Annotated in this window: 106 protein-coding genes, 3 tRNA genes, 3 rRNA genes, 3 pseudogenes and 1 riboswitch (2 of these 116 only partly in view); of the genes and pseudogenes, 66 read left to right on the top strand and 49 right to left on the bottom strand. The window is 39.6% G+C overall.

Going from position 1 to position 115343, the window contains the following annotated elements:
• Window positions 1–139, top strand: the end of a protein-coding gene (locus tag NE363_RS17470; protein WP_004705935.1) for a F0F1 ATP synthase subunit epsilon. The gene continues 281 nt to the left of window position 1, outside the view; the window shows 139 of its 420 coding nt (coding positions 282–420); its start codon lies off the left edge, out of view; it ends in the stop codon at window positions 137–139.
• Window positions 140–200: 61 nt separating this feature from the next.
• Here the strand turns inward: NE363_RS17470 and NE363_RS17465 are convergent, their stop codons facing one another.
• The 4 genes from NE363_RS17465 to NE363_RS17450 all read right to left on the bottom strand — a co-directional run bounded on the left by NE363_RS17465 (window position 201) and on the right by NE363_RS17450 (window position 3612).
• Window positions 201–800, bottom strand: coding sequence for a hypothetical protein (locus tag NE363_RS17465; RefSeq protein WP_004705934.1), 600 nt, complete (start codon window positions 798–800; stop codon window positions 201–203).
• Between the two features lie 145 nt (window positions 801–945).
• Complete coding sequence (locus NE363_RS17460; RefSeq protein ID WP_191103146.1) at window positions 946–1491, bottom strand: glutathione peroxidase; 546 nt, start codon at window positions 1489–1491, stop codon at window positions 946–948.
• 121 nt (window positions 1492–1612) lie between these two features.
• Window positions 1613–2377: an AraC family transcriptional regulator gene (locus tag NE363_RS17455; protein WP_288421645.1), complete on the bottom strand. Its 765-nt coding sequence runs from the start codon at window positions 2375–2377 to the stop codon at window positions 1613–1615.
• Between the two features lie 20 nt (window positions 2378–2397).
• Window positions 2398–3612 carry an MFS transporter gene (locus NE363_RS17450; RefSeq protein WP_039252932.1) on the bottom strand — a complete coding sequence of 405 codons (1215 nt, stop codon included), beginning with the start codon at window positions 3610–3612 and terminating at the stop codon, window positions 2398–2400.
• 135 nt (window positions 3613–3747) lie between these two features.
• Between NE363_RS17450 and NE363_RS17445 the strand changes: the two genes are divergently transcribed.
• Together NE363_RS17445 and NE363_RS17440 are read left to right on the top strand one after the other, a co-directional pair.
• Window positions 3748–4401, top strand: coding sequence for a TetR/AcrR family transcriptional regulator (locus NE363_RS17445; protein ID WP_077164355.1), 654 nt, complete (start codon window positions 3748–3750; stop codon window positions 4399–4401).
• A 106-nt stretch (window positions 4402–4507) separates the two neighbouring features.
• Entirely contained in the window at window positions 4508–5428 is a 921-nt protein-coding gene (locus NE363_RS17440; RefSeq protein WP_004705929.1) for a DMT family transporter, read from the top strand.
• 390 nt (window positions 5429–5818) lie between these two features.
• On the opposite strand, the gene NE363_RS17435 is transcribed toward NE363_RS17440, so the two are convergent.
• Genes NE363_RS17435 through NE363_RS17425 form a run of 3 tightly spaced genes read right to left on the bottom strand, consistent with a single transcriptional unit; the run spans window position 5819 to window position 8744 of the window.
• Window positions 5819–6388 (bottom strand): L-threonylcarbamoyladenylate synthase, encoded by a 570-nt coding sequence (locus NE363_RS17435; RefSeq protein ID WP_348884919.1) that lies wholly within the window; start codon window positions 6386–6388, stop codon window positions 5819–5821.
• A gap of 50 nt (window positions 6389–6438) precedes the next feature.
• A complete protein-coding gene (dprA, locus tag NE363_RS17430) occupies window positions 6439–7569 on the bottom strand; it encodes a DNA-processing protein DprA (protein WP_445535536.1) in 1131 nt (376 codons plus the stop codon).
• Window positions 7570–7589: 20 nt separating this feature from the next.
• Window positions 7590–8744 (bottom strand): LysM peptidoglycan-binding domain-containing protein, encoded by a 1155-nt coding sequence (locus tag NE363_RS17425; protein ID WP_019458005.1) that lies wholly within the window; start codon window positions 8742–8744, stop codon window positions 7590–7592.
• 122 nt (window positions 8745–8866) lie between these two features.
• Here NE363_RS17425 and def point away from each other — a divergent pair, with 122 nt between their 5' ends.
• The 4 genes from def (at window position 8867) to NE363_RS17405 (ending at window position 12306) form a co-directional block, all read left to right on the top strand.
• Window positions 8867–9397 carry a peptide deformylase gene (gene def, locus NE363_RS17420; RefSeq protein ID WP_004705924.1) on the top strand — a complete coding sequence of 177 codons (531 nt, stop codon included), beginning with the start codon at window positions 8867–8869 and terminating at the stop codon, window positions 9395–9397.
• A gap of 35 nt (window positions 9398–9432) precedes the next feature.
• Window positions 9433–9858 (top strand): DUF2946 family protein, encoded by a 426-nt coding sequence (locus NE363_RS17415; RefSeq protein ID WP_004705923.1) that lies wholly within the window; start codon window positions 9433–9435, stop codon window positions 9856–9858.
• 73 nt (window positions 9859–9931) lie between these two features.
• On the top strand, window positions 9932–12046 hold the full coding sequence (locus NE363_RS17410) for a TonB-dependent copper receptor (protein ID WP_445535535.1): 2115 nt from the start codon (window positions 9932–9934) through the stop codon (window positions 12044–12046).
• Window positions 12047–12099: 53 nt separating this feature from the next.
• Window positions 12100–12306, top strand: coding sequence for an NADH-quinone oxidoreductase subunit J (locus NE363_RS17405; RefSeq protein ID WP_019458007.1), 207 nt, complete (start codon window positions 12100–12102; stop codon window positions 12304–12306).
• A 67-nt stretch (window positions 12307–12373) separates the two neighbouring features.
• Here the strand turns inward: NE363_RS17405 and NE363_RS17400 are convergent, their stop codons facing one another.
• Entirely contained in the window at window positions 12374–13588 is a 1215-nt protein-coding gene (locus tag NE363_RS17400; RefSeq protein WP_019458008.1) for an oxygenase MpaB family protein, read from the bottom strand.
• 87 nt (window positions 13589–13675) lie between these two features.
• Here NE363_RS17400 and NE363_RS17395 point away from each other — a divergent pair.
• From NE363_RS17395 to cysK, 8 genes and pseudogenes are all read left to right on the top strand, one after another.
• A pseudogene (locus NE363_RS17395) lies at window positions 13676–14243 on the top strand (TetR/AcrR family transcriptional regulator).
• Between the two features lie 523 nt (window positions 14244–14766).
• Window positions 14767–16304: ribosomal RNA gene (locus NE363_RS17390) — 16S ribosomal RNA — on the top strand.
• A gap of 59 nt (window positions 16305–16363) precedes the next feature.
• A tRNA-Ile gene (locus tag NE363_RS17385) sits at window positions 16364–16440 on the top strand.
• A 55-nt stretch (window positions 16441–16495) separates the two neighbouring features.
• A tRNA-Ala gene (locus NE363_RS17380) sits at window positions 16496–16571 on the top strand.
• Between the two features lie 352 nt (window positions 16572–16923).
• Window positions 16924–19813: ribosomal RNA gene (locus NE363_RS17375) — 23S ribosomal RNA — on the top strand.
• A 178-nt stretch (window positions 19814–19991) separates the two neighbouring features.
• Window positions 19992–20106: ribosomal RNA gene (gene rrf, locus NE363_RS17370) — 5S ribosomal RNA — on the top strand.
• The 16S, 23S and 5S rRNA genes sit together here with 2 tRNA genes alongside, the layout of an rRNA operon.
• Before the next feature lie 189 nt (window positions 20107–20295).
• Entirely contained in the window at window positions 20296–20838 is a 543-nt protein-coding gene (locus NE363_RS17365) for a GNAT family N-acetyltransferase (RefSeq protein ID WP_077169939.1), read from the top strand.
• Between the two features lie 148 nt (window positions 20839–20986).
• Window positions 20987–21985, top strand: a complete 999-nt coding sequence (gene cysK / locus NE363_RS17360; protein WP_068932725.1) for a cysteine synthase A — start codon at window positions 20987–20989, stop codon at window positions 21983–21985.
• A gap of 52 nt (window positions 21986–22037) precedes the next feature.
• Here the strand turns inward: cysK and NE363_RS17355 are convergent, their stop codons facing one another.
• From NE363_RS17355 to NE363_RS17340, 4 genes and pseudogenes are all read right to left on the bottom strand, one after another.
• Window positions 22038–22646 carry a lytic transglycosylase domain-containing protein gene (locus NE363_RS17355; RefSeq protein WP_081400286.1) on the bottom strand — a complete coding sequence of 203 codons (609 nt, stop codon included), beginning with the start codon at window positions 22644–22646 and terminating at the stop codon, window positions 22038–22040.
• Window positions 22647–22938: 292 nt separating this feature from the next.
• Window positions 22939–23174, bottom strand: a pseudogene (locus NE363_RS17350) (DUF2798 domain-containing protein).
• Window positions 23155–23721: a flavodoxin family protein gene (locus NE363_RS17345; RefSeq protein ID WP_304591899.1), complete on the bottom strand. Its 567-nt coding sequence runs from the start codon at window positions 23719–23721 to the stop codon at window positions 23155–23157. Before NE363_RS17345 ends, NE363_RS17350 begins: the two are co-directional and overlap by 20 nt.
• Before the next feature lie 18 nt (window positions 23722–23739).
• Window positions 23740–24225 carry a DUF2938 domain-containing protein gene (locus NE363_RS17340; protein WP_445535534.1) on the bottom strand — a complete coding sequence of 162 codons (486 nt, stop codon included), beginning with the start codon at window positions 24223–24225 and terminating at the stop codon, window positions 23740–23742.
• A gap of 81 nt (window positions 24226–24306) precedes the next feature.
• On the opposite strand from NE363_RS17340, the gene NE363_RS17335 reads away from it, so the two are divergent.
• The 4 genes from NE363_RS17335 (at window position 24307) to NE363_RS17320 (ending at window position 29528) form a co-directional block, all read left to right on the top strand.
• Window positions 24307–24711, top strand: a complete 405-nt coding sequence (locus NE363_RS17335) for a helix-turn-helix domain-containing protein (RefSeq protein WP_022575122.1) — start codon at window positions 24307–24309, stop codon at window positions 24709–24711.
• Between the two features lie 146 nt (window positions 24712–24857).
• Complete coding sequence (locus NE363_RS17330; RefSeq protein ID WP_445535533.1) at window positions 24858–26117, top strand: esterase-like activity of phytase family protein; 1260 nt, start codon at window positions 24858–24860, stop codon at window positions 26115–26117.
• A 215-nt stretch (window positions 26118–26332) separates the two neighbouring features.
• Window positions 26333–28711, top strand: coding sequence for a YgiQ family radical SAM protein (locus NE363_RS17325; RefSeq protein WP_004699317.1), 2379 nt, complete (start codon window positions 26333–26335; stop codon window positions 28709–28711).
• A gap of 316 nt (window positions 28712–29027) precedes the next feature.
• Entirely contained in the window at window positions 29028–29528 is a 501-nt protein-coding gene (locus tag NE363_RS17320; RefSeq protein WP_445535532.1) for a DUF2726 domain-containing protein, read from the top strand.
• A 146-nt stretch (window positions 29529–29674) separates the two neighbouring features.
• On the opposite strand, the gene NE363_RS17315 is transcribed toward NE363_RS17320, so the two are convergent.
• From NE363_RS17315 to creB, 6 genes are all read right to left on the bottom strand, one after another.
• On the bottom strand, window positions 29675–30028 hold the full coding sequence (locus tag NE363_RS17315) for a RidA family protein (RefSeq protein WP_077165266.1): 354 nt from the start codon (window positions 30026–30028) through the stop codon (window positions 29675–29677).
• A 75-nt stretch (window positions 30029–30103) separates the two neighbouring features.
• Window positions 30104–30307, bottom strand: a complete 204-nt coding sequence (locus tag NE363_RS17310) for a hypothetical protein (RefSeq protein WP_077165265.1) — start codon at window positions 30305–30307, stop codon at window positions 30104–30106.
• A gap of 58 nt (window positions 30308–30365) precedes the next feature.
• Window positions 30366–31766 carry a cell envelope integrity protein CreD gene (gene creD / locus NE363_RS17305; protein ID WP_445535531.1) on the bottom strand — a complete coding sequence of 467 codons (1401 nt, stop codon included), beginning with the start codon at window positions 31764–31766 and terminating at the stop codon, window positions 30366–30368.
• Between the two features lie 75 nt (window positions 31767–31841).
• Entirely contained in the window at window positions 31842–33269 is a 1428-nt protein-coding gene (creC, locus tag NE363_RS17300) for a two-component system sensor histidine kinase CreC (protein ID WP_445536396.1), read from the bottom strand.
• Between the two features lie 48 nt (window positions 33270–33317).
• Complete coding sequence (locus NE363_RS17295; RefSeq protein WP_445535530.1) at window positions 33318–33716, bottom strand: hypothetical protein; 399 nt, start codon at window positions 33714–33716, stop codon at window positions 33318–33320.
• Window positions 33709–34446, bottom strand: a complete 738-nt coding sequence (gene creB / locus NE363_RS17290) for a two-component system response regulator CreB (RefSeq protein WP_445535529.1) — start codon at window positions 34444–34446, stop codon at window positions 33709–33711. The genes NE363_RS17295 and creB overlap by 8 nt, the downstream gene beginning before the upstream one ends.
• Before the next feature lie 176 nt (window positions 34447–34622).
• On the opposite strand from creB, the pseudogene NE363_RS17285 reads away from it, so the two are divergent.
• Window positions 34623–34685 (top strand): annotated as a pseudogene (locus NE363_RS17285) (hypothetical protein); the annotation flags it as partial.
• Window positions 34686–34743: 58 nt separating this feature from the next.
• Here NE363_RS17285 and dinB read toward each other — a convergent pair.
• From dinB to NE363_RS17265, 4 genes are all read right to left on the bottom strand, one after another.
• Window positions 34744–35799: a DNA polymerase IV gene (gene dinB, locus NE363_RS17280; RefSeq protein WP_445535528.1), complete on the bottom strand. Its 1056-nt coding sequence runs from the start codon at window positions 35797–35799 to the stop codon at window positions 34744–34746.
• Between the two features lies 1 nt (window position 35800).
• Window positions 35801–36559: a glycoside hydrolase family 25 protein gene (locus tag NE363_RS17275; RefSeq protein WP_077164295.1), complete on the bottom strand. Its 759-nt coding sequence runs from the start codon at window positions 36557–36559 to the stop codon at window positions 35801–35803.
• Between the two features lie 77 nt (window positions 36560–36636).
• Window positions 36637–38028: a multidrug transporter subunit MdtD gene (gene mdtD, locus NE363_RS17270; protein WP_445535527.1), complete on the bottom strand. Its 1392-nt coding sequence runs from the start codon at window positions 38026–38028 to the stop codon at window positions 36637–36639.
• Between the two features lie 168 nt (window positions 38029–38196).
• On the bottom strand, window positions 38197–38820 hold the full coding sequence (locus NE363_RS17265; protein ID WP_004699303.1) for an LOG family protein: 624 nt from the start codon (window positions 38818–38820) through the stop codon (window positions 38197–38199).
• A gap of 326 nt (window positions 38821–39146) precedes the next feature.
• Between NE363_RS17265 and NE363_RS17260 the strand changes: the two genes are divergently transcribed.
• From NE363_RS17260 to NE363_RS17235, 6 genes are all read left to right on the top strand, one after another.
• On the top strand, window positions 39147–40739 hold the full coding sequence (locus NE363_RS17260) for a TerC family protein (protein ID WP_019456986.1): 1593 nt from the start codon (window positions 39147–39149) through the stop codon (window positions 40737–40739).
• Window positions 40740–40960: 221 nt separating this feature from the next.
• Window positions 40961–41428, top strand: a complete 468-nt coding sequence (locus NE363_RS17255) for a YchJ family protein (RefSeq protein WP_348888558.1) — start codon at window positions 40961–40963, stop codon at window positions 41426–41428.
• 45 nt (window positions 41429–41473) lie between these two features.
• Window positions 41474–42118 carry a trimeric intracellular cation channel family protein gene (locus NE363_RS17250; RefSeq protein ID WP_004699296.1) on the top strand — a complete coding sequence of 215 codons (645 nt, stop codon included), beginning with the start codon at window positions 41474–41476 and terminating at the stop codon, window positions 42116–42118.
• Between the two features lie 82 nt (window positions 42119–42200).
• Window positions 42201–43520 carry a niacin transporter NiaP gene (niaP, locus tag NE363_RS17245; RefSeq protein WP_049066817.1) on the top strand — a complete coding sequence of 440 codons (1320 nt, stop codon included), beginning with the start codon at window positions 42201–42203 and terminating at the stop codon, window positions 43518–43520.
• A gap of 152 nt (window positions 43521–43672) precedes the next feature.
• Window positions 43673–45892: a DNA topoisomerase IV subunit A gene (gene parC / locus NE363_RS17240; protein ID WP_445535526.1), complete on the top strand. Its 2220-nt coding sequence runs from the start codon at window positions 43673–43675 to the stop codon at window positions 45890–45892.
• A gap of 297 nt (window positions 45893–46189) precedes the next feature.
• The gene (locus NE363_RS17235; protein ID WP_004699291.1) at window positions 46190–47869 is read left to right on the top strand and encodes a long-chain-fatty-acid--CoA ligase; all 1680 of its coding nucleotides are present in this window, start codon (window positions 46190–46192) and stop codon (window positions 47867–47869) included.
• A 42-nt stretch (window positions 47870–47911) separates the two neighbouring features.
• On the opposite strand, the gene NE363_RS17230 is transcribed toward NE363_RS17235, so the two are convergent.
• Entirely contained in the window at window positions 47912–48295 is a 384-nt protein-coding gene (locus NE363_RS17230) for a hypothetical protein (RefSeq protein WP_004699289.1), read from the bottom strand.
• Window positions 48296–48401: 106 nt separating this feature from the next.
• On the opposite strand from NE363_RS17230, the gene NE363_RS17225 reads away from it, so the two are divergent.
• Both NE363_RS17225 and ppa read left to right on the top strand, forming a co-directional pair.
• Window positions 48402–48800, top strand: a complete 399-nt coding sequence (locus NE363_RS17225) for an MAPEG family protein (protein ID WP_004699287.1) — start codon at window positions 48402–48404, stop codon at window positions 48798–48800.
• Between the two features lie 127 nt (window positions 48801–48927).
• The gene (gene ppa / locus NE363_RS17220; RefSeq protein WP_002121243.1) at window positions 48928–49452 is read left to right on the top strand and encodes an inorganic diphosphatase; all 525 of its coding nucleotides are present in this window, start codon (window positions 48928–48930) and stop codon (window positions 49450–49452) included.
• A 107-nt stretch (window positions 49453–49559) separates the two neighbouring features.
• Here the strand turns inward: ppa and NE363_RS17215 are convergent, their stop codons facing one another.
• The gene (locus NE363_RS17215; protein ID WP_348909912.1) at window positions 49560–50912 is read right to left on the bottom strand and encodes an OprD family outer membrane porin; all 1353 of its coding nucleotides are present in this window, start codon (window positions 50910–50912) and stop codon (window positions 49560–49562) included.
• Between the two features lie 734 nt (window positions 50913–51646).
• Here NE363_RS17215 and NE363_RS17210 point away from each other — a divergent pair.
• On the top strand, window positions 51647–51817 hold the full coding sequence (locus tag NE363_RS17210; protein ID WP_445535525.1) for a hypothetical protein: 171 nt from the start codon (window positions 51647–51649) through the stop codon (window positions 51815–51817).
• A gap of 56 nt (window positions 51818–51873) precedes the next feature.
• Window positions 51874–52698 (top strand): TorF family putative porin, encoded by an 825-nt coding sequence (locus NE363_RS17205; protein ID WP_004699283.1) that lies wholly within the window; start codon window positions 51874–51876, stop codon window positions 52696–52698.
• A 42-nt stretch (window positions 52699–52740) separates the two neighbouring features.
• On the opposite strand, the gene NE363_RS17200 is transcribed toward NE363_RS17205, so the two are convergent.
• Together NE363_RS17200 and NE363_RS17195 are read right to left on the bottom strand one after the other, a co-directional pair.
• The gene (locus NE363_RS17200; RefSeq protein WP_445535524.1) at window positions 52741–53619 is read right to left on the bottom strand and encodes a dihydrodipicolinate synthase family protein; all 879 of its coding nucleotides are present in this window, start codon (window positions 53617–53619) and stop codon (window positions 52741–52743) included.
• A gap of 15 nt (window positions 53620–53634) precedes the next feature.
• Window positions 53635–54411 carry an aldolase gene (locus NE363_RS17195; protein ID WP_348888554.1) on the bottom strand — a complete coding sequence of 259 codons (777 nt, stop codon included), beginning with the start codon at window positions 54409–54411 and terminating at the stop codon, window positions 53635–53637.
• A 111-nt stretch (window positions 54412–54522) separates the two neighbouring features.
• Between NE363_RS17195 and pdxR the strand changes: the two genes are divergently transcribed.
• Window positions 54523–55953: a MocR-like pyridoxine biosynthesis transcription factor PdxR gene (pdxR, locus tag NE363_RS17190; protein WP_445535523.1), complete on the top strand. Its 1431-nt coding sequence runs from the start codon at window positions 54523–54525 to the stop codon at window positions 55951–55953.
• A 307-nt stretch (window positions 55954–56260) separates the two neighbouring features.
• Here the strand turns inward: pdxR and NE363_RS17185 are convergent, their stop codons facing one another.
• The 4 genes from NE363_RS17185 to NE363_RS17170 all read right to left on the bottom strand — a co-directional run bounded on the left by NE363_RS17185 (window position 56261) and on the right by NE363_RS17170 (window position 60155).
• The gene (locus tag NE363_RS17185) at window positions 56261–57616 is read right to left on the bottom strand and encodes an ankyrin repeat domain-containing protein (protein ID WP_437256192.1); all 1356 of its coding nucleotides are present in this window, start codon (window positions 57614–57616) and stop codon (window positions 56261–56263) included.
• Between the two features lie 110 nt (window positions 57617–57726).
• Window positions 57727–58272, bottom strand: coding sequence for an NADPH-dependent FMN reductase (locus tag NE363_RS17180; protein WP_174739983.1), 546 nt, complete (start codon window positions 58270–58272; stop codon window positions 57727–57729).
• 102 nt (window positions 58273–58374) lie between these two features.
• Window positions 58375–59862: a YifB family Mg chelatase-like AAA ATPase gene (locus NE363_RS17175; RefSeq protein WP_445535522.1), complete on the bottom strand. Its 1488-nt coding sequence runs from the start codon at window positions 59860–59862 to the stop codon at window positions 58375–58377.
• Window positions 59863–59927: 65 nt separating this feature from the next.
• Window positions 59928–60155: an accessory factor UbiK family protein gene (locus NE363_RS17170; protein ID WP_002048939.1), complete on the bottom strand. Its 228-nt coding sequence runs from the start codon at window positions 60153–60155 to the stop codon at window positions 59928–59930.
• A 278-nt stretch (window positions 60156–60433) separates the two neighbouring features.
• On the opposite strand from NE363_RS17170, the gene glnK reads away from it, so the two are divergent.
• The 6 genes from glnK (at window position 60434) to NE363_RS17140 (ending at window position 65938) form a co-directional block, all read left to right on the top strand.
• Window positions 60434–60772, top strand: coding sequence for a P-II family nitrogen regulator (glnK, locus tag NE363_RS17165; RefSeq protein ID WP_000780326.1), 339 nt, complete (start codon window positions 60434–60436; stop codon window positions 60770–60772).
• 57 nt (window positions 60773–60829) lie between these two features.
• Window positions 60830–62227: an ammonium transporter gene (locus NE363_RS17160; protein ID WP_445535521.1), complete on the top strand. Its 1398-nt coding sequence runs from the start codon at window positions 60830–60832 to the stop codon at window positions 62225–62227.
• Window positions 62228–62387: 160 nt separating this feature from the next.
• Window positions 62388–62846: a transcriptional regulator NrdR gene (gene nrdR, locus NE363_RS17155; RefSeq protein ID WP_004699275.1), complete on the top strand. Its 459-nt coding sequence runs from the start codon at window positions 62388–62390 to the stop codon at window positions 62844–62846.
• Window positions 62847–62861: 15 nt separating this feature from the next.
• Window positions 62862–63947 (top strand): bifunctional diaminohydroxyphosphoribosylaminopyrimidine deaminase/5-amino-6-(5-phosphoribosylamino)uracil reductase RibD, encoded by a 1086-nt coding sequence (gene ribD / locus NE363_RS17150; RefSeq protein WP_437256189.1) that lies wholly within the window; start codon window positions 62862–62864, stop codon window positions 63945–63947.
• Window positions 63944–65236, top strand: a complete 1293-nt coding sequence (locus tag NE363_RS17145) for a DNA adenine methylase (protein WP_004699273.1) — start codon at window positions 63944–63946, stop codon at window positions 65234–65236. Before ribD ends, NE363_RS17145 begins: the two co-directional genes overlap by 4 nt.
• A gap of 42 nt (window positions 65237–65278) precedes the next feature.
• Entirely contained in the window at window positions 65279–65938 is a 660-nt protein-coding gene (locus tag NE363_RS17140) for a riboflavin synthase (RefSeq protein ID WP_004699272.1), read from the top strand.
• A 60-nt stretch (window positions 65939–65998) separates the two neighbouring features.
• On the opposite strand, the gene NE363_RS17135 is transcribed toward NE363_RS17140, so the two are convergent.
• From NE363_RS17135 to NE363_RS17120, 4 genes are all read right to left on the bottom strand, one after another.
• The gene (locus NE363_RS17135) at window positions 65999–66217 is read right to left on the bottom strand and encodes a hypothetical protein (protein ID WP_004883640.1); all 219 of its coding nucleotides are present in this window, start codon (window positions 66215–66217) and stop codon (window positions 65999–66001) included.
• Window positions 66218–66347: 130 nt separating this feature from the next.
• The gene (gene blhA, locus NE363_RS17130; protein ID WP_445535520.1) at window positions 66348–66986 is read right to left on the bottom strand and encodes a cell division protein BlhA; all 639 of its coding nucleotides are present in this window, start codon (window positions 66984–66986) and stop codon (window positions 66348–66350) included.
• Window positions 66987–67024: 38 nt separating this feature from the next.
• Window positions 67025–67432 (bottom strand): DNA polymerase III subunit chi, encoded by a 408-nt coding sequence (locus NE363_RS17125; protein ID WP_004699269.1) that lies wholly within the window; start codon window positions 67430–67432, stop codon window positions 67025–67027.
• A complete protein-coding gene (locus tag NE363_RS17120) occupies window positions 67425–68873 on the bottom strand; it encodes a leucyl aminopeptidase (protein ID WP_445535519.1) in 1449 nt (482 codons plus the stop codon). Before NE363_RS17120 ends, NE363_RS17125 begins: the two co-directional genes overlap by 8 nt.
• A gap of 143 nt (window positions 68874–69016) precedes the next feature.
• Between NE363_RS17120 and lptF the strand changes: the two genes are divergently transcribed.
• The 4 genes from lptF to NE363_RS17100 all read left to right on the top strand — a co-directional run bounded on the left by lptF (window position 69017) and on the right by NE363_RS17100 (window position 74060).
• Window positions 69017–70117, top strand: coding sequence for an LPS export ABC transporter permease LptF (lptF, locus tag NE363_RS17115; protein ID WP_004699267.1), 1101 nt, complete (start codon window positions 69017–69019; stop codon window positions 70115–70117).
• Window positions 70117–71187 (top strand): LPS export ABC transporter permease LptG, encoded by a 1071-nt coding sequence (gene lptG, locus NE363_RS17110; protein ID WP_004699266.1) that lies wholly within the window; start codon window positions 70117–70119, stop codon window positions 71185–71187. The genes lptF and lptG overlap by 1 nt, the downstream gene beginning before the upstream one ends.
• A 125-nt stretch (window positions 71188–71312) precedes the next feature.
• Window positions 71313–72860: a 2,3-bisphosphoglycerate-independent phosphoglycerate mutase gene (gene gpmI, locus NE363_RS17105; RefSeq protein WP_004699264.1), complete on the top strand. Its 1548-nt coding sequence runs from the start codon at window positions 71313–71315 to the stop codon at window positions 72858–72860.
• Between the two features lie 15 nt (window positions 72861–72875).
• Window positions 72876–74060, top strand: a complete 1185-nt coding sequence (locus NE363_RS17100; RefSeq protein ID WP_068932669.1) for a S41 family peptidase — start codon at window positions 72876–72878, stop codon at window positions 74058–74060.
• A 3-nt stretch (window positions 74061–74063) separates the two neighbouring features.
• Here NE363_RS17100 and NE363_RS17095 read toward each other — a convergent pair whose 3' ends face one another.
• From NE363_RS17095 to gacA, 3 genes are read right to left on the bottom strand one after another with little or no spacing between them, the layout of a single operon-like run.
• Entirely contained in the window at window positions 74064–75485 is a 1422-nt protein-coding gene (locus NE363_RS17095) for a sigma-54-dependent transcriptional regulator (RefSeq protein WP_445535518.1), read from the bottom strand.
• Window positions 75486–75509: 24 nt separating this feature from the next.
• Window positions 75510–77078, bottom strand: a complete 1569-nt coding sequence (locus NE363_RS17090; protein ID WP_445535517.1) for a sensor histidine kinase — start codon at window positions 77076–77078, stop codon at window positions 75510–75512.
• 10 nt (window positions 77079–77088) lie between these two features.
• The gene (gene gacA / locus NE363_RS17085; RefSeq protein ID WP_019457005.1) at window positions 77089–77724 is read right to left on the bottom strand and encodes a response regulator transcription factor GacA; all 636 of its coding nucleotides are present in this window, start codon (window positions 77722–77724) and stop codon (window positions 77089–77091) included.
• Window positions 77725–77935: 211 nt separating this feature from the next.
• On the opposite strand from gacA, the gene pbpG reads away from it, so the two are divergent.
• The gene (gene pbpG / locus NE363_RS17080; RefSeq protein ID WP_134263468.1) at window positions 77936–78982 is read left to right on the top strand and encodes a D-alanyl-D-alanine endopeptidase PBP7/8; all 1047 of its coding nucleotides are present in this window, start codon (window positions 77936–77938) and stop codon (window positions 78980–78982) included.
• 107 nt (window positions 78983–79089) lie between these two features.
• On the opposite strand, the gene thrC is transcribed toward pbpG, so the two are convergent.
• From thrC to xerD, 4 genes are all read right to left on the bottom strand, one after another.
• The gene (gene thrC / locus NE363_RS17075) at window positions 79090–80229 is read right to left on the bottom strand and encodes a threonine synthase (RefSeq protein WP_019457006.1); all 1140 of its coding nucleotides are present in this window, start codon (window positions 80227–80229) and stop codon (window positions 79090–79092) included.
• Window positions 80230–80283: 54 nt separating this feature from the next.
• Entirely contained in the window at window positions 80284–81585 is a 1302-nt protein-coding gene (locus NE363_RS17070) for a homoserine dehydrogenase (protein ID WP_025465069.1), read from the bottom strand.
• 244 nt (window positions 81586–81829) lie between these two features.
• Window positions 81830–82645, bottom strand: coding sequence for a DsbC family protein (locus NE363_RS17065; RefSeq protein ID WP_086497165.1), 816 nt, complete (start codon window positions 82643–82645; stop codon window positions 81830–81832).
• 146 nt (window positions 82646–82791) lie between these two features.
• Window positions 82792–83712 carry a site-specific tyrosine recombinase XerD gene (xerD, locus tag NE363_RS17060; RefSeq protein WP_039254226.1) on the bottom strand — a complete coding sequence of 307 codons (921 nt, stop codon included), beginning with the start codon at window positions 83710–83712 and terminating at the stop codon, window positions 82792–82794.
• A gap of 144 nt (window positions 83713–83856) precedes the next feature.
• Here xerD and NE363_RS17055 point away from each other — a divergent pair, with 144 nt between their 5' ends.
• From NE363_RS17055 to ftsW, 5 genes are all read left to right on the top strand, one after another.
• Window positions 83857–84117 carry a FeoA family protein gene (locus NE363_RS17055; protein WP_039254224.1) on the top strand — a complete coding sequence of 87 codons (261 nt, stop codon included), beginning with the start codon at window positions 83857–83859 and terminating at the stop codon, window positions 84115–84117.
• Entirely contained in the window at window positions 84114–85970 is a 1857-nt protein-coding gene (gene feoB / locus NE363_RS17050) for a ferrous iron transporter B (RefSeq protein WP_445535516.1), read from the top strand. The genes NE363_RS17055 and feoB overlap by 4 nt, the downstream gene beginning before the upstream one ends.
• 12 nt (window positions 85971–85982) lie before the next feature.
• Window positions 85983–86234, top strand: a complete 252-nt coding sequence (locus NE363_RS17045) for a DUF6587 family protein (protein WP_279986218.1) — start codon at window positions 85983–85985, stop codon at window positions 86232–86234.
• A gap of 147 nt (window positions 86235–86381) precedes the next feature.
• Entirely contained in the window at window positions 86382–87728 is a 1347-nt protein-coding gene (murD, locus tag NE363_RS17040; RefSeq protein WP_445535515.1) for a UDP-N-acetylmuramoyl-L-alanine--D-glutamate ligase, read from the top strand.
• Between the two features lie 26 nt (window positions 87729–87754).
• Window positions 87755–88951 carry a putative lipid II flippase FtsW gene (ftsW, locus tag NE363_RS17035; RefSeq protein ID WP_004699234.1) on the top strand — a complete coding sequence of 399 codons (1197 nt, stop codon included), beginning with the start codon at window positions 87755–87757 and terminating at the stop codon, window positions 88949–88951.
• A 49-nt stretch (window positions 88952–89000) separates the two neighbouring features.
• On the opposite strand, the gene gluQRS is transcribed toward ftsW, so the two are convergent.
• The 6 genes from gluQRS to NE363_RS17005 form a co-directional block, all read right to left on the bottom strand.
• A complete protein-coding gene (gluQRS, locus tag NE363_RS17030) occupies window positions 89001–89897 on the bottom strand; it encodes a tRNA glutamyl-Q(34) synthetase GluQRS (RefSeq protein WP_445535514.1) in 897 nt (298 codons plus the stop codon).
• Between the two features lies 1 nt (window position 89898).
• Window positions 89899–90435 carry an RNA polymerase-binding protein DksA gene (gene dksA / locus NE363_RS17025; RefSeq protein WP_002121205.1) on the bottom strand — a complete coding sequence of 179 codons (537 nt, stop codon included), beginning with the start codon at window positions 90433–90435 and terminating at the stop codon, window positions 89899–89901.
• Window positions 90436–90646: 211 nt separating this feature from the next.
• Window positions 90647–91459, bottom strand: coding sequence for a 3',5'-cyclic-AMP phosphodiesterase (gene cpdA / locus NE363_RS17020; protein WP_019457015.1), 813 nt, complete (start codon window positions 91457–91459; stop codon window positions 90647–90649).
• A gap of 4 nt (window positions 91460–91463) precedes the next feature.
• Window positions 91464–92090, bottom strand: coding sequence for an NUDIX domain-containing protein (locus NE363_RS17015; RefSeq protein ID WP_025465070.1), 627 nt, complete (start codon window positions 92088–92090; stop codon window positions 91464–91466).
• Window positions 92091–92165: 75 nt separating this feature from the next.
• Window positions 92166–94043 (bottom strand): phosphomethylpyrimidine synthase ThiC, encoded by a 1878-nt coding sequence (gene thiC, locus NE363_RS17010; RefSeq protein WP_004699222.1) that lies wholly within the window; start codon window positions 94041–94043, stop codon window positions 92166–92168.
• Between the two features lie 89 nt (window positions 94044–94132).
• Window positions 94133–94267, bottom strand: a riboswitch (TPP riboswitch).
• A gap of 34 nt (window positions 94268–94301) precedes the next feature.
• Window positions 94302–95384, bottom strand: coding sequence for a hypothetical protein (locus NE363_RS17005; RefSeq protein WP_445535513.1), 1083 nt, complete (start codon window positions 95382–95384; stop codon window positions 94302–94304).
• A 110-nt stretch (window positions 95385–95494) separates the two neighbouring features.
• Here NE363_RS17005 and NE363_RS17000 point away from each other — a divergent pair, with 110 nt between their 5' ends.
• From NE363_RS17000 to phoU, 4 genes are all read left to right on the top strand, one after another.
• Window positions 95495–96076: a TetR/AcrR family transcriptional regulator gene (locus NE363_RS17000; RefSeq protein WP_191105743.1), complete on the top strand. Its 582-nt coding sequence runs from the start codon at window positions 95495–95497 to the stop codon at window positions 96074–96076.
• Window positions 96069–96974, top strand: a complete 906-nt coding sequence (locus NE363_RS16995) for a DMT family transporter (RefSeq protein WP_445535512.1) — start codon at window positions 96069–96071, stop codon at window positions 96972–96974. The genes NE363_RS17000 and NE363_RS16995 overlap by 8 nt, the downstream gene beginning before the upstream one ends.
• 96 nt (window positions 96975–97070) lie before the next feature.
• A complete protein-coding gene (locus NE363_RS16990; RefSeq protein ID WP_348888568.1) occupies window positions 97071–98402 on the top strand; it encodes a TolC family outer membrane protein in 1332 nt (443 codons plus the stop codon).
• A 106-nt stretch (window positions 98403–98508) separates the two neighbouring features.
• The gene (phoU, locus tag NE363_RS16985; RefSeq protein ID WP_000075183.1) at window positions 98509–99231 is read left to right on the top strand and encodes a phosphate signaling complex protein PhoU; all 723 of its coding nucleotides are present in this window, start codon (window positions 98509–98511) and stop codon (window positions 99229–99231) included.
• A 314-nt stretch (window positions 99232–99545) separates the two neighbouring features.
• Here phoU and NE363_RS16980 read toward each other — a convergent pair whose 3' ends face one another.
• Window positions 99546–99815: an oxidative damage protection protein gene (locus NE363_RS16980; RefSeq protein ID WP_004699209.1), complete on the bottom strand. Its 270-nt coding sequence runs from the start codon at window positions 99813–99815 to the stop codon at window positions 99546–99548.
• A 9-nt stretch (window positions 99816–99824) separates the two neighbouring features.
• Window positions 99825–101258: an argininosuccinate lyase gene (argH, locus tag NE363_RS16975; protein ID WP_445535511.1), complete on the bottom strand. Its 1434-nt coding sequence runs from the start codon at window positions 101256–101258 to the stop codon at window positions 99825–99827.
• Between argH and NE363_RS16970 the strand changes: the two genes are divergently transcribed.
• From NE363_RS16970 to NE363_RS16900, 15 genes are all read left to right on the top strand, one after another.
• Complete coding sequence (locus NE363_RS16970; RefSeq protein ID WP_445535510.1) at window positions 101249–102388, top strand: sensor histidine kinase; 1140 nt, start codon at window positions 101249–101251, stop codon at window positions 102386–102388. The genes argH and NE363_RS16970 overlap by 10 nt on opposite strands.
• A 60-nt stretch (window positions 102389–102448) precedes the next feature.
• The gene (locus NE363_RS16965) at window positions 102449–103189 is read left to right on the top strand and encodes a LytR/AlgR family response regulator transcription factor (RefSeq protein ID WP_019457021.1); all 741 of its coding nucleotides are present in this window, start codon (window positions 102449–102451) and stop codon (window positions 103187–103189) included.
• Between the two features lie 100 nt (window positions 103190–103289).
• A complete protein-coding gene (gene hemC / locus NE363_RS16960) occupies window positions 103290–104207 on the top strand; it encodes a hydroxymethylbilane synthase (protein WP_445535509.1) in 918 nt (305 codons plus the stop codon).
• Between the two features lie 4 nt (window positions 104208–104211).
• Entirely contained in the window at window positions 104212–104979 is a 768-nt protein-coding gene (locus tag NE363_RS16955; RefSeq protein ID WP_445535508.1) for a uroporphyrinogen-III synthase, read from the top strand.
• An 8-nt stretch (window positions 104980–104987) separates the two neighbouring features.
• Window positions 104988–105827, top strand: coding sequence for a hypothetical protein (locus NE363_RS16950; protein WP_004699197.1), 840 nt, complete (start codon window positions 104988–104990; stop codon window positions 105825–105827).
• 9 nt (window positions 105828–105836) lie between these two features.
• Complete coding sequence (locus NE363_RS16945; protein WP_445535507.1) at window positions 105837–107030, top strand: heme biosynthesis protein HemY; 1194 nt, start codon at window positions 105837–105839, stop codon at window positions 107028–107030.
• Window positions 107031–107037: 7 nt separating this feature from the next.
• The gene (locus tag NE363_RS16940) at window positions 107038–107478 is read left to right on the top strand and encodes an acyl-CoA thioesterase (RefSeq protein WP_263612760.1); all 441 of its coding nucleotides are present in this window, start codon (window positions 107038–107040) and stop codon (window positions 107476–107478) included.
• Window positions 107479–107672: 194 nt separating this feature from the next.
• Window positions 107673–107999, top strand: a complete 327-nt coding sequence (locus NE363_RS16935) for an H-NS histone family protein (protein ID WP_002053185.1) — start codon at window positions 107673–107675, stop codon at window positions 107997–107999.
• A gap of 331 nt (window positions 108000–108330) precedes the next feature.
• Window positions 108331–109074, top strand: coding sequence for a type II secretion system protein N (gspN, locus tag NE363_RS16930; protein WP_445535506.1), 744 nt, complete (start codon window positions 108331–108333; stop codon window positions 109072–109074).
• A complete protein-coding gene (locus tag NE363_RS16925; protein ID WP_445535505.1) occupies window positions 109074–109910 on the top strand; it encodes a type II secretion system protein N in 837 nt (278 codons plus the stop codon). The genes gspN and NE363_RS16925 overlap by 1 nt, the downstream gene beginning before the upstream one ends.
• Window positions 109911–109951: 41 nt before the next feature.
• Complete coding sequence (gspD, locus tag NE363_RS16920; RefSeq protein WP_019457027.1) at window positions 109952–112228, top strand: type II secretion system secretin GspD; 2277 nt, start codon at window positions 109952–109954, stop codon at window positions 112226–112228.
• 40 nt (window positions 112229–112268) lie between these two features.
• On the top strand, window positions 112269–112895 hold the full coding sequence (locus NE363_RS16915; protein WP_049065291.1) for an FHA domain-containing protein: 627 nt from the start codon (window positions 112269–112271) through the stop codon (window positions 112893–112895).
• A 65-nt stretch (window positions 112896–112960) separates the two neighbouring features.
• The gene (locus NE363_RS16910) at window positions 112961–113629 is read left to right on the top strand and encodes a phosphoglycolate phosphatase (RefSeq protein WP_445535504.1); all 669 of its coding nucleotides are present in this window, start codon (window positions 112961–112963) and stop codon (window positions 113627–113629) included.
• Window positions 113630–113737: 108 nt separating this feature from the next.
• Window positions 113738–115231, top strand: a complete 1494-nt coding sequence (trpE, locus tag NE363_RS16905; RefSeq protein ID WP_019457030.1) for an anthranilate synthase component I — start codon at window positions 113738–113740, stop codon at window positions 115229–115231.
• 98 nt (window positions 115232–115329) lie between these two features.
• Window positions 115330–115343: transfer RNA gene (locus NE363_RS16900), tRNA-Thr, on the top strand; it runs 62 nt beyond the window's last position.

Here is a 115343-nt window from a genome sequence, read left to right as displayed (position 1 = left end):
TTTAGAAGCACGTAAAAATGCTGAACAATTGCTTGCAAACCAAAAGAGTGATTTGGACTCAGCTGCTGCTTTAGCATCTCTTTCAGAGATTGCAGGTCAGCTTGAAACAATCCGTAAAATCAAAAACCGCGCTCAATAAGACGCGGTTTGAGATTGAAAAAGCCACCTTACGGTGGCTTTTTTTATTGCTAAAAAGAAAATTAAGAATCAGTTTTTGAATCTGATTTGTCATCTCCTGCCACAATTAGTGCAGCAAGTTTGACCATATCCATTTGGATTGTATTGAGCTGTTTCTCAATTTGGTCGAAATCGATTTGTTCTAATTTTCCATTTAATAAAGGCATGCTTAAAACTTGTTGATTTGCTTGTAATAAGTTTTGACGAATATTTTCAACTTCCTGACTTTTAATATCTAAACTAAGTAGTGCTTGATTTAAGCCTTTTAACTGCTGTTTTAGTGTCGTTACAGTTGTTTTTAGCTCTTGCTGATCTTTATCTTGAATGGCTTGCTCAACATCAAGTTGAGTGTCCTTAAGCTTTTCAATATAGTCACCGGCTTTGAGCTGTAAGTTAGCAGCATCTCGAACAATATAAAAAACATTCCCATTTTTTAATTCATTTTTATTATTTTTAGGCAGAGTTTCTTCTTGAGAATTATCAGTTTGATCTAGTGTTTGTTCAGTAGCTTGAGCAGAGTCTTGATCTTTTGCACGATCTTGTGCCTGATCACATCCAAGTAATAGCATACCTGAAGCAAAAATCACAAAAGGAAGAAATGCACCTTGTAAAACTTTTTTCATAACTACAAACAATACCAACTAAAGCAAGTGCGTACTATATGCATAAAATATGTAGAAATAAGGTATTGTTGCAAATGAACAACATTCTGACCAGACAATAAAAAAGAGTGCTACAGCACTCTTTTTTATTAAATCGCTATAAAAATTATTTAGCGAGTTCTGCTTCAACTGCTTTTACAATTTGTTCGTCGTCTGCTGTTAAGTTCGGTGCAAAACGAGCAACAACTTCACCATTTTTATTCACTAAGAATTTTTCAAAGTTCCATAAAACTTCTGGTGCTGGGTTAGTTGGAATACCTAGGCCTTCTAAACGCTCGCGGAAAGGACCTTCACCAACGCGTTCTGGTTGAGCTGTTGTGAGTGCTTGATAAAGCGGGTGTTTATCTTCACCTGCTACAGAAATTTTAGAGAAAAGTGGGAAATGAACATCGTAGTTTAATGAACAGAATTGTTGAATTTCTTCATCTGAACCAGGTTCTTGTTCTTTAAAGTTGTTTGCAGGAAAACCTAAGATTTCAAGACCTTGATCTTTCTTTGCTTGATAAAGCTTTTCTAAGCCTTCGTATTGTGGAGTTAAACCACATTTAGATGCTGTGTTTACGATTAATAAAACCTTACCTTTATATTGGTCAAGGTCAACCGCTTCGCCTGAAATGGATTTTACTGGAATGTGATATACAGATTGAGTCATGAGTCTTTCCTAAAGATTGTAATTGATATTAAGTAACGCATTTGTTTTAACTGCTATTCTTGAGGAGTGCAATAATATTCGTGTTCAAAAAATAAAAAGAGAAGAAAAAACTGTCTGCGATCTAATTGTTTCTGATTTGAACAGGTGTTTGGCCTGTATACCTTTTAAAAAATTCAATAAAACTAGAACTATGCTGATAACCTAAATCGTATGCTAAACGTTTAATCGACATGCCTTGTCGAATTTGATGAATGGCGTAAACAATTTTGGCCCGATTACGCCATTCTGATAGTGAAAGTTGTAACTCTTGTTGGCTTAGACGCAATAAATGACGATCACTGACTGAAAAATTCTGAAGTAACTGCTGTAAAGATTGATTGAAAAATAATGGGTCTGAAAGTTTTTCCAAAATTGGTAGTAAAACTGGATGACGTGTTTGGGGTAAGTAATGAGAATATGCTGTGGCTTGTTGTAACTGATCAAATAGAACTTGCAAAAGATGTTCTAAATATTCAGGTTTTCCATTTTGTTTTTGCTGTTCCACAATTTGTAAAACGAGGATTCGAAAGAAAGGCTGAATACTAAAGCATTTACAGACATTACCTAAAATAGAACAGAGGCTAGGGTGTAGTCGAATACAGATATAGTGAATTTCATGATCGATATGAGTAGATTGATGGACCGTTTGAGGTGGAATCCAAAGTCCATAGCTTGGAGGAGATAAGTAGATTTGTTCTTCTACCTGTATTTCCAAAATACCATTCAAACTGAAATTAAAATCTCCCCAAAGTGAAGCATGAGGACGAACAATATCTTCTTTTTCATATAGAAACTCATGAACTTCTATATGGTTCAATAAGGAAAATTGTTGGCCCTCATTTTTCATCTATTTACTCTAAGTAATATTTAATTTTCACAAGTTACTTTAGGATTATTTAAGCCTTTGGCAAAGGTAAATGTACTAATTAATGCTAAAGCAACGAAGCTTAATACACCATAAATTAAAGTATTTTCATTGAAATGATCAACTACATAACCACCTAATAATGAACCTGTAGCAATCATGACTTGGAACATGCCAACAAAAAGCGGCATACCTTTTTCTACGGCATGAGGTGCATGTACAAACATCCAAATATTGGCAGAGGTAGGGAAAGCACCAAATGCGAAGCCCCATAATGCAGTAAGGACGATTGCACCAAATTCATGAATAGCAAAGATAGGGAAGCCGAAAAACACGATTGCAAAACATGTTCCAACGAAGGCTAGAGTGTAACGGACATTTAAGTTGCCGCTATATCCTGCAAACGCGTTTCCAAAGATACCAGCAATTCCGTAAAGCAATAATAATGAACTAATAGTTGTACCGTTGAATCCTGCAATATTCTTAAAGAAAGGTGCTAAATAGCTATAAGCACAGAAGTGAGCAAGACCAATTAATAAAACAATCAACATGCCACTGCGTGCTTTAGGTGTGCGCAATAACGCAGGTAAATCACGAATATGAATTGCTGAGTCTGGTATAAGTTTAGGTAGGAAAATCAGTTGAAGTACGAGTACAACAAGACCGATCGCAGCGGTAATACCAAATGCACTACGCCAGCCATAAAACTCACTTAACCAAGTTCCAATTGGTACCCCTAATACAGTCGCAAAGGTTACACCAGCCATAACTACGGCAGTGGCTTTAGCAATAGGCAAATGTGCAGGTGCGAGCTTACCGCTTAATGCAATAGCTGTGGCCCAAAAGCCACCGATTGAGATACCTAAAATTAAGCGGCTCAGTAATAAAACATGGAAGTTTTCTGCAAAAGCAGTAATGGTATTGGCAATGACCATAATTGCAGTGAGTAAAATAAGCACATAACGACGGTCAAGTTGTTTGACTGAAACAGGTAATAGCGGAGCTGCAATCGCTGCCATAATGCCAGGGACAGTAATAATAAGACCAGCTGTACCTACAGAAATATGCAAATCAGCCGCAACGCTATTTAAAACACCGACTGGTAAAAATTCACTTGTTACTAATGCAAATGCTGCAATGGCAACGGCCAGAATGGCAAACCAGCTCCCTTGAGTGGAGGTCGTGGGTCGCGCTTTAGAAGTAGTAGATTGTTCCATAAGAAATCCTGACTTGGCTAAATTCAAAGTGAAGAAAGACAAATTTTTAATTAACTAACGATCATTATGAAAATAAAATAGTTGATAAAAAATCGAACGTCAATTAATTTAATAACGATTGTTATAAAAATAGATGTGATCTTTATGACAAATAGGCATGAAACAGATCTTGTTGTTAATGAAGAAACGCTGAAAAAGAAGCGTGGACGCCCTAAATGCTTTGATGAGCAGCAAGTGTTAGAGAAGTCAATGTTACTTTTTTGGGAACATGGCTATGAAGCAACGTCGATTAGTGACTTAACGCAGGCTTTAGAAATTACAGCACCAAGCTTATACAGTACTTTTGGTGATAAGGCAGGCCTGTTTTATAAGAGTATTGATTACTACTTAGCTCATGAAGCATGTCCTATAGAAACAATTTTTTTAGAAGCCAAAACAGCAAAAATTGCTTTTGAATTATATCTTTATGACAATGTAAAAAGATTGGTTCAACCTAATAAGCCAGCTGGTTGTATGTTGGTAGTGGCAGCTATGAATTGTTCTGATGCAACGCAAGACGTACAGCAAAATTTATTAGATAAGAGAATAAAGACCAAAGAAAAGTTATTAAAACGTCTAGAACAGGGTGTAGAACAGGGTGACTTAGCTGCCGATGCACCTCTTCAAGAAATGACAGATTTCTATGCCACAGTTATTCAAGGGCTGACGATTCAAGCGAGAGATGGCGCGAGTACCGAGCAACTACACAAAGTGGTAGAGCATGCTATGAAAGCTTGGGCATTATTTTAAAAAAATTAGTAATGTCCTAAGTTCAATATCAATGTCGGAAATGCGATATTTCAATTTATTAAGACATTCTCCAAAATAAAATCTCTTTTGTAGAGGGTGTATTACTATGAGTCAGGTCATGAAATATCACAAATGGGCATTTATTTTCCCCATTTTGGCAGTATTGATTTGGTCTTTAAATATTGTAGTCACTCGATACGTCTCGGATTATATCTCTCCGGTGAGCATTAGTTTTTATCGATGGCTAATTGCTTTTATCATTTTGACTCCATTTATGATTGTGTCAGTTTGGAGACAGAGACAGTTAGTAAAACCATATTTGCCTAAGCTTGCTGTGCTAAGTGCATTTGGAATGGTGCTCTATCAAGGTCTTGCTTACACAGCAGCTCACTATACCACTGCAACTAATATGGGGATTGTGAACGCATTCATTCCAATCTTTACTATTTTTGTTTCTCTTGCGATTTTAAAAGATGTGCCTAATCGATTTGCAGTTTTTGGCAGTATTTTATCTTTCGCAGGTTTGCTATATGTCATGTCCCAAGGAGATATTCATAAGCTGTTAAGTGGTGGTGGACATCTTGGTGATGCATTAATGATTATTGCCGTGTTCTTCTACGCATTTTATGGAGTCTTCCTTAAAAAATGGCAGCTTCCGCTTCCAATCATGACAAGCTTATATGTGCAGATTGGGTTTTCTGTGATATTTCATCTGCCTTTAATTTTCTGGTTTGGTCTTGATGGCTTGAATGCAGCAAATGCGCCAAGTGCAATTTATGCTGGAGTATTTGCCTCTTTAATTGCGCCATTAGTTTGGATGCTGGCCGTACAACAACTTGGCCCAAATAGAACCAGCATCTTCATGAACTTGGTTCCTGTCTTTACGGCAGTCATTGCAAGCGTTTGGTTATCTGAACAGTGGACCATTTACCATACCTTAGGTGGCATCGTGATCTTAATTGGTATCATTATGGCTCAAAAAAAGGTCAGTGTTAAAAAACCAGACTTAATCCAAGAGCAAAACTAAAGTCATTAAAAAAACTATGGCGTATTTTAGAAAAAACTGATGAAAATATGCCATTTTTTTCTTAGTTAAAGTTTTTCTATATGATTTATAAATAGATTATAAAAACAAGTTGAAATATAAATATTAAAAAAGACGAGTAAAAATATTAATATAATTTTAACTTATAAGCGAAAAAATCTAAATTCCCTACACTTTTCATGCTTTTTTTAGAGAAATTATATATTTCTCTACTATAGTCTCTTACCACATAATAGCGTCCACTACGAAAGACGCTATTTTAAGCAATTTTTCTTTCGTTCCAGAGATATCCAAACCCTCTGGATGCGGTATATACCCATCCTTTTTTATGCTCAGTTATCCCTATATAACTGAGCTTTTTTTTGTCTACAATTAAGGACGAATGACTTCACCAGTTAAGGCATTAATGATTCGGCTTGGTTGCTGACTTTGCCCTAAGTCACCATTGAGATAGTTTAATTGTGAACCAAAGTATTGGCAGGCATCTTGTAGTGAATGAGCAGGTTCTTGTCCACTAGGATTGGCACTCGTCGACACAATAAAACCATGAAAAGCGTTGCACAATGCCACACATAAAGGATGTGTTGTTACTCGTACAGCTACAAGGGGATGTTCGCCCTTAATCCATGAAGGTATATGTTGATCAGCTGGCAATAACCAAGTCGTAGCTCTTTCTGATGGTTGATGATTAGACCAGCAGTCAATAATCTCTTGTTGAGTCGTTTGCGGTAAAGAAGTCAGCAAATGCTCGACTTGATTAATGTGGCCAGCTAATAAAATGACGCCTTTTTCGATAGGACGCTGCTTCAATTCAAGAATTTTTTGAAAAGCTTGCTCATTAAACGGGTCACAGCCTAGTCCCCAGACTGCCTCAGTTGGATATGCCAAAACTTGACCTTGTTGTAAACATTCGGCTGCTTCGGTCACTGAGGTCGTAATCATGGTAACACTTTCCTTTCAATCAAACAGAGTCGTTATTGTGCGCTCTAATATTAAGAACGACAACGTAAATACAATCCTGATTGTTGCATACATAAACCGATTAGTTCTAGTTCCATCAGTGATGAGGTGAGTTCAGAAACAGGTTGTGAATGATGCAAAACAAGCTGGTCAATATTTTGGCCTACCCAGTCTAAAGACTGATAAAGATTAATCAAATGCTCTGGAATTTCTGGGGTGCAAGAAACGATTGCCTCCTCTGTTGAGTTTTGTTGGCTCTGCCATTGGGTGGGTAGGGCGAGGTCTTCAATAATTTGTTCAGGGTGATCGACTAAAATTGCACCTTCACGAATAAGTTGATGGCAACCTTGATGAAATTCACTGTAAATATGACCGGGAATGGCAAATACGATTTTGCCTTGCTCAGCTGCTTTATTGGCAGTAATGAGGGAGCCACTTTTTAAAGTCGCTTCTACAACTAATACGCCTAAACTCAGACCGCTAACAATTCGGTTTCTACGTGGAAAATGCTGCTGTAGTGGTGGTGTTCCCGGTAAAAACTCACTAATGATGGCGCCGTTCTGAGCCAGAATATGTTCTGCCAATTTTTTATTTTGAGCTGGATAGGTACTGTCTAAACCTGTACCTGTCACTGCTATCGTACGTTGATGAACAGATGCACCTTGATGAGCTGCTTCATCAATGCCGTATGCCAAGCCGCTACTTACATAAAAACCCTTTTCACTTAAATAATAGGCAAAATCATAAGCCACCTGACGACCATGTGGGCTAGGTTTTCGGCTACCGACAATCGCAATTTGCGGTTGTAATAATGCTTGTGCCTGACCTTTTCCAAAAATAACAGGTGGATGATCTGTATAAGGGAGTAATTGAGTTGGATAGCCAGCATCATCTGGTGTCAAAATAAAATCAGTATGCTGCTGAACTTGTTGTATAAGTCGTTCAAACTCGGTTTGACCTTGCGCCGTTTGAAACTCATTTAGACGCTTTAAGTGATTGGCATGTAAGCCAAGAGATTGCCACTTTGCTAAACCATCAGGTTGAGTGGCTTTTTCACAGTCTCCAAAATAATCAATAATTTTTTTAAAGCTAACTAACGAGTGTTGCACCAAATACCACACTTTAAGTGTGTGGTAATGGTGTGAAGAAAGTTGGGTAAGCATTGTAAATGGTACATCCAGCACTAATCAGTAAAACGAGGTGGCTGAATGCTTGAACCGACTTTAATTGGTAAGCTGCTTTCAAGAACATAAGCATAGCTCAGCTGATCAAAAGTTCTAAAGACCATTAAACTACCAATTTGTTGACCAGGTAGCTGAATTGGTTCTTTTGTTTTTGGATCGCGAATGGTCTCGCCTTGTTGATCAATATCAAAAACTTGACCAACCTGAACACCTTGTGCTGTACCGCGGTCTAAAGTCACGACACTATTTTTTGCAGCTCTACCAATTGATCCCATGACGCGAATAATTTTGCCGCCATCAGTCACTTGCTTAGCATCTACGGGGTAAAATAATGTTGGTAAATTAGCTTGTTCTTCAGGCATAACACGATCGCCACGACGGACTTCACCATCATAGCTATCGGTAAGTTCCAATGTGGTAATGTCTTTTTCAGTAGACATCGCAACACCAGAAGCAACCTGTGACAGCTCTATGCCTAAGCTATGCTTTTTACCTTTACTGTCTGTGAAATAGTAAGGTTCGCCTTCGCGATAAACAGCATAGCGCTGACCTTCAACTAGACCTTTTCCTCTTGCATAAATAGTTTGGCCTTTTCCTGCAAGTACACGTTGATCTGCTGTCCCAACAATGTAAGGTGTGTTGGCAATTGAATCGGCTGGTAAAATAGTACTGTGCTCTAACCACTGTTTAATATGTTCAAGTGGAATAACCGGTACACTGTTATTTAATGCTTCGACACGAACTTGTGGTTGCAAGTTTGTGGTTTGGCCTGTGTAACGACGAATAATACCTACACAGCCATCTCCTTCATCTTTACCTACCAATGGTCGTCCATCTAAGCTACACAGTAGTAATCTGTCACCTGGATAAATCCAGTGCGGATTTTTCACATGTTGATTGCTTGCCCAGATTTCAGGCCAACGCCATGGTTTATTTAGAAAATGACCGGAAATATCCCATAAGGTATCTCCACGTTTTACAACATACACATTGGGTGCATTGCTTTTAAGAGAAGGCGGATTATGATTCGGACTGGCAGCATGAACCTCTGCTACCGTACCAAATGCAACTCCTGTACAGAGTGCTAAAGCAAGTAAATGCTTTTTTATCCCCAAAGCATGAAATTGAACCATGCCGTCAAAAACCTTTTTCATTATGATAATTCCTAAAAATTATGCGTGCAGATGCGTTATAATAGGCGGCTAACACACAATTTTTCGATGAAGTATTTCCTTCATTTGGTTTTTTAATCAATGGCATAAGTGAGGACGTCAGTATGGCCTTATTACCTATTTTAAGTTTTCCTGATCCCCGTCTTCGTACCATTGCTAAGCCTGTTGAAGAAGTTACTGATGAAATTCGTCAACTTGCAGCAGATATGCTTGAAACCATGTATGCGGCACCAGGTATTGGTTTAGCAGCTTCTCAGGTCGATCGTCATATTCAGCTTATCGTCATAGATTTGTCTGAATCTAAAGATGAACCTTTGGTTTTCATTAACCCCAAAATAACTCCACTGACTGAAGAGACGCAGCCGTACGAAGAAGGCTGTCTATCAGTGCCACAAATATACGACAAAGTTGATCGCCCGTCACGTGTGAAAATCGAGGCAATTAACCTTGAAGGTCAAGCATTTGAGATAGAAGCTGACGGACTTCTCGCTGTTTGTATCCAACATGAAATGGATCACTTAAAAGGCAAATTGTTTGTGGACTATTTGTCGCCACTTAAACGTCAGCGCGCACGCGAAAAAGTCGAAAAGATTGTTCGTCAACGCGAGCGTGAAAAAGTTGCGGTGAAACGTTAAAAGTTTTTTCAAACATTATAGTGTGGATGTGATTTTTGGTTTTTCGTAGTGGTCTGTTGCTCGCATGTGCAGCAGTGTTTTTACAGATTGCGGTATTTCTACAGCCGCTATTACCGAAGCAATATCAAATTGCTCCGGTCTGTGAAACTATTACCCGCGCTTTGCTTAAACCCAAGGCACAGATGGAAACCATGTCACATACCATGCATATGCATCATGAGCGTCATATCGAGCAGGCACAATTACCTGAACATCATGACCACCATGATGCAAATCACCAGTGTCAATATTGTACCGTCTACGCCAATCTGGTTTTACCTCCCGAATTTGGCGTAAAAGAGGTACTCGTTCGTATACAAGTTCGCTTAGTCGCCTATCAACAAGCATTTCGACATGTTTATTTTGCACTACAGCGACTCTTCTTACTCCCGCAAGGGCGTGCACCGCCTCTATTTGCATAAATAAAAGCAGTTTTTTGTTGGGGTCTTTATTGACTTCGATATCACTTTATTTATGTTTTAGAGCGTATAAAAAATGCCACATTCTAAATTCTTATTACAGCCTTTATGGGTTGCGATGCTTGCTGTCTCTCATTCGGGTTTCGCTTTTGCCGATTCAGAAAAAAATGATGCCGATTCAAAATCGCTTCATTCATTGGCACCTATTGTTGTTACAGCACAGCAAGGAAACGATGCAAATGGTCTGATTGTACATGCAGACCCGAAACAGCCAATTCAGCCAGTACCTGCCACAGATGGGGCAGACTATCTACAAAGTATTATGGGTTTTAACTCAATACAAAGTGGTGGAACAAATGGTGATGTGACATTCCGAGGCATGTTTGGTTCACGCATCAAAATTTTGACAGATGGAACGGAAAATCTGGGTGCATGTCCAAACCGTATGGATGCTCCAACTTCTTATATCTCTCCAGAAAGTTATGACCGTATTTCTGTCATTAAAGGTCCGCAAACTGTTCAATATGCCAATACAGGTTCGGCAGCTACTGTGCTTTTTGAACGTCAGCCTGAAAAGCTCACCTCTGAAAAACCTTATCGTGGACAAGTGAGTGTCCTGCTAGGTTCATATGGACGTATTGACCATAATGTTGAAGCGGCAATTGGCGATGAAAAAAAATATATTCGTTTAAATGCCAACCGTTCAGAGTCTAATAGTTATCAAGACGGTGATGGAAATACCGTACCTTCAGCATGGAAAAAGTGGAATGCTGATGTAGCACTTGGCTTTACTCCAGATGAAAACACGTGGATTGAACTCACAGGTGGGAAATCGGATGGTGAATCGCTTTATGCTGGACGTTCAATGGACGGATCTCAATTTGCTCGAGAAAGCTTAGGTCTGCGGTTCGAAAAGAAAAATATCACTGATGTCATTAAGAAAATTGAAGGGCAGGTGAACTACAGCTATAACGACCATATTATGGATAACTTTAGCTTACGTACTCCGCCATTAGTTGAAATGAATCATGGTGGTATGACCATGCTTATGCCAAACGCGATGGCAATGGAAGTGACACGCCGTACACTAAACTCACGCTTAGCCATGACCTCTGAATGGAATAAGTGGAGCCTGATTACAGGTGTCGATTCTCAGTTTAATAAGCATGGCGGTAGCATGTCATCGCCGAATATGCCTTCTATGAATGTTCCATATCGTCAAGATATGCGTTTTCAATCATACGGTGCTTTTGGTGAACTTGGCTATCAATGGAACGATCTCAATAAACTAGTTACAGGTGTGCGTTTAGATCGAGTCACAGTTGAAGATGAACGTGCCGACTCTAAAGCACAAGGCTTTAATACAAAGCTTGAAAAGACGTTACCGAGTGCATTCGTCCGTTGGGAAAATCAACATCCTGAGCATGACCTAAAAAGCTATATCGGTTTAGGTTATGTAGAGCGTATGCCTGATTATTGGGAGCTTTTCTCCCCTAAACATGGTAACGCTGGCTCAACCAATACCTTTAACGGTGTCAACCCTGAGAAAACATTGCAGTTGGATCTAGGCTTCCAGCAACAACATGGAGCTTTAAATACATGGGCTTCAGCTTATGCAGGTTTAGTAGATGACTACATCTTAATGAGTTACCACCATCACCCAAGTATGGGAATGGGTGGGCATGATATGAGCAATGATATTACTGCGGGTGCCAAAAATGTTGACGCGACTATTGCTGGTGCAGAGGCGGGTATTGGATACCAATTTACTGACCATATTCAAGCAGATTTGAGTGCGATGTATGCATGGGGTAAAAACACTACAGATGACAAGCCGCTACCTCAAATTTCACCTTTAGAAGGTCGCCTAAATATTCGCTATGTAGCTGACAAGTATAACTTGGGTCTGTTGTGGCGAGCGGTTGCTGAGCAAAACCGTGTGAGTCTACATCAAGGTAATATCGTGGGATATGATCTAAAACCAAGTAAAGGTTTCTCAACACTTTCTTTGAACGGAAGTTATAACCTTCGTAAAGATATTGATGTCTCTGTCGGCATCGATAACGTATTAGATAAGACCTACACAGAACACTTAAATAAAGCGGGTAGTGCAGGCTTTGGATTTGCGAGCGAAGAGCAGTTCAATAATATCGGAAGAAATTATTGGGTTCGTATGAGCATGAAGTTTTAATCAGCTTAATGAATTAAATAAACTGAAAGAATTAATTTAAAGAGAGAAATGAAATGACAAATAAACTATCGCCAGAACAATCTTGGTGGGGATGGAAGTTACTTATTGTAGCCTCTATCTTAGCCTTACTATTTATGCTTATTTTTTATTGGGCAATTAACAATGAACCAGACTATATGCCAAGTCAAAATAACAAGCAGATGATGGAGTCACATGAGCAAATGAATCACGCTGAAATGCACAGTTCATCAGCTCAATAGACTCCTTAATATTTAAAAATGGAAGTCCGGATAACGGGCTTCCATTTTTTATTTTTAGGTTTTAAAACTATTGATGCATACTCGCTAAGGTTTTTACCTTACCTTGATTTTCATAAAGACGTAGGCCAAGTTTTTGTAAATTACGACCTGATTGAGTTAAAAAAATTTCAACTTTGGGTGAAATTTTTGCGCCGTTAAAAAGTACTGAATTACGCAAAATCAGATAATAAGCAAACCATGGAGCAGACTGTTGAGGCAATCCAAGTAATTTCATCCGTTTCTTACCAATAAAAAATTGGGTAAGTTCTAAATGTTGTCGATAAGCAAGCTTCTGCTGCAAAGAGCGCAGATGCAGATATTTTCTCTCAAAAGGTTCTTTTGACAAGCTTGATCCTAACTCAACACTGCTGTGATCGGAGTGAGGATGAGCAAACTGCATCCAATAAAGTAATCGCCAGCCTTCAGTTTCAGATTGAATAAGCCATTTTTCATCAATACCCATTAACCATCCGACATAACGCCAAAAATGTAAAAAACTCTTGGCTTCTTGTTTGGTTGGCCAGATACCTAATGCTCTCATAGCAAGTAAAACTACACTGCTAAAAGCCAAATTAGTCATTGCTAAATCAAACTGATTAAGAGGAATTCCCCAAACGTCACTATTCCAACGATCAGACTTCTTTAATTGTCGGCGAACAAGAGCATGAATAAAACGAACATAAATCGTTGAAGTAAAACCTGAGCTTAAACGATCAAGTCCTTGAGGTTCAGTAATATCAACCCACCATTTTGTAGTTTCTGCTAAACGAGTACCTGCCTGTTTCTTTAGTGCGCCTGTTAAAATTAATGGTTGATTAAATCCAGGATATAAATATCCCGCCATTAATGATAAATCTCTAAGAATAAAACCATTATTTATTCCTAAACGATGAGTAAATTTAACAGCCGCATCAATTTGGCGCTGATCTAACCATTCAGGCTTTTGTTCAATGTAATTAAAGAAATTTTCTAACTCAGTAGGTATAGGCTCGAATAGGTCATTACGGCCTTGAAATAATATCTTTTCAAAAATCATGCGATGATCTTTGGGATTTTGCATAACCCAATCAATCACCTTATCCATTTCAACGTCCCCTTCACAAAGAGCACGTTGTAAAGATACATATTCTGTATAGTTCGGTTGTACAGGTTTTTCACAACAGATGTTTAAAAACTGAGTAAAGAAATTACTGTCTTGCATATCATTAAAAGAAGCAAGTCGAGTCGGGCTAATCATTTGCATATCATTACTTACTTATTGATCTGAATGATAAATAGGCTAATATGAATAATTATTCGCATTCAATTCGCATTTAACGAATAAAAAATGATGAGAAAAGTCCCACAGCAACAGCGTTCAAAAGTTATTGTTGACCATATCTTAGAGGCAACACAGCACTGTATTGCCCAATATGGATTGCTTCATACAACGACTCCTAAAATTGCAGAGAAATCTGGAGTGAGTGTAGGCTCGATTTACCAATACTTTGAGAATAAAGATCAAATCATAGAAGAACTATTACGCCGTAAAAGCGAACTATTAGGAGAACAACTCAAAGAATTAGTTATGCATCAAGGAAATATTCCTTTAGATCTGCTTATTCCCTTGGCGATAGAGCTAGGATTTAATGCATTAAAAGCCGATCACGGATTTTTTATAGAAGTACTGAAACATTGGCATGACTATAGTCATTCGCAAGCTGCTCAGATTTTAGAGAAGCATTTTTTTGAAGTGGGGCTATATACATTTAGTAGAAATCCTCATCAGTGGGACTTCGAACAAGTGAAACATAAATCCTTTGTAATTATTAATAGTACGCTTTTTACGATGATGCGTTACGTGAGTCAGAATAATTTTCTCATATCAGAACAACAACTTAAGCAAGAATTATCCATGATGATACTGGCTTATTTGGGTCAAAAATAAATATTTAAAATAATTATTAATATAAAACAATAACTTAACCAAATGCTTGATTTAAAAGTGAACGCTTAAGTCATAAGTTTTTAATTTTCGCTTGCAAAGGGATCTTAATGCTCTATAATGCACATCCATCGGCGGTGATGCAGATAGAAACTTGTTGAAAAACAGTTACTTGTGATTAAGTTGGTTGCTTTAAGTGATGAATTTGATGACAAGGTGGTTTAGAAAATAAGTTTTAAAAAATATCGAAATTACCTGTTGACTTTTAAGAGATTAAGAGTAATATAGCCGACCTAGCTTGCTGGTGACGAACCAGGAAGAAGATCATTAAGAGAATTGAAGAACAACTTGTGTGGATTTTTACTGATTGATTAATCGAAATAATTTTCATTGATTGATTGGTTTAAATTACTCGAAGTTTATTTGAGCGAAATTTAAGTCAGTAATTGATGAGCCAGAATTGGTACCTTGTCTTTAAATAAGGTACAAAATGATTTTAACTGAAGAGTTTGATCATGGCTCAGATTGAACGCTGGCGGCAGGCTTAACACATGCAAGTCGAGCGGAGAGAGGTAGCTTGCTACTGATCTTAGCGGCGGACGGGTGAGTAATGCTTAGGAATCTGCCTATTAGTGGGGGACAACATCTCGAAAGGGATGCTAATACCGCATACGTCCTACGGGAGAAAGCAGGGGATCTTCGGACCTTGCGCTAATAGATGAGCCTAAGTCGGATTAGCTAGTTGGTGGGGTAAAGGCCTACCAAGGCGACGATCTGTAGCGGGTCTGAGAGGATGATCCGCCACACTGGGACTGAGACACGGCCCAGACTCCTACGGGAGGCAGCAGTGGGGAATATTGGACAATGGGGGGAACCCTGATCCAGCCATGCCGCGTGTGTGAAGAAGGCCTTATGGTTGTAAAGCACTTTAAGCGAGGAGGAGGCTACTTTGGTTAATACCTAGAGATAGTGGACGTTACTCGCAGAATAAGCACCGGCTAACTCTGTGCCAGCAGCCGCGGTAATACAGAGGGTGCAAGCGTTAATCGGATTTACTGGGCGTAAAGCGCGCGTAGGCGGCTAATTAAGTCAAATGTGAAATCCCCGAGCTTAACTTGGGAATTGCATTCGATACTGGTTAGCTAGAGTGTGGGAGAGGATGGTAGAATTCCAGGTGTAGCGGTGAAATGCGTAGAGATCTGGAGGAATACCGATGGCGAAGGCAGCCATCTGGCCTAACACTGACGCTGAGGTGCGAAAGCATGGGGAGCAAACAGGATTAGATACCCTGGTAGTCCATGCCGTAAACGATGTCTACTAGCCGTTGGGGCCTTTGAGGCTTTAGTGGCGCAGCTAACGCGATAAGTAGACCGCCTGGGGAGTACGGTCGCAAGACTAAAACTCAAATGAATTGACGGGAGCCCGCACAAGCGGTGGAGCATGTGGTTTAATTCGATGCAACGCGAAGAACCTTACCTGGCCTTGACATAGTAAGAACTTTCCAGAGATGGATTGGTGCCTTCGGGAACTTACATACAGGTGCTGCATGGCTGTCGTCAGCTCGTGTCGTGAGATGTTGGGTTAAGTCCCGCAACGAGCGCAACCCTTTTCCTTATTTGCCAGCGAGTAATGTCGGGAACTTTAAGGATACTGCCAGTGACAAACTGGAGGAAGGCGGGGACGACGTCAAGTCATCATGGCCCTTACGGCCAGGGCTACACACGTGCTACAATGGTCGGTACAAAGGGTTGCTACACAGCGATGTGATGCTAATCTCAAAAAGCCGATCGTAGTCCGGATTGGAGTCTGCAACTCGACTCCATGAAGTCGGAATCGCTAGTAATCGCGGATCAGAATGCCGCGGTGAATACGTTCCCGGGCCTTGTACACACCGCCCGTCACACCATGGGAGTTTGTTGCACCAGAAGTAGCTAGCCTAACTGCAAAGAGGGCGGTTACCACGGTGTGGCCGATGACTGGGGTGAAGTCGTAACAAGGTAGCCGTAGGGGAACCTGCGGCTGGATCACCTCCTTAACGAAAGATTGACGATTGGTAAGAATCCACAACAAGTTGTTCTTCATAGATGTATCTGAGGGTCTGTAGCTCAGTTGGTTAGAGCACACGCTTGATAAGCGTGGGGTCACAAGTTCAAGTCTTGTCAGACCCACCATGACTTTGACTGGTTGAAGTTATAGATAAAAGATACATAACTGATGATGTAAGCTGGGGACTTAGCTTAGTTGGTAGAGCGCCTGCTTTGCACGCAGGAGGTCAGGAGTTCGACTCTCCTAGTCTCCACCAGAACTTAAGATAAGTTCGGATTACAGAAATTAGTAAATAGAGATTTCGGTCTTGGTTTATTAACTTCTGTGATTTAAGTATCACGGTATTAAGCATGACCTGACGAAGGCGTGTTTATTCATTAACAGATTGGCAAAATTGAGTCTGAAATAAATTGTTCACTCAAGAGTTTAGATTAAGCAATTAATCTGAATGAATTGAGAACTAGCAAATTAACTGAATCAAGCGTTTTGGTATATGAATTTAGATTGAAGCTGTACAGTGTTTAAGTACACAGACAACAGATAGTGGCGATGAAGAATCGCACGGACAACACTCACTTGTAGGTGTTGACGACTGTTTGGGGTTGTATAGTCAAGTAATTAAGTGCATGTGGTGGATGCCTTGGCAGTCAGAGGCGATGAAAGACGTGATAGCCTGCGAAAAGCTCCGGGGAGGCGGCAAATATCCTGTGATCCGGAGATTTCTGAATGGGGGAACCCACCTACTTTAAGGTAGGTATTGCAACATGAATACATAGTGTTGCAAGGCGAACGAGGGGAAGTGAAACATCTCAGTACCCTTAGGAAAAGAAATCAATTGAGATTCCCTCAGTAGCGGCGAGCGAACGGGGATCAGCCCATTAAGTTATGTGTGTTTTAGTGGAACGCTCTGGGAAGTGCGAACGTAGAGGGTGATATTCCCGTACACGAAAGGGCACACATAATGATGACGAGTAGGGCGAGGCACGTGAAACCTTGTCTGAATATGGGGGGACCATCCTCCAAGGCTAAATACTCCTGACTGACCGATAGTGAACCAGTACCGTGAGGGAAAGGCGAAAAGAACCCCTGTGAGGGGAGTGAAATAGATCCTGAAACCGCATGCATACAAGCAGTGGGAGCCGACTTGTTCGGTGACTGCGTACCTTTGTATAATGGGTCAGCGACTTATATTCAGTAGCGAGGTTAACCGTATAGGGGAGCCGTAGAGAAATCGAGTCTTAATAGGGCGTTTAGTTGCTGGGTATAGACCCGAAACCAGGCGATCTATCCATGAGCAGGTTGAAGGTTGGGTAACACTAACTGGAGGACCGAACCCACTGTCGTTGAAAAGCCAGGGGATGACTTGTGGATAGGGGTGAAAGGCTAATCAAGCCTGGTGATAGCTGGTTCTCCCCGAAAGCTATTTAGGTAGCGCCTCGGACGAATACCATAGGGGGTAGAGCACTGTTTCGGCTAGGGGGTCATCCCGACTTACCAAACCGATGCAAACTCCGAATACCTATGAGTACTATCCGGGAGACAGACTGCGGGTGCTAACGTCCGTAGTCAAGAGGAAAACAATCCAGACCGCCAGCTAAGGCCCCAAAATCATAGTTAAGTGGGAAACGATGTGGGAAGGCATAGACAGCTAGGAGGTTGGCTTAGAAGCAGCCACCCTTTAAAGAAAGCGTAATAGCTCACTAGTCGAGTCGGCCTGCGCGGAAGATGTAACGGGGCTAAAACTATGTGCCGAAGCTGCGGATTTGACATTAGTCAAGTGGTAGGGGAGCGTTCTGTAAGCCGATGAAGGTGTATTGAGAAGTATGCTGGAGGTATCAGAAGTGCGAATGCTGACGTGAGTAACGACAAAACGGGTGAAAAACCCGTTCGCCGAAAGACCAAGGGTTCCAGTCCAACGTTAATCGGGGCTGGGTGAGTCGACCCCTAAGGCGAGGCCGAAAGGCGTAGTCGATGGGAAATTGGTTAATATTCCAATACTTCTGTGTAATGCGATGAGAGGACGGAGAAGGTTAAGTCAGCCTGGCGTTGGTTGTCCAGGTGGAAGGATGTAGGTATGTATCTTAGGCAAATCCGGGGTACTCTATACTGAGATCCGATAGCAAGCTGTACTTGTACAGTAAAGTGGCTGATACCATGCTTCCAGGAAAAGTCTCTAAGCTTCAGTTACACAGGAATCGTACCCGAAACCGACACAGGTGGTCAGGTCGAGTAGACCAAGGCGCTTGAGAGAACTCTGCTGAAGGAACTAGGCAAAATGGTACCGTAACTTCGGGAGAAGGTACGCTGTTGTTGGTGATGGAACTTGCTTCCTGAGCTGATGACAGCCGCAGAAACCAGGCCGCTGCAACTGTTTATTAAAAACATAGCACTCTGCAAACACGAAAGTGGACGTATAGGGTGTGATGCCTGCCCGGTGCTGGAAGGTTAATTGATGGGGTTAGCGTAAGCGAAGCTCTTGATCGAAGCCCCAGTAAACGGCGGCCGTAACTATAACGGTCCTAAGGTAGCGAAATTCCTTGTCGGGTAAGTTCCGACCTGCACGAATGGCATAATGATGGCGGCGCTGTCTCCAGCAGAGGCTCAGTGAAATCGAAATCGCTGTGAAGATGCAGTGTACCCGCGGCTAGACGGAAAGACCCCGTGAACCTTTACTGCAGCTTGACACTGAACTTTGACCTTACTTGTGTAGGATAGGTGGGAGGCTTTGAAGTTGGAACGCTAGTTCCAATGGAGCCGTCCTTGAAATACCACCCTGGTAATGTTGAGGTTCTAACTCTGTCCCGTTATCCGGGACGAGGACCGTGTCTGGTGGGTAGTTTGACTGGGGCGGTCTCCTCCTAAAGAGTAACGGAGGAGTACGAAGGTGCGCTCAGCGTGGTCGGAAATCACGCGTAGAGTATAAAGGCAAAAGCGCGCTTAACTGCGAGACCCACAAGTCGAGCAGGTACGAAAGTAGGTCTTAGTGATCCGGTGGTTCTGTATGGAAGGGCCATCGCTCAACGGATAAAAGGTACTCTGGGGATAACAGGCTGATACCGCCCAAGAGTTCATATCGACGGCGGTGTTTGGCACCTCGATGTCGGCTCATCTCATCCTGGGGCTGAAGCAGGTCCCAAGGGTATGGCTGTTCGCCATTTAAAGAGGTACGCGAGCTGGGTTTAGAACGTCGTGAGACAGTTCGGTCCCTATCTACCGTGGGCGCTGGAAATTTGAGAGGATCTGCTCCTAGTACGAGAGGACCAGAGTGGACGAACCTCTGGTGTACCGGTTGTGACGCCAGTCGCATCGCCGGGTAGCTATGTTCGGAAGGGATAACCGCTGAAAGCATCTAAGCGGGAAGCCTACCTCAAGATAAGATTTCCCTAGGAATTTATTCCTCTAAAGAGCCGTTCGAGACTAGGACGTTGATAGGTTGGATGTGGAAGCATAGTGATATGTGAAGCTGACCAATACTAATTGCTCGTGAGGCTTGACTATACAACACCCAAGCAGTTGTATATAAAGCATCAATCGATTCATAAATCTACAAAGAAACTTGATTTAGTTATTCCACTAGATAAAATGAACAAGTCAGATTCAATCAGCCCAATCTGTAAAGATTTGGAAAACGCTTCGGCAAATAATAAGACCAAAGCAAGTATCCATAAACAGTTGTGCTGGCGACCATAGCAAGAGTGAACCACCTGATCCCTTCCCGAACTCAGAAGTGAAACCTCTTAGCGCTGATGGTAGTGTGGGGTTACCCATGTGAGAGTAAGTCATCGCCAGCTCATTATTCAAACACCCCGGTCTCGAAAGAAACCGGGGTGTTGCTTTATGCGCGGAAGAAATTTCTACGGTTGTCCTGTTTCAGAGATATAGTGTCGTAATTCAATTAAATTAGCTTTTAATAAAAAAAACATTTCAGAATATTCCAATATTTGCTTAATCTATAAATACTTAAACTTGAGTTTTCATCTATGCAGTTCAAAATTATCGCAGCCCAAGATCTAGATAAAAATCAACGTCATCAGATTGCTGAGTTATGTTTTTCTGCTTTTGATGAAGATCCATGGAGCCAATATGCTTTCATGCAAAAAGCGATTCATGTCGTTGGTATATTGGACAATCAAATTGTCTCACATGCCTTATGGACGGATAGAGCTTTTACCATAAATGGTAGTTCCGATGTAAAAACAGCTTATGTAGAGTATGTGACCACTGATTACACGATGAGAGGTAAGGGACTTGCATCACAATTACTAAAATATTTAGTTGAAGCATTAACTGATTTGGAATATGAACTTGCTGCATTACAACCAGAAGATGAAGCGTTTTATAAAAAATTAGGTTGGACTACTTGGTGGGGTGATTTGTACATCAAACAAGATACATCTACTTATCTAACCGATGACTATGAAATTATGCTATATCCTTTGAGTATCCATATGAAAGATCTACTCTCACACAGTTCAGAGGACGATAGTATTTGCGCAGAATGGCGAGAGGGTGAAGTTTGGTAGTTCTAATGATCTAATAAATTCATTTTTTATTCTGTCTAAAATAGATGTAGCTGTCATTTTTTCATATTACTTAACTTTTTCTACTTTCCTGTTTATTAGACAAGCCTATAATGATTCAGAATCATTCCAAATCTAATAAGGATATAACATGTCTACCGATCAGCAATTTCCAACTCCCAACAATTTAGGTATCGCGGTATATTCAAATAATGCCGAAGCCATTGGTAATACACCTTTAGTACGTATTAACCGATTGATTAAAACAGGTGCAACCGTATTAGCAAAAGTGGAAAGCCGTAACCCTGCATTTTCTGTGAAATGCCGCATCGGAGCGGCACTTATTGCAGATGCGGAAAAGCGTGGTGTATTAAAAGAAGGTATGCATATTGTTGAGCCAACTAGTGGTAATACTGGTATTGCATTGGCATTTGTAGCTGCGGCAAAAGGTTATCCAATTACTCTAACTATGCCTGCCAGTATGAGCCTTGAGCGTAGAAAAGTATTAAAAGCTTTAGGTGCTAATTTGGTATTAACTGAACCCGCAAAAGGAATGAAAGGTGCAGTTGATGAGGCTGTACGATTAGCAACTGAACAGCCAGATCTTTATTTCTTGCCACAACAATTTGAAAACCCAGCAAATCCACAAATTCATGTAGACACAACTGGTCCTGAAATTTGGCAAGCTACAGGTGGGCAAGTCGATATTTTAGTTGCGGGCGTCGGTACTGGCGGCACGATTACAGGTATTTCTCGTTATTTTGAACAGGTTCAAAATAAACCTTTGTATTCAGTAGCAGTTGAACCTGCTGAGTCTCCAATTATTACTCAAACCAAAAATGGTGAAAACATTACACCTGCACCGCATAAAATCCAGGGAATTGGTGCGAACTTTATTCCAAAGAATCTTGATTTGAACCTTGTAGATGAAGTCTTACCCGTGACTAGCGAAGAAGCAATTCAATGGGCGAGAAACTGTGCAACTCAAGAAGGTATTTTAGTGGGTATTTCAAGTGGAGCTGCATTAGCAGCCGCTGCAAAAATTGCAGAGCGTCCTGAAAATGCTGGTAAAACCATCGTTGTTATTCTGCCAGATAGTGGGGAACGTTATCTGTCTTCTGTGTTATTTGAAGGTTTATTTGACGAATAAAATTAACCGCATAAAAAAGCCCATCGATTGATGGGCTTTTGTTTAAGCTTATTTATAAAGCACTTTTTAAATTTTTTTGATGGTGCTTAATAGATCGAGCATATTTTTTCGCTTTGTGACGGGTCCAGAAGCTTCGCTCATATCCTGTAGGTCCAACATTATAATAGGCCGTGGCTTTAAACCAGCTATCTGCGGTTTGATAGTAATGATTTAAAATATAAGCACCACATTGGATATTTGTAGATTCATCATACAAATTACCAGCACAAGTTTGTTGCCAATAGCTTGGAATAATTTGAGTTAAACCAACAGCCCCAGTCGGAGAGCGGGCATTACTATTATAGTTCGACTCTTGTCTGATAACTGCCGCGAGTAAAAGGGGAGGAACATTATATTTGTCAGCACTTTGAATAATCAAAGGAGACAATCGATTCGCTGTACTCGGTGGAACGGAATAAGCTTTTTGTAAACCAGATGATAGCTTATTTGAACGCCAAGTAAATGAGCCACTATTAGGGCCTAAGCTTGTACATCCTGTCATTATGATCATCAAGAAAATTATGAAAAATTTGAGACTAAGGATGTGTAATTGTGATGGTTCAAAACGATTTTGGGTTAAAGATGAGGTAAGCAAAATACAAAACCAATAATGAAGTTTCAAATGAAATAATCGTATTTAGCCGTACTTATCGGATCAATGTTAGTTCTGTTGCTCAACACATCTAAAAAGTAAGAATTTTGTATAATTGAAATGAAAAAACCCCGACATCCTGTCGAGGCTCCTTCGTATTCAGCTTTATGTAGCTAACTCCTGTCAACTACCGCTTCCTGCGTTCTTATTCTTCTTCAATGAGACATCCTGTCTCTCTATGATTCATATATTATGAAATAATACTAAAGCTGAATATCCGCAAATCACCGCAATTTTTGTACGTTTTAACTTACAGATCAACTTACTTAAATACGATGTCTACTAGTTTCTGGGCGATAGGAGCACAAATCAATACACTTGGAAAAGCTAATATCCATGCAATAATCCAAGCCGATACCACAATGAAAGGAAATGATGATTTAGTCCCACTAATTTAAAAGTTGAAATACCTGAAACGATAAAAGACATCATTCCCGATAAAATTAAGAGGAATAAAAGTTTCTGTGCTTTCATGGGTTTATATTCCTTGATAAGCATTCAAGGTTAATGCAAAATTTTCTCCAAATTGTTGAGCAGTTTTAATATCTCCTTCATCAAACCTATCGGCATTACTGCCGTGTTCAGCCTGAGCCATTAGGCCTGACCATGAACCGAGACGGTTGGCTGCTTGAGCATAAGGAATACCTTGATGTTGTTCAGGCATAATCGGGTTGCCGACCCAGAGCATGCCGTGTTGCATACAAAAGGTAAAAAGTGAAATTAGTGTCGATTGTTTATCACCCGCGGGAAGAGAAGAAACGGTAAATCCAGCTGCTAATTTTCCTTTAAAATTCTGCTTTTTCCATAATGGCCCTGTTGCATCCATGAGTTGTTTTAATTTGGAAGATACGCCACCTAAATAAGTAGGAGATCCCCAAATTAAGCCATCATATTTGATAAGAGTCTCTGGGTTCTCGATAAGATCTTCGGCATTGAGTAAATCTACTTCAATATCTTGATGGCTTAAAATACCAGTTTGAATTTGCTGAGCGATAAATTGGGTATGTCCTTGGCGACTATAGTAAATAATGGCAACAGTTTTCATGGATAATTTCCTTTTTATTTAAATTTGAAATAGCTTTGCGGTGAGATATAAACCACAGCCAAAAAAGCTATGATTCAGTAAACTTTTTAGACAGTTCAGAAAAGGGTGCGGGGTTTTTGACGAAGCAAAACCACTACCCATGGCCGGTTGCATAATAAAAAAAGGAATAACAACGGTGACCACACCAAATATTAGTGCTGAGTAAAACTGAGGATGAATGAGCCAATCTGAGCCGACAATGACAAGAAAGCTCAATGCAAAGATAACCCCAACACTATAATGAGTAATCCAGCCCAATAAATATTCACCCTGAATTTGAGGGCTTTGAGCGATAGATTGATGGATGAGTTTTCCTTGAAATATCCAACCTACCCAGCGTCCGAGAAAGGAAAAATTTAAAGTCGGGATCTTAAATATTTTTAGTATTAACAGCCATATATCCATAATAACTGTTGCACCAACACCAAGACATAAAGCTTGAAAGAATAATGTGGAGGTATTCATTTTTACACCTTGCTTTTATACGTATGAAACGTGATAAATTTATTGTGCAAGTTCAAGTTCACTTGAAGTCAAGAGGGTGTTATGGATATTGGTGAAGTTTCTAAGAAGGCAAAAGTCACAACAGCTACGCTACGTTTTTATGAAGAGAAGGGGTTAATTAAGTCGATTGGGCGGCAAGGTTTACGTCGGCAGTATGGTAAGCAGGTACTTGATCAACTGGCACTTATTGCTTTAGGACGTGCTGCGGGATTTTCTTTAAATGAGATCGCTACTATGTTTGGACAAGATGGTCGGCCTGATCTTGACCGGCAAAAACTAAAAGATAAAGCTGAACAACTAGAGCAAATGGCAAAGCGATTACATTTTATTAGTCAAGGATTACAACATGCAGCTGTCTGTCCAGCCGAAAATCATATGGAATGCCCAACCTTTCAGAACTTTTTGAAAGCAGCAATTGCTGGAGAATATCAGCCAACAAAACTTTAATTCGTTATAGTGAAGACATTTAATTTATGTTTGTATTGAGCAGTGGGCTTGTCATATTTTCGCCATAAAGATTTCATCTTTTTGAAGCAAAAACTTCATATAAGCTTGATTAAATTTGCTTAATTTTTTACCAAATGTATAAAATCATGAGCAAAAAAACTTTAGTCGCATTATTATGCTGTGCCAGTTTAGGATTGACGGCATGTAATGATGATAACGATCAAGAACAAACTTCACCTGCAGAAAACGTTACCGAACCAACTTTAATTTCTTTTGCCAAATTGCCTGTAGAAACCTATGCTGCTGGCCCAGACTCTGGTGCATATGTAAAAGGTGCAAATGGAATTTATCCGCCATTTAAAGGCCAGCCTGTACAAGGTTTTTCGGCTGCATTAAAAAATGAAGATGGTAGCTATATGGCAATGGCCGATAATGGTTTTGGTACCCAAGATAATTCTTCTGACTTTTTGCTTCGTATTTATAAATTAAAACCTGATTTTAAAACTAAAGCCAAAGGTACAGGGCAAGTTACTGTACAAAGCTTTATTCAATTGCGTGATCCAAACAAGTTAATTCCTTTTAATATCGTGAATGGTAACACGCCTGAGCGTTTATTAACGGGTGCTGATTTTGACCCAGAGTCAATGCAACGGACTAGCGATGGTACTTACTGGATTGGGGATGAGTTTGGCCCTTATTTACTTCATTTTTCAGCGGATGGTGTGTTATTAGATGCCCCAATTCCTTTACCAAATCCGTTAAATCCGACTCAAGAATTACGTTCACCACAAAATCAGTTTAATAAAGTACAAATTAATTTTGTAGAGCCTTTGGTTCAGCAAAGTGGTGGTTTTGAAGGAATGGCAATTTCACCAGATGGACAGTATCTTTACCCGCTTATAGAAAAGCCAATTAAATCAATTCGGGAAACGGAAAGACAATTACTGATTTCTCAATTCGATATTAAGAAAAAAGCCTATACAGGAAAATATTATTGGTTCCAGCTAGATAGTAAGGCAACCAACATTGGAGATTTCCAACTCTTTAATGATAAAGAAGGCATTATTATTGAGCGTGATGCAACTCAGAATAATTTAGGCGGATATAAAAAATTAATCCGTATTAAATTGAATGAGTCAGGTCAGCTGGTAAGCCGTGAAGATTTAGTCGATTTAATTAAAATTGCTAACCCAAATATGTTGTATGGCACAGCTAGAGCAGGAGATATTGGGACGGGACAGGTTTTTGCTTTCCCGTTTGAAACTATTGAAGATGTGATTATTGAAAATGGCACAACGCTCACGGTACTAAATGACAATAATTTCCCTGGTTCGACAGGACGTAACGCAAAACTGGCTGACGATAACGAAATTATTCAGATCCGTTTGCCAAAAGCTTTGTTCTAATACCTATAAATAAATTGTGTTAAGACTACGGCGGATTTAATTCCGCCGTATTTATTCCGAGAATAAAATATTGGATAAACTTTAATCAAATTAATTTCTATATTATTGTTTTCGTATGTTTTATAAACAAGGAAAATGAATGGAATTCATGTTAAAATGATCGGCTTTCATCTTTAGATGTCTCTCCTTCATCTGCTAGCCGAGATTCGCAAGCCATGTCTACCGCTTATACCATGCAAACTGCGCCAAAAGCGCTGTTTGATTACGACAAATATTGGGCGTCGTGTTTTGAACCCGCACCTTTTTTGCCGATGTCACGAGAAGAAATGGACCAACTCGGCTGGGATGCGTGTGACTTTATTTTAGTCTGTGGTGATGCTTATATTGACCACCCATCATTTGTATCGGGTGTGATTGGGCGTGTACTTGAAGCACAAGGTTTCCGTGTCGGAATTATTGCGCAGCCAGACTGGACCAATGTTGAAAGCTTCCGAGTTTTAGGTAAGCCAACAATTGCTTGGGGTGTAACCGCAGGTAATATGGATTCGATGATTAACCGTTATACGGCAGATCGTAAAATCCGTTCGGATGATGCATATTCTCCAAACAATGAACCAAATAAACGTCCTGACCGCGCAGCAACAGTATATTGCCAACGTTGTCGTGAAGCATTCCCTGATGTACCAGTGTTATTAGGTGGTATTGAAGGTAGTTTACGCCGTATTGCACACTACGATTATTGGTCAGATAAAGTCCGTCGTTCGATTTTGATGGACTCAAAAGCTGATTTGCTCATGTATGGTAATGGTGAGCGTGCCATTATTGATGTGATGCATCGTTTGGCTAAAGGTGAAAAAATCCACGAGATTACAGATGTTCGTGGTACGGCATTTATTATTAATAAACATAACAAAGCATCAAAAGCAAAGTTTGTTGAAGTTGCGAGTAATGATGTAGATACGGTTGGGCGTGTTGACCCAATTATTAACCCATATGTCATGACAGAAGATATTGATGGCTGTGAGGTTGAAAAAGAAAAGGGTAACTCTTTAGCTCAGTATCAAAATTTCCAAAAAGAGATTGTTGCAAACCCGATTGTGCGTGAAGGTGACAAACTCGATGACGATACTCAAATCGTTCAATTAAAGCCAGCACCGTCAAAAGCAATTAAACACAAATTACCACCACGAGAGTTGGCAGTAATCCGTTTGCCTTCTTTTGAAGAAGTGGCAAATGATCAAGTGCTTTATGCACATGCAAACCGTATTTTGCACCTTGAAACTAATCCGGGTAATGCTCGTGCGTTGGTGCAACGCCATGGTGAGCGTGATGTGTGGATTAACCCACCTCCAATTCCTCTAACTACTGAGGAAATGGACTATGTATTTGATTTACCTTATGCACGTTTGCCGCATCCTACTTATGGTGATGCGCGTTTCCCTGCATTTGATATGATCAAATTCTCAGTCAACATTATGCGTGGCTGTTTTGGTGGTTGTACATTCTGTTCAATTACGGAACATGAAGGTCGTATTATTCAAAACCGTTCGGAAGATTCAATTTTACGTGAGATTGAAAAAATCCGTGATACCGCACCAAACTTCACAGGTATTATTTCTGACTTAGGTGGCCCAACGGCAAACATGTACCGTTTGCACTGTAAAGACCCAGAAATTGAGAAAAACTGTCGTAAACCTTCTTGTGTTTATCCGGGTGTTTGTCAAAACTTACATACCGATCATGCACCTTTAGTACAGCTTTATCGTAAAGCACGTGCGATTAAGGGCGTGAAGAAGATTCTGATTGGTTCAGGTTTACGTTATGACCTTGCTGTACTCAACCCTGAATATGTCAAAGAACTGGTACAACACCACGTTGGTGGTTATTTAAAAATTGCGCCTGAACATACTGAACAAGGCCCGTTATCTAAGATGATGAAACCGGGTATTGGTACGTATGATCGTTTCAAACAAATGTTTGATCGTTTCAGTAAAGAAGCAGGAAAAGAGCAATATCTAATTCCTTACTTTATTGCTGCGCATCCGGGTACTTCAGATTATGACATGATGCATCTTGCAATTTGGTTGAAAAAGAATGGTTTCCGTGCCGATCAGGTACAAACTTTCTATCCATCACCAATGGCAACTGCAACAACCATGTATTATTCGGGCAAAAACCCGCTTGCTAAAGTCGCTCGCTATACTGAAAAAGTTGATATTGTAAAAGGTGAAAAACGCCGTCGTTTGCATAAAGCATTCTTACGTTACCATGATCCAAATAACTGGCCATTACTTCGTGAAGCCTTAAAAGAAATGGGCCGTGCCGATTTAATTGGTAATTCGAAGCAGCATTTAATTCCGACTTATCAGCCAAAAGGGACTGAAGGGGAATATAAATCTGCCCGTAAGAAAAACTCGTCTACGGCAGGGGATTCGGTTAAACGAAATAACCAGCAAACAAGTAATCATTCAAATCAGAAGCGTCCACAAAAAGGTCAGGTACTAACGCAACATACGGGTTTGCCTCCTCGTGAAACAGGTGAGAAGAGACCATTTGGTGGGAAAAGTAAACCAAAGTCAAAAGCACGTGGATAATGATAAAAAAGGCTCTTAAATAGAGCCTTTTTTGTTTTTCATGAGGTTATTTAAATCGTATAGTGAGATTTTTTGCAGATTTAAAGTACAAAAAACGTAACGAATAATGATAAATATCCAAAATCTGACGAGCTGCACTTGATTGTTGTTGACTCTATGATTATAAATAATGTTGAGGGTGGCTAAATTTAAGCCAAGCTTGATAACTACAAGTGAAATTACTAAGTGAACCTTTTAAAAAACGGCTGTGTCGTTATCAATTAAAACAAAGCGTGATCTAGCAAAATCATTAAAAAAAACTTAAAGGATTAGACCCATGTACTATTTAATTACGATCTTACTACTCTTTTTGACTGTCATTATGGCGGCGAAAAGCCTCTCAAGAAAACACCAACAAGACAGTGCTTTAAAGCGCCGTGCTGTATTAAGTAGTCATGAGCAAATGACTCTTACTCGTTTACAAACAGTATTTCCTAAATTTACTGTATTAGCTCATGTCTCATTTGATGCATTATTAACAACTAAATATGCTCACACCCGTCGAAAATATCAAAATATGACGGCTGACTTTGTAGTACTTGATCAAAATTACCAAGTTTTTTTGGTGGTTATGCTTGAAGAAAATGGTTTACGTCGTGCACATCAGCAGTATGAACGCCGTTTATTACAACTTGCGGGTTACCGTGTACTGCGCTACAGCAGTGTGCCTGATTATAATGATTTAAGAAGAGATTTATTGACCCCTGAATCAGAGATGGCAACTTTACATGCCACACCGCAGTTAGAGCGAATCTCAAATGCTTTTGTGAAGTCTTAATAAGTAGACATTATAAAATTTTGATTTTAGGATTTATTAAAGACGATTTGAATAAAATACTTATATTAGAATTTTTTGAACTATAAAAAATGAGCAATATTACTGTAAATATTGCTCATTTTTTTATTGATTAAAACCAATAAGAACTATGGAAGTACCGCAACGACAGTCATTTCTACTAGTACGTCAGGTGCGTAAAGTTTAGACTCCACACAAGTACGAGCAGGTGGATTTTCTTTGCTAATCCATGCATCCCATACAGCATTCATGGCTGCATAGTCTGTTTCAATATCTTTTAGAAAAATCATGACTGAAAGAATATGACTTTTGTCTGTACCAGCTTCAGCGAGTAAGCGATCAATATTGTCTAAAGTTTGTTGAGTCTGTGCCGTAATGTCTACACTGGTGTCATCAGCGAGTTGGCCTGCTAAATGGACTAAATTACCTGAAATCGCAACTTCGCAGTAGCGTGAAGTCACGTGTAAACGTTTTACAGACATAACCTTTACCTTATTTAGAAACAATAGAAATGATTGTACTTGATACAATTCTAACGCAGTATAAATTTGGTTAAATTAGGCAGAAAAAGATTCTATTTCCATTAATTTACGCTGTTTAAAAATAAGAATAGAGTGATATTGTGGGCAAATAATAATATTACCTAGATTTAAAAATTGGATTTGGGTTTGTCGAAGCTGATTCAAGCAAGTTGCAATTGAACTTTGGTTTGGACACAATTTTTTGAGTTGGCTTAAAGCTGATTTGGTCTGTTGGTGCATAGTACAATCCTCATTTTACTATAAAAATTGAGCGAGGATTTGATCTCGCCCGATAGATTTAGATGCGCTGTTGTTCGGATTGATACCAATTAACATGGCGTGTGATGTACATGACACATGCAATTAGTATGAACGAAAGAATAGAGCCAAAAAGGAAGGTCTTGCCGCTGGATTGTAGTAGTAAATACATCATTCCATAAAGGATGCTTAGCAAAACACCAAATAGCAGAGCAGCTTTAAAACCCTGAACAACGAAGTATAAATACCAGGTAATCAAACCAATACAGGCAACTGCTGCAACGAGGTAGGCTAGGCCAAAAGCATAATATTCACTTATAGATAGAAGCAAAACAAAGAATACACCTTGTGCCATAGCTACCAGAGCGTACTGAACAGGATGAATTTTAAGATTTTTCAAAACCTCAAATAAGAAGAAGCAACCAAAGGTAATAATGATCACCATGATGCCATATTTGATAGCACGATCCGTTTGAGTATAAATATTTACAGGTTCTAAAAATTGCGTAGAAATACCTGAAATGTTGTTTGAAGTTGCATTTGAAACAGCATAAGCAGCTTCATCACTTATCGGATTGTTTTGAGTATTTAAAGCTTGATAAAAGCATTGACTGTTTTCACAAGTCGAAAGTCGATCTAGATTGCGTTTACCTAAAGCAATATTTTTCCAGTCAGCTTCAAAAAATTGTTTTTTATTCAGTTTCTTAAAAGGCAAACTTTGACCATCATATTTAACATCCCCCCAATTGCCTTTAGCTTGATAGGTCATCTCGTAACTGGTTGGAACAAAGGAAAATTCGCTTAAACCTTCTAAATCAAATTGCAGACTAAAACTAAAACCTTGTTGTAATTTGGGGATTAGTTCTGGATATTGCTTGCTTGTGATATGAAGAAGATCAAAGCCATGTTGACCTTGGCTTTGAGTAGAAAAGTCAAATTTATAATTGTTTCCATCAATATTAAATATTGGTTTAGCATTTAGACCGCGCGCATCTTGAATAGGAAAAATGATTTCAGCTTGATCCCAAAGATAGTTGCGTTGTGATTCAAGCATTGTGCCTTTAAATACACCTTTACCTAACATGTGATTTTGATAGCTAATTGCTTTATACATATTGCGTTTGTAGGTGCTATCAGAAACTTTAAATTGAGCTTTCCAGTCAGTGGTTTCCGCACCTATGGTGACAAATAATGTTTGTATACATGCGTAAGTTTTCTTTTGCTCATCGGTACATATGGTTTGAACTTGATAAGGTAGTTTTAAATATGGTGCGACCACTTGTTGTGGGCGAATTTGTTCTTTTGCAATGTCTTGAATTACTTGTTGTTGATAGCTTTGGCGTTCATCTACCAAATTTGAAATAAAAAAGAGGCCAATATAAAAAATTAAAATTAAGAATAAGATCGCTCCTATTTTAAGATTAATAGAGTTTCTACGCATGGTGGATTCCATTGTCATTCTGATATGACCATTATCTCGAATGGATATGCGTTCTAAATGAGTTATAGTTGAAGCTTATGTGAAGTTTTGATGAAGTAAAATTTTTACCAATACTCCTGATCTGTGCTGTTCTAAAAAATCCAGATAATTTTCAGGGATATTTTGAATCGTGATGTGACCTTGGTGCTGTTGAATAATTTGCTGCACAATACTTAGACCGATACCTGTACTTCGTTGCTGATTATGCGGGCGTGGCAATGAAAAATAGGTTTCGTAGATACGATTTAAAGCATATTCAGGAATGGCTTCACCTTCATTGAATAACAGAATTTCAAGACCATTCGTGATGCTATTTTTCCGAAGTTGGATGGCGATAAGGCCATACTCAGAACAAAAGTCTCTTGCATTATCTAAGAGATTATTGATGGCTTGTTTAAGCCAAAATGAATCAGCATAAATTGTGCAATCTTCAGGAAGATTCAGCTTTATTTGGATTTGTTTAATTTGAAAAGTACTGTGTTGTTGTATCAAACAATCTCGAATCAATTTTGATAAATCAATATTTTGAAACTCTAAAACATGCCGATTCTTCTCTAAACGTGTGAGCAGTAGCATACGTTCAATTAAAGATTGTAAGCGGTGACTTTGCTCAACAATATGTACAGCAAATTGTTGTTGATCTACTAAGGGCAGATCATCTTGTAATAGTTCTGCACTGGCTTGAATCGCCGTGAGTGGACTTTTCAACTCATGGGTTAAAGTGTTGACATAATTTTCGACATAAGCACGATCTTCAAGTTGCTCGCGCATTTCACTTAATGCCTGTGTTACTTGGTTGAGCTCTTTTGCAGAATAGAAAAAAGGAGCTTGATTGACAGGTGCTAGTGCTTGAGCATAACGACGCACTTTATCAATACTGTGTCTTAACCAATATGCCACAATGCTTGCGAGTAATAAACTCAGTGCAACGATCCATAATGCTTGATGAATCAGTTGACGTTCTGCACGTGCGATATACGGCTGCACAGATTGATTTGGTTTACCAATGCTGACTACACCTATTAATTGGTGTTTGTAGAGAATTGGCGCAGCAATATACATCACACTGCTGTTTCGGTCATAAGGAGTGGTTGAAGTAGAACGTGCACCGTACTTACCTTGTAGGGTTAAATAAACATCATTCCATTTTGAATAATCTTGCTCAACGGCTTGTCCTTCTGAGTCGTAGATTACTATGCCATGCTGATCTGTTATATAAAGCTGTTGATTAATTTCATCTTTTTTATGCTGCCAAATTGTGGCATTCAGTTGGCGAGATAATGCTGCTTGAATTTTTTGATCAAATTCGGGCGTACTAACTTGTTTTTGCGCTACATCTTCGGCAATCAGTTGGGCAATAATATTGGCATTTTCAGCAAGCGTATCTTCAACTACTTGACGGACATTTGGTTTGACCTGTTGATTCAACGTATAGGCAATAAAACTCAGACTCAGTACCACCACTAAGCTAAAGAAAAACCAAATACGGATGAAGATGGACATTAAGCTGTTCTACTTTTTCAAAGGAATAGACAGAGTGCTGAGTAATAAAAATATAGTCATCCCACAAATTGAACCAATAAAAAATGAAAAAAAGATGATGAAATAACTAAAAGCTATACCATAGAAATACGGATAGAACCTGCTAAAAATCCGTGCTGGGCAAAATAAAAAGATGACAGCAAAAGTTAAACTGATTGCCCAATGTAAATAAAAATTAGGATAATTGACAAAAGCACCTATATTGCTTGAAGCTAAAAAAAATCGATCAGCCTTAGGTGTTAAATATTCTTTAAGGCAAAAACTGAGGAAAATACTATAAAAGATTAAAAAGAAAATTAGAGTTTTCTTTTTGCCTTGTTGCCAAATAATCCATATATTTGCTGGATTTTGTATTATAGCTTTATCCATTGTTGACCCCAAATTCCTTTTTTAAACTATATCCAAATCCTCGATGAGTCCGAATGGGATCATCATTTTGGGTAATTTGTTTTAGTTTTTGCCTTAAACTTTTGATATGTGTATCGACTGTGCGTTCTAAGCTATGCTCAGGATGTTCCCAAATATGATCCATTAATTGTTGACGGCTAAAGACTTGTTCAGGATGCTGAATTAGTAAAAATAACAATCGATATTCATAACGTGTCAGTTGTAGTAATTTTCCATGGTATTGGATTTGCAGAGATTGTGGATTGCACGACCATATCGAGGAGGGAGTAATTATTTCCGCCTGAGAGACTGGATTTTGATTTGAATTACTTGCTATAGGCACTTCCATTCTACGCCAAATGGCTTTAATTCTAGCCACAATTTCCCGCGCACTAAAAGGTTTTGCACAATAATCATCTGCGCCAATTTCTAGACCGACAACCCGGTCAATTTCATCATCTCGTGCAGTAAGAAATAATAAAGGTGTTTGAGATTTTTGGCGTAGTTGTTTGCAGACTTCGAAACCATTGAGATCAGGTAAACCTACATCCAAAATAATAAAATCAAAAACTTGTTCTGAAAGATATTGTAATGCTTGAGTCCCCGTATTTGCCCAACTGACTCTCCAGCCTTCACGTTCAAGTGCATAACGTAGAGGAAGGACAATAGCCGCTTCATCTTCAATACATAGAATTTGTTTTGGACTCATCATGATTAACTAATTAATATATTCTAATTTTATTGAGTTAGTTTAACGGAAGATGCTGTAGAGAAAAGCCATTATATTAATTTTTATAATTTTTTATAAGACAGAGGGCACATTTGTGCCCTGTAATATTCGGATTTGGTCGTCACGCCAATCACAGGACGATATGCCTAAAGTAAAGGTTGCTTTGGCATGTTGCAAATACATGGGTAATGAATATGCGCTAATTAGATTACTGTAATTTTTGATCAAAAGGTAACTGTTTTTGTCTAAAACTTGTTCTTTTGAATAAAAAAACATCAATTATAATAATGAAAGTTGGAAGTCGTCAGCTTTGGTCTGTAACTGATAAACACCAATCCCAATAAGACGAAATTGAAAATTTTCGGGAATATGCATTTCATTTAAAAGTAAGAATAAAATTTGAATCAAATCTTGTTGAGAATGGATTGGAGTTTTAAAACTTTTACTGTGTTGTAAAGTCTGAAAATTTTTAAGTTTGAGTTTAATATTTACACCACGCGCATGGAGTTGTTTTTTCTCTAAACTTTGCCAGACTTTTTCGGCTAAGCCATGCCAATAAGGTTGGCACTGAGTTAGGGTTAAATCACTATCAAATGTAGTTTCTTTCGAAATTTGTTGGCGAGCACGTTCAGCTTGAACAGGGCGGTTATCAATACCTTGGGCGTATAAATAAAGCTGTTGCCCATATTTCCCAAAGTGATGAACTAAAACCGCTTCTTCAATTTTTTGCAAGTCGCCTAGTGTGTGCAATTCAAGCTGTTGGAGTTTTTCTTGGGTAACTTTGCCCACGCCAGGAATCTTTTTTAGCGGAAGGTCTTGAATAAAAGTAGCGACTTGAGATGGTTTGATTACACATAAACCATTCGGTTTATTCCAGTCAGAAGCGACTTTTGCCAAGAATTTATTGGGTGCTACACCAGCCGAGGCGGTCAGTCCTGTTAGTCTAAAAATATCTTCCCGAATATGCATAGCCACTTCGGTTGCACTCGCGATTTGCTTTAAATTCTCAGTGACATCTAAATATGCTTCATCAAGCGATAAAGGTTCAATGAGAAGAGTATATTGCTGAAAGATTGAATGGATTTGAGCCGAGACTGTACGATATTTTTCAAAATTAGGTTCGATAATAACAACTTGAGGGCATAGTTTTCTTGCTTGGCTCATAGACATGGCAGAGCGTAAACCGAACTCACGGGCAGGATAAGAAGCTGCCGCAATTACAGCGCGCGGATGATGAGAAGAGATAACGACAGGAAGATGCTTTAGATCAGGACGCTCTCGCAATTCGACCGATGCATAAAAGGCATCCATATCGATATGAATGATTTTGCGCATATTATTGTGCTTTCACGATGCCTTGTTGCTGTAAAAATTGATGCCACTCTTTGACTGAACCCTCATAAACATTTAAGTCTACTGGCTTTGTCATGCCTTCAATTTTACCTTGATTACTATGCTGCCAAAAGAGCCATTTTCTTTTGTCTTTCAGTTCAGGTTTTCCTTCATAATCTCTAACCCAAAGCGGGGTATTAGGGAAATTTCCTATTAACACAATATGATAAAAAGTTTTGGAGATATAAAAGATAGGTTGTTTGCCATAATGCTGTTTTAAGCGGTCATGCATAATGCCTATTTCTTTAAGTAATTGTTCTTTGGTGTGTGCATTAATACAGTTGCTGTCATATTCGAGATCGATAACAGGTGGAAGCGCATCGATTTTTTTTGGAACAGTTGCAATAAAATTTTCTGCCTGTGTTTTACCATCACGACATAGACGATAAAAATGATAAGCCCCAACATGAAATCCATGTTCGCGTGCTTTTAACCAGTTTTCTTGAAATTTTGGATCTTTATAATCACCGCCTTCAGTCGCTTTTAAATAGACGAACTGGAATTTTTGGGGTGATATTTTTTTCCAGTTAATCTCTTCTTGATGATGAGAAATATCAAAGCCTTGAACTGGATAATCTTGAGCAATTGCTTTTTGTTGATAGAACAGACCGAAGTAAGTGAGAACCCCCATGACACAAGCTAAAACAATACCGATTACGGTGTTGTAGCGTGGTGCAGAAAAGGTTTTTGCCAGCTTGGTCATGCAAAACTCAGTATCAAGATGAAGCTCACATGATAGCGTGATTTACGAGCGAGAAACCATGCTAAAAATGCAACTGCTTACACAGGTGTATTTTTTGGAATTTGCCAAAATATAAGCGCAGTAATGACGTTAATACAGCCTAAACAGACCAGAGTGACATGAAACGCTGTTGTCACATGGGCTGTACCATAGTAATTGGTAAATACATTAATGAGTGTACCTGCCAATGCAACACCGATACTCATAGAAAGCATCATAATCATTGATAGGAAACTATTTCCACTACTTGCATCTTGTTGAGGCAAGTCTTTTAAAGTCAGCGTATTCATTCCAACAAATTGTAATGAGTTTAATGTACCAAACAAGAAAAAGTGTAGGGTCCTAAACCAAGTAGGCGTGTCGACCGTCATAATCGCAAAAGACGCAATACATAGTCCCACTAAGGTTGTGTTAATTAATAGAAAGCGGCGATATCCCATTTTCTGAATAATAGGTCTAACAATTGGCTTAGAAAAAAGTGAACCTAGCACTAGTGGAATCATCATTAAACCCGCAATAAATGGTTCAAATCCAAAAGCCACTTGTAACATGAGTGGTATAACGAAAGGTAAAGCGTTACCACCAAAGCGAGCGAAGAAATTACCTAAAATCCCGATTGCGAAAATTTTATTTTTAAATAATCGGCTACGGAATAATGCATTTTGATGAGTATGGGAATGATAGGCATACCAAAGTGTTGCAATTACTCCGACTATTAATAGAGAAATACTGAACCATTTGGAATATTCAGGAGAGGCAAGATGTTCAATACCTAAAGACCAGCCAATCATTGCAATCACCAAGAGTACAAACCCCATAAGATCAAAGGTTTTAACTGTAGGTTCTTTTACATTTGGCATGACCTTTAATGTCATTAATATACCGAGTACACCCATAGGAATATTAATAAGAAAAATCCAGTGCCAAGTTGCCACTTCAACTAACCAGCCCCCTAATGTTGGACCTGCGAGAGGGCCAAGTAAACCTGCCAGACTCATGAGGCTCATAGCAGCTAGGAATTGAGTTCGGGGAATAATTTTTAAAAGTGATAAACGACCAACGGGGAGTAATAGTGCTCCTCCCACACCCTGAATGACACGGAAAAATACAAGTTCATTCAGATTTTGAGACAGCCCACACCCCAAAGACGCTAAAGTAAAAATAATAATTGCTGATAAAAATGTATTTCTGACGCCAAACCGATCGGCTAACCATCCACTTAAAGGAATGCAGGCAGCAACCGACAAAACATAAGCCACTACCACGCTATGCATATGTAATGGGTCTTCATTTAAATGGTGTGCCATTGCAGGAATAGCAGTATTTACAATTGTGGTATCTAATGCCTGCATAAAAAAGCCAATAGACACCAAAAGTACGAGTAAGCGATATTCGGGTTGCAAGGCTTGGTGAGTCGGCGTGGCATTCATAACATTTGAAAGTTAACGTTTTGGTCTAGTGTAAAACAAATTGAAAGTAAAAAAAGTAAGACAATGTTGAGTACCCCTTTACTAAATCTAATTGCTCTTGAAGGCAATGGTGAAAATAGTGAAAACAAAAAAAGCGGAAGAACCGCTTTTTTATTGAGAGAGGAGAGTTTACACAACAAATCTCTTTGGCATTTTTAAGTTTCGGATGACGTTGTAAATTTGATCGATTTCTTCACATACAATTAATTTTGCTCGGTGTTGAAGGGGCAGAAAACCTTCTTGAACCGCATGATCTAGCTGGGCAATTAATGGATTATAAAAACCATTTACGTTATATAAAATCATGGGTTTTTGGTGCTGATTGAGTTGGCCCCAAGTCGCAATTTCCAAAATTTCTTCGAATGTTCCTAAACCGCCAGGTAATGCAATGAATGCACTTGCACGCTCTGCCATCATGGCTTTACGCTCATGCATGGTTTCGACCACATGTAATTCAGTTAGTCCTGCATGTGCGACTTCATAATCAAGCATAAATTCAGGAATGACTCCTACAGCTTCTCCACCATGTGCAAGCACACTTTCTGCAACTTGGCCCATTAAACCAATGCTGGCACCGCCGTAGACTAAACCAAAACCTTGTTCAGCTATTCCGCTGGCTAATTCAATTGCCTTTTCTCGATAAATCGGCTTATTTCCTGCTCGTGAGCCACAATATAATGCAATAAGAGGTTGTGTTGTTTTTACAGATGTTATTGGTGAATCGTTTACTGCCATTGTTAATACGCTATTCATTGCTTTATTTTCACCTTATCACGTTCATATTTCTTGTCTACACTAAGCAAAAAATATGACAACTTTATAAGCAGTTTTATAGGAAAGACCCATGTTTTGTATGGGTTTGGTGAATACATATAATGATCAAATAAAAATGATGAATTTATGTTAAATCTTGCCTATACTGAAAATTCGTTTAACAACATATGAACAAATATGGGTAGTGGTTGTAGTCGCTCCGTTTTAATTTCTTGTCCTAAAAAAACTTTATTCCCCCTTTGTCTAGGCACGCCTGTTGCGTTGCCCAATAAAGATAAAATTCACCCAGCACAGGAGCAGGATCAATGATCTTTGAATGGATGTCTGATCCGTCTGCTTGGGTAGGCTTAGCTACATTAATTGTTCTTGAAATCGTACTAGGGATCGATAACCTCGTCTTTATTGCTATTTTGGCTGAAAAGTTACCGCCAGAACAACGTACTAAGGCACGTATAGTGGGTTTAATACTCGCTTTGGGAATGCGTCTTGTCCTCTTGGCTTCAATTGCTTGGGTTGTGACACTCACCCAACCGCTTTTCCATATTTTTGATCATCCATTCTCTGGTCGTGATTTGATTTTATTATTCGGTGGTGTGTTCTTGTTATTTAAAGGCACCATGGAATTGCATGAGCGAATGGAAGGTAAACAGCTTCATAAAGAAGATAATCCAGTCCATGCCGCGTTCTGGATGGTTATTGTCCAGATTGTTGTGCTTGATGCCGTATTCTCATTAGACAGCGTAATTACTGCGGTGGGTATGGTGAAAGAGCTGTCAATCATGATGGTTGCTGTTGTGATTGCTGTGGGTATCATGTTGTGGGCTTCGAGACCACTCATGGACTTTGTAAATAAGCACCCAACAGTCGTTATTCTGTGTCTTGGCTTCTTAATGATGATTGGTTTCTCTTTGGTGGTGGAAGGTTTTGGTTTCCATATTCCGAAGGGTTACTTATATGCTGCGATTGGTTTCTCGATTTTAGTCGAAATGATCAACCAAACCATGCGCCGCAATCAAGAAAAGCTAGTCACTACTACAGATTTACGTTATCGCACAGCATCTGCAGTTTTACGCATGTTAGGCAGTAAAAATAGCAGTTCTACTTCCGATGCCCAAACGGTTGATAACGAAGATGTATTGGCTACACAAGCTTTTGCCGATGAAGTTTTTGACGAAGAAAACGGTGTTTACCACAGTGTGCTTGTACAAGGTGTACTTGGGTTATCTGAACGTCCAGTAAAGTCGGTGATGACTCCACGACCTGAACTTGAATGGATTGATTTAGACGACGAACCAGAAGTTTTGAAAGAACGTTTAATGTCGATGACACATTCACGTTTAATTGTTGCTCGTGGTGAACTTGATAATATTGAAGGTATCGCGCTTACGCATAAAGTTTTAAATAACTTTATTGAAACGGGTGTTGTCGATTTCCAAAAGCATTTACGTGAACCAGTTATTGTGCATGAAAATGCTCAAGTGCTTATGGTGATGGAGCAATTACGTCAGGCTCCTTTGCAAATGGCCATTGTTCTAAATGAATATGGTTCAATTGAAGGTATTGCGACACCAATTGATATTTTAGAAGCTATTGCAGGTGAGTTCCCTGATGAAGACGAACTAGATGCGGCAGCTGAAAGCTTAGAAGATGGTTCTTTAATACTTGAAGGTTCAACCGACATTCGCCACGTATCTCTTTTACTTGGTCGTGACTTGGTAGATGAAAGTGAACAATATTCTACTTTATCGGGTTATTTGTTATTCCATTTAGGTCGTTTACCTGAAAATGGTGAAACTGTGGAAGCGGATGGTTATCGCTTTGAAGTTGTAACTATGGAAGGCCATAAAATCGAGAAAGTTCATATTGTTTCTATCGAACAAGATGAATCAAAAGATTAATTTTTAATACAATTAAAGAGTTATTTTGCCATACAGCCTTATAAGGTGATTTAGACTCGATTAAGTTTGATTAGGCAAACCTCCTTACTTTTCAAAGATGAAAAGTAACAAAAATCTTTGTTGGTCAGAGGGTACATCCCTGTAACCCCTGACCAACAGGCGACATCCATGTCGCCGTCCATCTAGCCAAAATTTGGTAAATCTTTTTTCTGAGAAACTTAATGACAGAACAAATTTGTCCATGTGGAAAGGGCAGTTATGCAGAATGTTGTGAGCCTTTACATTTAGGCACAGTAAAAGCCCTGACAGCGGAGCAACTTATGCGTTCCCGTTATAGTGCTTTTGCATTACAACAAATTGATTATATTGTTCAAACCACAGCATTAGGTCAACAATCTGCTCTTGATAAAGAGGCTATTGCAGATTGGAGTAAACAAAATCAATGGTTGGGTTTAGAAGTCATCCAAGCCAAAGAAAAGTTGGATAAGACTCATGCACAGGTGGAGTTCAAAGCCCATTATCATGATGGAAAAAGTGCTCAAATTCACCATGAAGTTTCACATTTTGTGTATCACCAGCAGCAATGGTTTTTCCTTGATCCAACGGTGGATATGCGAGTCACTATGAAACAGCCTTGTATCTGCGGTTCAGGAAAAAAATTTAAACAATGCTGTGCACAATTCCTATAAGTTTATCTTAAAATACGCCCACCGTTTGGCCTGAAGGAAAGGGCAATGTTACTCACCGTTATTTATATTATTGCGATTACTGCCGAAGCTATGACTGGAGCATTGTCTGCTGGGCGACGGAGTATGGACTGGTTCGGTGTTGTACTGATTGCCTGTGTAACAGCTTTGGGTGGTGGTTCTGTACGTGATGTACTACTTGGGCACTATCCTTTAACGTGGGTGAAGCATCCTGAATATTTAGTTTTAACGTGTTGCGCTGCCTTTGTTACCATCATTATTGCTAAATGGATGCGCCATTTACATAACATTTTCTTGGTACTTGATGCTTTAGGTTTGATTGGCTTTACCATTATTGGTTGTCAGATTGCCTTACAAATGGGGCATGGCTTTGTCGTTTCAGCCGTAGCAGGTGTTTTGACTGGGGTTTCGGGTGGTATTTTACGTGATATTTTATGTAACGATGTGCCATTTGTTTTCCGCCGTGAACTCTACGCGAGTATTTCTTTTGTGGCAGTGATCTGTTATTGGGTCTGTCAGGATATAGGATTAAGTCTAGAGTTAACTGTTATTTCGACCCTAATTTTCGGCTTTACCTTACGTTTGATTGCCATTTATTTTGGTTTGGAAATGCCTAAATTTATTTATAAAGATGATGATGCAGAGTCGGCTTCTTCTACCGACGAACATTAATCATTCAGAACTTGATGTGGGCATGATATAACAATTCTATATATGGTCTTGCTCACTTAATCTTTCCAGTAGAGTTAATCCTATGGATCTGGTTTCACGTATACAAAATCTCCCAATCGGCAAATTTCACTACACACTTTTATGGGTAGTAGGGCTGGGATGGATGTTTGATGCGATGGATACCGGCATTATTGCTTTTATTATGACAACCCTTGTTAAAGACTGGTCATTAACACCGGCTGAAAGCGGTTGGATTGTTAGTATCGGCTTTGTGGGCATGGCTATCGGAGCAGTTTGTTCTGGTGCCTTGGCAGATCGTTTTGGCCGTAAAACGGTATTTGCGATTACGATGGCGATCTATAGTATTGCTACAGCTTTATGTGCTTTTGCTCCTGATCTAAAGTGGCTATTAATTTTTCGGTTTATTGTTGGTCTTGGACTAGGTGGTCAGTTACCTGTAGCAGTCACACTGGTCAGTGAATATGTTCCTGCTCATGTTCGTGGCCGATTTATTGTTCTGCTTGAAAGTTTTTGGGGGCTAGGGTGGCTGGTTGCAGCGCTCATTTCTTATTTTATTATTCCTAAATTTGGCTGGCATATCGCCTTTCTTATGGGTGGCCTACCACTTCTTTATATTTTAGTGATTTGGAAAAAAGTCCCTGAGTCGATACCTTACCTGATTAACCGTGGTCGTATTGAGGAAGCACATGCACTGGTACAAAAACTAGAAGCCGAAGCATGTGTGCAAATTGTTCACCATATTGAAGTCGTGCCTGTGGCGATGCGACAAAAAGTTTCATTTAAACAGCTCTGGAGTGGTCAATTTGCTCGTAGAAGTTTAATGCTCTGGTTGATCTGGTTTGGAATTGTGTATTCCTATTATGGGATCTTTACTTGGTTACCAAGTTTATTGGTAAAACAAGGCTATGACGTTGTTAAGTCATTTGAATATGTATTGCTTATGATTTTGGCGCAACTACCTGGTTACTTAGCGGCTGCTTGGTTTGTTGAACGTTTAGGTCGAAAAATTACACTCGCGGCATTTATCGGTTTTTGTGCCTTATCTGCATATTTCTTTGGACAAGCCGACAGTGTAAATAGCATTATGTTTTGGGGTTGTCTCATGTCATTCTTTAATTTGGGTGCATGGGGAGTGTTATATACCTATACCCCAGAACAATATCCGGCCAATATTCGTGCCTTTGGTTCGGGTTGGGCATCGGCAATGGGGCGTATTGGTGGCATTGTCGCGCCAATCGTCGTGACTCATATGATGGTTGCTAAAAACGGGTTTAATCACGTTTTTATGATGTTTACTGTTGTTTTACTTGCTGTGGCATTGGTTATTTTGATATTAGGTGAAGAGACTCAAGGTAAAAGACTAGAGTCGATCGGGCTATAGTTTTGCCTAACTTTATAGCAAGTAACTAAAAATATAGAGAGATAAGACATAATTTGACGCTCAGGTGACAGAGTCCCTCTTGTGTCTGTAACATAGCCCACTTAGCATAATACACACTTAAAATAACGACTGATTTGGAAGATAAGCTGACTATGACCAGCCTTGCGCATCATGCGACAGAAAACCGCTCTGTAGCCGAATTTACTGAACAGGCTTACTTGAATTATGCCATGTACGTCATTATGGACCGTGCATTGCCGCATATCAGTGATGGCTTAAAGCCTGTACAGCGCCGTATTGTCTATGCCATGAGCGAACTAGGCTTAAAAAATAGTGGTAAGCCTAAAAAATCAGCGCGTACAGTGGGTGATGTACTTGGTAAATACCATCCACATGGTGACTCGGCTTGTTATGAAGCCATGGTATTAATGGCTCAGCCTTTTAGTTATCGTTATCCCTTAATCGAAGGTCAAGGTAACTGGGGAGCACCAGATGATCCTAAGTCATTTGCTGCAATGCGTTATACAGAAGCCAAACTTTCGGCTTACAGTGAGTTGTTATTAAATGAGTTAGGTCAGGGTACAACTGAATGGCAAGATAACTTTGATGGCTCATTAAAAGAACCCATTACGTTGCCAGCGCGTATTCCAAACATTCTACTCAATGGTACAACTGGTATTGCTGTTGGTATGGCAACCGATATTCCACCGCATAATTTACGTGAAGTGATTAAAGGAACGATTGCCTTAATTCGTAACCCACAAACTTCAGATGAGAAATTAGCTGAATATATTCCGGCTCCAGATTTACCAACCAAAGCTGAAATTATTACTCCGCCAGAAGAGTTGCTTAAAATCCAGACAACTGGTCGTGGTAGTTATCGCATGCGTGCGGTTTATACCGTTGAAAAGCATGAAATCGTGATTACTGAGTTACCGTATCAAGTATCTGGCTCTAAAGTGATTACTCAAATTGCCGATCAGATGCAGGCTAAAAAGCTACCATTGGTGGTGGACATACGTGATGAATCTGATCATGAAAACCCAACACGACTCGTGATTGTGCTGCGTTCTAACCGTATTGATGCGGAAGCAGTGATGAGTCATTTATTTGCGACAACCGATTTAGAGTCAAGCTATCGTGTCAATTTGAACATGATTGGTGAAGATGGTCGTCCTCAAGTTAAATCGATTCGCCGTATCTTGCTTGAATGGATCGAAATCCGTAAAAAAACGGTAACTCGCCGTTTGCAATATCATTTAAATCGTATTGAAAAGCGCCTGCATATTTTGGCGGGTTTGTTAATTGCTTATCTTGATATTGATACTGTTATTCGTATTATTCGTGAAGAAGATCAGCCTAAGCCAGTATTGATGGAACATTTCAATATTGATGAAATACAAGCAGAAGCGATTTTAGAGCTGAAATTACGCCATTTGGCAAAGCTTGAAGAGATGGAAATCCGTCACGAACAAGATGAGCTCGCAGCAAAAGCTGCCATTATTCGTGAACAATTGGAAAATCCTGAGTCTTTGAAAAATCTGATTATTGGCGAACTAAAAGAAGACGCGAAAAAGTTTGGTGACGAACGCCGTTCTCCAATTGTTGCACGTGCTGAAGCTGTTCAAATTAAAGAACAAGATTTAATGCCAGCTGAAGCGGTAACAGTCGTTTTATCAGAAGCGGGTTGGGTTCGTGCAGCAAAAGGCGCAGATGTTGATGCTGAAAACCTAAATTACCGTGCAGGGGATCAATATTTAAGCCATACAGTAGGTAAAACCAATCAACGAGTTTACTTCCTTGATGAAACAGGGCGTAGCTATGCTTTACCAATTAGTAGTTTACCTTCAGCCAGAGGCTTAGGTGATCCATTAAGTTCGAAACTATCTCCAGCAAGTGGGGTAGCGTTTATTCAGGCTTATTTAGATGATGATGAATCTGAACTAATTGCTGCAAGTTCAGCGGGTTATGGTTTTAAAACTCAAGTTAAACAGTTAGATACAAATGCCAAAGCTGGTAAGACATTCTTAACAGTGCCTGATAAGGCAAAAGCTTTACCGCTTATCTCTGCACAAAACATGACACATTTGGCTGTGCTCAGCTCTGTAGGGCGTTTGTTAATTTTAGATTTGGCAGAATTACCAAATTTAAATAAAGGTAAAGGTAATAAGTTGATACAACTTGAAGCTAAAGAGCAGATTTTATCCATGACAACCTTGAACCTAGATGAAATAATTCAGGTGGTTGCAGGTCAACAACATCTGAAATTAAAAGGTGATGATCTACAAAAATACATGGGTAAACGTGCTTCGAAAGGTCAGCTCTTACCACGTGGATATCAAAAAGCAAATAAACTGTTGATTCAGAGATAAAGCTAGCGTCTGGCAACATAAATACGCTATATATGGCAACAAGTTCAAGCAATGAACTGAACTTGTTGGTATTGAATAATGATTAAAAGGGCAGCAATTTGGAGTACGTAATTTGTACTCCATGCAAAAAATTTGACAGGGACAAATTGTCAAAACTTCTGTCTCATAATCTTGTTCGAAAGTGTCATGAATGTGCCAATAAGTTTTAAATATGTTCTGGCACCAAGAAGCTAAAGAATAGCTGGGGCATTGAATAACAGTTATTACTAAGGATTACGAATCGGAGATAATGGCATTATGGAAAAGATTTGGTTTGCAGAATACCAAAAGACAGGGATACCAGAAACAGTAGCATTGCCTGCAGAAAATACCTCAATTGTTGATATTTTTGAGCGTAATTTCCAGAAATTTGGTTCTCGTGATGCCTTTATCTTTATGGATAAAGCCATGTCATTTAACGAGTTGGAGCTTGCAAGCCGTAAATTCGCGACCTATTTGCAAAATTTGGGGTTAGCAAAAGGAACTCGCGTGGCAGTGATGATGCCAAACGTATTGCAGTATCCTGTAGTGGCTTTGGCGGTTTTCCGTGCTGGTTTAATTTTAGTGAATGTTAACCCGCTATATACTGCACGTGAGCTTGAGCATCAGTTAAATGACTCAGGTGCGGAAGTTCTTGTCATTATCGAGAACTTTGCAAGCGTTTATCAAAGTATTTTAGGTAAAACTCCAGTCAAGCATGTTGTGGTTGCTTCTGTTGGAGACATGTTAGGTACACTTAAGGGTACTTTAGTCAATTTTGTTTTGCGTAAAGTGCGCAAACAAATTCCAGCTTGGAACATTCCGGGCCATGTTAAATTTAATAGCGCATTAAATAAAGAAAATCCAAGCAATTACAAACGTCCGAATTTAACTTTAAGCGATACAGCCGTGCTTCAATATACGGGTGGTACAACGGGTGTTTCAAAAGGTGCTGAGCTGACTCACCGTAATTTGGTTGCTAACCTTTTACAGTGTGATGGTATTTTCCAAAGTAAATTTGGTGCAAATGATGGGGCGAAAGGTGACCGTATTGTTTGTGCATTACCGCTTTATCATATTTTTGCATTCATGGTTTGTGCGATGTATGGTATGTACAAAGGACAGGCAAATATCTTAATTCCAAACCCTCGTGATTTACCTGCTGTAATTAATGAATTGCGCAAATATCAACCATCATTTTTCCCAGCAGTAAATACATTATTTAATGCTTTAGTCAATAATGAAGAGTTTAAGCAACTCGACCATAGCAATTTAAAAATGGCAATGGGCGGTGGTATGGCAGTTTTACCTTCTACAGCAGAAGCTTGGAAGAAAATTACGGGTACAACCATTATCGAAGGTTATGGTTTATCAGAAACTTCGCCAGTAGCAACTGCGAATCCACCGACATCGACTGAATTTAGCGGTACGATTGGTATTCCATTACCATTAACCGATGTTGCAATTTTGGATGATGATGGAAAAGAAGTACCTTTAGGTGAACAAGGTGAAATCTCAATCCGTGGTCCTCAGGTCATGAAAGGATATTGGAACCGTCCGGATGAGACCGCTAAAGTGATGACAGCTGATGGTTTCTTCCGTACTGGTGATATCGGTATTATGGACAGCCGCGGATATACAAAAATTGTAGACCGTAAAAAAGATATGATTTTGGTTTCTGGCTTTAACGTTTATCCGAGTGAAATTGAAGAAGTTATTGCTAAACATCCAAAAGTATTGGAAGTTGCCGCAATTGGTGTTCCAGATGAAAAATCAGGTGAAGTGCCAAAACTCTTTATTGTGAAAAAAGATCCAAGTTTAACAACTGAAGAAATTTTGAACTTTGCTAAAGAAAACTTAACAGGCTACAAACGCCCTCGTTATGTTGAGTTTATGGATGAATTACCAAAATCAAATGTAGGTAAAATTTTACGTAAAGATTTACGTAAGCCTGCATAATTCTTGAATAATAAAAAAGCGCCATAGGGCGCTTTTTTATGATTAACGGTTTTTCATAAACCATCGGTCTACATAAGGGCGGCCGATTCCAACCATACCTACAAAAACAAGCATAGTGCCAAGTTGTAAACGTAGGTGAGTTAAATCAAGCTGACCATAACTCAGGTAATTATCTGCGAGGCAATATAAGCTAATTACAATCAGCCAATGCCATAAAGGAAGTCTTTTAATACCTACAGCAATAAAGGCAATCGTTAAAATCACAAAGGTACCCAATGTCGATTGCCAATTTAAATTTGCACAAATTACACTCAGTAAAAAAGCGACGATGGGTAATACAATTTTAAATATGAGGTCTACCTGAAGCTGATTCTTCTTTTGCTTTTCCAAGACATCAAACAATTCTTTTTGATCAGGTTGTTGCATACATAGCCCTATAAATCAGTGATGACATGCGATTGCATAAAATTTCAGGTAAAAACGATCAGTTATGATAGCATGATCAACAGTATTTTCAGTGATGGATGGCACTATGCACGGCATCAGCAGCATTATCTATATTATTTTAGTGGCATGTTTGCTGCCATACGCATTTACCGTAATTGCAAAATTTAAAGGCGGTTTTCAACCCGTTGATAATCAGAACCCAAGAGATTTTCTTGCTAATACAAAGGGTATCGCTGCTCGGGCAAATGCAGTACAACAAAACAGTTTTGAAAGTTTACCTTTATTTTTAACAGCTATTTTGATGGCTGAATATATGGTGGTGCCTGAATACTTTATTTTGAGATTGGGTTGGGCATATATTATTTTACGTGTCATTTATGGCATCTGTTATTTATGTAATTGGGCAACTTTACGTTCGATTGTCTGGTTTTTATCATTGTTATGTCCAATATTTTTGTTGATCGTGACAATTAAGCTGACTTGAGTGTCATTCTGTCACCATTCATATCAACTTTCGCGTGTGCGCATTGTATAATCGGCATCATTTTGATGATATCCACGTTATAATCGAGTGGATTTTACATCTGACTTCATAACGAAAGAGTATTGATATGAGTTACAGCAATATCCCAGCAGGTAAAGATGCACCAAATGACATCTATGTCATCATTGAAATTCCTGCAAATGCAGCGCCAATTAAATATGAAATTGACAAAGATTCTGATGCATTGTTTGTAGACCGTTTCATGGGTACAGCAATGTTCTATCCAGCAAACTATGGTTATGTACCAAATACTTTGTCTGAAGATGGTGATCCATTAGACGTACTTGTTGTAACTCCACATCCTGTTGCTGCTGGTTCTGTAATTCGTTGCCGCCCAGTTGGTAAATTAAACATGGAAGATGACGGTGGTATCGATGCGAAATTAATCGCAGTTCCACACGAGAAATTATCTCCACTTTACAAAGACGTGAAGGAATATACAGATCTTCCTCCATTGTTAATTAGTCAAGTTGAGCATTTCTTCAGCCACTACAAAGATTTAGAACCTGGCAAATGGGTAAAAATCAGCGGTTGGGAAGGTGCTGACGTTGCTAAAGCTGAAGTATTGAAAGCTATCGAAGCTGCTAAATAAACTCTGATTTTATGAGCCTAGAGTGTCTCCATTGATATTCTAGGCTCAATAAAAAACCTACCTGTGTTACCAGAGGTAGGTTTTTTTATGCTTGATAGATCTATGAATTAGAATAATTTCACAGGAATATCAAGGAAGATACGCCATTCGTTTGTATCACCGATATAGTTACCATTTTGGTAGGCATCGCTCGCACGGTAGTACGAGTTACGAATACGAAGACTTGCATCTTTAGCAAAACCACTTTGAACTGTGTATTTTACTTGGTTAAAGAATTCGTGCTCTTGAGCATCATCAGTTACATTTTTAACTTTGATATCCCAACCGTATACAAATGCAGTTGTCCAATTCAAACCAGGTAATACACCTAATTTACCAAAATCAAGGCTGTATTGAATTTGTGCAGATTTCTCATGGTTACCAATGAAATCAGACATATAAGAGTTTGGTAAATAAATACTTTGGAAACCATCAGCATTTTGGCCATAGTCATAACCAACATTACCAGTGTTCTGTTGGTAAGCAACCATTACATTATGTGGGCCAGTATTATACGATGTAGAAATTGCCCAAATATTGTTTTTACGGTTAGACTTATCATCAGTAGTTTCTGAATATGTGATAGCATTTTCATCAAACTTAGTGTGATAACCACTGAAATCATAAGTTAATGAACTGTCATTTGTTAAAGGCTGTTTAAAGTTCACATTAGCATAATGACGTTCAAGTTTATTTTTGCTGTCTAAACCATAATAAGATGCATTCAAGTTATCATTGAACTTATATTTACCACCCCAAACAATCGCGCGATCAAGACCATTGCCGTTTACATCAGCATCGGTATTAATTCGATCAGACATTTGGTCTTTAGTAAATTTACCAGCAACTAATTCAAGATTCTTGATTTCATGGCTTGTTAATAAAGTACCTGTAAAATATTCAGGAACCATACGACCAGTATTGCTTGCTAAAACTGGCAAATCGAGTACTTGAGTACCATAACGTACAGTCGTATTTGAGAAACGAGCTTTTACGTTAGCACCACCACGAGCCCAATGATCATAAGCATCACCAATGCCCTTTGTTGGTACACCTTTATCATTGAGGGCAGTTTCGCGTGGAATCATTTGGTTGCCGGCATTTTTATTTTCACCGATTTTAAATGAACCATCACCAACAACGCCTACACCGAAACCAACAATACCTTGGGTAAAGCCAGAATCAAGATTTACAATTGCCGATTGAGCAAATGAACTTGTATCTTTAACCTGTTTTACTTCACCAGTAAGGTTGTCAACATAGTTGGTTTTATCACGACTGATATAACCTGTACGGAAGAGAATAGAACCGTTCGCATCTTCAACAAATCCTTTTGCCTCACTTTGCTCGCTTGCCTGAGCTGAGGAAATTATTGCCGCAGAAATGAGAACTGCTAATGTAAGTTTTTGTGCATTTAGCATATTTAAAGAACCTCATAAAAACGATAAATCCTGTGCCTTGTTATAATTCAGGGCCTAGGATTTCCATCAATTGTATAAGTAATCTATAAAAAAGATATATTTTTGTTGATTTTATTTTATATATGCTATGCAGAAATTGATTAATGTGGTACTGGATGTTTAGTAAATTTACTCATAGTGTTTTATACTTAATGTATTGTTTAAAATAAAAAAAGTAATTTATTTTTTAGTTGATTTTTACCATTTATTTTATATTCAAACTTTAAAAAATAGTTGATTCTTGTGTTCGTTTTTTGCTCTTTTTTGCTGGATATGTTTACTTTTTAACCTTTCTTTAAGTTGGTTTTTTCGACGATTCATTTTAAATATCCTTTAAATTGTTACAATATAACTTTATTTTTAAAGCGCAATGTATAAAAGCGGATTGTTATAAAAAGCCAATACAATTTAATTAAGCTGATCAAAATGAGTGCAAAATTTTGCGTAAATTCTGTGCAGTACTCTTTTTGTTTATATTATCGCTTAAAAAAGACCCAAAATAGTTCACCACTTTTAACTCAGGAATAAATAAAGAAATGAAGTAAGTAAAAATGCTCACTCACAGAACATTACTAGGATCGCCTCCAATAATTTACATACTTTTTATATCTGGTCTTTAAATCTAAATAGAAAATTTACGCACATCAAATGAATACTTCCAACCTCGGTAATAATTCCGATAAAGGGGTTTTTCTATGTTGAACATTTTTAGCTTTGTAATAATTTTGTTTTATTATATTGTTTTTTATAAATATATTTCTATGAGCGTTAGGCGATATTTTCATTTTAAAAAGAAATTGATTTCAAAACTCATGCAACGTAGCGATACGAAATATGGACTTGGCACAGCAATTGCTAAAGCTTAAGTAACAAAATTTGTTTAATTCAATTAAATCGTGCGTTCATTGTGGGGGAGATCAAAATGATGAAATTTGCACTTAAAGCAGTAGCATTCGGCGTACTCACGGCAGGTTCAACCATGGTTATGGCTGAAAATGCTCCATCATCTTTTTACGGCATCACGACAACGGGCAGTGTAGCAGCGACCACAGACTATCGCTTCCGTGGTGTTACCCAATCCTCAAATAACCCAGCCATTCAAGGCGGTTTCACTTTTTCTCATAAATCAGGGGCTTATTTATCGCTTTGGGGCTCAAGTGTTGATTTTGGTGTAACAGGTAACTCAACTGAAACAGATGTGGCTTTGGGTTATACCAATACTTTAAAGTTATCCGATAAGCTTGCACCTACTTATGATGTCGGTGTAATTCATTATGGTTACATTGGTTCGGGTCATAGTTTTGACCGTAATGGTGTGGGTTATGATGGTAAAAACGGATTAGATTTTAATGAAGTTTACGGTAAATTAACGTTTGCTGATTCTTTACTTAAAGGTGATGCACTCAGTGTAGGCGTCAACTATTCAAATGACTATTGGGCAAACTCTAAACAGTTCTGGTATTTTAACGTTGGTTATTCTGCACCAATTGCAAACACTGGATTTACTGGACTTGCATCAGTTGGCTATAACAAATTTAAAAATAAAGAAGCTTTAGCTGTAGTGGCTGGTGGTCCTGGAACAGACGACAGCTATATCGATTACAAAGTTGGTATCAACCGTAATATTTTAGGTGTTTTGGCTGAGTTAGACGTAGTGGGTACAGATGTCAGTACTTCTGGTATGACTGATGCTCAGAAAAAACTTTACGACGCTGGCTTAGTATTTAGTTTAACTAAAACTTTCTAAGTTTATGCTGTAAAAAAGCGGGTTATTTACCCGCTTTTTTTATTAGTTTTCTATTTCAGAAAGTAATCGTTTTAACTGGTTAAGCTCAACATCCGTGGCCTTCGATAAAGGTTTTCGTGGTGAGCCTGCAGAGACACCTTTTAGTTCTAAGCCTGCTTTAATTGTTTTTGGTAATCCACCATTTACGATAAATCGGAGTAACGGAAGTTGTTGGTAAAATGACATCTGGGCCTGACTTAAATCACCATTTTTGACATGCTGAATAAGTTGTTTAGGTTGCTGACCTAACAAGTTTGGTGCTGCTGTACACCAACCGTTTGCTCCTGCACAGAAGGCTTCTAAAGCTAGAGGGTTGCAGCCGTTATAAAATGGAAGTTCACCTTTTGAGAGTTCCTGAATTTTATGCATGCGCTGAATATCACCGCTACTTTCTTTCACCATCGTAATATTTGCAATGTTATTAAACATACGCACAATTAACTCTGGAGACATATCAACACCACTGGTTGCTGGGTTGTTATAAATCATAATTGGTAGTGTGGTCGCTTGAGCAATTGCTTGATAATATTCAAAAATCTCTTGATCAGTTAGCTTCCAATAAGATATAGGAATGACCATAAGTGCATCTGCACCATAGCTTTGTGCGACTTGCGCTTTTTTGATGGCTTGATCAGTGGTCAGTTCTGAAATTCCAATAATGACGGGCAAGCGTTTATTAATGCTTTCAATTGACGTTTTCGCGACTAAACACCACTCATCCCATTCAAGATAAGCGCTTTCACCTGTACTGCCTAGAGGTGCAATCGCATCGCAGCCATTTTCAATAAGCAAATCCAGCATCTGTTTTAAAACAGGAAGGTTAATGGTGTTGTCATCAGAAAATGGCGTAACAGGGTAGCCAATAATGCCGTGTAGTTTCATGGTCGAAATCTCTTTTTAAATACAGTCAGAATGTTTTTTCAAAGCTTTACGTGCGTAGTAAGCAAAGTTGACTTTGTTGCGTTTATCTGTAGATACCCAGTCATGAGCTTCTGTTGCTAAATCGTGGGGGATTGGCTGAATTTGCCCGGCAGACATGGCTAGTAGTTGCAGTTGAGCTGCGCGTTCAATTAAAAGAGCCAAGTTGCAGGCTTCTTCAATGGTTTTTCCTGTAACGAGTTGACCGTGGTGAGACAACAAAACAGCGCGGTTTTTACCAAGAGCAGAGGAAATCAAAATGCCTTCTTCATTGCCCACAGGAACACCCGGCCAATGGCCTACAAATGAGCAATCTTCGTAAAGTGCACAGACATCCATTTGAGAAATCATGAGCGGAATTTGAAGCATGGAAAGAGCCGCTACATGCGTAGGATGTGTATGGATAATGCAGTTCACCTCTGGGTGTTCTTTATAAATCCACGTGTGAAAACGGTTAGCTGGGTTTGCCATTCCTTCTTGATTGATTGGTTCTAAATCTTGGTTCACTTCAAGTAAGTTTGAAGCAGTAATTTCATCAAAACCTAATCCAAAACGTTGGGTAATAAAGGTTTCTTTATTTTCACTACGGCAGGTAATTTGACCTGCCAAACCAGCATCATGACCATGGTCAAATAAAATACGACAAGTGAGTGCAAGCTTTTGGCGATCAGTTAAATCTGAGTCGCTTATCCACTTTTGCATATCTTGCTGTGCGTGTTGCATCAGCTCTTGTTTGTTTACAGAAGCCGTCTTCATCTCTTCTCCAGTCCGGTTGACCAAATTAAGTAGGTGAAGACAGAATAGAAAACAACTGGATGAATCAATACATCCAGTTTTCATAAGTTATATGGTCCAGATGGGGCGAATATGCTAAGACCTTGGCAAGTACATTTTCGTATCGATGAAAGAGAAGAAAAAACGGTTTTCCTAAAACTGACTAACTTGATTAGTCAGGAAATTTTAAGTGGTCGTTTAGGGCAGGGGACTATGTTGCCGGGGTCTCGTAGCTTATCAAAAGAACTAGGAATTAATCGGAAAACCGTGCAGGCAGTTTATGAAGAACTAGAAGCACAAGGATGGTTGGTGACTCGTCCCCGAAAAGGCACATTTGTGGCAGATATTTTGCCTGAAAGTTCAATTGAGATAGAGCCAGCCTTTGAGCAAATAGAACAAGAGAAATCTCTAATTCAAAGCACTGCTGTCTATCCACATAACGATGGTGTGCCAGATCCACGACTTATTCCCTACGAACTATTTTCACGCGCCTATCGCCATGCATTGATTAAAATTACGCAAAACCAGTACATGGGCTATGGCGACCCGCGGGGAATGATCGAGCTAAGACAAGCCTTACAACAAATGCTCTCGATGGAACGCTTTATGAATGTTGCCGCAGATGAGATTTGTATTGTACGTGGTAGCCAGATGGGAATTTTTCTTGCCTCTCGGGCATTACCTAATCGGCAGGGTGTTATTGTCGTTGAAGAGCTTTACTACCCATCTGCTGTTAAAGCATTCCAATCAAATGGTTTTCAGGTCGTTTCTGTCAAACTAGATGAACAGGGTATTATTATTGAAGATCTAGAACGAATTTTAAAAGAACACTCGGCTGCTGCCATTTATACAACTCCGCATCATCAATATCCTACCACTGTCACGATGCCAATGAATCGCCGTCTTCAACTCTTAGAGCTTTCAAAAAAATGGGGCTTTTATATTATTGAAGATGACTATGACCATGAATTCCATTATGACAGTCGGCCTATGCCACCCTTAGCGAGTTTGCCTCATTCTGAATTAGTTATTCATGTGGGTTCATTGTCTAAAGTTTTTGCACCGGGTATTCGTTTGGGTTACATCGTGGCATCTTCACCAATCATTCAATCCATTACTGAAGATATTTTATTGATTGATCGGCAAGGCAATAACATTACGGAACTTGCTTTAGCAGATTTAATGCAGCGAGGGGAGATCAAACGGCACATTCGCAAAATGAAAAAAATATATCAGCTACGCCGTGACCATGCCTTAGCTGAATTTCACCGAATTTTTGCAGAGAGTGTTCATATACAACGACCCGCGGGGGGAATGGCATTATGGGCGAAATTCCAGAAACCATTTACTCAAGATCAGCTTATAAAGATAAAAGAACTTAACATTGATTCAGAGCATAAGTTTAAACAAATAGGGTCTTCTAATTGTTGTATTCGCTTGGGTTTTGCCGCTTTATCAGAGAAAGAAATTACTTCTCTAATCGAGACATTGGATAAGGTTCTTAATGAAACAGCGGACTCATAATCCGTTGCTCTCCAGTTCAAATCTGGGTAGACCAACGGATTATGAAAGACAAATCAAGATATTACGAATTTGCTCAGGATTATCAGAAGATATGCCTCCTATCACCATCACCCTACCACATCGGGTTGGGTTAAAAAGCGTTCATTGTTGAAGGAGGTATTTCCGCTATTTATCGATTATCAGGATTAGCTTTTGTATAATCCTTAATCTTCTGTACATTGAAAGCATTAATCGGTATAGCGCTGTTCATAATATCGTTAGAATAACGTGTAGTTGCATCAGTTGATTTATCGTTAATAACTTCTGATTAGCCTTCCTGCTCATCAGGATATTCTCTATGCCAAGATCGTTCTGCATCGGGTAAATACGCATCAATACGGTCTTGGTCTTCATCGACCTGATTGTATGGGGAATGACGATAACGAATCATCATGTAATACGCCTCTCTGGCGCCACGCTGATCAAGCATAAAACCATCAGTATTTGCATAAAACCAAGCCGCAGGACCTGATCCAAAATCCTCAGAAAATGGATCTATAGAAGCATCTGCACCATGTTGGAGAAGGAGTTCAACGATTTGAGGTGAATGTATCAAAACAGCGTTTACCAGCGTAGGTGTACCATCTCCTGCAAAAACATCGGGGTGGGCACCAGCATTTATTAATTGTCTTAATACACCTAGAATTTGATTCAGTGATATTTCATGGCTAGGCTTGCTGTTTCCATAACATTCTTTATATTCTTCAATAGATTCAAATGAATCTAGAGGTGAATGGCCATTGCGCCAATTATCTATGAGTCTATTCATTGGAGTATCGCCATTATCATCAATAATGTTGGGATTAGCACCATTAGCTAAAGCCAGTGTGATCCCTTCAATATCACAAGAATAAGCCGCTTTTAATAACTTCTGATCAACTTCTGTTGGCTTTGCACGTGCATTTTGCCAATTTAAAATAACCAACTCAGGATTAGATAACTCCGTAAAATCATCTTTTATGTCTTTAAACTCAAAACGAATAGGGTGTGTAGATAATTCTGGCTGCCCATTTTGTATGATATCTCGTTCAAGAGTATCCAGTACCTGATCAGTTACGCTATCTACATCATGAATAACAACAAAACGTATATGCTGAGGGTCAATGGTATGATTATAGCTTTTGTTAATATTCATCTGGGATTTAGATGATCCCCACTTTGTACAGGGTTCGCTGAACCAACTTTCAGTAAAAGAGGATGTCTCCTCATTCGATAGTTCCCAAATAGATGTCCATAAGTAAGAACCACTTAAGCTGTGTTGTTCTGAGTGAAAAACTATTCGACGCTCACCTATGCGATCCCCATCTTCAAAGTGATGCTGGTCATAAAGTGGGAAACGTAATTTGGTCAATTCAAGTGCCTGCTTATAAATAGTTCTGGCAAACCAACACTTCGCAGTAATCACCTCAAGATGAACATGCAGATTCACACCATTAATCTTTGCTTTGAACTCTCGATTTTTCCATCCTAATTCACGCGGTACATATTGGATTGGGATATAATGTCCAACATGTTCAGGCTCAAAGAAAATATTCCCCCATACCTTTTGAGCCTTTTGGATAAGGCGTAGACGCTCAGGAGAATGCTCCCGAGACCAGATATAAGGTTTCTTATTTGTTTTCATAGTGTCCCCTGTGCCTTTTTATATAGGCAGTAATAAATTCTTTGGTTAACAACTTATATAAATATTAAGAAATAGCGGACTCATCATCCGCTGTTTCATTTTAAGAAAGTTCACTCTAATTGGTCTTTATACTTTTGAATTTCTGAGACAAAGCTAAGCAGGAACGGTGTGATTTGTGACTTATATTCTTCAGTATGTAGCATTTCAAAAATTTGTTCGGGAGATTTACTGAGAAGAGAGAAGCGTAAAAATAAATCTTCAAAAAAGTTGCTACTCACTGTCGACAGTACTCTTCTTAAAGAAACTAGCATATCGTCGCCACGACTAGATGCATGAACTAGAACAATCGGCTTGTCTATGATTTCGGTACGGGAAACCATCCAATCAATTGCATTTTTAAGACCGCCCGGAATACAACGAATATATTCAGGACTTGAAATAATAATTCCATCTGCATCAGAAACAGATTTGATGAAATCTTCCACTACAGTAGGCGTTTTTTCTCCTTCATTATCTGGAGAAAAGATAGGCAGATTATTAATTTGATCAAAAACTGTAAACTCAATACTGGACGGTGCTATATCCCTCATTGCTTTTAATAGCGCCGTATTGGTAGATACTTTTCTTGCACTACCCGAGATAGCCAAAATTTTCATAGCGTCCTCTTTTTTGCCTTTTTATATAGGCTTTAACAAATTCTCTAATGAACAACTTATATACATATTAAAAAAGCGGATACACGATCCGCTGTTTTATCATTAAGAATGATTACCTCGATAAGAGAGTGCTTCTGTAAGATGAGGACTTTGAATCATCTCACTTTGTGCTAAATCAGCAATAGTTCGCGCGACTCGTAAAACACGATGATAAGCACGAGCCGATAAATTTAAACGTTGCTGTGCCATTTCAATCATTCGCTGTGATGTTTCATCTAGAACAGCGAATTGTTCTAATTGTTTCGGTGAAAGCGCCTGATTCAAACAATCTTGTCTTTGCATTTGTTGTTCATAAGCATAAATCACACGTTGTCGCACAGTTGTAGAATCTTCAGCAGGCGTTGGGTCTTGCAGTTCCTGAGCTTTTAAAGGTGGCACATCAATATGTAAATCGATGCGGTCAAGTAACGGGCCCGATATACGGTTCTGATAACGTTTAATACTCTCGGGTGAGCACTGACAACGACTGTCTTGATTAAATGCATAACCACATGGGCAGGGGTTCATGGCTGCAATCAGTTGGAAGTTGGCAGGATAGGTAATTTGCCGTGCTGCCCGTGAAATAATAATTTCTTTTGACTCGAGCGGCTGACGTAAAACCTCTAATACTTTGCGATCAAACTCGGGCAATTCATCTAAGAATAGAACACCTAAATGAGATAAGGTAATTTCACCCGGTTTAGGATGTGAGCCGCCCCCAACTAGTGCAATTGCGGATGCAGTATGATGTGGTGCACGAAAAGGACGCTGTCCAAAAGTATGTGGCGTATTTGAAATAGAATAAATACTAGCAACTTCAAGCGTTTCTTGAGTAGATAGTGGCGGTAAAATTGAAGGAAGGCGTGAGGCGAGTAAAGTCTTACCTGTACCCGGTGGTCCCTTAAAGAGCAAGGAGTGCCCTCCAGCGGCTGCAATTTCCAGTGCACGACGCGGGCGTAGCTGACCTTTTACATCTGCAAGGTCAAATTTATACGGCATGTCATTTGAGCGGGAAGATGATTGCACCTGAGATAGCTTAGTATTTCCTAAAAAGTGTTCACAAACTTCTTTTAAATGACTCACCGGATAACACTCAAGATTTGGTAAATGACTAATATCCTGACTATTATCTTGGGGTAAAACAATTTTATGCTGGGCTTGCTGGCATGCCATTGCCAAAGTTAAAGCGCCTGAAACTGGTCTTACATGACCATCTAGTGCTAACTCTCCAATAAATTCAAAGTCTTCAGTGCAGTTCTCTGGAAGCTGACCTGAGGCAATTAATATCCCTAATGCAATCGGTAAATCTAAACGTGAACCATCTTTGGGCAAATCTGCGGGAGCAAGATTAATGGTCAGTCGTTTAGTCGGAAACTGAAATCCACTATTAATAATGGCTGAGCGAACCCTGTCCTTACTCTCCCTCACTGCTGCTTCAGCAAGCCCTACAATCGTTAGAGAGGGTAAGCCTTGACTCACGTGCACCTCTACTTCAATGAGAGGTGCATGCAAGCCTAAAAGTCCCCGAGTATAAATTTTAGAAAAAGACATCTTATTGTTCCATTATGGTGCTTCATTTTTAATCGTTGTAAAGTATAAGTGCGCTACGTTGGTGCTTATTTTTTATTCTTTAAAGTTTCTTCTAACAAACTTACTTGTTTTTGTAGCTCTTCTAAACGTTGATTGGCTAAATGAAGGGCGGTTTTCTGTCTTTCGATTTCTTGTTTCGACACGAGGTCTAATTTCTCGACAGTTTCATTTAATAATGCACGTAAATTTTTTTCTAAATCTTTTTTAGGCTCGTCAATTTGTTCCAAAATGGCCTGTAATAGAGTTTCTAACATGGGATATCCAAACTGTTGTATTCACTTTACTTGTCAGTTTAACACTGCTTGAAGCTCGGATATAGGCTTCTTGGCTTTCCGATATTGCATAACAATAAATTGAAATAAAAACAGGACTGCAAATTCATTTTATTTTTAGTAGCTCATCTACATCTTGATAACTAAATAGGTTATAAAGAAAGCTCATGCAAAAGATTCATCTCCTCCAACCTTTGAAATATTGGCATGAAAATTGAACATAAAACCTTACTGGTGAAAAGAAGCCGAAGGAAACAAACATGAAGCTTGTAACTGCAATTGTAAAACCGTTTAAATTGGATGATGTGCGAGAAGCACTCTCTGACATTGGTGTACAAGGGATTACCGTAACTGAAGTTAAAGGTTTTGGTCGTCAAAAAGGGCATACAGAACTTTACCGCGGCGCGGAGTATGTGGTTGATTTCTTACCTAAAGTAAAAATCGAAATTGCGATTAGCGATGAAATGGTCGACGCAGTAATTGAGTCAATTACTCGTGTGGCAAGTACTGGGAAAATCGGCGACGGTAAGATTTTTGTGACTAATCTGGAACAAGTCATCCGTATCCGTACGGGTGAAACAGGACCAGATGCTGTCTAAATTGGCACAAAGCTTGCTGAGCAATAAATAGCTCGCAAATGAGGTTGGGGGACACGAATGAAAAAAATGCTTATGGCGCTGAGTCTAACAGGCGCACTTTTGGGTGGTACTGCCGCTTGGGCAGAAGAGACTGTAACAACACCTACATCTGAGGTTACATCAACATCAACATCTGCAGCTCCTGCAACAACTGCAGCAGCACCAGCCGCCGCAGCAACTCCGGCAGCTCCAGCACCTACACCAAAACTCGATACAGGCGATACATCTTGGATTTTAGTTTCAACAGCTTTGGTTCTGTTGATGACGATTCCTGGCTTGGCATTGTTCTACGGCGGTATGGTCCGTAAGAAAAACGTCTTAAGTACCATGATGTTCAGCCTTTCTGCTGCAATTTTGGTAAGTTTAATTTGGGTGATTGCTGGTTATTCACTCGCGTTCTCTGGCACAGGTGCATACTTTGGTGACTTGTCTAAAGCGATGCTCAACGGCGTAGGCTTTAATGCACTAAGTGGAACAATTCCTGAAAGCTTGTTTGTTATTTTCCAAATGACTTTTGCCATCATTACTGTCGCAATTTTGAGTGGTTCGATTGCTGACCGTATGAAATATTCAGCTTTCATGGCCTTTATTACTATTTGGGTACTCGTAGTTTATGCGCCAATTACTCACTGGGTGTGGGCAACAGATGGTTGGTTATTTAAAGCAGGTGCGTTAGATTTTGCTGGTGGTACAGTTGTACATATCAACTCTGGTGTTGCAGGTTTAGTCGCAGCTTACATGCTTGGTAAACGTATTGGCCTTGGCCGTGAATCTATGGCACCGCATAACCTAACTTTAACTGTAATCGGTGCAAGCTTACTTTGGGTGGGTTGGTTCGGCTTCAACGGTGGTAGTGCGTTAGGCGCTGGTGCTCGTGCAAGTATGGCAATTTTAGTAACTCAAGTTGCTGCCGCTGCTGCTGCGTTCTCTTGGTTAGTTGTAGAACGTATGATTCGTGGTAAAGCTTCTGTATTAGGTGGTGCATCTGGTGCTGTGGCTGGTTTGGTTGTGATTACACCAGCAGCAGGTTTCGTCGGTGTAGGCGGAGCTCTAGTGATGGGCTTAATCGGTGGTGTTGTTTGCTTCTGGGGTATTACAGCACTTAAACGTTTACTCAAAGCAGATGATGCATTGGATGCCTTTGGTTTACATGCAGTAGGTGGTATTGTCGGCGCGATTTTAACTGGCGTGTTCTACAGTGATGAAATCATCAAAGCGGCTAGTGTGACTTTAGCTCCAACATTTGCTGGTCAATTGTGGGTACAAGTTGAAGGTGTACTTGCAACTATGGTTTATAGCGGTGTTGTAACCTTCATTATTCTTAAAGTGATTGATGTGGTGATTGGTCTGCGTGTTAATGCCGATGATGAACGTATGGGTCTGGATTTAAGCCAACATGGCGAACGTATTGAATAATACATAATATATCTGCTGTATTAAAAACAGTCTTGAGCTGTGATCAAAGCGATGCTTTGATCTGGCTCAAGGCTGTTTTTTTGTCTCATAGAATGCTGGTTCAGTAAGCGTAGAAATTTTGCTACACTAGGTCAAAGTAATTGACCCTATTAAGTCCGCTATGCATTGTCCATTTTGCAACGCCGCAGATAGTAAAGTCATCGATTCTCGGCTAGCCGCAGAAGGTTGTCAGATTCGTCGACGTCGTGAGTGTGTAGTTTGCGGTGAACGTTTTACCACTTTTGAAAGCTATGAAGTGGTGATGCCCCGTGTGATCAAATCGAATGGAAAAAATGAACCGTTCGATGAAGCTAAGCTACGCCGTTCGCTTATGCATGCTTTACAAAAGCGTCCAGTGACACAAGAGCAGATCGAAACGGTTCTAAGCGATATTCAATTGCAGATTCGCCGTTTAGGTGAGCGTGATGTTAAGTCTAGAACAATTGGTGAAATTGTCATGCAATCTTTATTTGCACTTGACCACGTTGCCTATGTTCGTTTTGCTTCGGTTTATCAGGACTTTCAGGATGTTGAAGCATTTCGTCGTCAAATTGAGCAAATGCAACAACGTGAGCAATAATCATTTGAGATGTATATGTCTGAGTTGAAACAAGATCAGTACTGGATGCAGCAAGCGATTGAACTTGCTAAACGAGGACTTTATTCGACAAAACCAAATCCAAATGTTGGGTGCGTGATTGTCAAAGATAATCAGGTCATTGGTGAAGGCTTTCACCCAAAAGCTGGTCAACCCCATGCTGAAGTTTTTGCATTACGTGAAGCTGGTGAGCAAGCACAAGGTGCAACCGCTTATGTAACACTTGAACCATGTGCTCATTATGGACGAACACCTCCGTGTGCTGAGGCACTCGTGAAGGCGCAGGTTAAAAAAGTGGTTGTGGCATGTCCCGATCCAAACCCACTTGTTGCAGGTAAAGGTGTTCAAATTTTAAAAAATGCTGGTATTGAAGTAGAAATCGGTATTTGTGAAGATTCAGCAGCCAAACTTAATCAAGGCTTTTTAAAAGCGATGTCTACAGGCATGCCATATGTACGTTTAAAAGTTGCCTCTAGCTTGGATGGGCGGACTGCAATGGCATCTGGTGAGTCAAAGTGGATTACGGGTTCTGCTGCTCGTCAAGATGTGCAGCATTGGCGTGCGATTTCAGGTGCTGTGATTACAGGTATTGATACTGTGATTGCTGATGACTGTCAGCTTAATGTACGCTCACTCAATAATATTGATATCGAGACAGTTGCTCAACCAAAACGGGTAATTCTAGATCGGAGAGGGCGCTTACCGCTCACCGCTAAAATTTTAGAAAATCCTCAAACTGTCATGGTGATGGGGCCATATCGTCAGGAATTCGCTGACTTAGGCGTGATACAATTAGAAATTCAGCCTTTAAAAACACTACTACAGACCTTATCTAAGCAATACCAAATTTATGATGTGTTGGTTGAAGCTGGCGCAACTTTATCTACCGCCTTTTTACAAGAAGGTTTGGTAGATGAAATGATTAGTTATGTTGCCCCGACGTTATTGGGGCAAAGTGCCAGAGCCATGTTCAATGCAGAATTTGAATATATGGCACAGCAACTTCGTTTTAAACTTCTTGATGTAGTACAACTTGATCAAGATATACGCTTAAGGTTAATCCCTACGCAAGAGAAAGTATGAATTCAGAGCCTTCGGTTTACCACAAACGTCGCCATGCAGCCCGCACGACCGACGAATATCTTTTTCATCAGCTTGTACCTTACTTGGGCAACAAGCGCCGATTGCTCCACTTGATTTTAGAAGCCCTAGAAATTACAGGGACGCTGAACAGCAAGAAAAAGAATCCTCCGATTTTTGCCGACTTTTTTGCGGGTAGTGGTGTGGTATCTCGTTTGGCACGTCAAAATGGTTACCGTGTCATTGCGAATGACTGGGAACCTTATAGCCATGCCCTAAATCATGCGATTTTAGCCTGTGTCGATGCGCCTGCTTTTAAAGAGCTTGGCGGATATCAAAAAGCCATCGATTATTTAAATAGATTGCCTGAGGTTAAGGGTTGGGTTACACATAACCTTTGTCCTCGTAACGATGATGTATACGATCCAACCCGTGACCGTTTGTTCTTTAAACGCCGTAATGGTATGCGTATCGATGCGATTCGCCAGCAAATTGCAACATGGCAGGCACAAGGCGCAATTAATGATGTAGAAATGAGTGCTTTACTTGCACCATTGCTCTATTCAGCTAGCTTTGTGAGCAATACAAGTGGCGTATTTAAAAGCTTTCACCAAGGGTGGGGCGGACGTACACAAACGGCTTTAGAGCGTATTGAATCATTACTTTGGTTAACACCGAGCCGTTTCTGTGAGATTGGTGATCGTAAACGTCCAGCCGCTGAAATGTGGTGTGTAGATTCACAACATTTAGCAAATCAGATGAGTGGTTTTGAAGTAGATGTTGCTTATCTTGACCCACCATATAACCAGCATGCTTACAGTAGTAATTATCACGTTTTAAATGCATTAACTTTATGGGATCAGGTTGATTTACCTTCACCAGATACCAAAGGTTATAAGAGCGGTATTGATCGTGCATGGCGTAAAGAGCGTCCAAGTCCATATAACTCTTCTAAACATGCAAAAGATGCGTATGAAAAATTACTTTCAACTATCAATGCACGTTATATTCTGACCAGTTATTCGACTGATGGTAACATTGAGCCAAAGGATTTACTTATGGCCAATCTGGAGCGCGGAAAAGTCACTTTACTGACTCAAGATGTTCCACGTTATCGCGTAAGTAAACAACGTCAGTCAGAGCGCGCACGTGTGCTTGAGTTTATTGTGATTACAGATACACATGCCAAACCAGGACCGCCATTACGTCAATTGTTAGGCCAGCTTTACCACTTTGCCGAGCTAGGTGGTGTAGATACTTCAGGTAATAGTACGCAACTTGCACTTTGGTAAGCGCTGCAACTTAAGCAGTGTGAAAGATTTGGAGATTGAGCCATGTTTACAGGCATTATTGAAAGTTTAGGTAAAGTAGAAAGCCTGCAAAGTGTAGGTGGCGATGTGCGTTTACGTATTCAAACCGATTTGGATATGTCGGATGTACATTTGGGTGACTCAATTGCAACCAATGGAATCTGTCTCACCGTCATTGAGTGGGGTGATAACTGGTATGCGGCTGATGTGTCTCGCGAAAGTTTAAACCGTACCACTTTGGGTAACTGGAAAGTTGGTCAGCGTGTCAATGTTGAAAAAGCGATGCTACCAACAACTCGTTTTGGTGGTCATATTGTAAGTGGTCACGTTGATGGTGTAGGTGAAATTACCGTAGTCCGTGAAGATGCTCGTTCCGTCTATTATGAAGTGACAGCACCTGTAGAACTTGCTAAATATTTAGCAGAGAAAGGCTCTGTAACTGTAGATGGTATTAGTTTAACCATTAACCATTTGCGCGGTAATATTTTAAGTTTGAACTTAATTCCCCATACAGCAGAACGTACTAATATTGGGACATGGCAAGTAGGTAGCAAAGTTAACCTTGAAGTCGATGTATTAGCACGTTATATCGAGCGTTTATTACTGGGTGATAAAGCTGCTGAACAGAAGACCGAGTCAAATATTAGTATGGCTTTCTTAGCTGAAAATGGTTTTTTAAAATAAAATTTTAAATCGCCAAAATAAAAAAACCGGACGCTTGTTCCGGTTTTTTTATTTTAAAAATTAATGCTTGGTGAGAGTAACTGAATGTGTACCGACCCATGGTTTATTGTGCTGGGTGCGTGTAATTGAAAACTCACCTTTTTCTGACGCTCGTGTAAGCAAGATTGAAAGTGAATTAAAGTCGTTGTGACTCATATAAAGTTCTTGTGCTGAAAATGTCCATTGCTCACCCTGATTAAGCTGCTCAAGTTGCGTTGAAATCTGATGTGGAATGTCCATTTTTACCCTCATTAATTTTCATAAGTAACCATGCGTTATTCTAATAATTATTTGAACTAAAAGAATATTATGCATGAACATTTTGTGACAATTAAATGTCATTTTGATGACAAAGAGGGTTTTACAAACTTTACTTTTCTATTTTTTCATCAGAAAACTTAGAATTCTTTAAAATGTATTCAATTTCTTCTTGAGCTGCCGAATTTAGCTTAGCTCGGAAAGCCGTTACAGACTGTTCAATTAAGCTCTCAGCTTCAAGTTCTAAACGAATTCGTAAACTTTCAAGCTCCGATAAGATTTGATCATCGGTAATGCTAAGTTTTACACCAGAAGAATAGTCTACAGCAGGTGTTTCAGGGTTTTTTTGATAACGTGCAGTTTGTTCAGCAACTTCCTGTTCTAAATGACTGCAGAAAGCTTGTAGAGCTTGGGTTTGTTCATCAAACTTACGAACTTCATCGGCTTGCAATTCAGCAGCATAGGCTGCTTCAACTGCACGCTTATCTGCAAGAGATTTTTCTAAAGCAAGCTGACGGCGAATTCGTGCTTGTTCGATTAACTCTGCTTTGAGGTCTGCATAAGCTTGTTCAATGTTTTTCTGCGACTCTAGCTGTGCTTTCTCGTCATTGAGTACCCAAAGTTGAATAGGCGTCTGAGGCTCTAATAAATCGCAAATACGTGCCAAATCCTGTTGATAGGCATGACGGACAGCTTCAGGCGCATTTAACCATCTTTTTTTAAAATCTTGCCCGACATTTAATGCCACCACAGTTCTCCTTTACTCAACAGTCTCAACATTTTAGCGCGTTATAATTTAAAGGTTCGAGGTTCTATACCCAAACGACGATACATTTTAAATTTTTCTCGGCCAATTTGCTTGGCTGCTTCATTATTTTCAACAATTTCTATAATGTGGCTAAAATGATTCACTTGTTCAAGTGCATGATTGTTAAAATTAAATGCCAACCAACCCTGTTCAGTAGGTTGTTTAGCCGAAATACATACTGCTGCGTCTGCCTGATCAATACCATGAGCAATGAAGCTGGTCGGATCAAAGCTCCAAAGTTTTTCATCAAGTGTTTGTTGTAACTGCACATCTGTGCAGTACCACCAGATCTGTGAGTGTTTCAGTAGAATCTTTCGGCACAAACGGCAAGCACTATCGACTTGCCGTTCTTCACTCGTTTCAAACAAATAAAAGCTAACTTTAGCCATTCGTATTTACACGGTTGGCTAAGAATTGCATAAGTAACGGTACTGGACGACCAGTTGCACCTTTTGCTGCACCTGATAACCAAGCTGTACCGGCTACATCTAAGTGAGCCCAGCGATAATCACGTGTGAAACGTTCAAGGAAGCAGGCTGCTGTAATCGCACCGCCATGTGGACCACCAATGTTAGCGATGTCTGCAAAAGGTGAGTCTAGTAGTTCTTGATAGTCATCAATCACTGGCATACGCCATACACGGTCAAATGATTGCTCACCCGCTTGTTGAAGTTCAGTTGCTAAAGCGTCGTCAGGAGAGAATAAGCCGCTTAACACTTTACCTAGTGCAACTACACAAGCACCAGTTAAAGTTGCGATATCAATGACTACTGCCGGATTGAAACGTTTGATATACGTTAACGTATCGCAAAGAACCAAACGGCCTTCTGCGTCGGTGTTTAAAATTTCAACCGTTTGACCACTCATGGTCGTTACGATATCGCCCGGACGAGTTGCTTTACCTGAAGGCATATTTTCTGCTGCAGCAATCGCACCCACCACATGGATTGGAAGGCGTGCTTCACATAATGCGCGGATTGTACCAAGCACAGAAGCTGCACCACACATATCGAATTTCATTTCATCCATGCCAAGGCCTGGTTTTAAAGAAATACCGCCTGTATCAAAAGTGACGCCTTTACCTACAAGTACCACAGGAGCTTGTTCAAGGTTTGCTTGGTATTCAAGAGTGACAATACGACCCGGACGTTCAGATCCTTTACTTACAGCTAGGAATGCATACATGCCTAAATCAGCCATTTGCTGCTCATTTAAGACAGTCACTTTAAGTAAGTCTGGGAATTCTGCAGCTAAAGCTAATGCCTGTTCAGCTAAATATTCAGGGAAACAGATATTACCTGGACGGTTTCCTAAGTCACGAGCATAAGACTGACCAGATTGTACGGCATGCACCAAGGCAAGTTGGCTTTCATCAAGATTGGTTTGTGAACTAATTAAATCAACTTGTTGTAACACAAATTCATTTTTTTTCGATTTAAACTCATCATAACCATAAGCTGCTTGAGTTAAGCTTAATGCAAATAAATAATGGTATTCGACAGGTAACGCAGCAATATCAATTGCGATATGCTTAAATTTATTTTGTGTCGATTTGATAATGGTTTGTGCCAATTTTGCTAACTTAACTGCTTGAAGTTCAGCTGCTTTTCCTAAACCAAGTAATTGGATATGAGCTTGATGAGTCAGCTGACCAAACAATGGCAACGTTTCGTTGAAGTTGGCTTTAAATTGAGTCGCTGTAAGAATGTTTTCTATGTTATTGATTTGATATGTGTTGAGGTTGGTTTGTAGCTGTTCTGAATCAACTAAAACCCACAAAGATTCATTAGATGTTTGTTCAGGGAAAGTTGTATAAGTTGTAAATTTCATGGCTACCGTGATTGCCTATAGAAAGTTATGTTGGATTAAAACATTGAAACACTTTCAAGCATAGCGTTGCAATGTGCGGTTTTATATTTTTAACATTCGGGTAAACTAGCGTTCGTCCCGTTTAGCCTTTTGGAAGTATTAATTTGATTATTCGGCGTTATCTCGTCAAGCAAGTTGTCTCTACCTCATTGGTGGTCATTGCATTATTGACCTTAATCATGATGGGTGGTCGTCTGATCAAATACTTTGGTGTGGCGGCGCAGGGGCGTTTAGATGCTAGTATTTTATTTAGCATCGTAGGATATCGTTTACCCGAATTCCTTACCCTTATTTTACCACTAGGTTTTTTTATTGGCTTAATGCTGGTGTTCGGTCGCTTATATGTTGACCATGAAATGGCCGTACTCAATGGTAGTGGAGTAAGTCGTCATCAATTAGCACGCTTACTCATTCCAATGACACTAGTTTATATGGTTTGTCAGTCTGTGCTCATGTTGTGGATGACGCCGTGGGGACTGCGTGAATTTGAAAAACTAACGACAACTCAAGCTGTACGGACTGGTTTTGATTTGGTTCGGCCAAGAGAGTTTATTTCTTCAGGGCCTTATACGATTTATGCAGGCTCACTGTCGGAAGACCGTAAAAACCTCAAGGATATTTTCTTTTATCAACGCGCTACTAAAGAAGATAAGCCAGATGTCATGATTTTGGCAAAAGAGGCAACACGTGTTGAGATGGCTAATGATACAGCCAATGTTGTCGATCTGGTTCAAGGTCGCCGTTATGAAATATATCCGGGACAACCGAAATATACGCAAGCAGAGTTCCAGTCTTATCGTCTGCGCTTAGAAAATGATAAAGATGTTAAGTTTGAGAGTAGTGATGTAGGAGCACTTCCAACCTCTAAACTATTGGATAAAAGTAATGATCCTGTCATTAGAAGTGAGTTGGGTTGGCGTTTATTTGGTCCGTTTACAATCATTGTTGCCCTCATGATGTCAGTTGCATTGTCTGAGGTAAATCCACGACAGGGCCGTTATTATCGTCTTATTCCATCTATTTTTATTTTCGCGAGTCTGATTGTACTTATGATTGCGATTAAGACTCGTATCAGTAGAGGAGAGCTGGACATTTGGGCTTATCCAGCAGCTTTATTGGTTTATGCAATTGCAGCTGCCTTATTTTCACGTAAACAGAAATTAGGGCCGAAAATCAAGAAACAGATCAAGCGGGTGAAATTATAATGTTAGCACGTCGAATAGTCGCCAAATATGTGACGAAAACCACTGCGCTTGCAATGTTTGGTACCACCATTGTTTTATCTGTTTTACAGGTCTTGTTTACTTATTTGGGTGAGTTGGGTGAGTTAAAGCCTGACTATAATGCATGGCAAGCTTTTATCTATGTGTTATGGGGTGCCCCTCGCTATCTATATGAGATTTTACCTATTTCGGCCTTAATTGGGGCTGTGATTGGATTAGGGGCTTTAGCATCCAACAGCGAGCTGATTGTGATGCGCTCAGTTGGTATTAGCTTGTGGCGTATTGTAGGTTGGGTGATGCGCTCAGCTTTGCTGCTTATTATTTTATCTTTTGCACTTAGTGAGTGGGTTGTTCCTTATACAAATGAGCAAGCACAAAGTGTCAAAAGTCACCGTTCAGCAGCTGCTTTAGGTGAAGTGAAAGGTTATTGGTCAAGAGAAGGGCAGCGTTTTATCTATATTGACTATGCAAACTCGCAAGGAAATTTAAGAGACATTCAAGTTGTAGACTTTGACAAAGATTACCGTTTGCAATCTCTAATTAATGCAGAGCAAGGTAAGTTTATCAAAGATGGTCAATGGTCTTTACAGAAAGCTAGCCAGACCGACATTCTTACAGATGGTAATTCAATACAAAACAATCATGAACAGCAGTCTTTAGGATTGGCTTTACAACCTAAATACGTACACATGGTGACTTTAGATCCTGAAGACTTATCTCCAAGTCAGTTGGTTAGCTTCATGCGTTATATGGATGAATATAGCCAAGTCCCTAAAACCTACCAATTAGCTTTTTGGCAAAAAGTTGCTTCTCCATTTTCTCTCATTACCTTGGTGTTAGTCGCTTGTTCTTTTATTTTTGGGCCACTACGTCAACAGTCAATGGGTTTCAGATTGGTGATCGCACTCTTTATTGGTTTGGGTTTTTATTACTTACAAGATTTCTTGGGTTACGCAAGTTTGGTATATGCACCTTCACCTGCTTGGTTTGTACTTGTACCTATTGCTTTATTATTCGGTGCAGGTAGTTATTTACTTTACCGCGCCCGTTAATTCAAAAGAATATGAATGGCTTTCTCAATGATAGGCATTGGTGAAAGCTATAGGAAAAATTAGAGTCTTCACCGAAAATTCGGTAAGATATTGCGATGAAATTGTAGACAAAAGAGAAATTGATTATGACGGATGCAACTGCTGGCAAGATCCCTCACGTTCTGGTCATTATGGATGGTGTTGGACACCGTGAAGCGATTGAAGATAATGCTTTTCTTGCAGCAAAAACCCCGAATTTAACTGCAATGAAAGCAAAGCATCCAAATAGTCTCATTTCTGGTTCTGGTGAAGATGTAGGTTTGCCTGATGGACAAATGGGTAACTCTGAAGTTGGCCATATGAACCTTGGTGCTGGCCGTGTGTTGTATCAAGATTTTACCCGTATTACTAAAGACATTCGTACTGGCGATTTTTTCAAACATGAAGTATTGATTGACGCTGTTGAAAAAGCCAAAGCTGCTGGTGGCGCAGTTCATATTATGGGCTTACTTTCTGAAGGTGGTGTTCATTCACACGAAGATCATATTGTGGCGATGTGTGAGCTTGCATTAAAACGTGGTGCAAAAGTTTATCTTCATGCATTCCTTGATGGTCGTGATACTCCTCCACGTAGTGCTCAACCTTCATTAGAAAAATTAGATGCTCTATTTGCTCAATATCCGGGTCAAGGTCGTATAGCAACTATGATTGGTCGCTACTTTGCTATGGACCGTGACAACCGTTGGGACCGTGTAGAACAGGCTTACCGTTTATTGACTGAAGGTGAAGCACTTCGTACTGCACAAACGGCAGTAGAAGGTTTAGAGCTTGCGTATGCTGCAAATGAAAATGACGAGTTTGTAAAAGCAACTCGTATTGGTGATGTGGCTAAAGTTCAAGATGGCGATAGCGTTGTTTTCATGAACTTCCGTGCTGACCGTGCTCGTGAAATTACTCGTGCGTTTGTTGAAAAAGACTTCGCTGGTTTTGAGCGTAAAGTTGTGCCGAACCTTTCTAAATTTGTCATGTTGACGCGTTATCAAGCCAGCATTGATGCGCCTGTGGCATATATGCCAGAAGAGTTGAAAAACTCACTTGGTGAATATTTATCTTCTCTTGGCAAAACGCAATTACGTATTGCTGAAACTGAAAAATATGCTCATGTGACGTTCTTCTTTAGTGGTGGCCGTGAAGATGAATATCCAGGTGAGAAGCGTATTCTCATTCCATCACCAAACGTTGCAACATATGACTTGAAGCCTGAAATGAGTGCTTATGAAGTCACTGATGAGCTCGTTAAGGCAATTAACTCAGGTGAGTATGATTTATTGGTTGTGAACTTTGCCAATGGTGATATGGTAGGTCATACAGGCGTATTTGATGCTGCGGTTAAGGCTGTTGAAGCAGTTGATACATGTTTAGGTCGTGTATACGAAGCTGTGATGGCTAAAAAAGGCCACATGCTGATTACTGCTGACCATGGTAATGTCGAGCAAATGCAGGACTATGAAAGTGGTCAGGTTCATACTCAACATACAACAGAGCTTGTACCATTTATTTATGTTGGTCCAACTCAAGCGACAATTGCAGAAGGTGGTGTACTTGCAGATGTTGCACCGACTATCCTTAATCTAATGCAGATTCCAGTTCCTGCTGAAATGCAAGGTCGTAATCTGATTACATTATCTGCATAAGCGATAGGTGACTAAATGCTGCAACACAAAATATATAAAGCTTTTTTGGGTAGTGTATTGATGTGTTGCAGCTACCTCGCTCTTGCTGCTCCTGTTGTAAAAGAAAAATTATCGCCGCAGCATGCTGATCCGGCAGAATCAGAAGAAAGTTATGCAGAAGTCCCTATTGAATCGATTCAGCAGTTTGTACAAATTTATGGGATTGTTCGGGATAACTATGTCGATGAAAAGTCGGACGATGCTTTATTTTTACAAGCAATTAAAGGATTAGTCAGCGGTTTAGATCGTTATTCACGCTATTTGTCTCCTGAAGAATACCGTCAACTCATTCAATATACCGAAGGTGATCTAGCCTCGGTTGATTTTGCATTAAGTCCAGAAGCACATATCCATAAATGGATGATTCGCGACCTTAAGACAGGTTCAGATTCATATAAACTAGGCTTAAGAAATGGCCAGACAATTCTAAAAATTGATAATCAAGAACTTAAGAACCTGACGCAAGATCAAATATCTGGTTTGCTGTATGGTTCAATAGGATCAACACTTCAAGTACAGACCGAGGAGTCAAATACTCCAATCAGTTTAGTTCGTAATAAAAAGATTGAAACTGACATCGAACCTGTCATGTTACACAATCAGGTATTGGTACTAAAAATTAGAGTGTTCCAGCAAGATACTGCTAATGAAATTAAGCGTTTGATTGAAGAAAATAGTTCTTCGCGTTTAAAAGCGGTATTAATTGATTTACGAAATAACCCAGGCGGGTTGCTATCTGCTGCTGTTGAGTCAGCCGATTTATTTTTAAATCATGGCATTATTGTTTCTACAAAAAGTCGTTCAGAAGGTAATCAGCAATTTCAGGCTTTACCGGGCAATGATTTTCAAAATATAAAGGTCGGTATTTTAATTAATCACCGATCTGCGTCAGCAGCAGAAGTTTTTACTGCTGCAATGAAAGAGCATCAGCGTGCTTGGGTTATTGGCGAAAAAAGTTATGGAAAAGGTGTTGTACAAAAGCTTTTCCCTCTGCCTAGTGGGGCAGCCTTGCAAATGACGGTCTCACATTACTACACACCAAATGGTAATATGATTGAAGGGCAAGGTATTCAACCTAATCAGACCTATCCCTTACCGCCAGAAATGAAAGAAGATGTTTATTTGGAGCGTGTTGCCGATTTACTTCTAAAAAGGAAGTAACCTTTATACTTCCTGTTCAGTCTCGGTGTCTAAGCCAAATTTTTTTAAACGATAACGTAAAGAACGAAACGTCATTCCTAGTTTTTTTGCTGCTAAAGTTCTGTTCCAATGGGTCATATTGAGTGCATTGAGCAGAATATCTTTTTCAATGTTCTCTAAATAACGCTCCAATCCTTCAGTTGGTAATTTTTTTACAACTTGAGGCGCTGTCACGTTATTTTGTATAGTCTGAGATACCAATGATACTGAGTTAGAAATATTTGCTCTTAATGGTGCTGGATGTAAGTGTGGTACATCAATTTGAGCATCATCACTTAGGGTGATTGCTCGCTCAATCATGTTTCTTAATTCGCGAACATTGCCAGGAAAGTGTTGCTGTAAGAGATAAGTCTCGGCTGCTTCGCTTAATTGTTTGGGTGGTGTTTCCCACTCCATACAAATTTTCTGAATAAAGTGATTTGCAAGTAAAAGGACATCTTCGCCACGTTCTCGTAGCGGTGGTAACATCAAATCCATAACATGGATACGGAAAAACAAATCCTGACGGAATTTGCCTTGTCTAACCAATAAATCCAAGTCTTGATGACTCGCACTAATGACACGGAAATCAACATCAATTTCCTGATCGGAACCGAGAGGACGGATCTTTTTTTCCTGTACCGCACGCAGTAGTTTGACTTGCATGCTGAGTGGTAATTCGGCAATTTCATCTAAAAATAAACTACCGCCGTGAGCCGATAAAATCAGACCCTGTTTATCTTGAGTTGCCCCAGTAAAACTGCCTTTTTTATGTCCAAACAGCTCACTTTCCATGAGTTCAGTTGGAATGGCACCGCAGTTAATTGCAATAAAAGGACCTTCACTACGGTTACTCAACCGATGAACTAGGTTGGCAACTACTTCTTTACCTGTTCCTGACTCACCTGTAACAAATACAGGTGCTTGAGAGCGAGCAATTTTTTTAATTGCAATGCGTAATTGTTGAATGGGTAGAGAACGGCCGATTAATAATTTATTTTCTAGCGCTGTTTCTGCAAAATCTTGATCTGTTTGTTGCCGATTGAGTGCCTTTTGCAATAACTGATCTAGATGGACTTGGTTAATAGGTTTATTCACAAAATCAAAAGCACCTGCTTTTAATGCAGCAATTGCAATATCCATATTGCCGTATGCAGTTAAAACTGCAATTGGGGTGTTGGGGTAGTTTTGAGAGACATGTTTGACTAAGTCTAACCCGCTACCATCAGGTAGATTTAAATCGGTTAAGCATGCGTCGTAATGAAACTGAGTGAAGAGTTGTTTGGCCTGTTCAACCCGATAAGCAAGATGTGTTTTAATTCCCATTCGTGCAAGTGTCATTTGCATTAAAAGGCACAAATCTTCTTCATCGTCTACAAGCAAAACCAGTGGTTGCTGTTCTGCCATTTCCCCAAAAACCTAATAAAAAAATCAATATATTATTGGGCACTCTATCCTGAAGCATGCCCCTTGTTTTTGCTCTACATAAGTGAGCTTTGCATGGTTTGCCTCACAGAAACTATGAGACAAGTATAATCCTAAACCAGTTCCATTAATTTCGGTACTAAAAAATGGTTTAAATAGTTGAGATATATCACGTTTTGAGACACCTTCACCGTAATCGATCACATCAATATAAATTTTATTTGCTTGTGAATGAATATTGATCGTGACATTAGGTGAATCAGGTGCATTATGCCGTAAAGCATTTCGCACCAAATTAATCATTACTTGTCGTAATTGTTTTTCGTCAAATAAAAATTTTAGATAATTATCAGATATTTCGAGTCGGATAGAGTGCTTAACGTCTGATAAATCTTCTTCGAATAAACTTGTTATAAAATGACTTAAGTCAATCTGAATAGGATGAGTTCTTTCACTACGTGCAAGCCCCAAAGTATCTTGAACAATACTGTCAATGCGTTTGGCTTGTTTACCAATCATATGTTGCAAAGTATTTTGTTGTTCTGGGTCTCTATCTTTAAGTAGCTCATTTGCTTGTACAATTGCAGCCAAAGGGTTGCGGATTTCATGTGCAATACTTGCTGAAAGTTGTCCTAAAGCAGCAAGTTTGAGCTGTTGTGCTTGCTGATTAATTTGTTGGGCATCTTGTAAAATGAGCAGTGTCAGTGCTTGTTGTGGGACCAAAAGGTGCTGCACTTTAATATTAATGGAATAAGTCGATAGGCGGGACTCAAAAATAAATCGGTCACCTTCTTGTAATTCACCAAACTTAAGAATCTCATATAAGTCGGTATGCCACTTGGCTAAAGGATATTTTTCGTTGGCAAATTGGGGTGGAATACCGAGCAGTGAGCAAGCAGCTGGATTGCTGAGCACAATATTGTAGTCTTCATCTAAGACTAAATAGCCTTCTTCAATTTGTTCTAAAATATAACGGTTAATATTTTGAAGTTGATAAAGCTCCACCGACTGGTGAAAGGTCAAAGCTTCAAGTAATTTAAAGCGCTGTACCGCAATTTGACCAATACCATGAACGACAAAAAATAAGAAAGCGAGTAGGGCACTATTCCCGATCGTGTTTAGATTGTTGTAGTCGAACAAACTACCCACGAAGCGTTGGTAAATTACTGCAATGATCGCAAGCAAGGTAATGATTAAAGACATTCTTGCGCTGAGTAAAATTGCCGAGGTAAAGATTGCAATTACATAAAGTAGACTAAGCTGTAAATTTGGTTCACCAACAGAAAAAGTCAGTAAACTCAAACAAATAACATCGACAATAAAAAATAAAGCAAGCTGGCGTGTTGCCTGAGCTGCGATAAATTTAAAGCCTAACAATTGAACAAGACTGACAATTGAGTAGCCTAGTAGCGTATAAAAATATAAAGATGGTTGCTGCAAACTATTGTCAGTTTGAGCATTGGTTGAAACCAAAATAATAGTCAGGCTAACCGCAATAATAAGACGGTATAAACCATACCAAGTGCCCAAACGAAAAATCGTATGGGACAGGGATGAATTTAAAGGAGAGTGCATGTAAGTCTGATTATGGTTTAATCAGACCGTAGCGAATCGCAAGATGTGTAAGTTTTACATCGCTATCAATTGCTAACTTTTCAAAAATACGATAACGGTAAGTATTTACAGTTTTCACGCTCACAAAAAGTTTATCGGCAATTTCTTGTGCGCTAATACAGTTGACAACCATCATGGCAACTTGCATTTCACGTTCTGATAACGAATCAAAAGGGGATTGTTGGGTGTCGGATAAATATGAGCTTGCTAGTTGTTCGGCAATATCAGCACTAAAATATTTACCACCTTGCATCACTTTGTTAATTGCACGAACCATCTCGGCAATTGGTGCACCCTTGGTGATATAACCTTTTGCACCGGCTTTTAGCAATAAAGACGGGTAGGGTTCTTCGGCAAGGCCGCTCACAGCAATGACTTTCGTCTCTGGAGCTGTTTGTAATAAACGACGAGTTGTTTCTACGCCACCGATGCCCGGCATGTTGACATCAAGTAGTACGACTTGCGGATGTTGTTGGCGAACGATAGCAATTGCTTCTTCCCCAGATTCGGCTTGTCCAATTACCTCAACATCTGCATGATCTTCTAACATACGGCAAATACCCGTACGTACCAGTTCATGGTCATCGACAACTAAAACTGTAATCAAGAAGACCTCCTTTCTTTCAAAAAACAAGTTTTTTGTTACATAAAGCAAAATAAGCTTGCAATGGAATGACAAAATTAGCAATCCTATTCTTCTATAGTGAGCGAATAGTTGTGCACAATTGTGTCGGTAAACCTTTATACCTTATATCTCAAATGTAAGGCATAATGATAGTAAGCGCAAATGTGTGTCACCCTGAGTCGAGTATTGTGCCGTGAAAAATTCTAAAAAGTCTTTAATGCATGTGCTAAGCATGTCTATTTTGCTTAGTTTGAGTTCAACAAGCTTTGCAGAACTCGTCAATAACCCGTCCTCAGGGAGTACTGGTACTGCAAGTTTAAATTGGTCGGCAGCGGATGCTAGTCAACTTTTAAATGATGAAGATGATGAACCAACTCCGCAAGGTTCAACATCTGTAACTACAACTTTGCGTGGCAGTAATGCACCGAAAGTTATTAGCTCTACACCTAGAGTTGCTCCAATTCGTGATACCGGGGGGTTTAATGCCCAGCCGAGTGTAAGTGCACGTGCTGCACTTGTCATGGATGCGCAAACAGGTGAGGTTCTTTATAGTAAAAATACCAATGCATCGGTACCGATTGCGTCTATTACCAAATTAATGACAGCAGTTGTAACGGCAGATGCGCGTTTAAACATGTCAGAAGAAATTACACTTGAGCAAATTGATTTTGCTGGTGCAAATGGTAAAAACTCAAGCTCAACCTTACGTGTTGGCGACAAGATGAACCGTGCAGAAGTTCTTCTGTTTGCTTTAATGAAATCTGAAAACCCAGCGGCGGCAGCTTTAGCGCGTACTTATCCGGGTGGTCGTCCTGCATTCGTAGCAGCGATGAATGCTAAAGCACGTTCTTTGGGTATGAGTGCAACTCATTATTATGAGTCGACTGGTTTAGACCCACGCAATGTTTCTTCTGCACGTGATTTAGGAATTTTGGCGAGTACAGCGTCTCAGTATGGCTTGATCCGTCAATTCTCAACTACACCGACTTATGATTTTAACTTGGGTTATCGCGTGTTGAAATCTAACAATACTAATGCGCTAGTGCGTAATGGTGGTTGGAATATCAACTTGTCAAAAACTGGTTATATCAATGAAGCCGGTCGCTGTGTCGTGATGCATACGACTGTAAACTCACGTCCAGCAGTGATTGTATTGCTTGGTGAGCCAAGTACACAGGCACGTAATAACGATGCAACTAACTTATTGGGTTGGTTGAGTAATTTGCCAAAACGTATTTAAGTTCAATATTTAAAAAACGCTTCTATCAAGAAGCGTTTTTTTATGGATATAAAAAAGACATAAAAAACGGCCGTATTAAACAGCCGTTTCTTATAAAAACTCAGATCTTACATATTAGATAAAATCGAATCTTTTACTTGGTCCATTGTTGCATCAATTGACAACATCACTGCATCAGCACATTGTTTGATTGCAGTGTCAGGATCTTTCAAGCCATTACCAGTTACTGTACATACGATGACAGAACCTTCAGCAATTTTACCTGCTTTAATGTCACGGATTGCACCGCCGATAGAAGCAGCAGATGCTGGTTCAACAAATACACCTTCATACATAGAAAGTAAGCGTTGAGCTTCTAAAATCTCACTGTCTTGAAGTTCATCAAACCAGCCTTTAGAGTCACGTACCACAGCTTTTGCATGGTTCCAGCTTTGTGGATTACCAATACGAATTGCAGTTGCAACAGTTTCAGGGCTTTCAACAGGAGCACCACGTAAGAATGGAGCTGCGCCAGAAGCTTGGTAACCTACCATTGTTGGTAAGCCTTCTGGTTTAGGGCCAGTGAATTGATCGGTCGCAGCATCGTAAACAACTTGTTCGAACTGATCAGCAGGTTGGTTTGCTACAGCTTCTGTATAACCCATCCAGTGAGCTGTGATGTTACCTGCGTTACCTACTGGCAAGCAGTGATAGTCAGGTGCACGGCCTAAAGCTTCAACGATTTCATAAGCAATGGTTTTTTGACCTTGCAAACGGTAAGGGTTGATTGAGTTTACAATCGTTACAGGTGCTTGATCAGCCACTTCTTTTACAAGACGCATACCATCATCGAAGTTACCACGAATTTGCATAGTGATCGCACCATACATCATCGCTTGCGCCATTTTACCCATCGCAATTTTGCCTTCTGGAATCAAAACAAATGCTTTGATACCAGCGCGAGCAGCGTATGCAGCAGCAGCAGCAGAAGTGTTACCAGTAGATGCACAGATAATCGCTTTAGAGCCTTCTTCAACCGCTTTGGTTACAGCCATGGTCATACCACGGTCTTTAAATGAACCAGTCGGGTTTAAACCCTCATATTTCACATAAATTTCAACATCTTTGCCAATAATACGTGGAATATTCTCAAGTTTAATGAGTGGGGTGTTGCCCTCACCCAAAGAGATAGCACGAGTAGTTGCCGAAACTGGCAAACGGTCACGATAACGATCTACAAGACCAGTATAACGATTGGCATTAGACATGATGGTGTTCCAATTAGAGATGAAGCGGGAGAGGGAATCTTTCCCTCAACCTGATTAACTATCGAGCGATTCTAAACGAATTCTTACGATTTCGCCACGAATAGCAGGTAATGCTTGAATTTGCGCAAGAGCGTCATCCATTTTTGATTCAACGATTGGATCGGTCAAAATCACGATTGGAATAAGGTCTTTTAAGCGGGATTGTTGCATGATGGCATCAATACTGATTCCAGCACGGCTTAAGATGGTCGTTACATCAGCAAGTACACCAGTCTGATCTTCAGCATTTAAGCGGATGTAATAACCTGTAGTCATTTCTTCGCGGCTTAAAATTGGCACATTTGTTAATGCTTCAAAAGCCAGCTGAGGAATTGTTCCTGCGCCATCTTCGGTATAAGAGATGTCACGAACAATATCAATCACGTCGGCAACAACAGCGGAAGCTGTTGGGCCAGCACCAGCACCAGCGCCGTAATAAAGCGTTGGACCTACTGCATTTGCTTGAACTAATACAGCATTTTTAACACCGTTCACATTGGCAATAAGCTGCTCATCTGGAATAAGTGTTGGGTGAACACGTAGCTCAATCCCTTTTTCAGCACGGCGTGCAATTCCTAGGTGTTTAATGCGGAAACCAAGCTCTTCAGCATATTTCACATCTTGTGCAGTGATTTTGCTGATACCTTCGGTATAGACTTTATCGAACTGAAGAGGGATACCAAACGCACAAGACGCTAAAATTGTAAGCTTGTGCGCAGCATCAATACCTTCAACGTCAAAAGTTGGGTCTGCTTCTGCATAACCGAGTTCTTGAGCTTCTTTTAATACATCATCAAATGCACGACCTTTCTCACGCATTTCAGTCAGAATAAAGTTACCTGTACCATTAATAATGCCTGCTAACCATTCAATATGGTTTGCAGCAAGGCCTTCACGAATCACTTTAATAATTGGAATACCGCCAGCTACTGCTGCTTCATAAGCAATTTGCACGGCATTGTCTTCAGCTGCTTTAAATAATTCATTGCCATGTTCAGCGAGTAAGGCTTTATTTGCAGTCACGACTTGTTTGCCGTGTTTAATCGCTTCCATGATGACTTCGTAAGCAGGGTGGATCCCACCCATCACTTCTACAACCACATCAACGTCTGGTTGACGAACGATGTCAAGTAAGTCCGCGCTTTGTTTAATCCCTTCCAATTCAAGATCTGGACGAGGGCGGCGTGTTCCAACGTGGGTAATTTGAATTTCTCGACCGGTGCGACGTTTAATTTCAGCGGCATTTTCTTGTAGTAGTTTAAGGGCTCCTCCACCTACGGTTCCTAAACCGAGTATTGCCAGGCGAACTGGTTTCACGTCACACTCCATATCATCATTTAATCATTTAGTTGAAGCTAGATCATAGCTAAAAAAAACGCCAGACTCTAGCGCTTTTCATGCTTGTTCAATCAATTAGAGTGCGATGTTCGGAAAAGCTGATTAGATCAGTCTTTAAACATTGGTGGAAAAAGAATTAATTATTGAAAAAACAAAGCGCTGCAATATGAGCAACGCTTTGTTGAAGAGATAGCTGATGAATCATTCATCAGCTTGGCGAATATTATTTATTCAATTTTTTAACCAATTCATCTGGTGTTAAGTAGCCACCCAAGTACTCGCCATCAACATTGTAGATTGCAGGAGTACCATTCACGCCCATGTTTAAACCAAGCTGATATTGTTCGCGGACAGGGTTTTTACATTGTGCAGGTGGAATACTAACGCCTTGTACAGCTTGGTTAAATGCAGCTTTACGGTCTGCACTACACCAAACGGCTTCCATAGTTGGCATAAATTGTTCACCACGTGGCCAAGCAATATAACGAACCTCAATGCCTTTTTCATTAATCTCGGCTAAATGCTCATGTAATTTGTGGCAATAAGGACAGCTTGCATCGGTAAACACATAAATCACATGTTTAGCCTTACCATCTTTCGCTGGGTAAACAATCAAATCTTCATTTTTTAAAGCAGCAAGATGCTTTTTATTTTCTGAAGCTTGCAGGTTATCACCAATATTATGCAGCTCTTTGCCACCTAAACGAATGACATCACCCTGAATCAGGTATTTACCATCACTGGTTGTATAAATTGATGTCATTCCTTCGAGATTTACCCAATATAAATTAGGAACTTCTGTCGGCTTGATATCTAAAATTTTGGCGTTGATATTTGCATTCTTAAATTGTTTTTGCAAAGTTTCAATTAAACGCTGTTTAGCATTGCGTTCAATGATGGTTGACGCTTCCCCAGTAGCAGGTGCGGTCGCTGTGAGCGCATCTTCTTTTTGTGGTTTGTTTTCTTTAGAACAAGCACTGAACAGCAAGCTAGAAGCCAAAGCACAGGCAAGAAAAAGTTGAGATCGGGTAAAAGACATAGATAACCCTTATTTCATCAGTATTTATAGTCAGAAGCTGCTAAGCATAACAAAAAATCTAGTGTGTATTGTTAAAACTTTCTTAACCTTTGTGAACGAAATCAAACGATTGTTTGATGAATTTCAAATCATTCGCTTAAAAACATTTATCCTCTAGGATGATGTTTTTCATGTAATTGTTGCATTCTCACTTGTGCCACATGGGTATAGATTTGGGTGGTAGATAAGTCGCTATGACCCAATAACATTTGTACTACGCGTAAGTCAGCACCGTGATTGAGCAAGTGTGTTGCAAAGGCGTGGCGTAAGGTATGAGGCGATAGTTCAGCTTGAATATTGGCTTGCAAGGCGTAACGTTTAATCGCATACCAAAAATTCTGACGGCTCATGATTCCGCCATGTTGAGTTAAAAATAAATAGTCAGTCGAGCTTTTATAAAGTTGAGGGCGTGCATCGCTTAAGTAGCGCTCTACCCAATCACAAGCATATTGGCCTAACGGTACCAAACGTTCTTTATTGCCTTTACCCGTAATACGTAAATAGCCTTGTTTTAAATTGATTAGCTCCAAGCGTAGGTTGATTAGCTCAGAAACGCGTAAACCACATGCATAAAGCACTTCAAACATCGCTCGGTCACGCAATCCCAAAGCTGTTGTAATGTCAGGCGCTTGAATAAGTGCTTCTACATCTTCTTCTGATAAATCTTTGGGTAAAGCTCGGCCAATTTTGGGTGAGTGATGTGTCGCTACTGGGTTATCACTTCGTAATTTTTGTTCACGTAAAAATTTGTAAAACTGGCGTAGGGCAGATAAGCAGCGTGCGATTGAGCGTGGACTTTTTCCTATTTTGGTAAGTTCAATTAAGACATCAGAAATGTCATCACTCGACCATTTCGGCAAGCTATTTTTTTTATGAAGTTCAGCACATTGAATCAGGTCAGATAAATAAGCATTACGAGTATGTGGACTCACTGTTTGAGCAACCAAATAGTCACGAAAACCTTGTAAAAAGCTCAAATGTTCAGGAATTTGAACAGGGCTTGGAATACGCGGTTTTTTACTTATCATAAACAATATCCTCTAAACCACTGTACTTTAAAAGAAACTTTAAGATTTGTCGATTAAAGTAGGTGAGAATTGAAATTTAACCTTATTTGGTAATTATTCTCATTTATATGTATACTAGAAAAAAAGGTTTTAGGATCGGATGCGGTGCGTTTATCAGCGTTGAAAGTGAAGCAAGCGGCTACCATCACCAAAGTAGATCGGATGACACAAACGTCCGAGCAAGAAGATTTGGTCGCAATTCGTTTGGAAAGTCTGGGCTTTGTGCCAGGTACTCGAATAGAAGTGATTACCAAGGGTATTTTTGGTGGTGATCCGATCTTAATCCAAATTGGCTTTACTCGTTTCGCTTTACGTAAGGCGGAAGCGGAAAAAATCGAGATTCAGTTAGAAGGAGTACCCGCATGAGTGATGCGCTACGTATTGCCCTTGTTGGGAATCCAAACTGTGGTAAAACTTCGCTGTTTAACCACCTAACTGGAACACGACAAAAAGTTGCTAACTATGCGGGTGTAACCGTAGAGCGTAAAGTCGGTAACTTTCAGTTACCTTCTGGCCGTGCCGTTCGTGTACTAGATTTGCCGGGTACCTATAGTCTGCAGGCAACTAGTCCCGATGAAGAAATTACTCGTGATGTCTGCCAAGGCAAAATTGCCGAAGAAGGGCAGCAAGATGCTTTTTTATGTATTGTCGATGCGACCAACTTAAAACTGCACTTGGGTTTGGTGCTTGAAATTATTGAATTAGGGCGCCCAATTCTGGTTGTATTGAATATGATGGATGAAGCGCGTCGTCGCGGTATTCAAATCAATACACAGAAGTTGTCTGAGCGTTTAGGTGTTCCAGTTGTTGAAACGGTTGCCGTACGTAACTCAGGCATTGAAAACTTATTGCATGCGCTTGACCAAGAAAAATATACCGTACCGCATACAGAGCTAAGTGGTTTAAGTGGTGGACATCATCAAAAAATTGAAATGATTTTTAAAGATGTGGTTCATTTTATTGACCATGATGATAAACGTACTGATTTCCTAGATCGAATTTTCTTACATCCTGTGTTGGGTTTACTCAGCTTGGCAGTGATGATGTTTATTGTCTTTCAGGCAGTATTTGCTTGGGCTGAGCCGTTTAAGGCTTTAATCGAAGATGGTGTCATTCCATGGTTAGGTGAATGGTTAAATGGAGCTATTCATCAACCTGTGCTACGCAGTTTAGTGGTAGATGGTGTTCTGGCGGGAGCGGGCACAGTATTGGCATTCTTGCCACAAATTTTGATTCTCTTCTTCTTTATTTTGGTACTCGAAGAATCAGGTTATTTACCGCGTGCAGCGTTCTTGCTCGATAAATTAATGTTTAAGGCGGGCTTAAGTGGCCGTTCTTTCATTCCATTATTATCGAGTTTTGCATGTGCCATTCCCGGCATTATGGCAACTCGAAGTATCAGTGATTCGCGTGATCGTTTTACCACGATCATGGTTGCACCTCTCATGACATGTTCGGCACGTTTGCCTGTCTATGCCTTGTTAATTGGTGCATTTATTCCAAGTCAAACTGTTTTAGGGATCTTTAACTTACAAGGTCTGGTGCTGTTTGGTTTATACATGGCGGGTATTTTAAGTGCGCTTTGTGTTGCCTTTGTGATGAAGTTCTTGCGTAAAGACAAATCACAACATGCTCTGTTAATGGAGTTACCAAGTTATCGTTTTCCTGACCCAAAAAGTATTGCTATTGGGCTGATGGAACGCGCAAAGATTTTCTTACGTCGTGTTGGTGGGATTATTGTTGCATTAACCATTATTCTTTGGTTTTTGTGTACTTTCCCGCAAGCACCAGAAGGTGCGACGCTACCAGCAATTGATTATAGCTTTGCGGGTATGGCAGGGCACTTGATTCAGCCTTTATTTGCACCGCTTGGCTTTAACTGGCAAATCGTGGTGGCATTAATTCCTGCGATGGCTGCCCGTGAAGTTGTAGTTGCAGCATTAGGTACGGTATATGCGTTGTCTGGTGCTGATGATAATGCGGTTGCACAAGGTCTTGCCCATTTGATTAGTGCAAACGGCACAGGTTGGTCATTGGCTACAGGCTTGTCTTTATTGGTGTGGTTTGTTTATGCACCACATTGTTTAGCAACCTTAGCAACGGTACGCCGTGAGACAGGTTCATGGAAACATGTGGCAGTCATGACGGCTTATCTCTTTGGTTTGGCTTATCTCATGTCATTTTTAACCTACCAAATTGCATCACGCATTTGGGGTTAATAGGAGGCGCTTATGTTTGATTACCTTATTGTTGCTGTATTGGTGTTGTGGAGTGCCATTGTTGTCTTTAAAAAGGTATTTCCTCAAACGTCCGCTTCAGTATTTCGTATGCTATCAACCCAGTGTCAAAAGTTGGGCTGGCAGCGTTTGGCGGCATGGCTGAAGCCTAAACAGGCTGCTGGTTGTGGCGGCAATTGTGGCTGTTCTACGGATGATGCCCCTGCACAAAAGTCCGCTCCTGTGCAAACGGTGAAGTGGCGCTAATTTTTCTGTATAAAAAGCCATCGAATGATGGCTTTTTTACGCACTGACACAAAAAAAGTAGAATAAAAGTCAAACTGAAAAAGTATTCAAAACAGCAAAGTGCTAACATTTTTGCCATTCTGTCGATTGATAAATTGTGGGGCAAAAATGTTAATACAACGTGGTGGGTTAAAAGTTGTAGCAGGCTTGGGTATATCAGGTGTTTCTGCTGTAAATTTCCTGCATGAACAAGGCTACCAAGTTGCAGTAACGGATTCCCGCCCCACACCTCCTGGACATGATCAAATTCCTGCAGAAGTGAAGACCAGTTTTGGTCAACTCGACCAAGAATTATTACTACAAGCAGAAGAAATTATTTTAAGCCCGGGCCTTGCACCACAATTACCAGAAATTCAAGCTGCCATTGCTCAGGGTATTTCTGTAGTAGGGGATATTCAGCTACTTCGCCGTGCAACTGATGTACCGATTGTTGCGATTACGGGTTCAAATGCAAAAAGTACAGTAACCACCTTAATGGGTTTAATGGCTAAAGATGCTGGTAAGAAAGTTGCAGTTGGTGGCAATCTTGGTCGCCCAGCTCTAGATTTATTAAAAGATCAGCCAGAGTTATTGGTACTTGAGTTATCAAGCTTCCAGTTAGAAACCACCTCTCACTTAAATGCTGAGGTGGCTGTGGTATTGAACATGAGTGAAGATCACTTGGATCGTCACGGCAACATGTTAGGTTATCACCAAGCAAAACACCGTATTTTCCAAGGTGCGAAGAAAGTTGTATTTAACCGTGATGATGCTTTGAGCCGTCCTCTAGTACCTGATACAACTCCAATGCAAAGCTTTGGTCTAAATGCACCTGACTTAAATCAGTACGGCGTTTTAAGAGATGCTGACGGTATACTTTGGCTTGCTCGTGGCTTGCAGCGTTTAATTAAAAGCTCAGACTTATATATTCAAGGTATGCACAACGTAGCCAATGCTTTAGCGTGTTTAGCATTAGGTGAAGCAATTGGTTTACCTGTGGAGTCTATGCTTGAAACTTTAAAACACTTTAAAGGTTTAGAGCACCGCTGTGAGTATGTAAAGACCGTACATGATGTACGTTATTACAATGACTCTAAAGGAACCAATGTGGGTGCGACCCTTGCAGCAATTGATGGCTTAGGTGCTGCGATTGAAGTGAAGAAAGGTAAGGTTGCCCTAATTTTAGGTGGACAAGGCAAAGGCCAAGACTTTGCTCCTTTACGTTCTTCTATCGAAAAGTATGCCAAAGTTGTGGTATTGATTGGTGAAGATGCTCCGGTCATCGAGCAAGCCATTCAAGGTGCAACAAAAATTTTACATGCAGCAACGCTTAAAGAAGCTGTAGAGCTGTGTCAACGTGAAACGCATGCTGAAGACGTGGTGTTGCTATCACCAGCGTGTGCAAGTTTTGATATGTTTAAAAGTTATAATGACCGTGGTCAGCAGTTTGTTGCCTGCGTCAATTCGTTGGTTTAAAGAAGTATTATGATTAGGAATGTAGTATGGCAGGCTTAGCTCAGACCACAATCCAGAAAATCAATCAGTGGTATGAACGGATATTGCCTAAATGGCCAGCGGAAGTGACACCACGTAATGTTCTGATTTTCTGTGTCGTTGCATTGTTATGTATCGGATCGGTGATGGTCGCGTCTGCTTCCATGCCTTATGCCGAATATATGCATGAGAACCCGTTTCACTATGTCATCCGCCATGCAATTTCTATTGCAGTTGCTGGGGTGGTGGCATATTTGACCTACCGAATCTCGCTCAATACATGGTTTAAAAACACTTTCCCGCTGTGGTTATTAACCATGGTGCTGTTACTTGCTGCTCTGGCGGTAGGTTCGGAAGTCAATGGTTCTACTCGTTGGATTAAAATCGGTGGTTTTACCTTGCAGCCTACAGAAGTTGCTAAGGTTATGATGGCAATCTTTACAGCAGACTATGTGGTACGCCGTGCTAAAGAGGTTCGTACGCATTGGAAAGGCTTGCTACGTCTAAGTGGTGTGATGGCAATTACGGTTGGTTTGATTATTGCCGAGCCTGACTTGGGGGCAACGATCGTTATTGTCATGATGATGGTTGGGGTATTCTTTTTAGCTGGTGCACCACCAACACAGTTCCTAATCATGCTAGGTGCGATTGTCACCGGTATTGTGTTCTTAATCTTATTTGAGCCTTACCGTTTTCAACGTTTGATTTCATTTACTGACCCATGGGCAGACCCATTAGGTGTGGGTTATCAGTTATCAAACGCACTCATGGCATTTGGTCGTGGTGAATGGTTTGGAACAGGTTTGGGACATAGTGTTCAAAAACTATCTTATTTACCTGAAGCACATACTGACTTTATGTTGGCCGTGTTAGGTGAAGAGTTTGGTTTCTTTGGTATTTCGATTGTCATTGGCTTGTCTTTCTTGATGTTGGCCTGTTGCATCAAAATTGGTCATCGTGCCTTGAAACACCATTATCTTCGCGCGGGCTATTTAGCTTATGGCATTAGTATTATTTTCTTACTCCAGATTTTGGTAAATGCGGGTATGAACATGGGTTTAATGCCAACTAAAGGTTTAACTCTGCCATTTATTAGTTATGGTGGTACGTCTTTAATGATGTGTGCAGCCATGATTAGCTTGATCTTAAAGATTGATGCATCAACTCAAGAAGTGAATCCTGAAAGAGAAGAATCAAACTTCTAAAATATTTCAGTTGTTATAAAAAGCCCGATATTAAATCGGGCTTTTTTATTTATAAATATGTTCCGCTGAGTTCTTGTTTATGAGGAATTAAATCTACATTCCACTGCGCTACAGCTTGCTTGAGCATGACTTCGGGGCGGTCTAAATCAATGCTTGGTTGGCCTAGTGCTTGTATGGCTTGTTGTAGTAATTGAGGAGCTTTAGTTAAATCGAGTGCTTGAGCAAGATTCTGTTTAGAAAGCTTTTGCCCTTGGTCATTCATAGCTAAGGGAAGATGCATATAGCTGAGTTTAGGATAACTGAGGAGCTGACCTAGCCAGATTTGACGCTCGGTATTATCTAAGAGGTCTGCACCACGAACAACGTGAGTAATGCCTTGTAGATAATCATCTACAACTACAGCAAGTTGATAGTTAATAATGCCGTCGCGGCGTTTAAGAACAAAGTCTCCAAGGTCATATTGCAGATTGGAGCAATGGTATCCTTGTAGGCGGTCATCGAAACAAATTTGCTGATCTTGAACTTTTACCCGAATTGCTTGATCTTGAAAGTCGAGATGTAAATCACGGCAAGTGCCTGCATAGATTGCATTTGAACCGAGCATTTTACGGGTACACTGACAAGCATAAACCAGACCTTCTTTTTTAAGCTGGTCTAATACGCTTTCATAAATGTCTAGGCGGTCTTTTTGAAAGATAATCTCGGCATCGGGATCGAACTGAAAAGCTTCAATTGATGCAAGTATATGGTCTTCACTACCGGGATAGATACGTGGAATGTCGGTGTCTTCAACACGAACGAACCATCGCCCTTGATGAGCTCTGGCATCACAATAACTGGCAACAGCAGTAATTAGTGATCCGAAATGTAAAGGGCCGGTTGGCGAGGGCGCAAACCGACCTGAGTACGAAAAGCTGGGCTTTTCTTGAGTAGCTACAGCGGTCATATTAACCGTTATTTTGCTTCTCTTTAATTTCTGCCAAAGTTTTGCAGTCAATACATAACGTTGCAGTTGGACGTGCTTCTAAGCGACGTAAACCGATTTCGATACCACAAGTTTCACAGAAACCGTAGTCTTCGTTTTTAATCGCTTCCATAGATTGTTCAATTTTACGAATTAATTTACGTTCACGGTCGCGTGTACGTAATTCAATTGCAAATTCTTCTTCTTGGGTAGCACGGTCGTTTACATCTGGCAGTGCAGTTGATTCGTCTTGCATCGTATTTAAAGTACGATCAACTTCAGACATTAATTCAGCTTTCCATGCTTGCAGAATTTGTCGGAAATGCTCGAGCTGTCCTTCAGACATGTACTCTTCATTTTTCTTAGGTTGATAAGGTGCAATACCAAATAAACTTGCAGTTGTGCCTATGTCAGAAGTTTTAGGTTTCACTTTACGTGCACGTTTTGCAGAAGCTTTATCACCTTCTACTACAACTTCTGTATGTTCATCCAAAACTTGGTTGTGGTTGTCATTCGCCATAATAGGGCATTCCTCATCATACACGTATTATCTATACGCAAAAAATATGGTGATATGCAAGTGTTTTTATAGAAAACCATCGATGGGATTTTCCCATCGGGTCGTCATCATATAGATTTTTCCTGCAAGATGATAGTCATTCTGACCCGTAAATATTTTCAAAACGTGTTTACCCCAGTCATAATTCTATATAAGCATATAAAAAATAGGTTTAATAGCCTGAAATATCAGTATTTATAAGGGTTTTAAAATTTTCAAGTCGAAATACTTTTGTTTCAAAAGTGCCGTCATTATTCAGACGAATGTAACGATAACCCGGTGCATTTTGGTCGAGCGCAAAATCTTTACTAAACGGTTTAAATTGCACACTAGTTGAAGGTGTGGAGAAAAACTCGATACCTTGCCAAATATTAAGAGAGTCTTGATGGACATGTCCGCAGACCAATGCCTTTACATTTTTAAACGGGCTTAACGTATCTAGAAGGGCATTTGAGTTTTGAAGCTTATGATGATCAATCCATTTTGATTTCATGGCAAATGGATGATGATGACAAGCCAGCAAAACTGGGTGATCTGCGAATTGTTCAAGCAAGTTCGCTAGATTTTTTAATTGTTCTGAAGACAAATGACCATCTATTTTTCCTTTTACGGCACTGTTGAGCATAATGATGCGCCAGTTGCCTAAACCTACAACCACAGGTTCCTGATGATTTTCGTTATGCAAAGGAAAGTGGTCCACATTGTCATGGTTACCTAGCGTATGAAAAAAAGGTAACCCCAAGGTTTGCATAAAGTTTATATAACGCTTGTAGGTAAGCGGTGTTGGTGCTTGTGCGAGGTCTCCAGTATGAATAATCGCGTCTGCTTCAGGATGTTGCTTTAATATCTGTTTGATAATGGCATGGAAACTTTCTTCAGGATTCATCCCGACAAATTCTAGCTGTGGATACTCCAATAAATGTGTATCGGTAATTTGTATGATGACATGATTTTTTTGTGAAAGTGTTGAGACTTGAAAAGTCACCGTCCTACCTCTTCGGATTTATTATCGTTTTGCTGTGTTGAGCCAGCCATTGCAATGCCATAATAACAGGGGCATTTCTTAAACGTCCGCTGTCGAGTAGTGTTTGAATTTCACTATAACTAAACAAATGTAGCTGAATATTTTCACCCTCATCATCTACCCCAAAAATACCGCCTTCATCGGGTAAATTGGTTTCGGCAACATACAGGTGAAATAGCTCGGAACATGCGCCTGCTGATGGGTAAAAACTAAATAGATGTTCTAAATCCTGAACTTCACAACCTGATTCTTCAAGGCTTTCACGTCGAATACAGTTTTCTGGTGATTCATTGCCATCTAATACCCCAGCAATAACTTCAAGCTGCCATGGTGATTGAGAATCACCTAAAGCACCCACACGAAACTGTTCAATCAGTGCAAACTGTTGTTTTTGGTCATTGTAGAGAAGAACACCAGCCGCTTCAGGCCGATGTACAAGTTCGCGCTGCAATACAGGAGTATATTCAGACTGATTAAATAGACGATGTCGAAGGCTAACTTTTTCAACTTGAATAAAACCACGGAACAGAGATTCACGTGATGTTACTTCGACATCTTTAGATGTATAACTTGGACGCTCGACAATACTCATGATTCGATCAGGACGAAATCTATTTATTTCATCCTAACCGAGAATCATGTCTAGGCAAGTGTTTTTTTTGAATATTTACACTTTATGATACAGTTTTTGTCCTTGCTCTTGATAAACCTCTTTCATCGCTTTGAGGCCTTCTTCAACCTCTGAATCGTTATTGGTGAGATTGTTGGCATAGTCACGTACATTCTGGGTGATTTTCATTGAACAGAATTTCGGACCACACATTGAACAGAAGTGAGCAGATTTATGCGCCTCTTTTGGTAAGGTTTCATCATGCATGCTACGTGCTGTGTCAGGGTCTAAACTTAAGTTGAACTGATCATCCCAACGGAATTCAAAACGAGCTTTTGACAAGGCGTTATCGCGAACTTGAGCACCCGGATGTCCTTTAGCAAGGTCAGCAGCATGTGCTGCAAGCTTATAGGTAATAATTCCGTCTTTAACATCTTTTTTGTTTGGTAAGCCCAAATGCTCTTTTGGCGTCACATAACAAAGCATGGCTGTACCATACCAACCAATCATGGCTGCACCAATTGCAGATGTAATATGGTCATAACCTGGTGCGATATCAGTTGTTAATGGTCCAAGCGTATAGAATGGCGCTTCTTTACATACTTCTAACTGCAAGTCCATGTTCTCTTTAATCATGTGCATTGGTACGTGACCTGGTCCTTCAATCATGACCTGAACATCATGTTCCCACGCACGGTGAGTCAGTTCACCTAATGTTTTAAGTTCGCTGAACTGCGCTTCGTCATTGGCATCTTGAATACAACCCGGACGTAAGCCATCACCTAAACTAAATGACACGTCATAAGCTTTCATAATTTCACAGATTTCATCGAAATGTGTGTATAAGAAGTTTTCTTCATGGTGTGCTAGACACCACTGAGCCATGATTGAACCACCACGAGACACAATACCCGTTAAACGGTTTGCTGTAAGCGGCACATAGCGAAGCAAGACACCTGCGTGAATCGTGAAGTAGTCAACACCTTGTTCTGCTTGTTCAATCAGTGTGTCTTTGAAGATTTCCCAAGTCAGATCTTCTGCAACACCATCCACTTTTTCAAGGGCTTGATAGATTGGCACGGTACCGATTGGAACAGGTGAGTTACGAATAATCCATTCACGTGTTTCATGGATGTTCTTACCTGTCGACAAATCCATAATGGTGTCGGCACCCCAACGGGTTGCCCAAGTCATTTTCGCAACTTCTTCATCAATTGAAGAGCCAAGAGCTGAGTTACCAATGTTGGCATTAATTTTAACCAAGAAGTTACGACCAATAATCATTGGTTCAAGTTCTGGATGGTTAATGTTGGCAGGAATAATAGCGCGACCTTCAGCAACTTCTTGGCGAACAAACTCAGGTGTAATTTCTTTTAAGTTTTTTGCACCAAAATTCTGTCCAGCATGTTGGCGCATATCAACACCTTCACGCTGGCGTTGATTTTCACGAATTGCAATATATTCCATTTCAGGTGTGATAATACCTTGCTTGGCATAGTGCATTTGAGTGACATTTTTACCTGCTTTAGCGCGGCGTGGGTTTTGAATGTGAGCAAAACGAATGTCAGCGGTACGAATGTCTTTTAAGCGTTCCTGACCAAACTTTGAAGTTAAGCCATCAAGTACATCGGTATCATTACGTTCTTCAATCCAGTTTTGGCGAACTGAAGGTAAACCTTTGTCTAAATCAATTTGAACATTCGGATCTGTATAAACACCTGACGTGTCATAGACCATAACAGGTGGATTATGTTCACCGCCAAGTCCAGTAGGGGTATCTGTTAAAGAAATTTCCCGCATAGGAACCTGAATATCAGGGCGAGAGCCTTCAATATAAACTTTTTTTGAAGCGGGCAAGATGCGGGTTAAATCTTTTGCATCTTGTTCATGTTGTGCTGAAATTTCAGCAGAAGAAAGATTCGTTAACTGGTTCATCACATGATCCTTATGAATAACATCAACGAATCAAGCACGACCAAAAACGATGGCGGATTTATCTTTAAGGGATAAATTGAGGGCTATAAGTTTTTAGATGGCTTGATTCCTACGCAGGTCTTAACCTGATCAGGTTCAACGGTACTTGTGATCAAACTTGTGTTGCGATAACACGGAATTTACACAATCTCAGCGAGCTATTACTCGCGCTCCGTCAAGCGATTTAAAGACTAACATGTTTTAGGTTGGCTGGCATTGTCAATTTGTATCTATACAAACCGCATCCATGTGGCAGTCACGGTAGCTTTGAGTATTCCATGGTGACTCTAGTTTTAATAACTGCTCAAGCTGTTCATGCACAAGCTGATAGTTTGATTTTTCCTGTCCATTTTCATCCATTAAATCTAGGTTAAACTGCTTATTTCGCTCTTCAACTGGAGTGGCAATAAATTTAAGAAACTCTTGAGCAGGTTTCGCTAAACTCGACTGTTTTTGTGTAGATAAAAATTGAATTTGTTGTAAAGCATCTTTATCAATCCATGTGTTTGGAGCAAACTCATCGGACACAGGCGTATTATCTAAGCCAAAGAAAATAAAGTATCGGTACTCATTAAATAATAATTTTGCATCGCTAATAAAATAACTCTTTGGATATTTTTGAATAAATTTCTCCCAAAATAATGCACGCTCAGTAAGCTCTTTCCATGAGATAGCCAAAGCGCCGTCGTCATAGAAAATCTCTTTATTGTCTTTTGCCATACGCGTTAAGAACTCTTTTTGGTCAGCGGGTAGGGCTTTAGCAAAAACATCAACTAAATAGTTTGGCTGACGTCGATACGTAAACATGCCTTCACCTTGATAGAGAAGTTCGATATAGGCTTGGCCCTCATGTTGAATCAGATATTGATCACGAGTACTAAGCTGATCGAATAACTTTTTCTTGGTTTTCATTGTTTTTTTAGCATCTAATGGTTCTTTTTCTAAAATGGCATAGCCAAATGCCTCAAAAGCTTTCGCTGTTTTTTCATTATCGTCTTGTTTAAGAAAACGTTGATACATGGCGGTTGAAGCATTCATTAGCTTCAGTTGTTCCTCATTTTTTAATGATGGAACACAGGTTTTGAGTTTTTCATTAATTTGATTTAAGTCTTCTATTTTGCTGTTTTGATTAATTTTTTTTATTGAAGTCATAATTTGTGTGCAACTACTTTCTTGTTTTTGGGTAGCTTCTTGTTTAGTAGGTTTTTGTTCTTTAGATACAACTTGATCTTGCTGTGAGGTTTTATTGCAACCGGCTAAAAGTAGTGCACTGCACATACTCATCATTAAAACTTTTTTCATGATTGTATTTTTATCAAAGTGAATATTGCTCAAATTATAACTCGGAAAAAGATTGCATCATTGTTAGAAATCTTTATTATTAGGTAGGTCGGTCTACTTAAATAAAAGCTATGAATGATAAAACAGCAAGACAGAAAATTCTCGATGCCGCTTCAACTTTGTTTTATAACGACGGCATTACTGCAACTGGTATTAACTCAGTTACGACTAAAGCAGATGTAGCCAAGATGTCGCTTTATAATAATTTTTCTTCAAAAGGTGAATTGGTCGATGCCTATATTGCTGCACGGCATCAAGAGTGGTTAGACCTGTATCAAAACCGTTTAGCAATAACAAAAACACCTAAAGACGCTATTTTAGCCGTATTTGATGCCTATCAAGACCATGCGGAATTTGCCTATGAAAAAGGCTTTCGAGGATGTGGGCTTTTAAATGCTGCCGCAGAGTTTCCCGCGAATAGTTCAGGACGAAGTTCGGTAAGACAACATAAAGAAGAAGTTGAGGCTATTGTTGCCGAGCATTTAAAAAAATTAATACCAGACTCACAGCGTGTTAACTATGTGGCTACACAGCTTTCATTTCTTTTAGAAGGCTCTATGGCACGAGCAGGGTTGGAAGGCAACAGTCGTCAACTTCTATTAGCAAAGCAAATGGCAGAAGACATTTTAAATAGAGAATGTTCAAATGATTAGCCTCATTAAAAATAGTAGCTATGGAGGCACAATTGCGATTTTAGTTGCCTCTGTTTTGTGGGGAACAACTGGTACTGCGGCGGCATTTGCACCGACACTTGGCCCACTTGCTATTGGTGCAGCAGCGATGGGCGGTGGAGGTCTTTTACAAGCTTTAGTTGCATCCCAAGCGATACGCGAAAACCGACAATTTATAAGGGAGAATCTTTTAATACTACTTTTGGGTGTAGTGGCGGTGGGTATTTACCCTTTGGCTTTTTATTCCTCAATGCATTATGCGGGCATTACAATTGGTACTGTGGTTTCAATTGGTTCTGCTCCACTGATCGCAGCAATTTTAGAACGATTCTTTGATCGCAAAGCGTTGTCTGCCATCTGGTTTCTAAGTTTTGTCTGCGGTGTACTTGGCGTAACGATGCTGTCGATGGGTGAAAGTCATGCGGTTCTAGATAGTACAAGTCAATGGAATAAATACTTCGGTATTTTTCTTGGACTTGTCGCAGCTACAACTTATTCGCTTTATTCATGGGCTGCAAAAAAATTAATAGATCGAGGTGTTGCCTCTAAAGCTGCAATGGGCATGATTATGGGCGGTGGGGCAGTTATTTTGCTTCCTACCTTGTTGGTTACAGGTGGTGGTTTATTAGAAAGCTCAACCAATTTACTTGTAGCTGGCTATATGATGTTAATTCCTATGTTTTTGGGTTATTTACTTTTTGGCTTCGGATTAAAAACGGTTAATGCGAGCAAAGCGACCACCTTAACTTTATTTGAACCTTTAGTTGCTGCGATTTTTGCGATTGTGTTGGTGGGTGAGCATGTTTCATGGTTGGGTTGGATCGGCATGTTTTTGATTTTTATTTGTATTTTAATATTGTCAAAAACTCGGAACACTTAAAAAAACTAAAACTTTTAATGGCTTGAGTTTGATTCGAATTTTTCTTAGTCTTAAAGCCAAGTTTTATCGTTGATTTAAACAATGAAAATAAAATTAATGCTTGTGGCGGGTTTATGGAGTTTTACCTCGTCAAGTTTTGCTCTAGATTTAGTTGAAACTTATGAGCGCGCGAAACAAAATGATCCGACATGGCAAGCGAATCAACAACAATTTGAAGCAGATCAGCTCAATTTAGGCTTAGCAACGGGTGCTTTATTACCGACAGTTACCTTGTCTGGAAAAATTAATCGTAATAGCCAAACAGTAAAACGTTCGAATTTTCCGGGTATTGATCAAGAAGGGCTGTCAGATGCGTTAGTGAGTAATACATCGACTACTAAACAAGCAACTTTGTCTGCTCGTCAGCCTCTTTTTCGTATGGATGCATGGGAAGGTTATAAACAAGTTAAAACCTCAGTTGCTCTTAGTGAAATCACTTTAAGACTGCAAAAACAAGATCATGTTTTAAATGTGGCCGAAGCTTATTTTAATGTACTTCGTCAGCAAGCACTTACTGCTGCTTATTTACAAGAAGAAAAAGCATTACTTGAACAGCTCAACATGATGAATGCCAAGCTTAAAGAAGGTTTGGTGGCTCGTAGCGATGTGAGTGAGGCAAATGCTCAGTATCAAAGTGCCAGAGCCAATCGTATTGCGACCAATGTACAGATTCTATTAGCTCAAGAGCAACTATCGGAATATATTGGCCCCTATCAAGATAAGCTTGCAGTCTTACGAAGTGATTTTAACTTTCAAAAACCTTATCCAGCCCAGCTTGATGATTGGCTGAATTTAGCCCAGCAACAAAATTTAAAAATTCAGCAAGCACGTTTACAACGACAATATGCTGAAGATCAACGCCGTGTGGAAAAAGCTGCACTTTATCCACAGGTAGATGCAGTTGCCAGCTATGGCTATACCAAACAAACACCAGAAACACTCATTTCAACTGACGGGAAGTTTGACCAAATCGGTGTGGAGATGAACTGGAATTTATTTAATGGAGGACAGACCCGAACCTCTATTAAAAAAGCCAGTGTAGAGTTAAATAAAGCACAAGCCCAACTCGATGCGGCCATTCGCCGTGCCAATGTTGATGTAAAAAGTGCTTTTATGCAGGTAGATACCGACCGTGCAAAACTTGAAGCAAGAAAAGCAGCAATGGATTCTTCGGCACTTGTGTCGCAAGCTTCAAAAGCCAGTTATAACGAAGGCTTAAAAAGTATGGTTGATGTTTTATTGGCGCAGCGTAATGCTTTTTCTGCAAAACAGGATTATCTTAATGCTCAATATGACTATTTATTAAATGTACTGCGTTTAAAAGCTGCTGTAGGCCAGTTAGGTGAAAAAGATCTGGTCGAATTAAACAGCTGGTTAACGTATCAGTAATAAAAAATGCTTTTATCTGAATTTTAATTTTGTCATAAAAATTTAATGATTGATGTGTTTTAATGCTCAATCATTTTATCCCTGCGCCATCATGTTGGAGGCTTCCTTGAGTCCAAGTAATCCGGTGTTAAGCCATCATATTTCTTCTCAATTTAATGAAGATTTGCAAGATGTGAACACAAAGTTTATGACCATGGGTGGCTTGGTCGAACAACAGGTTGCCAATGCAATTCATTCTTTGCTTGATACAGATGCGAATTTAGCAATTGATGTTCAATTTAAAGATAATGCAGTCAATCAATATGAGCGTGATATTGATGAGGGTTTGACACTCATCTTGGCGCGTCGTCATCCAGCAGCAATCGATTTGCGTATGGTTATTGCCATGAGCAAAGCCAATACTGACCTTGAGCGTATTGGGGATGAAGCTGCAAAAATTGCCCGTATTGCACAAAACCTCTGTGAAGAGGGTGGATCACCTCGTGGTTACATGGAAACTCGTCATATTGGTAACCAAGTACGTGTCATGATTCACGATGCCCTTGATGCTTTTGCACGTTTAGATGCCGATCAGGCATTACGTGTACTTTTAGCAGACGCTGACATTGACCGTGAATATCAATCAGCAACGCGTACTTTAATGACTTATATGATTGAAGATCCGCGTCATATTGCTCGCGTAATTAACGTGATGTGGGTTTTGCGTTCTTTAGAGCGTATTGGCGACCATGCGCGTAACATTGCTGAACAAGTGATTTATATGGCGAAAGGCTTTGATGCTCGTCATACCAAAATTGAAGAAATTGAAGCAAAAGTCCACGAAAAATAATGCTTTAATGAGAAAATAAAAGCCTTGTTTCAAACAAGACTTTTTTATAACTAAAAATAATACATAAAAAAAATGTCCCGAACTTTGGGGGGAAGTTCAGGACAGAAAATCAAGTGCATTAAGAGAAAACACGACAGGGATCGTGTCTCACTTGCTATGGATTCATAATAAGGTTTCATTGAATTTATGTCATGTAGAGTCCTGTGCGCTCTCTGTAAGGCTTTATATGTTTGTGTAAGTTTCACGTAAAAAAAAAGGCAGATCTATGTATATAGATCTGCCTTCTCAATGACGATAAGGTTAGAGCAAGCTAATTATTCAGGTTTCCAACCTTCTGCTTTTTCAACACTTTCATCATTATTGAAGAACTTTTCACGTTGTTCTTCAAGGAATTTTTTTGCATCTGGTTCAAACACATTTAAACGCTTTTCATTAATCAGCGTAGTTTGGTGCTGTAACCATTCTTGCCATGCTTGCTTAGAAACATTTTCAAAGAAATCTTGGCCTTTAGCACCTGGAAAAGGAGCGAAGTCTAGACCTTCCATTTCTTTTTGATATTTACGACAAAATACTTGGCGACTCATGATTTATCCTTAAGCGTATAACTGTTCTAAACGTGTATGGGCACGAGTAATTGCAGCTTCAACCTGTTTTGGTGAAGTTCCGCCAATATGATCACGTGCATTTACAGAAGCTTCTAGTGTTAAAGCTTTATCAAATACGTCTGCTGTGATTAAGTCAGAGAATTGTTGTAATTGCTCAAGTGTTAACTCAGATAAATCTTTTTCTTCAGCAACACCTAGTGCAACAGCTTTACCTACAATTTCATGCGCATCACGGAACGCAACGCCTTTTTTCACTAAGTAGTCAGCAAGGTCAGTTGCAGTTGAGAATCCACGAAGTGCAGCTTCACGCATGATTTCAATATTTGGAACCAATGCAGGAATCATGTCTGCAAATGCCATGAGTGAACCACGAACCGTATCGATAGCATCGAACAAAGGTTCTTTATCTTCTTGGTTGTCTTTGTTGTACGCTAAAGGTTGACCTTTCATGAGCGTAAGTAAGCTAATTAAGTCACCAAATACACGGCCAGATTTACCACGAATAAGTTCTGGAACATCTGGGTTTTTCTTCTGTGGCATAATTGATGAGCCAGTACAGAAGCGGTCAGGAATATTCACAAATTTGAACTGTGCAGAAGTCCAAAGAATAAGTTCTTCAGACATACGTGATAAATGCATCATGATAAGCGCAGCTGCTGCATTAAATTCAATCGCAAAGTCACGGTCAGAAACAGCATCAAGAGAATTTTCAGATACAGCTTCAAAACCTAAAAGTTCTGCTGTATAAGCACGATCGATCGGGTAAGTAGTACCTGCAAGAGCAGCGGAACCAAGAGGCATACGATTAACACGCTTACGGCAGTCTTGGAGACGTTCTGTGTCACGAACTAACATTTCAAACCATGCCAATAAGTGATGACCAAAAGTTACTGGTTGAGCTGTTTGTAAATGAGTGAAGCCAGGCATAATGGTATTTACATTTTTAGCAGCCAAGCCCAACAAGCCTTTTTGTAAACGCTCTAATAAACCTAAAATGTCATCAATTTCGTCACGTAGATAAAGACGAATATCAGTTGCAACTTGGTCATTACGGCTACGACCAGTGTGGAGTTTTTTACCTGTAATGCCAATACGCTGAGTCAAACATGATTCAATGTTCATGTGAACATCTTCAAGATCGATACGCCATTCAAAGTTTCCAGCTTCAATTTCTGCACGAATGGTGCTTAAACCTTCAATAATGTCGTCTCGTTCTGCTTCTGTGAGTACGCCAACTTTTGCAAGCATGGTAGCATGCGCAATTGAACCTGCGATGTCTTGTTTATAAAAACGTTGGTCAAACTGAACAGAGGCAGTAAATTCTGCTACAAAAGCGTCTGTCGCTTCAGAAAAACGACCACCCCACATACCTGAGGTTTGGTCTGGGGCTGCTGAATTAGGGGGATTTGAAGATGTGGTCATGGTGGCTCAGTAAAATAAAAAAGAGTATATCACTTGCCGAAGCTCAACAAACAAAGTTGTTTTCTACAGCATATCGAAATCAAAATTCCTCCTATTTTTTTACGAAAATTGATCGTTGGCAACATTTATTCGAATTAATTATTGCAAGTAATGTTTTGGCGCTGGTTTTAGCTTTGGCTGAAGCGCAATCGTGGCATGCCTTAAGCGGGTCGCGCCTTTTACAATATATGATTTTTATTAACTGGGTGATTTTGTCTTTTTTTGCCTTAGTTGAATATTTTCAAAATTTTTTTAGTCAGCTTCAGCAAGAATATGCTTTGGCAATTGGCTTTGTTATGCTGCAAGCGATTGTGGTAGTGACCACCCTAATAAGTAATTTTTTTCAATTCGGAATCTTGAAAAGAACGAGTGATATAGCGCATGACTGGAGCATTTATTTTACCAATGTCCCTTTATATTTAAGCTATGGAATACTACTCGGCGCATTTTGTTTGCGCTATTTATATGTCAGAGAACAGTGGTTACATCAACAATATGCAGAATTAAATGCACGTATTCAAGCCATGCAAGCGCGTATTCATCCTCACTTTTTATTTAATAGTTTAAATAATGTGGTGAGTTTAATTACGATAGACCCAGATAAAGCCGAAAGTATGCTGATTAGTCTGTCGCGTTTATTTAGAGCGAGTTTCCAAGAATTAAAATTGGTAAGCTTGTATGAAGAAATTGAACTCAGTAAACAATACTTAATGATTGAACAAATACGTTTAGGTGAGCGTTTACAAGTCGACTGGAAAGTGGAGCTTGAACCTTTGCAATTAAAGCAGGTCACGATTCCTTTATTGACATTACAACCTTTGTTAGAGAATAGTATTTTTCATGGGGTGGAACCAATGATGGGTAAGGCAACCATAGGGGTATTGGTTGAAATATTGCAAAATCAGGTCAGTATAGTCATTACCAACCCTTATACAGACGATACAATAAAATCACGGAAAGGGCATGGAATCGCTCTTGAAAACGTTAAACAACGCTTGAAAGCGTATTATGGGAACTCAGTTAGGTTCCAGGTATATAAGGGTGAAACTTTATATACCACTATTATGAGCTATCAATACCAATCAAAATAATAAGCCAGTCAGAGTTAACCATAAAAAAATGGACCAAGTTAACGGTGACAAGGAGGATGAATGAAGGTGCTAATTTGTGATGACGAGCCATTAGCAGTGGAGCGATTGTCACGTTTAGTTTCAAAGATGGGACATGAGGTTGTTGCAACAGCTCATCATGGCCAAGATGCCTTGGAACAGGCACGGCTTCATCAACCAGATGTGATTTTACTTGATATCCAAATGCCGGGTATGAATGGTCTCGTCTGTGCGGAACAATTAAGCCAGCTTAACCCTCGACCTGCTATTGTCTTTTGTACAGCTTATGATCAGCATGCTTTGGAGGCGTTTAAATCACAAGCACAAGCTTATCTTCTTAAACCGATTGATCCAGCAGAACTTGAACAAGCTTTAAAGCAGTTAACGCAACTTACCCAAGCACAGCTGAATGCCTTGCCAAACCCTGAACTTTTACAGGATTTAAAAACACAAAGACATCAAATTGCTGCCAAAACCTACCGTGGGGTTGAACTGATTCCTGTTGAAAATATCTATTATTTTTTGGCAGATCAAAAATATGTCACGATACGTCATAAAAATGGCAGTGTATTAATTGATGAAACACTGAAAGAGCTTGAAACTGAATTTGCAGATCAATTTATTCGTATTCATCGAAATGCCTTGGTCTCAATTGCTTATTTAGATGGTTTAGAGCTTGTAAGTTCAGGCCAGTATCAGGTTCGTTTACGAGGCCTTGATGAAAGACTTTCCGTTAGCCGTCGTCATTTGTCTACGCTCAGAGAGCGGATACATCAGCTTTAACTTGCGCATGTCTTATTTTTGCTGGTGAGATTTTACTTGCAATTTTAAGGGATCAAGTTAAGTTTAGGGTGTATTGTTTGACCAGCCCATGCTTGAATTTATGAAAACCTTGAAAATTGCTACACGACAAAGCCCACTTGCTCTTTGGCAGGCAGAACATATTCGTGCCCGTTTGCAGGAGCTTCATCCAGATTTAACGGTAGAGTTGGTCAAGTTTGTCACGCAGGGCGATAAAATTTTAGATACGCCTTTAGCAAAAATTGGTGGCAAAGGTTTGTTTGTTAAAGAATTAGAAGCTGCTCTTTTAGATGGTCGCGCGGACCTTGCTGTACATTCAATGAAAGATGTACCAATGGCATTACCAGAAGGTTTAACCTTGGCAGTCATTTGTGAACGTGAAGATCCATTAGATGCTTTTGTTTCAAATACTTTTGAAAAATTTGCTGACTTACCACAAGGAGCGAGAGTTGGCACATCAAGCTTACGTCGTAAATCACAAATTTTAAAACAACGTCCAGATCTACAAATTATTGATTTACGCGGAAATGTCGGTACTCGTCTAGGTAAATTAGATGATGGTCAATACGATGCGATTATTTTGGCAAGCGCTGGTTTAAAACGTTTAGGATTAGAAAATCGCATTCGTCATACTATCGAGCCAAATGTAAGTCTGCCTGCTGTTGGACAGGGTGCTCTTGGTTTGGAATGCCGTGCAGATGATCAAGAAGTATTAGCTTTAATACAACCTCTTTTACACATAGAGACTGACGTATGTGTACGTGCTGAGCGTGCGTTTAATGCCTATCTTGAAGGTGGTTGTCAGGTACCTATTGCGGGCTATGCAACCTTGCAAGATGGGAAAATTCATATTGAAGGCCGTGTAGGTAGTGTCGATGGGCAAACATTATTACGTGCTGAAATGACAGATGAAGCTCACAATGCTCAGCAATTAGGTGAGAACCTTGCTCGAAACTTACTTGAACAAGGTGCTGGCGATTTATTAAAGGCTCTTTACTAAAACTATGCTGTTCATTAATACTCGACCTGACTCACGTGCAGCTGAATTAACAGAAGCTTTGCAAAATAAGGGGTATCAGGTCGAGTCTTTACCTCTTTTAGAGCTGGTTGCTCAGCCTTTTTCAGATTCACTCTTTCAACTCTATCAGCAGTTAGTCGAGGCGCAAGCTATAGTGGCTGTAAGTCCCACTGCGGTTGATGTGGGTATGCAGTACTTAACGCAAAGTGGCTTAAAGCTAGAGAACTTAAAACATATTCAGTGGATTGCGGTTGGGCAGGCCACGGCAAATCGTCTCCATGAATATGGAATTGAAGCACATGTTCCAGATGTTGAAACTTCTGAAGGCATGCTCAGACTACCTATTCTCTATAATATGCAACAGAAGGGTAGTGTGGCTTTTTGGAGAGGAGAAGGCGGCCGCCAATTTATGATGGACACTTTGCAGCAGCAAGGTATCCAGATTTTAAATTTTGTCTTATATCATCGGCAGTGTCCACAAGACTCATATTCAACATTTAAGCATCTGACACAGAATTCAAATTATAATTTAGAAAAATGGCTTGTCTTAATTACCAGTGAGGCAAGCTGGAAATATTGGTTAGAGCTTTGTTTAAATAATAATGTACAACCTGATTGTGTATATTTGGTTTTAGGACCACGTCTTTTTCAACTTGTAAGAAAATATCGCGATCAGCAACAGGCTCATTTTCACATTATTCAACTTGAAAATTTATCGCCTTCGGGGATGATTCATCACATTCAGGCATTATAAGGATTCGTATGAGAAAACTTGTTTCTATTATCATTTTGCTGGGCATCGCTTGGTTAGCTAAGCTTAGCTACGATATGTGGCAAATTTCTCGTACGGTTCCTGAGCTTCAGCAAAGCTTAATGCAATCGGAACAGCAATATGCCAATCTGAATGATCAGTTGGTTGCACTAAAGAGACAAGTTCAAACCCAGCCGGGTAGTGATGTTCAATCGGCACCATCGACAAATAGTGAAATCATTCATGCAGGCATTGAGCCAACGGTATTAATTAAACAAAAATTAGACTTAATTCAGTTTGCGATAGATCAACAACAGTTTATTTATGCAGTAGATCATTTAACTCAATTACAACAAGCATTGCCTCAATATGAAATTGCTCCAGCATTAAAACACAGCCTAAATCAGGCGCTTGAACAAGATAAACAAGCAATACAACAATACGTAATTGCTCAAAATCAGCGTCATCAAATGATTGACGATCTACTGCAAACTATCGATAAAAATATTCAGCAAGCATTGGCTCGACCTAAACTTGAGATGGATCAATCTGAGTCAGTGTCTTGGTGGAAGAAATGGTTCCGTATTGAAAAAGTAGAAACACCGTCTATTAATTTAATGAATCGAAGTGTTGTGCTGAAAGAAGTGCAACTAAGGTTATTAATTGCCGAGCAGGCATTAAACCAAGGAAAAATGGCTGAATATCAAAATGAGCTGCAATCAGTAATGCAGAAATTAAATGAAATGCCAGATGCGACCAGTCAGCAATTGAAAAATCGTATTGCTAAAGTATCTCACTTATCTATCGTGCCTGTGCCTAAACTATCGACTCTTGGCCTACTAGGCTCATAAGGAGGGCATATGAAACATCTCCTATGGGTTTATCTTCTTATTAGTTTAGTACTTTTTGCAGCTTTGGCTTTGCTTAGCTATGGCTACGGCATGGGATATGTTTATATCTACTGGCGACAGCTGCAATTGCAAACAAACGTGTGGGGATTAGTCCTTACTTTTGTCCTAATGAGTTTTATTGCTCAGTTAATATGGCTTTGGATTAAACGTTATTCTTCTCGTGAACAACGTAAAAGAGAGAATATTTTTCAGTTTAAAAACCTTCACCCCTATGAGCAATTGGGTATTGTCTGGCTATTAGAAGCTGCCGAAGATCAACGCGTCTTTATCGAACGAGTTTTTACCCAGTCAGGACTTTTAAAAAATATTATTGATGCCAAGTTCTTGGTTTTAAGTGGAGATTATCAAAAAGCATTAGATGCTTTGGATCAATCTCCACCTATGGCTTTTGAATTGGCAGAATTACAGCGTATTGAAATATTTTTAGCTCAAAATGAAGCTGAGCGCGCATTAACTCATCTTGAGTTTTTATATCAGCATCAATTATCGCCGTGGCTTGAAGAGATCGAGACAGCATATCAACAGCGATTAACCGCATTATGGGGACAGCTTGCTTTACAGCAACCATGGTTATATTTGCGTTCGATGAAATATGGATTATTAGACGCTGAGCATCGTGATTTATGGTTACAGCAACTTCTTCAACAGTTCGATCAAGCTTCAGTTGATGACTTACATGCGCTGCAACAGCGCTATCTAGATTTAGAGTCTGAAATTCAAACTCGACCTTATAGCAGTAAATTACTATGGCTAAAACTCTTGGCGCGTATGCCGGAAATGAGTATTCAGCATGAAACATTAACTTTGCATCTTCTCAAAGAGCAATTTGATCCAGAAGTGTTTTATTTGTGGTTTCAGCAGCAATTGCTTAAGCAGGTTCCTGACTATGCGGATGTTGAGGAAAAGATTAATCAATTTGAATCTCAATATATGAGTTTGCCGGTTTTAACATTTGCAAAATGGCATGTTTACATGGCAACTGAGCGTCAAGCTGAAGCAGAAATATTATTAAGTTTATACCCAGATAATATTTTAATGAGCTATTTACGTATTAAATCAACCTTAAAAGAAGATGATGAGTTAATCAAACAGTTAAACCTAATCTTTGAAAATGATGCGAATTTTTTAAAATTTAAAATTTGAGGTAAAAATGAAAGAACTGTCTGTCTACCCTGTAATATACGACCAGAAAGTAGCATGGGGAGATATGGATGCTTTTGGTCATGTCAATAATGTACAGTATTATAGATATATTGAAAGCTCACGTATTTTATATATGGAAAATGTAAATATATTGACCCCAAATATATATACTGTTGTTGCTTCAAGTCAGTGCAAATATTTAAAACCCGTGTTTTATCCAGATGTATTAAAAGTAGGGGTTCGTGTAGAGGAGATGCGCAATAGCGCATTCCGTATGGCTTATATATTATGGAGTGAGGCACAGCAGCAAATCGTTGCTACAGGTGAAGCTGTAATGGTCTGTATAGATAAAATGACAGGATTAAAATGTGAAATACCAAATGAAGTAAAAAGTAAAATTATTGAATTAGAAAAATCAGTAGGACATGACTTAATACATTTAGCTTAAATAAATATTAAGAAAATATATTTCAATTATAATTATTAATGTAATTAAAAAGTAAATTTATAGCATTATTCTGACGAACTTGTCTTTCAAACTATTGCTTATTGAATAGATTATAAATACTATTGGTTATGATTTAATGTTTTTAAATTTTGTCTGTATTATTTGAATTGTCTGTAAGACTGGAGTATTTATTAATGAAACCGGATATTAGTGAATTATCTGTTGAAGAGTTAAAACGCTTACAAGAAGAAGCAGAAGCTTTAATTGCAAGCAAAAAAGATCAAGCAATCGAAGATGCTTATAATCAAATTATCGAGATTGCAGAAAATGTAGGTTTTAGTGTTGAACAACTTCTTGAGTTTGGTGCTCAAAAACGTAAGAAAACAACACGTAAATCTGTAGAGCCACGCTACCGTAACAAAAACAACTCTGAAGAGACTTGGACTGGTCGCGGTAAACAACCACGTTGGTTAGTTGCTGAAATTGAAAAAGGTGCAAAACTTGAAGATTTCTTAATCTAATTGTATTGCCTCTTAAAAAGCCAAGCGATTTAGCTTGGCTTTTTTATTTTAAAAAAAATTAAAACTTTTATTTTAAAAATGAAGTATTCAATAAAGTGTTTGAATTCCTAAATGAATACATTGTTGAGACTAAATTTGCATTTAGTAAGATCAATCGTCAATTTTCATGATTTTGTCATACGTACAACTTATAGTCTTTAAGAAGACGCCAAGCCTGATTGCTTGGTTTTTTTATATGAAGTGAATTGGCGATGTTGAAAAAGTATGCATAATGTCAGACTAGAGAGGAACTCTCATATAAGGACGATAATTTGCATGTTGGTAAGGCTGAATGAAGAAAAAGTCTAAGCAATGGAAGTGGTGGTTTTTTGCCCTCATTGCATTTTTAATTTTTATTATTTTACAGATTCCGGCGACTTGGCTTATCTCTAAATTTTCAAAGAATAATCAAACTGTCCATAATGTAAGTGGCAATATCTGGCAGGGGCAAGCTGACTGGCATCGTGGTGCTTTACGAGGAACCATCCACTGGAAAACCAGACCGCTAGATTTACTTTTATTACGCTTTGCTGCAGATGTTGATATTCATAGTGGTAATACGCAATTAGCAGGAATCATGGCATATGGTTTTGGCAAAAAAGTAATTGTACGAAATATGAATGGTCAAGTTGCTCCAGAAACACTGAAGCAGATTGTGAACTGGCAATGGCCGGTAAACAGCATTCAACTTAAAGATATCCAACTTAATTATAAAAAAGAGCAGGGCTTTGCAGCGGTTGATGGGCAATTGCATTGGGGTGGCGGAGCACTAGTTTATAATATTGGTGATCGTCAAGATCGTATGAACATGCCTTCTTTAAGTGGGCAGTTGGCTGACCAAAATGGACAGCTACAAGTTGACATCCGTGATCAGCGAAATCAAAAAATGGCGAATCTTTTACTTGATGCCAATATGATGCTTGATGTTCAACTTACACAGCGTTTATTACTTAATGTTCCATCTTATGACGGAAAAGCTGGTTTAGATACTTTTGTCATTAGTTCTCGTCAACCATTATTACAAGGTGGTAACTGATGAAAACATGGATTGATAAATTACAGCAGTTACAGTGGCAAAAGTTAGATCGACTCAGTGTAGTTGTCCTTATTATTTTAATTTTGTGGTTATGTTGGAAATTGGCATCATTTTTTTGGTTGGTTGTAGCACCCCCTCAAATGATGCAGTTTGATCGGGTGGAACTCGGTTCTCAACAGCCACAAATACCAAACATTAGTACTTTTTCAATTTTTAATGAACCTTCTGCCAATGCGGCTCAAGAAAATGTGAATCTAGAATTACAAGGCGTAATGCTTGGGTATCCAAACCAGTTTTCTTCTGCTGTTATTAAGGTTGATAATACTGCTGAACGTTATCGAGTTGGTGAAACCATAGGTTCTACCTCTTATCAACTGTCAGAGGTTTATTGGGATCATGTGGTATTGCGTCAAGGAAATGGCAGTACTCGCGAACTTCAGTTCAAAGGTCTGCCAAATGGTTTATATCAACCTATGACTCCTAATGCATCACCGCAAGCTGTCACGCCATCTCAGCCTACGGCGCCTGTGAATACGACCCAAGAAGCTTTGGGGCAAGCGATTCAGCAGATGCAAGGAAATCGAGATCAGTACCTCAAAGATATGGGGGTTAGTGGAGGCTCTGGTGAGGGATATGAAGTTACAGAACGTACACCAACCGCGCTTAGAAATAAGCTAGGTTTAAGGCCTGGCGATCGAATTGTCTCTTTAAATGGTCAAACGGTTGGGCAAGGGCAAACGGATGTGCAATTACTTGAACAGGCTCGGCGAGCAGGACAAGTAAAAATAGAAATAAAACGTGGTGATCAAGTGATGACCATACAACAAAGTTTTTAGTGATAACACGTCACCATAAGAGTTAGGAAATATCGCGAGTTATGGCTTTATTGAATCATCAACGTCCACTTTGGGCATTACTTGCAGCAGCCCCATTGATTGCGACAGTAAGTAGCAGTGCCTATGCCCAAACATGGAAGATCAATTTACGTGATGCTGACTTAACTGCCTTTATTAATGAAGTTGCAGACATTACTGGTAAGAACTTTGCTGTTGATCCGAGAGTGCGTGGGAATGTCACTGTTATTTCGAATAAACCTTTAAATAAAGATGAGGTTTATGATTTATTTCTTGGGGTCTTAAATGTAAATGGGGTAGTTGCGATTCCATCTGGTAATACAATTAAACTTGTGCCAGATAGCAACGTTAAAAACTCGGGAATTCCTTATGATTCTCGAAATAAGGTTCGTGGTGATCAAATTGTTACACGAGTGATTTGGCTTGAAAATACCAATCCAAATGACTTAATTCCAGCACTTCGCCCTTTAATGCCACAGTTTGCGCATATGGCTGCGATTGCAGGCACCAATGCTCTTATTGTCTCTGATCGAGCTGCGAACATTTATCAGCTTGAAAATATTATCCGTAACTTAGACGGAACTGGGCAAAATGATATTGAGGCGATTAACCTTCAGTCGAGTCAAGCCGAAGAAATTATTACTCAACTTGAAGCGATGAGTGCAACTGGAGCATCAAAAGATTTTAATGGTGCTCGTATTCGTATTATTGCTGATAATCGAACGAATCGTATTTTGGTAAAAGGTGATCCGGGAACGCGTAAGCGCATTCGCCACATGATTGAAATGCTGGATGTACCTTCTGCTGACCGTTTAGGTGGTTTAAAAGTTTTCCGTTTGAAATACGCAAGTGCTAAAAGCCTGTCAGAAATTTTACAAGGTTTGGTCACTGGTCAAGCTGTTTCGTCGTCTGGTAACAATAACAATTCATCAAACTCATCAAATTCGATGAATAATTTGATTGGGAATAACCAGAACTCGAGTTCAAATACATCAGGTTCAAATGGAAGTTCAATTTCGACTCCATCAATCAATCTAAATGGCAATTCAAACAATAGTAATCGGAACAATATTTCCAGCTTTAGCCAAAATGGCGTAAGCATTATTGCAGATAGTGCCCAAAACTCATTAGTTGTTAAAGCCGATCCACAATTAATGCGTGAAATTGAATCAGCGATTCAACAGCTGGATGTTCGTCGCCAACAAGTGCTTATTGAGGCTGCAATTATTGAAGTATCGGGTGATGATGCAGATCAACTTGGAATTCAATGGGCACTCGGTGATTTATCTAGTGGGATTGGTTTACTTAGCTTTAGTAATGTAGGGGCGAGTTTATCTTCTATTGCTGCTGGTTATTTGTCGAGTGGTTCGGCTGGAGCTGCTTCTGCTATCGCTAATGGAGCTAATAAAGGTAATGGTGCAACTTTAGGATTGGGTAATTTTGATAACTCTCGTAAAGCCTATGGTGCATTAATTCAGGCCCTTAAAACCAATACCAAATCAAACTTACTTTCAACGCCATCTATTGTAACAATGGATAATGAAGAAGCTTATATTGTTGTAGGCCAGAATGTTCCATTTGTAACAGGCTCAGTGACTACCAATAGTACTGGTATCAACCCATATACAACTGTAGAACGAAAGGATGTCGGTGTGACGTTAAAAGTCATTCCGCATATTGGTGAAGGTGGTACGGTTCGTCTAGAAGTGGAACAAGAAGTCTCTGCTGTTCAAGAAAGTCGTGGGCAAGCAGCTGACTTGGTGACAAGTAAACGTGCTATTAAAACAGCAGTTTTGGCTGAACATGGGCAGACTGTGGTGCTTGGTGGTTTGGTGTCGGATGACACGTCGCTTTCAAGACAAGGTGTACCTGGTTTAAGTAGTATCCCTTATGTTGGGCGATTGTTCCGATCAGATAATAGAAAAAATGTTAAACAAAACCTTCTTGTCTTTATTCATCCAACAATTGTGGGTGATGCAAATGATGTACGTCGTTTGACTCAGCAGCGTTATAATCAGCTGTATAGTTTACAGTTAGCAATGGATAAAAACGGTAACTTTGCAAAACTACCTGAGCAGGTCGATGATGTTTACAATCAAAAAATGACACCTCCAAGTATTGCTCCGCAGTCAAAAAATTATCAGCAAGTTCCTTCGGGTGGTAAAAGTTCGACCATAATCACACCTGTAGCAGTCGAACCAACGGTTCAAAAGCAAACTTTGCAGTTGCCTGAACCAGAAGTGAATCGTACTAAAAATACAGTAACAACTACCACACTGCGACCAAACACAGCGCAGTAGTAGCATGTTATGATTGATAAAAAATGAATAGGACATATGCATGACTTGGAAACTACAAGCAATTACTGGTGAAATTACTGGACAAGAAATTACAGTTGATCGTGATATGTTGGTAGGGCGCCATCAGGACGCTGATTTGTTGTTACAAGCTGCTGAAATTTCACGTCGCCATGCTGCATTGCTTTTAAAAGATCAATTGCTATGGGTTCAAGACCTTAATTCATCGAATGGTACATTTGTAAACGATATTCGTATTGAGCAAGAAAAGCAGCTACATGATGGTGATATTGTTCAATTTGCGAGTTTTAAATTCTCGGTTTTAGCACCTGCTCAAAAAATTACTGATTTACCTGAAGTTGAAGCAGAACCAGTGCAAGCTGCACCAACACAGGATTTAAGCGATCAAGGTATGCCAAGCCTTGCAGAGCGTGCTGCAGAGGTCGAAGTTCGCCACGATGGTATGCCGCAGAATATTTCTATTCCAAAACCTGCGCCTATTCCTGAAGGTGTAGATGTCAATGTAAAACAACCATCACCTGTGACTTTTGATGAGCCTGTTTCTCGTGTTGCCGAAGAAAAAGAGCAACAGAAGAATGCTTCAGTTGGTTTAATCACTATTATTATTTTAGTAATTTTAGCTGTATTAGCATGGTTATTCTTTAAATAATCCGTTGCTGCTTTTACAATCAAGGCATGCCAAACGCATGCCTTTTTAATTTTGAGTAGAAGAAAATGTCTGTTGCACAACTAAGTAAGCGCGATTTAATTTTATTTGATCTGGATGGAACACTTGTTGACTCCGCTGCCGATTTATATCGGTCTATGAATTTAAGTCTGCAATCACTCGGTTGGCCATTGGTGACAGAAGTACAAATACGAGAATGGGTAGGTAAAGGTGCCTCAAAACTCTGTGAAAGTGTTTTACTTCATCTATTTGGTAAATTAGATGCTGAACAACATAAGGTTTTATTACACACATTTGTAGAGACATATGGTGCAGAACTTTGTGTAAATACTCAAATTTATTCTGGTGTACCTGAGTTTTTAAAACATTGCCAAACTCTAAATATAAAAATGGCATGTGTTACTAATAAACCTGTCAAACTTGCTCAAGGACTATTAGATGCATTAGAGCTTACCTCTTATTTTCAAGTTGTACTTGGGGGAGATAGCTTGCCTGAAAGAAAACCACATCCATTACCATTGCTGCATTGCATGCAAAGTCTAAATACATCTGCTTCACAATCGTTAATGATTGGTGATTCTAGCAATGATGTAGAAGCTGCGCGCCGTGCTGGAATTGATTGTATTGTGGTTAGCTATGGCTATAATCATGGAGAAAGCATCTATGATTGCCAACCTCAGCAAGTTATTGATAGTCTTGCTGAGTTAATTGTTTAATGAAGAAAATGGAGATAAGAATGAATAAGCGTATGGTTTTTCGATGGCGTGTCTAAACCGAATCTAGAAAAACACACTTTTAAATCGAAACCATATTAGAGAAGATTCATGACAACATTAGCGCAATTCGAGCAACTTAAGGCTGCTGGTTATAACACTATTCCTGTTTATCGTCAGCGGTTAGCAGATACAGAAACCCCATTATCGGTTTTTGCTCGTTTTAAAGACCAAACACAAGCTTATTTATTTGAGTCGGTTGAGGGTGGGGAAAACTGGGCGCGCTACTCTATGATTGGATTAGGCGAATCAACCGTTTTTTCATGCAATGCTGGGGTTTTGTCTGTACAGCATGCTGATGGCTCAATCACACAACAAGATTGCCAAGATCCTTTTGAATATATTCGTAACTTCCAAAAACAATTTAAAGTGCCATCGGCAGAGCTCTTGCCAGACTTACCAAGCTTTACAGGCGGATTAGTGGGGTATTTGGGTTATGATGCTGTCCGTTATATTGAACCACGCTTAAAGAATGTACCTACAGCTGACCCAATCACGTTACCTGATTTGTGGTTAATGTTATCAAAAACAGTTATTGTCTTTGATAACCTTAAAGATACACTATTTTTAATTGTTCACGCTGATGCAACACAGGCAAATGCTTATCAAGATGCCCAGCAAAAATTAGATCAATTAGAACAGTTACTCGCTATTCCTGTTAGCTTGCAAGCTAAACCACATACTCCTCCTCATTTTGAATCAATTACGGGTAAAGCAAAGTTCTTAGAAACAGTAGAAAAAGTTAAAGAATATATCCGTGCTGGTGATGTAATGCAGGTTGTTCCAGGGCAGCGCATGGTTTCTGATTTTGATGGTGAGGCTTTACAGGTTTACCGTGCATTACGTCATTTAAATCCTTCGCCTTATTTATTCTTGGTACAAGGGCAAACGATTACTGATAAAAAACCATTTCATATTGTTGGTTCTTCACCAGAAATTCTTTCTCGTTTAGAAAATGGTATTGCGACAGTTCGTCCACTTGCAGGTACGAGGCCGCGCGGAAAAACTAAAGAGGAAGATGTTGCTTTAGAAAAAGACTTACTTTCAGATGAAAAAGAAATTGCTGAGCACTTAATGCTGATTGATCTTGGTCGAAATGATGTTGGGCGAGTTTCTAAAATCGGTAAGGTCCAAGTAACGGATCAAATGGTGATTGAGCGCTATTCACATGTCATGCACATTGTTTCAAACGTACAAGGTGAAGTTCGTGACGATATAGATGCTTTAGATGTGTTTAAAGCGACTTTCCCTGCTGGTACCTTATCTGGTGCCCCAAAAATTCGTGCAATGGAAATCATTGATGAAGTAGAACCAGTGAAACGAGGTGTATTTGGTGGAGCAGTGGGGTATTTGGGATGGCATGGTGAAATGGATATGTCGATCGCAATCCGTACATGCGTTATTCGTGACAAAAAAGTCTATGTACAGGCTGGAGCAGGCTTGGTAGCTGACTCAAATCCTGAATCTGAATGGAATGAAACCCAAATAAAAGCTCGCGCAGTGATCAAAGCGGTTGAATTATCATCAAACGGATTGATTTTATGAGTTTTTAGCGATTTTTTTAAAAAAATCGCTTGCATCGTTTGGAAGTTTTGCTAAACTGCACACCGTTCCGATACGAAACGTACGAAACACTAAGAAGAGCCGGCATAGCTCA

This window comes from Acinetobacter sp. G18, assembly GCF_052660225.1.
The sequence above is the reverse complement of the archived record's forward strand: the minus strand, read 5'-3'. Positions and strand labels throughout refer to the sequence as shown.

Excerpts from the sequence above, each read along its gene's own strand:
- dksA (WP_002121205.1), bottom strand. The coding sequence starts at position 90,435 with ATGGCGAATGACAACCACAACCAAGTTTTGGATGAACATACAGAAGTT.
- cysK (WP_068932725.1), top strand. The coding sequence starts at position 20,987 with ATGTCTACCGATCAGCAATTTCCAACTCCCAACAATTTAGGTATCGCG.
- NE363_RS17340 (WP_445535534.1), bottom strand. The coding sequence starts at position 24,225 with ATGAATACCTCCACATTATTCTTTCAAGCTTTATGTCTTGGTGTTGGT.
- def (WP_004705924.1), top strand. The coding sequence starts at position 8,867 with ATGGCCTTATTACCTATTTTAAGTTTTCCTGATCCCCGTCTTCGTACC.
- NE363_RS16990 (WP_348888568.1), top strand. The coding sequence starts at position 97,071 with ATGCTTGTGGCGGGTTTATGGAGTTTTACCTCGTCAAGTTTTGCTCTA.
- dprA (WP_445535536.1), bottom strand. The coding sequence starts at position 7,569 with ATGCTTACCCAACTTTCTTCACACCATTACCACACACTTAAAGTGTGG.
- NE363_RS17065 (WP_086497165.1), bottom strand. The coding sequence starts at position 82,645 with ATGTCTTTTACCCGATCTCAACTTTTTCTTGCCTGTGCTTTGGCTTCT.
- NE363_RS17005 (WP_445535513.1), bottom strand. The coding sequence starts at position 95,384 with ATGAAAAAAGTTTTAATGATGAGTATGTGCAGTGCACTACTTTTAGCC.
- NE363_RS17160 (WP_445535521.1), top strand. The coding sequence starts at position 60,830 with ATGAAAAAAATGCTTATGGCGCTGAGTCTAACAGGCGCACTTTTGGGT.
- NE363_RS17180 (WP_174739983.1), bottom strand. The coding sequence starts at position 58,272 with ATGAAAATTTTGGCTATCTCGGGTAGTGCAAGAAAAGTATCTACCAAT.
- thiC (WP_004699222.1), bottom strand. The coding sequence starts at position 94,043 with ATGAACCAGTTAACGAATCTTTCTTCTGCTGAAATTTCAGCACAACAT.
- NE363_RS17145 (WP_004699273.1), top strand. The coding sequence starts at position 63,944 with ATGAATTCAGAGCCTTCGGTTTACCACAAACGTCGCCATGCAGCCCGC.
- NE363_RS17175 (WP_445535522.1), bottom strand. The coding sequence starts at position 59,862 with ATGTCTTTTTCTAAAATTTATACTCGGGGACTTTTAGGCTTGCATGCA.
- NE363_RS17405 (WP_019458007.1), top strand. The coding sequence starts at position 12,100 with ATGACAAATAAACTATCGCCAGAACAATCTTGGTGGGGATGGAAGTTA.
- NE363_RS17365 (WP_077169939.1), top strand. The coding sequence starts at position 20,296 with ATGCAGTTCAAAATTATCGCAGCCCAAGATCTAGATAAAAATCAACGT.
- NE363_RS17440 (WP_004705929.1), top strand. The coding sequence starts at position 4,508 with ATGAGTCAGGTCATGAAATATCACAAATGGGCATTTATTTTCCCCATT.
- gluQRS (WP_445535514.1), bottom strand. The coding sequence starts at position 89,897 with ATGACCGCTGTAGCTACTCAAGAAAAGCCCAGCTTTTCGTACTCAGGT.
- NE363_RS17260 (WP_019456986.1), top strand. The coding sequence starts at position 39,147 with ATGATCTTTGAATGGATGTCTGATCCGTCTGCTTGGGTAGGCTTAGCT.
- NE363_RS17045 (WP_279986218.1), top strand. The coding sequence starts at position 85,983 with ATGTTTGATTACCTTATTGTTGCTGTATTGGTGTTGTGGAGTGCCATT.
- NE363_RS17450 (WP_039252932.1), bottom strand. The coding sequence starts at position 3,612 with ATGGAACAATCTACTACTTCTAAAGCGCGACCCACGACCTCCACTCAA.
- NE363_RS16910 (WP_445535504.1), top strand. The coding sequence starts at position 112,961 with ATGTCTGTTGCACAACTAAGTAAGCGCGATTTAATTTTATTTGATCTG.
- NE363_RS17230 (WP_004699289.1), bottom strand. The coding sequence starts at position 48,295 with ATGCAACAACCTGATCAAAAAGAATTGTTTGATGTCTTGGAAAAGCAA.
- NE363_RS17325 (WP_004699317.1), top strand. The coding sequence starts at position 26,333 with ATGTCTACCGCTTATACCATGCAAACTGCGCCAAAAGCGCTGTTTGAT.
- glnK (WP_000780326.1), top strand. The coding sequence starts at position 60,434 with ATGAAGCTTGTAACTGCAATTGTAAAACCGTTTAAATTGGATGATGTG.
- NE363_RS17185 (WP_437256192.1), bottom strand. The coding sequence starts at position 57,616 with ATGAAAACAAATAAGAAACCTTATATCTGGTCTCGGGAGCATTCTCCT.
- gspD (WP_019457027.1), top strand. The coding sequence starts at position 109,952 with ATGGCTTTATTGAATCATCAACGTCCACTTTGGGCATTACTTGCAGCA.
- NE363_RS17195 (WP_348888554.1), bottom strand. The coding sequence starts at position 54,411 with ATGAAGACGGCTTCTGTAAACAAACAAGAGCTGATGCAACACGCACAG.
- NE363_RS17265 (WP_004699303.1), bottom strand. The coding sequence starts at position 38,820 with ATGAATAGCGTATTAACAATGGCAGTAAACGATTCACCAATAACATCT.
- NE363_RS17170 (WP_002048939.1), bottom strand. The coding sequence starts at position 60,155 with ATGTTAGAAACTCTATTACAGGCCATTTTGGAACAAATTGACGAGCCT.
- NE363_RS16955 (WP_445535508.1), top strand. The coding sequence starts at position 104,212 with ATGCTGTTCATTAATACTCGACCTGACTCACGTGCAGCTGAATTAACA.
- ribD (WP_437256189.1), top strand. The coding sequence starts at position 62,862 with ATGTCTGAGTTGAAACAAGATCAGTACTGGATGCAGCAAGCGATTGAA.
- ppa (WP_002121243.1), top strand. The coding sequence starts at position 48,928 with ATGAGTTACAGCAATATCCCAGCAGGTAAAGATGCACCAAATGACATC.
- NE363_RS16970 (WP_445535510.1), top strand. The coding sequence starts at position 101,249 with ATGTGGTCATGGTGGCTCAGTAAAATAAAAAAGAGTATATCACTTGCC.
- parC (WP_445535526.1), top strand. The coding sequence starts at position 43,673 with ATGACCAGCCTTGCGCATCATGCGACAGAAAACCGCTCTGTAGCCGAA.
- NE363_RS17330 (WP_445535533.1), top strand. The coding sequence starts at position 24,858 with ATGAGCAAAAAAACTTTAGTCGCATTATTATGCTGTGCCAGTTTAGGA.
- NE363_RS17200 (WP_445535524.1), bottom strand. The coding sequence starts at position 53,619 with ATGAAACTACACGGCATTATTGGCTACCCTGTTACGCCATTTTCTGAT.
- NE363_RS16980 (WP_004699209.1), bottom strand. The coding sequence starts at position 99,815 with ATGAGTCGCCAAGTATTTTGTCGTAAATATCAAAAAGAAATGGAAGGT.
- NE363_RS17460 (WP_191103146.1), bottom strand. The coding sequence starts at position 1,491 with ATGACTCAATCTGTATATCACATTCCAGTAAAATCCATTTCAGGCGAA.
- NE363_RS17345 (WP_304591899.1), bottom strand. The coding sequence starts at position 23,721 with ATGAAAACTGTTGCCATTATTTACTATAGTCGCCAAGGACATACCCAA.
- NE363_RS16940 (WP_263612760.1), top strand. The coding sequence starts at position 107,038 with ATGAAAGAACTGTCTGTCTACCCTGTAATATACGACCAGAAAGTAGCA.
- NE363_RS17225 (WP_004699287.1), top strand. The coding sequence starts at position 48,402 with ATGCACGGCATCAGCAGCATTATCTATATTATTTTAGTGGCATGTTTG.
- NE363_RS17095 (WP_445535518.1), bottom strand. The coding sequence starts at position 75,485 with ATGGCAGAACAGCAACCACTGGTTTTGCTTGTAGACGATGAAGAAGAT.
- NE363_RS17275 (WP_077164295.1), bottom strand. The coding sequence starts at position 36,559 with ATGACCAAGCTGGCAAAAACCTTTTCTGCACCACGCTACAACACCGTA.
- mdtD (WP_445535527.1), bottom strand. The coding sequence starts at position 38,028 with ATGAATGCCACGCCGACTCACCAAGCCTTGCAACCCGAATATCGCTTA.
- NE363_RS16950 (WP_004699197.1), top strand. The coding sequence starts at position 104,988 with ATGAGAAAACTTGTTTCTATTATCATTTTGCTGGGCATCGCTTGGTTA.
- creD (WP_445535531.1), bottom strand. The coding sequence starts at position 31,766 with ATGCGTAGAAACTCTATTAATCTTAAAATAGGAGCGATCTTATTCTTA.
- thrC (WP_019457006.1), bottom strand. The coding sequence starts at position 80,229 with ATGTCTAATGCCAATCGTTATACTGGTCTTGTAGATCGTTATCGTGAC.
- gspN (WP_445535506.1), top strand. The coding sequence starts at position 108,331 with ATGAAGAAAAAGTCTAAGCAATGGAAGTGGTGGTTTTTTGCCCTCATT.
- NE363_RS17465 (WP_004705934.1), bottom strand. The coding sequence starts at position 800 with ATGAAAAAAGTTTTACAAGGTGCATTTCTTCCTTTTGTGATTTTTGCT.
- nrdR (WP_004699275.1), top strand. The coding sequence starts at position 62,388 with ATGCATTGTCCATTTTGCAACGCCGCAGATAGTAAAGTCATCGATTCT.
- NE363_RS16925 (WP_445535505.1), top strand. The coding sequence starts at position 109,074 with ATGAAAACATGGATTGATAAATTACAGCAGTTACAGTGGCAAAAGTTA.
- NE363_RS17125 (WP_004699269.1), bottom strand. The coding sequence starts at position 67,432 with ATGGCTAAAGTTAGCTTTTATTTGTTTGAAACGAGTGAAGAACGGCAA.
- NE363_RS17315 (WP_077165266.1), bottom strand. The coding sequence starts at position 30,028 with ATGTCTGTAAAACGTTTACACGTGACTTCACGCTACTGCGAAGTTGCG.
- NE363_RS17140 (WP_004699272.1), top strand. The coding sequence starts at position 65,279 with ATGTTTACAGGCATTATTGAAAGTTTAGGTAAAGTAGAAAGCCTGCAA.
- dinB (WP_445535528.1), bottom strand. The coding sequence starts at position 35,799 with ATGCGCAAAATCATTCATATCGATATGGATGCCTTTTATGCATCGGTC.
- NE363_RS17250 (WP_004699296.1), top strand. The coding sequence starts at position 41,474 with ATGTTACTCACCGTTATTTATATTATTGCGATTACTGCCGAAGCTATG.
- NE363_RS17425 (WP_019458005.1), bottom strand. The coding sequence starts at position 8,744 with ATGAAAAAGGTTTTTGACGGCATGGTTCAATTTCATGCTTTGGGGATA.
- NE363_RS17120 (WP_445535519.1), bottom strand. The coding sequence starts at position 68,873 with ATGAAATTTACAACTTATACAACTTTCCCTGAACAAACATCTAATGAA.
- trpE (WP_019457030.1), top strand. The coding sequence starts at position 113,738 with ATGACAACATTAGCGCAATTCGAGCAACTTAAGGCTGCTGGTTATAAC.
- NE363_RS17090 (WP_445535517.1), bottom strand. The coding sequence starts at position 77,078 with ATGCACTCTCCTTTAAATTCATCCCTGTCCCATACGATTTTTCGTTTG.
- NE363_RS17310 (WP_077165265.1), bottom strand. The coding sequence starts at position 30,307 with ATGCACCAACAGACCAAATCAGCTTTAAGCCAACTCAAAAAATTGTGT.
- NE363_RS17400 (WP_019458008.1), bottom strand. The coding sequence starts at position 13,588 with ATGCAAATGATTAGCCCGACTCGACTTGCTTCTTTTAATGATATGCAA.
- murD (WP_445535515.1), top strand. The coding sequence starts at position 86,382 with ATGTTAATACAACGTGGTGGGTTAAAAGTTGTAGCAGGCTTGGGTATA.
- pdxR (WP_445535523.1), top strand. The coding sequence starts at position 54,523 with ATGCTAAGACCTTGGCAAGTACATTTTCGTATCGATGAAAGAGAAGAA.
- NE363_RS17015 (WP_025465070.1), bottom strand. The coding sequence starts at position 92,090 with ATGAGTATTGTCGAGCGTCCAAGTTATACATCTAAAGATGTCGAAGTA.
- NE363_RS16995 (WP_445535512.1), top strand. The coding sequence starts at position 96,069 with ATGATTAGCCTCATTAAAAATAGTAGCTATGGAGGCACAATTGCGATT.
- niaP (WP_049066817.1), top strand. The coding sequence starts at position 42,201 with ATGGATCTGGTTTCACGTATACAAAATCTCCCAATCGGCAAATTTCAC.
- NE363_RS17435 (WP_348884919.1), bottom strand. The coding sequence starts at position 6,388 with ATGATTACGACCTCAGTGACCGAAGCAGCCGAATGTTTACAACAAGGT.
- NE363_RS16935 (WP_002053185.1), top strand. The coding sequence starts at position 107,673 with ATGAAACCGGATATTAGTGAATTATCTGTTGAAGAGTTAAAACGCTTA.
- lptG (WP_004699266.1), top strand. The coding sequence starts at position 70,117 with ATGTTAGCACGTCGAATAGTCGCCAAATATGTGACGAAAACCACTGCG.
- ftsW (WP_004699234.1), top strand. The coding sequence starts at position 87,755 with ATGGCAGGCTTAGCTCAGACCACAATCCAGAAAATCAATCAGTGGTAT.
- xerD (WP_039254226.1), bottom strand. The coding sequence starts at position 83,712 with ATGATAAGTAAAAAACCGCGTATTCCAAGCCCTGTTCAAATTCCTGAA.
- NE363_RS17255 (WP_348888558.1), top strand. The coding sequence starts at position 40,961 with ATGACAGAACAAATTTGTCCATGTGGAAAGGGCAGTTATGCAGAATGT.
- feoB (WP_445535516.1), top strand. The coding sequence starts at position 84,114 with ATGAGTGATGCGCTACGTATTGCCCTTGTTGGGAATCCAAACTGTGGT.
- NE363_RS17455 (WP_288421645.1), bottom strand. The coding sequence starts at position 2,377 with ATGAAAAATGAGGGCCAACAATTTTCCTTATTGAACCATATAGAAGTT.
- NE363_RS17000 (WP_191105743.1), top strand. The coding sequence starts at position 95,495 with ATGAATGATAAAACAGCAAGACAGAAAATTCTCGATGCCGCTTCAACT.
- NE363_RS17335 (WP_022575122.1), top strand. The coding sequence starts at position 24,307 with ATGGATATTGGTGAAGTTTCTAAGAAGGCAAAAGTCACAACAGCTACG.
- NE363_RS16915 (WP_049065291.1), top strand. The coding sequence starts at position 112,269 with ATGACTTGGAAACTACAAGCAATTACTGGTGAAATTACTGGACAAGAA.
- NE363_RS17135 (WP_004883640.1), bottom strand. The coding sequence starts at position 66,217 with ATGGACATTCCACATCAGATTTCAACGCAACTTGAGCAGCTTAATCAG.
- NE363_RS17210 (WP_445535525.1), top strand. The coding sequence starts at position 51,647 with ATGTTGAACATTTTTAGCTTTGTAATAATTTTGTTTTATTATATTGTT.
- NE363_RS16945 (WP_445535507.1), top strand. The coding sequence starts at position 105,837 with ATGAAACATCTCCTATGGGTTTATCTTCTTATTAGTTTAGTACTTTTT.
- NE363_RS17410 (WP_445535535.1), top strand. The coding sequence starts at position 9,932 with ATGCCACATTCTAAATTCTTATTACAGCCTTTATGGGTTGCGATGCTT.
- NE363_RS17205 (WP_004699283.1), top strand. The coding sequence starts at position 51,874 with ATGATGAAATTTGCACTTAAAGCAGTAGCATTCGGCGTACTCACGGCA.
- gpmI (WP_004699264.1), top strand. The coding sequence starts at position 71,313 with ATGACGGATGCAACTGCTGGCAAGATCCCTCACGTTCTGGTCATTATG.
- NE363_RS17295 (WP_445535530.1), bottom strand. The coding sequence starts at position 33,716 with ATGGATAAAGCTATAATACAAAATCCAGCAAATATATGGATTATTTGG.
- hemC (WP_445535509.1), top strand. The coding sequence starts at position 103,290 with ATGAAAACCTTGAAAATTGCTACACGACAAAGCCCACTTGCTCTTTGG.
- argH (WP_445535511.1), bottom strand. The coding sequence starts at position 101,258 with ATGACCACATCTTCAAATCCCCCTAATTCAGCAGCCCCAGACCAAACC.
- NE363_RS17235 (WP_004699291.1), top strand. The coding sequence starts at position 46,190 with ATGGAAAAGATTTGGTTTGCAGAATACCAAAAGACAGGGATACCAGAA.
- NE363_RS17215 (WP_348909912.1), bottom strand. The coding sequence starts at position 50,912 with ATGCTAAATGCACAAAAACTTACATTAGCAGTTCTCATTTCTGCGGCA.
- NE363_RS17100 (WP_068932669.1), top strand. The coding sequence starts at position 72,876 with ATGCTGCAACACAAAATATATAAAGCTTTTTTGGGTAGTGTATTGATG.
- NE363_RS17320 (WP_445535532.1), top strand. The coding sequence starts at position 29,028 with ATGTACTATTTAATTACGATCTTACTACTCTTTTTGACTGTCATTATG.
- creB (WP_445535529.1), bottom strand. The coding sequence starts at position 34,446 with ATGATGAGTCCAAAACAAATTCTATGTATTGAAGATGAAGCGGCTATT.
- NE363_RS16965 (WP_019457021.1), top strand. The coding sequence starts at position 102,449 with ATGAAGGTGCTAATTTGTGATGACGAGCCATTAGCAGTGGAGCGATTG.